The 115,343-nt window shown below is 59.3% G+C and carries 101 protein-coding genes and 1 tRNA gene (1 of these 102 running past the window's edge); 57 read left to right on the top strand and 45 right to left on the bottom strand.

Annotation, left to right across the window (positions count from 1 at the left end; all coding sequences use genetic code 11):
- On the top strand, window positions 1–904 hold the 3' portion of the coding sequence (locus VJ464_29875) for a serine/threonine-protein kinase (GenBank protein HKQ09369.1). It extends 947 nt beyond the left edge of the window; only the last 904 of its 1,851 coding nucleotides appear in the window; its start codon lies off the left edge, out of view; its stop codon occupies window positions 902–904.
- A 53-nt stretch (window positions 905–957) separates the two neighbouring features.
- Here VJ464_29875 and VJ464_29870 read toward each other — a convergent pair whose 3' ends face one another.
- The gene (locus VJ464_29870) at window positions 958–2,349 is read right to left on the bottom strand and encodes an MBL fold metallo-hydrolase (protein ID HKQ09368.1); all 1,392 of its coding nucleotides are present in this window, start codon (window positions 2,347–2,349) and stop codon (window positions 958–960) included.
- A gap of 148 nt (window positions 2,350–2,497) precedes the next feature.
- Here VJ464_29870 and VJ464_29865 point away from each other — a divergent pair, with 148 nt between their 5' ends.
- From VJ464_29865 to VJ464_29850, 4 genes are all read left to right on the top strand, one after another.
- Window positions 2,498–3,106: a TetR/AcrR family transcriptional regulator gene (locus VJ464_29865; GenBank protein HKQ09367.1), complete on the top strand. Its 609-nt coding sequence runs from the start codon at window positions 2,498–2,500 to the stop codon at window positions 3,104–3,106.
- A 92-nt stretch (window positions 3,107–3,198) separates the two neighbouring features.
- On the top strand, window positions 3,199–3,324 hold the full coding sequence (locus VJ464_29860; GenBank protein ID HKQ09366.1) for a hypothetical protein: 126 nt from the start codon (window positions 3,199–3,201) through the stop codon (window positions 3,322–3,324).
- A 101-nt stretch (window positions 3,325–3,425) separates the two neighbouring features.
- The gene (locus tag VJ464_29855; protein HKQ09365.1) at window positions 3,426–3,803 is read left to right on the top strand and encodes a hypothetical protein; all 378 of its coding nucleotides are present in this window, start codon (window positions 3,426–3,428) and stop codon (window positions 3,801–3,803) included.
- 177 nt (window positions 3,804–3,980) lie between these two features.
- The gene (locus VJ464_29850; GenBank protein ID HKQ09364.1) at window positions 3,981–5,837 is read left to right on the top strand and encodes an ABC transporter transmembrane domain-containing protein; all 1,857 of its coding nucleotides are present in this window, start codon (window positions 3,981–3,983) and stop codon (window positions 5,835–5,837) included.
- 27 nt (window positions 5,838–5,864) lie between these two features.
- Here the strand turns inward: VJ464_29850 and VJ464_29845 are convergent, their stop codons facing one another.
- The 3 genes from VJ464_29845 to VJ464_29835 are packed head-to-tail and all read right to left on the bottom strand — an operon-like array spanning window position 5,865 to window position 7,955.
- A complete protein-coding gene (locus tag VJ464_29845) occupies window positions 5,865–6,746 on the bottom strand; it encodes an anti-sigma factor (GenBank protein HKQ09363.1) in 882 nt (293 codons plus the stop codon).
- Between the two features lie 28 nt (window positions 6,747–6,774).
- Window positions 6,775–7,410 carry a cupin domain-containing protein gene (locus tag VJ464_29840; protein ID HKQ09362.1) on the bottom strand — a complete coding sequence of 212 codons (636 nt, stop codon included), beginning with the start codon at window positions 7,408–7,410 and terminating at the stop codon, window positions 6,775–6,777.
- Window positions 7,407–7,955 (bottom strand): sigma-70 family RNA polymerase sigma factor, encoded by a 549-nt coding sequence (locus tag VJ464_29835; GenBank protein HKQ09361.1) that lies wholly within the window; start codon window positions 7,953–7,955, stop codon window positions 7,407–7,409. Before VJ464_29835 ends, VJ464_29840 begins: the two co-directional genes overlap by 4 nt.
- 327 nt (window positions 7,956–8,282) lie before the next feature.
- Between VJ464_29835 and VJ464_29830 the strand changes: the two genes are divergently transcribed.
- Together VJ464_29830 and VJ464_29825 are read left to right on the top strand one after the other, a co-directional pair.
- Window positions 8,283–8,888 (top strand): Rad52/Rad22 family DNA repair protein, encoded by a 606-nt coding sequence (locus VJ464_29830; protein HKQ09360.1) that lies wholly within the window; start codon window positions 8,283–8,285, stop codon window positions 8,886–8,888.
- Between the two features lie 125 nt (window positions 8,889–9,013).
- Entirely contained in the window at window positions 9,014–9,835 is an 822-nt protein-coding gene (locus tag VJ464_29825) for a hypothetical protein (GenBank protein ID HKQ09359.1), read from the top strand.
- 41 nt (window positions 9,836–9,876) lie between these two features.
- Here the strand turns inward: VJ464_29825 and VJ464_29820 are convergent, their stop codons facing one another.
- Both VJ464_29820 and VJ464_29815 read right to left on the bottom strand, forming a co-directional pair.
- Window positions 9,877–10,596, bottom strand: a complete 720-nt coding sequence (locus VJ464_29820; protein HKQ09358.1) for a hypothetical protein — start codon at window positions 10,594–10,596, stop codon at window positions 9,877–9,879.
- Window positions 10,597–10,690: 94 nt separating this feature from the next.
- Entirely contained in the window at window positions 10,691–13,765 is a 3,075-nt protein-coding gene (locus tag VJ464_29815; GenBank protein HKQ09357.1) for a CHAT domain-containing protein, read from the bottom strand.
- Between the two features lie 311 nt (window positions 13,766–14,076).
- Here VJ464_29815 and VJ464_29810 point away from each other — a divergent pair, with 311 nt between their 5' ends.
- The 10 genes from VJ464_29810 (at window position 14,077) to VJ464_29765 (ending at window position 28,418) form a co-directional block, all read left to right on the top strand.
- Window positions 14,077–15,804 carry an alkaline phosphatase family protein gene (locus VJ464_29810; protein HKQ09356.1) on the top strand — a complete coding sequence of 576 codons (1,728 nt, stop codon included), beginning with the start codon at window positions 14,077–14,079 and terminating at the stop codon, window positions 15,802–15,804.
- Between the two features lie 79 nt (window positions 15,805–15,883).
- A complete protein-coding gene (locus VJ464_29805; GenBank protein ID HKQ09355.1) occupies window positions 15,884–17,992 on the top strand; it encodes a tetratricopeptide repeat protein in 2,109 nt (702 codons plus the stop codon).
- Window positions 17,993–18,067: 75 nt separating this feature from the next.
- Window positions 18,068–18,994 (top strand): tRNA pseudouridine(55) synthase TruB, encoded by a 927-nt coding sequence (gene truB / locus VJ464_29800; GenBank protein HKQ09354.1) that lies wholly within the window; start codon window positions 18,068–18,070, stop codon window positions 18,992–18,994.
- Window positions 18,995–19,323: 329 nt separating this feature from the next.
- Window positions 19,324–21,249, top strand: coding sequence for a protein prkA (locus VJ464_29795; GenBank protein HKQ09353.1), 1,926 nt, complete (start codon window positions 19,324–19,326; stop codon window positions 21,247–21,249).
- Between the two features lie 83 nt (window positions 21,250–21,332).
- Window positions 21,333–22,496: a sporulation protein YhbH gene (gene yhbH / locus VJ464_29790; GenBank protein ID HKQ09352.1), complete on the top strand. Its 1,164-nt coding sequence runs from the start codon at window positions 21,333–21,335 to the stop codon at window positions 22,494–22,496.
- 52 nt (window positions 22,497–22,548) lie between these two features.
- On the top strand, window positions 22,549–23,976 hold the full coding sequence (locus VJ464_29785; protein HKQ09351.1) for a SpoVR family protein: 1,428 nt from the start codon (window positions 22,549–22,551) through the stop codon (window positions 23,974–23,976).
- A gap of 117 nt (window positions 23,977–24,093) precedes the next feature.
- A complete protein-coding gene (locus VJ464_29780) occupies window positions 24,094–25,059 on the top strand; it encodes a nuclease (GenBank protein ID HKQ09350.1) in 966 nt (321 codons plus the stop codon).
- A 263-nt stretch (window positions 25,060–25,322) separates the two neighbouring features.
- A complete protein-coding gene (locus VJ464_29775; protein ID HKQ09349.1) occupies window positions 25,323–26,543 on the top strand; it encodes an NAD(P)/FAD-dependent oxidoreductase in 1,221 nt (406 codons plus the stop codon).
- 130 nt (window positions 26,544–26,673) lie between these two features.
- Window positions 26,674–27,930, top strand: coding sequence for an MFS transporter (locus VJ464_29770; protein HKQ09348.1), 1,257 nt, complete (start codon window positions 26,674–26,676; stop codon window positions 27,928–27,930).
- 11 nt (window positions 27,931–27,941) lie between these two features.
- Window positions 27,942–28,418, top strand: a complete 477-nt coding sequence (locus VJ464_29765; GenBank protein ID HKQ09347.1) for a CopD family protein — start codon at window positions 27,942–27,944, stop codon at window positions 28,416–28,418.
- A gap of 1 nt (window position 28,419) precedes the next feature.
- Here the strand turns inward: VJ464_29765 and rlmB are convergent, their stop codons facing one another.
- On the bottom strand, window positions 28,420–29,157 hold the full coding sequence (gene rlmB, locus VJ464_29760) for a 23S rRNA (guanosine(2251)-2'-O)-methyltransferase RlmB (protein ID HKQ09346.1): 738 nt from the start codon (window positions 29,155–29,157) through the stop codon (window positions 28,420–28,422).
- A gap of 203 nt (window positions 29,158–29,360) precedes the next feature.
- Here rlmB and VJ464_29755 point away from each other — a divergent pair, with 203 nt between their 5' ends.
- Window positions 29,361–30,320: a phosphatase PAP2 family protein gene (locus VJ464_29755; protein HKQ09345.1), complete on the top strand. Its 960-nt coding sequence runs from the start codon at window positions 29,361–29,363 to the stop codon at window positions 30,318–30,320.
- Here VJ464_29755 and VJ464_29750 read toward each other — a convergent pair.
- Entirely contained in the window at window positions 30,317–30,508 is a 192-nt protein-coding gene (locus VJ464_29750; protein HKQ09344.1) for a hypothetical protein, read from the bottom strand. The two genes, VJ464_29755 and VJ464_29750, sit on opposite strands and share 4 nt — an antisense overlap.
- A gap of 184 nt (window positions 30,509–30,692) precedes the next feature.
- On the opposite strand from VJ464_29750, the gene VJ464_29745 reads away from it, so the two are divergent.
- Window positions 30,693–31,142 carry a single-stranded DNA-binding protein gene (locus tag VJ464_29745; GenBank protein HKQ09343.1) on the top strand — a complete coding sequence of 150 codons (450 nt, stop codon included), beginning with the start codon at window positions 30,693–30,695 and terminating at the stop codon, window positions 31,140–31,142.
- Window positions 31,143–31,165: 23 nt separating this feature from the next.
- Here VJ464_29745 and VJ464_29740 read toward each other — a convergent pair whose 3' ends face one another.
- Window positions 31,166–31,630 carry a GNAT family N-acetyltransferase gene (locus VJ464_29740; GenBank protein ID HKQ09342.1) on the bottom strand — a complete coding sequence of 155 codons (465 nt, stop codon included), beginning with the start codon at window positions 31,628–31,630 and terminating at the stop codon, window positions 31,166–31,168.
- A gap of 709 nt (window positions 31,631–32,339) precedes the next feature.
- Here VJ464_29740 and VJ464_29735 point away from each other — a divergent pair.
- The 3 genes from VJ464_29735 (at window position 32,340) to VJ464_29725 (ending at window position 37,391) form a co-directional block, all read left to right on the top strand.
- Window positions 32,340–33,566 carry a DUF4331 family protein gene (locus VJ464_29735; protein HKQ09341.1) on the top strand — a complete coding sequence of 409 codons (1,227 nt, stop codon included), beginning with the start codon at window positions 32,340–32,342 and terminating at the stop codon, window positions 33,564–33,566.
- Window positions 33,567–33,642: 76 nt separating this feature from the next.
- Window positions 33,643–34,983, top strand: coding sequence for a tetratricopeptide repeat protein (locus VJ464_29730; GenBank protein HKQ09340.1), 1,341 nt, complete (start codon window positions 33,643–33,645; stop codon window positions 34,981–34,983).
- Between the two features lie 41 nt (window positions 34,984–35,024).
- A complete protein-coding gene (locus VJ464_29725) occupies window positions 35,025–37,391 on the top strand; it encodes a sulfite exporter TauE/SafE family protein (protein ID HKQ09339.1) in 2,367 nt (788 codons plus the stop codon).
- Window positions 37,392–37,408: 17 nt separating this feature from the next.
- Here VJ464_29725 and VJ464_29720 read toward each other — a convergent pair whose 3' ends face one another.
- Both VJ464_29720 and VJ464_29715 read right to left on the bottom strand, forming a co-directional pair.
- Window positions 37,409–38,029 (bottom strand): hypothetical protein, encoded by a 621-nt coding sequence (locus tag VJ464_29720; GenBank protein ID HKQ09338.1) that lies wholly within the window; start codon window positions 38,027–38,029, stop codon window positions 37,409–37,411.
- Between the two features lie 6 nt (window positions 38,030–38,035).
- A complete protein-coding gene (locus tag VJ464_29715; GenBank protein HKQ09337.1) occupies window positions 38,036–39,358 on the bottom strand; it encodes an exonuclease SbcCD subunit D in 1,323 nt (440 codons plus the stop codon).
- 193 nt (window positions 39,359–39,551) lie between these two features.
- On the opposite strand from VJ464_29715, the gene ruvB reads away from it, so the two are divergent.
- The 3 genes from ruvB (at window position 39,552) to VJ464_29700 (ending at window position 42,299) form a co-directional block, all read left to right on the top strand.
- Complete coding sequence (ruvB, locus tag VJ464_29710; GenBank protein ID HKQ09336.1) at window positions 39,552–40,610, top strand: Holliday junction branch migration DNA helicase RuvB; 1,059 nt, start codon at window positions 39,552–39,554, stop codon at window positions 40,608–40,610.
- A 303-nt stretch (window positions 40,611–40,913) separates the two neighbouring features.
- Window positions 40,914–41,681, top strand: coding sequence for a hypothetical protein (locus tag VJ464_29705; GenBank protein HKQ09335.1), 768 nt, complete (start codon window positions 40,914–40,916; stop codon window positions 41,679–41,681).
- Window positions 41,682–41,870: 189 nt separating this feature from the next.
- Complete coding sequence (locus tag VJ464_29700; protein HKQ09334.1) at window positions 41,871–42,299, top strand: DUF1232 domain-containing protein; 429 nt, start codon at window positions 41,871–41,873, stop codon at window positions 42,297–42,299.
- A 41-nt stretch (window positions 42,300–42,340) separates the two neighbouring features.
- Here the strand turns inward: VJ464_29700 and mpl are convergent, their stop codons facing one another.
- A complete protein-coding gene (gene mpl, locus VJ464_29695) occupies window positions 42,341–43,750 on the bottom strand; it encodes a UDP-N-acetylmuramate:L-alanyl-gamma-D-glutamyl-meso-diaminopimelate ligase (GenBank protein ID HKQ09333.1) in 1,410 nt (469 codons plus the stop codon).
- 149 nt (window positions 43,751–43,899) lie between these two features.
- Here mpl and VJ464_29690 point away from each other — a divergent pair, with 149 nt between their 5' ends.
- From VJ464_29690 to VJ464_29670, 5 genes are all read left to right on the top strand, one after another.
- Window positions 43,900–46,104 (top strand): sialidase family protein, encoded by a 2,205-nt coding sequence (locus tag VJ464_29690; GenBank protein ID HKQ09332.1) that lies wholly within the window; start codon window positions 43,900–43,902, stop codon window positions 46,102–46,104.
- Window positions 46,104–47,096 carry an alcohol dehydrogenase catalytic domain-containing protein gene (locus tag VJ464_29685; GenBank protein ID HKQ09331.1) on the top strand — a complete coding sequence of 331 codons (993 nt, stop codon included), beginning with the start codon at window positions 46,104–46,106 and terminating at the stop codon, window positions 47,094–47,096. Before VJ464_29690 ends, VJ464_29685 begins: the two co-directional genes overlap by 1 nt.
- 183 nt (window positions 47,097–47,279) lie before the next feature.
- Window positions 47,280–47,564, top strand: coding sequence for an HU family DNA-binding protein (locus VJ464_29680; protein HKQ09330.1), 285 nt, complete (start codon window positions 47,280–47,282; stop codon window positions 47,562–47,564).
- Window positions 47,565–47,842: 278 nt separating this feature from the next.
- Entirely contained in the window at window positions 47,843–48,034 is a 192-nt protein-coding gene (locus VJ464_29675; protein ID HKQ09329.1) for a hypothetical protein, read from the top strand.
- 21 nt (window positions 48,035–48,055) lie between these two features.
- Complete coding sequence (locus VJ464_29670) at window positions 48,056–48,283, top strand: hypothetical protein (protein HKQ09328.1); 228 nt, start codon at window positions 48,056–48,058, stop codon at window positions 48,281–48,283.
- A gap of 63 nt (window positions 48,284–48,346) precedes the next feature.
- On the opposite strand, the gene VJ464_29665 is transcribed toward VJ464_29670, so the two are convergent.
- The gene (locus tag VJ464_29665; protein ID HKQ09327.1) at window positions 48,347–48,742 is read right to left on the bottom strand and encodes an STAS domain-containing protein; all 396 of its coding nucleotides are present in this window, start codon (window positions 48,740–48,742) and stop codon (window positions 48,347–48,349) included.
- A 305-nt stretch (window positions 48,743–49,047) separates the two neighbouring features.
- Window positions 49,048–49,200, bottom strand: coding sequence for a hypothetical protein (locus VJ464_29660; GenBank protein HKQ09326.1), 153 nt, complete (start codon window positions 49,198–49,200; stop codon window positions 49,048–49,050).
- Window positions 49,201–49,579: 379 nt separating this feature from the next.
- Between VJ464_29660 and VJ464_29655 the strand changes: the two genes are divergently transcribed.
- The 4 genes from VJ464_29655 (at window position 49,580) to VJ464_29640 (ending at window position 52,228) form a co-directional block, all read left to right on the top strand.
- Window positions 49,580–49,915: an RNA-binding protein gene (locus VJ464_29655; protein HKQ09325.1), complete on the top strand. Its 336-nt coding sequence runs from the start codon at window positions 49,580–49,582 to the stop codon at window positions 49,913–49,915.
- A 201-nt stretch (window positions 49,916–50,116) separates the two neighbouring features.
- A complete protein-coding gene (locus VJ464_29650; GenBank protein HKQ09324.1) occupies window positions 50,117–51,004 on the top strand; it encodes a fatty acid desaturase in 888 nt (295 codons plus the stop codon).
- Between the two features lie 70 nt (window positions 51,005–51,074).
- Window positions 51,075–51,338 carry a hypothetical protein gene (locus tag VJ464_29645; protein HKQ09323.1) on the top strand — a complete coding sequence of 88 codons (264 nt, stop codon included), beginning with the start codon at window positions 51,075–51,077 and terminating at the stop codon, window positions 51,336–51,338.
- Window positions 51,339–51,658: 320 nt separating this feature from the next.
- Window positions 51,659–52,228 (top strand): CarD family transcriptional regulator, encoded by a 570-nt coding sequence (locus tag VJ464_29640; protein ID HKQ09322.1) that lies wholly within the window; start codon window positions 51,659–51,661, stop codon window positions 52,226–52,228.
- Between the two features lie 59 nt (window positions 52,229–52,287).
- On the opposite strand, the gene VJ464_29635 is transcribed toward VJ464_29640, so the two are convergent.
- Window positions 52,288–52,563, bottom strand: coding sequence for a hypothetical protein (locus VJ464_29635; protein ID HKQ09321.1), 276 nt, complete (start codon window positions 52,561–52,563; stop codon window positions 52,288–52,290).
- 262 nt (window positions 52,564–52,825) lie between these two features.
- Complete coding sequence (locus VJ464_29630) at window positions 52,826–53,767, bottom strand: radical SAM protein (GenBank protein HKQ09320.1); 942 nt, start codon at window positions 53,765–53,767, stop codon at window positions 52,826–52,828.
- Between the two features lie 320 nt (window positions 53,768–54,087).
- On the opposite strand from VJ464_29630, the gene VJ464_29625 reads away from it, so the two are divergent.
- The 3 genes from VJ464_29625 (at window position 54,088) to VJ464_29615 (ending at window position 55,455) form a co-directional block, all read left to right on the top strand.
- Window positions 54,088–54,564, top strand: a complete 477-nt coding sequence (locus tag VJ464_29625; protein HKQ09319.1) for a carbohydrate-binding protein — start codon at window positions 54,088–54,090, stop codon at window positions 54,562–54,564.
- A gap of 41 nt (window positions 54,565–54,605) precedes the next feature.
- Window positions 54,606–55,163: a hypothetical protein gene (locus VJ464_29620; GenBank protein ID HKQ09318.1), complete on the top strand. Its 558-nt coding sequence runs from the start codon at window positions 54,606–54,608 to the stop codon at window positions 55,161–55,163.
- Between the two features lie 76 nt (window positions 55,164–55,239).
- A complete protein-coding gene (locus VJ464_29615) occupies window positions 55,240–55,455 on the top strand; it encodes a hypothetical protein (protein HKQ09317.1) in 216 nt (71 codons plus the stop codon).
- 85 nt (window positions 55,456–55,540) lie between these two features.
- Here the strand turns inward: VJ464_29615 and VJ464_29610 are convergent.
- From VJ464_29610 to VJ464_29565, 10 genes are all read right to left on the bottom strand, one after another.
- Window positions 55,541–55,613 (bottom strand) — tRNA-Val (locus VJ464_29610).
- A gap of 107 nt (window positions 55,614–55,720) precedes the next feature.
- A complete protein-coding gene (locus VJ464_29605) occupies window positions 55,721–57,589 on the bottom strand; it encodes a matrixin family metalloprotease (protein ID HKQ09316.1) in 1,869 nt (622 codons plus the stop codon).
- Window positions 57,590–58,042: 453 nt separating this feature from the next.
- The gene (locus VJ464_29600) at window positions 58,043–58,876 is read right to left on the bottom strand and encodes a hypothetical protein (protein ID HKQ09315.1); all 834 of its coding nucleotides are present in this window, start codon (window positions 58,874–58,876) and stop codon (window positions 58,043–58,045) included.
- A 220-nt stretch (window positions 58,877–59,096) separates the two neighbouring features.
- Window positions 59,097–60,386 (bottom strand): PPC domain-containing protein, encoded by a 1,290-nt coding sequence (locus tag VJ464_29595; protein HKQ09314.1) that lies wholly within the window; start codon window positions 60,384–60,386, stop codon window positions 59,097–59,099.
- A gap of 96 nt (window positions 60,387–60,482) precedes the next feature.
- On the bottom strand, window positions 60,483–62,564 hold the full coding sequence (locus tag VJ464_29590; GenBank protein HKQ09313.1) for an ATP-binding protein: 2,082 nt from the start codon (window positions 62,562–62,564) through the stop codon (window positions 60,483–60,485).
- A 17-nt stretch (window positions 62,565–62,581) separates the two neighbouring features.
- Complete coding sequence (locus VJ464_29585; protein HKQ09312.1) at window positions 62,582–63,961, bottom strand: sigma-54 dependent transcriptional regulator; 1,380 nt, start codon at window positions 63,959–63,961, stop codon at window positions 62,582–62,584.
- 61 nt (window positions 63,962–64,022) lie between these two features.
- Entirely contained in the window at window positions 64,023–64,403 is a 381-nt protein-coding gene (locus VJ464_29580) for an XdhC family protein (protein ID HKQ09311.1), read from the bottom strand.
- Between the two features lie 98 nt (window positions 64,404–64,501).
- Window positions 64,502–66,628, bottom strand: coding sequence for a DUF2723 domain-containing protein (locus VJ464_29575; GenBank protein HKQ09310.1), 2,127 nt, complete (start codon window positions 66,626–66,628; stop codon window positions 64,502–64,504).
- The gene (locus tag VJ464_29570; protein HKQ09309.1) at window positions 66,625–67,383 is read right to left on the bottom strand and encodes a hypothetical protein; all 759 of its coding nucleotides are present in this window, start codon (window positions 67,381–67,383) and stop codon (window positions 66,625–66,627) included. The genes VJ464_29575 and VJ464_29570 overlap by 4 nt, the downstream gene beginning before the upstream one ends.
- A 35-nt stretch (window positions 67,384–67,418) precedes the next feature.
- Window positions 67,419–68,303, bottom strand: a complete 885-nt coding sequence (locus tag VJ464_29565) for a hypothetical protein (GenBank protein ID HKQ09308.1) — start codon at window positions 68,301–68,303, stop codon at window positions 67,419–67,421.
- Between the two features lie 264 nt (window positions 68,304–68,567).
- On the opposite strand from VJ464_29565, the gene VJ464_29560 reads away from it, so the two are divergent.
- The 5 genes from VJ464_29560 to VJ464_29540 all read left to right on the top strand — a co-directional run bounded on the left by VJ464_29560 (window position 68,568) and on the right by VJ464_29540 (window position 76,161).
- On the top strand, window positions 68,568–71,039 hold the full coding sequence (locus VJ464_29560; protein ID HKQ09307.1) for a hypothetical protein: 2,472 nt from the start codon (window positions 68,568–68,570) through the stop codon (window positions 71,037–71,039).
- A 186-nt stretch (window positions 71,040–71,225) separates the two neighbouring features.
- Window positions 71,226–71,849 (top strand): superoxide dismutase, encoded by a 624-nt coding sequence (locus VJ464_29555; protein HKQ09306.1) that lies wholly within the window; start codon window positions 71,226–71,228, stop codon window positions 71,847–71,849.
- 255 nt (window positions 71,850–72,104) lie between these two features.
- On the top strand, window positions 72,105–72,635 hold the full coding sequence (locus VJ464_29550; protein ID HKQ09305.1) for a (2Fe-2S)-binding protein: 531 nt from the start codon (window positions 72,105–72,107) through the stop codon (window positions 72,633–72,635).
- Window positions 72,622–75,063 carry a molybdopterin cofactor-binding domain-containing protein gene (locus VJ464_29545; GenBank protein ID HKQ09304.1) on the top strand — a complete coding sequence of 814 codons (2,442 nt, stop codon included), beginning with the start codon at window positions 72,622–72,624 and terminating at the stop codon, window positions 75,061–75,063. Before VJ464_29550 ends, VJ464_29545 begins: the two co-directional genes overlap by 14 nt.
- Window positions 75,064–75,177: 114 nt before the next feature.
- Window positions 75,178–76,161, top strand: coding sequence for an FAD binding domain-containing protein (locus VJ464_29540; GenBank protein HKQ09303.1), 984 nt, complete (start codon window positions 75,178–75,180; stop codon window positions 76,159–76,161).
- Between the two features lie 126 nt (window positions 76,162–76,287).
- Here the strand turns inward: VJ464_29540 and VJ464_29535 are convergent, their stop codons facing one another.
- The gene (locus VJ464_29535) at window positions 76,288–77,415 is read right to left on the bottom strand and encodes a CHAD domain-containing protein (protein ID HKQ09302.1); all 1,128 of its coding nucleotides are present in this window, start codon (window positions 77,413–77,415) and stop codon (window positions 76,288–76,290) included.
- Window positions 77,416–77,651: 236 nt separating this feature from the next.
- Here VJ464_29535 and VJ464_29530 point away from each other — a divergent pair, with 236 nt between their 5' ends.
- Window positions 77,652–78,230: a uracil-DNA glycosylase gene (locus VJ464_29530; protein ID HKQ09301.1), complete on the top strand. Its 579-nt coding sequence runs from the start codon at window positions 77,652–77,654 to the stop codon at window positions 78,228–78,230.
- Window positions 78,231–78,301: 71 nt separating this feature from the next.
- Window positions 78,302–79,876, top strand: a complete 1,575-nt coding sequence (locus VJ464_29525; protein ID HKQ09300.1) for a molybdopterin-dependent oxidoreductase — start codon at window positions 78,302–78,304, stop codon at window positions 79,874–79,876.
- A 15-nt stretch (window positions 79,877–79,891) separates the two neighbouring features.
- Here VJ464_29525 and VJ464_29520 read toward each other — a convergent pair whose 3' ends face one another.
- Window positions 79,892–81,802 (bottom strand): GspE/PulE family protein, encoded by a 1,911-nt coding sequence (locus tag VJ464_29520; protein ID HKQ09299.1) that lies wholly within the window; start codon window positions 81,800–81,802, stop codon window positions 79,892–79,894.
- A gap of 317 nt (window positions 81,803–82,119) precedes the next feature.
- Here VJ464_29520 and VJ464_29515 point away from each other — a divergent pair, with 317 nt between their 5' ends.
- The 4 genes from VJ464_29515 (at window position 82,120) to VJ464_29500 (ending at window position 86,863) form a co-directional block, all read left to right on the top strand.
- Complete coding sequence (locus VJ464_29515; protein HKQ09298.1) at window positions 82,120–83,247, top strand: P1 family peptidase; 1,128 nt, start codon at window positions 82,120–82,122, stop codon at window positions 83,245–83,247.
- An 81-nt stretch (window positions 83,248–83,328) separates the two neighbouring features.
- Window positions 83,329–85,389 carry an amidohydrolase family protein gene (locus VJ464_29510; protein ID HKQ09297.1) on the top strand — a complete coding sequence of 687 codons (2,061 nt, stop codon included), beginning with the start codon at window positions 83,329–83,331 and terminating at the stop codon, window positions 85,387–85,389.
- A 77-nt stretch (window positions 85,390–85,466) separates the two neighbouring features.
- Window positions 85,467–86,198 carry a hypothetical protein gene (locus VJ464_29505; protein HKQ09296.1) on the top strand — a complete coding sequence of 244 codons (732 nt, stop codon included), beginning with the start codon at window positions 85,467–85,469 and terminating at the stop codon, window positions 86,196–86,198.
- Window positions 86,195–86,863, top strand: coding sequence for an HAD family hydrolase (locus VJ464_29500; GenBank protein HKQ09295.1), 669 nt, complete (start codon window positions 86,195–86,197; stop codon window positions 86,861–86,863). Before VJ464_29505 ends, VJ464_29500 begins: the two co-directional genes overlap by 4 nt.
- 8 nt (window positions 86,864–86,871) lie before the next feature.
- Here the strand turns inward: VJ464_29500 and VJ464_29495 are convergent, their stop codons facing one another.
- The 9 genes from VJ464_29495 to ndhC form a co-directional block, all read right to left on the bottom strand.
- Window positions 86,872–87,357 (bottom strand): peroxiredoxin, encoded by a 486-nt coding sequence (locus VJ464_29495; protein ID HKQ09294.1) that lies wholly within the window; start codon window positions 87,355–87,357, stop codon window positions 86,872–86,874.
- 22 nt (window positions 87,358–87,379) lie between these two features.
- Window positions 87,380–87,922, bottom strand: coding sequence for a hypothetical protein (locus tag VJ464_29490; protein ID HKQ09293.1), 543 nt, complete (start codon window positions 87,920–87,922; stop codon window positions 87,380–87,382).
- A 4-nt stretch (window positions 87,923–87,926) separates the two neighbouring features.
- Complete coding sequence (locus VJ464_29485; GenBank protein HKQ09292.1) at window positions 87,927–89,468, bottom strand: NADH-quinone oxidoreductase subunit N; 1,542 nt, start codon at window positions 89,466–89,468, stop codon at window positions 87,927–87,929.
- A complete protein-coding gene (locus VJ464_29480) occupies window positions 89,469–91,046 on the bottom strand; it encodes an NADH-quinone oxidoreductase subunit M (GenBank protein HKQ09291.1) in 1,578 nt (525 codons plus the stop codon).
- Between the two features lie 49 nt (window positions 91,047–91,095).
- Complete coding sequence (nuoL, locus tag VJ464_29475) at window positions 91,096–93,219, bottom strand: NADH-quinone oxidoreductase subunit L (GenBank protein HKQ09290.1); 2,124 nt, start codon at window positions 93,217–93,219, stop codon at window positions 91,096–91,098.
- Between the two features lie 54 nt (window positions 93,220–93,273).
- Window positions 93,274–93,576, bottom strand: coding sequence for an NADH-quinone oxidoreductase subunit NuoK (gene nuoK / locus VJ464_29470; protein HKQ09289.1), 303 nt, complete (start codon window positions 93,574–93,576; stop codon window positions 93,274–93,276).
- 80 nt (window positions 93,577–93,656) lie between these two features.
- Window positions 93,657–94,172 carry an NADH-quinone oxidoreductase subunit J gene (locus tag VJ464_29465; protein ID HKQ09288.1) on the bottom strand — a complete coding sequence of 172 codons (516 nt, stop codon included), beginning with the start codon at window positions 94,170–94,172 and terminating at the stop codon, window positions 93,657–93,659.
- 28 nt (window positions 94,173–94,200) lie between these two features.
- Window positions 94,201–95,241: an NADH-quinone oxidoreductase subunit NuoH gene (nuoH, locus tag VJ464_29460; GenBank protein HKQ09287.1), complete on the bottom strand. Its 1,041-nt coding sequence runs from the start codon at window positions 95,239–95,241 to the stop codon at window positions 94,201–94,203.
- 46 nt (window positions 95,242–95,287) lie between these two features.
- A complete protein-coding gene (gene ndhC, locus VJ464_29455; GenBank protein HKQ09286.1) occupies window positions 95,288–95,665 on the bottom strand; it encodes an NADH-quinone oxidoreductase subunit A in 378 nt (125 codons plus the stop codon).
- 305 nt (window positions 95,666–95,970) lie between these two features.
- Here ndhC and VJ464_29450 point away from each other — a divergent pair, with 305 nt between their 5' ends.
- Window positions 95,971–96,267: a hypothetical protein gene (locus tag VJ464_29450; protein ID HKQ09285.1), complete on the top strand. Its 297-nt coding sequence runs from the start codon at window positions 95,971–95,973 to the stop codon at window positions 96,265–96,267.
- 175 nt (window positions 96,268–96,442) lie between these two features.
- On the opposite strand, the gene VJ464_29445 is transcribed toward VJ464_29450, so the two are convergent.
- The 6 genes from VJ464_29445 to VJ464_29420 form a co-directional block, all read right to left on the bottom strand.
- Entirely contained in the window at window positions 96,443–97,300 is an 858-nt protein-coding gene (locus VJ464_29445; GenBank protein HKQ09284.1) for a M23 family metallopeptidase, read from the bottom strand.
- 288 nt (window positions 97,301–97,588) lie between these two features.
- On the bottom strand, window positions 97,589–97,780 hold the full coding sequence (locus VJ464_29440) for a hypothetical protein (GenBank protein HKQ09283.1): 192 nt from the start codon (window positions 97,778–97,780) through the stop codon (window positions 97,589–97,591).
- Window positions 97,781–97,854: 74 nt separating this feature from the next.
- Window positions 97,855–99,576, bottom strand: coding sequence for a DUF4097 family beta strand repeat-containing protein (locus tag VJ464_29435; protein HKQ09282.1), 1,722 nt, complete (start codon window positions 99,574–99,576; stop codon window positions 97,855–97,857).
- Window positions 99,577–99,583: 7 nt separating this feature from the next.
- Window positions 99,584–100,087: a hypothetical protein gene (locus VJ464_29430; protein ID HKQ09281.1), complete on the bottom strand. Its 504-nt coding sequence runs from the start codon at window positions 100,085–100,087 to the stop codon at window positions 99,584–99,586.
- Window positions 100,088–100,415: 328 nt separating this feature from the next.
- Window positions 100,416–101,249: a zf-HC2 domain-containing protein gene (locus VJ464_29425; GenBank protein HKQ09280.1), complete on the bottom strand. Its 834-nt coding sequence runs from the start codon at window positions 101,247–101,249 to the stop codon at window positions 100,416–100,418.
- A gap of 156 nt (window positions 101,250–101,405) precedes the next feature.
- A complete protein-coding gene (locus VJ464_29420; GenBank protein ID HKQ09279.1) occupies window positions 101,406–101,975 on the bottom strand; it encodes a sigma-70 family RNA polymerase sigma factor in 570 nt (189 codons plus the stop codon).
- A 156-nt stretch (window positions 101,976–102,131) separates the two neighbouring features.
- Here VJ464_29420 and VJ464_29415 point away from each other — a divergent pair, with 156 nt between their 5' ends.
- From VJ464_29415 to VJ464_29390, 6 genes are all read left to right on the top strand, one after another.
- Window positions 102,132–103,331: a lysylphosphatidylglycerol synthase transmembrane domain-containing protein gene (locus tag VJ464_29415; protein ID HKQ09278.1), complete on the top strand. Its 1,200-nt coding sequence runs from the start codon at window positions 102,132–102,134 to the stop codon at window positions 103,329–103,331.
- 72 nt (window positions 103,332–103,403) lie between these two features.
- On the top strand, window positions 103,404–103,868 hold the full coding sequence (nrdR, locus tag VJ464_29410; GenBank protein HKQ09277.1) for a transcriptional regulator NrdR: 465 nt from the start codon (window positions 103,404–103,406) through the stop codon (window positions 103,866–103,868).
- A gap of 111 nt (window positions 103,869–103,979) precedes the next feature.
- Window positions 103,980–106,346 (top strand): endopeptidase La, encoded by a 2,367-nt coding sequence (gene lon, locus VJ464_29405; protein ID HKQ09276.1) that lies wholly within the window; start codon window positions 103,980–103,982, stop codon window positions 106,344–106,346.
- Window positions 106,347–106,685: 339 nt separating this feature from the next.
- On the top strand, window positions 106,686–108,269 hold the full coding sequence (locus tag VJ464_29400) for a transglycosylase SLT domain-containing protein (protein ID HKQ09275.1): 1,584 nt from the start codon (window positions 106,686–106,688) through the stop codon (window positions 108,267–108,269).
- 234 nt (window positions 108,270–108,503) lie between these two features.
- A complete protein-coding gene (locus VJ464_29395; GenBank protein ID HKQ09274.1) occupies window positions 108,504–110,126 on the top strand; it encodes a tetratricopeptide repeat-containing protein in 1,623 nt (540 codons plus the stop codon).
- A 51-nt stretch (window positions 110,127–110,177) separates the two neighbouring features.
- Window positions 110,178–111,518, top strand: a complete 1,341-nt coding sequence (locus VJ464_29390) for a TRAFs-binding domain-containing protein (protein ID HKQ09273.1) — start codon at window positions 110,178–110,180, stop codon at window positions 111,516–111,518.
- Here VJ464_29390 and VJ464_29385 read toward each other — a convergent pair.
- On the bottom strand, window positions 111,515–111,751 hold the full coding sequence (locus VJ464_29385; protein HKQ09272.1) for a hypothetical protein: 237 nt from the start codon (window positions 111,749–111,751) through the stop codon (window positions 111,515–111,517). The two genes, VJ464_29390 and VJ464_29385, sit on opposite strands and share 4 nt — an antisense overlap.
- A gap of 66 nt (window positions 111,752–111,817) precedes the next feature.
- Between VJ464_29385 and VJ464_29380 the strand changes: the two genes are divergently transcribed.
- Window positions 111,818–113,479, top strand: coding sequence for a ribonuclease J (locus VJ464_29380; GenBank protein HKQ09271.1), 1,662 nt, complete (start codon window positions 111,818–111,820; stop codon window positions 113,477–113,479).
- Window positions 113,480–113,493: 14 nt separating this feature from the next.
- Here the strand turns inward: VJ464_29380 and VJ464_29375 are convergent, their stop codons facing one another.
- Window positions 113,494–114,798 (bottom strand): C69 family dipeptidase, encoded by a 1,305-nt coding sequence (locus VJ464_29375; protein HKQ09270.1) that lies wholly within the window; start codon window positions 114,796–114,798, stop codon window positions 113,494–113,496.
- A gap of 339 nt (window positions 114,799–115,137) precedes the next feature.
- Here VJ464_29375 and VJ464_29370 point away from each other — a divergent pair.
- The coding region (locus tag VJ464_29370) for a transposase (protein ID HKQ09269.1) at window positions 115,138–115,343 on the top strand (206 nt) is incomplete at its 3' end.

Here is a 115,343-nt window from a genome sequence, read left to right as displayed (position 1 = left end):
CGGCAGCCCAGGGGATGCCGCTTCCGCGTTTGAAACGCAGAATCAAGAAACGCAAATGGTCGCCTCGCCACCAAGACCTGCGCCATCGGGCGACACGGCATCGGCATCCGGCTCGGCGCCTACGATAATTGTGAATCGCGCGACGGGTGAGGCCGCCTCGCCGCCGCCTCCGGCGCCGACCATTATCGCCAACAAGTTTACCGGCGAAACGCCTCAGCCGCCTCCTGCGCCGACCGTCATTGCCAGTAAGTTTACGGGCGAGACGGTGCAGCCGCCGATGGCGAACACACAGGTCTATCAAGCGGCGTCACCGCCGCCTGAAGTTGTCGCGCCAGCGGCAGCGCCCGCTAAGGGAAGGTTGAACTGGAAGCACTACACGGCGGCGGCGGCCCTGCTGGTCGTGTTGATCGGCGTGCCACTTGCTGTCGTCATGTCGCGCTCGCCGAAGCCCGCGCCTGCTCCTTCATCCGAGGAGCAGGCCGCGCCTGAAAATACGAGCCCGCCGATTGCGCCCGTCGAAGGGACCGCGCCATCTACGAATGCGAATGCCAATGAAGCGGTGACGCCCGCCGTCGGCAGCCTGACCGACGCGGCCAACAGCAACGGCAACGCCAACGCTTCAAGGTCGGCGCGGACGAAAGCCAAAGGCAATGAGAACAGCAATGCGCCGGCGACTGCGGAGACACCCGCTGAACCTGAGCAGAAGCCTGCCCAGGCCGAGCCGCCGCCGCAAACGCCTGCACCGGCTCCCGAGGCTAAACCGGCCCCACCTCAGGAAGGTGACAAGAGTGCCGCCAAGCCGGAAGAGAAGAAGAAGAAAGGGGGCATCGGCGGTTTCATCAAGAAGATATTTGGTGGCAACGACGACAAAAAGAAAGAGGAGAACAAGAATAAAAAGCCCTAGCTTATGGGGTGTGGGGCGGTTTGAGTTTGATCAAAGCTCTCGCTAGTTGGTATCTACAGTTCGACCACTTCTTTGTAGGTCGGCACAACCGCATTCCAGCCTAAGTCCTTTTCGATCTTGTCACGCAGAGCGTTTGCCGAATCCACTTCGCCATGAATGATGTAGGTGGTTCGCGGCGGACGCTTGAAGCCGCCGAGCCAGCGCATCAATTCGGCAGCGTCGGCGTGCGCTGAAAGGCTGCCAATGCTCTCGATGCGGGCGCGCACCGGCACAAACTCCCCATGAATCTTGATCTCAGGCTCGCCGTCCTGTAAGCGCCGTCCTCGCGTTCCCGCCGCTTGATAGCCGACGAAGATAACGGTGGTCGCCGGGTCGGGCAAGAACTTTTCGAGGTGATGAAGAACGCGCCCGCCTGTCGCCATGCCTGAGGCCGAAATAATGATCGCCGCGCCTTGTTCCTGATCCAGCGCCTTCGAGCCGCCGCGGCCCTGCACCAGAGAGAAGTTGCGCGTCGCCAGCGGATTGCGTTTCAAATTCTCGACGCGCTGCATATCGAAATCGTGATCTTCCTTATGCCTGAGGTAGAGCCGCGTCGCCGCGGCGCCCATCGGCGAATCCACATGGACAGGCAGGACGGGAATGCGGCCTTCGTCTTCAAGCTCGCGCAGGTAGTAAACCAGAAGCTGGGTGCGGCCGACAGCAAATGCCGGGATGATGATTTTGCCGCCGCGCTCGGCAGCCGCGTTGATGATGGCGGCCAACTGCTCTTTGGGGTCTTGATGATCGTGCAGGCGGTTTCCATAGGTTGATTCAACCAGCAGGTAATCGGCCTCGTCGGCAGCCGAAGGGTCGTTGAGAATCGGCTCATCATAGCGCCCCACGTCGCCTGAGAAGATAATCGTGAACGGGTCGCGGTCGGGCTCGCTGACGGTGAACTTGATGAAGCTTGAACCGAGAATATGGCCGACCGAGAAGAAACGCGCCGACAAGAACTTGCTCAGATGTACCTCTTGCCCATAAGCCACCGGGCGCACCTGTTTGAGCGCCGCGAGTGCGTCCTGTTCGGTGTAGAGCGGCAGCGCCGGCTCATGCTTCGAGTAGCCGCGGCGGTTGGCGAACTCGGCGTCTTCTTCTTGAAGCCTCCCGGAGTCAGGCAACATGATCTTGAGCAGGTCGGCAGTTCCCGTGGTCGCATAGACCGGCCCGGTGAATCCGTCTTTCACCAGTCGCGGCAGATACCCTGTGTGATCGATGTGGGCGTGCGTCAGCAAGGCCCATCCAATCGAAGCCGGGTTCACCGGCAGCCGCTCCCAGTTGCGCTGCCGCAGTTCCTTAAAGCCCTGGAACAGGCCGCAGTCAATGATTGCCCGGCTGCCGCCGACTTCAAGCAGATATTTCGATCCGGTCACGGTTTGAGTTGCGCCAAGGAATTGCAGTGTCGCCATAGTAATTCCACACTAGCAAACCGCGAGCGCAACGGGCAAGCGTCCGCCCCGATTGCCATGCCCTGAAGAAAGTGCTTGACAAGCGACGGCGTGGTTGGTAACTTAACAGCGTTAAGTTGCGTGACGGTGTAATTCGACAAGGCTGCTTATGGGGCTGAAGGCGAGAAGAGAGCGAGAGCGCGAGGCGCTGCGGCAGGTCATCATGGACGCGGCGCGCGAGCTGTTCGTCGAGGAGGGCTTCGAAAACGTTTCGATGCGCCGCATCGCCGAAAAGATCGAGTACTCGCCGACGACTATCTATCTCTACTTCGATGATAAGCTCTCGCTGCTCTACGCCATCTGCCAGGAGACCTTCGCCAAGCTCACCAAACGGATGGAAGGACATAGCCGCGAATCTGCGGACCCGGTCGAAACGCTCAGGAAAGGCTGCCGCGCCTATATCGAGTTTGGCCTCAAGCACCCGAACCATTACAAGCTGACCTTTATTACGCTGCCGCAACATCCGAAGGGGCCGGGCTGGAAGCTGGAAGAGTCTATGGGCATGAAAGCCTATGGCCATTTGCGCGCGGCGGTCGAAGCCTGCATTGAGCAAAAAGTGTTTCGCGCCACCGATGTTGACGCGGTCAGCCAGATGTTCTGGGCCGCCGGCCACGGCGTAACCTCGCTGCTTATCACCAATAAGCACTTCCCCTTCGTCGCCAAGAACCAGTTGATCGATCTGACGCTGGACACGCTGATCGAGGGGTTGAAGCAGTGACGAAATTTTTTTGGAACTTTGGTTAACACTGTAAACGTACTGACTGGTGTTAACGGAGCAAATGCCGTTAAGCCTAAACGGCGACAGGGTTTTTGAAACGCATCGTCTTCTTCCTTGCGGGTAAGGGAAGAGCTTCACCGCCCGGCGCGGCCCTGATGGGCTTCGCCGGGGCGCGTGAGGTGGAAGGCGGCGAGGCCCGCGAAACAAAGGGCGGGTAACAGGAATGGTCGCGGCAGCGGCGCAAGCGTGCTGCTGCCCGGCCCTGGCATCGGTTCGCGAAATTCGGCACGAATACAAGATAAATTGAAAGGAGCTCGATATGACTAAGAAATTTCAAATGATGGTTCTCGCACTGGCAATGGCGTTGGGCATGGCAATGGCGGTGAGCGCCCAGGACGGCGGCGAAAAGATTACGATCAAGCGTGACACGCGGCTCGGCTCGGAAGTTCTGCCGAAGGGCGAGTACAATCTGCGCTTCGTGGATGGCGATAAAGGCGAAGTCGTCTTTGTGCAGGGCAAACGCGAAGTGTTGAAGGCGACCTACACCGTGGCCCGCCTCGACCGCGAAGCCGCCAACAGCGCCGTCGTTTCGGCGCTCGGCAACGATGGCGCGTTCCTGCTCAAGCGCGTCGAGCTCAAGGGCAAGAATACCGCCTACGTCTTCGAGAACACGGTCGCCAAGCTGATCGCCAAGTAAGCGTTCAAAACGGCACAGCTCAAACGACGACGCACGACGACAAGAGGCGCAACGGCATTCGGCAGTCACCTGCCAATCTGGTCAGAAGATCGCTGCCCAATGCCATTGCGCCTCTTTCTTCACCCAATCAGCAGTCGGCTTGACGTGCTTCGCGTCACTGATTCAACCTTGCAGTGAATGGCGGAACATCACGCAACCAGCCCGGCGGAAAAAGATGCGAACAACAGGCCGGCGTCCTGGCGCGAACGGCTGAGCCTTCTGCGCGGCTCGCCCCGCGACCTTCTGCGCTTGCTTGCTTACACCAGGCCGTACCGCCTGCGCCTGGCCATCGCCCTGTTGAGCTTGTTCATCGCCAGCGGCCTCGGACTCGCATTCCCTCAAGTCGTCCGCCACCTGATTGACGCCGCCTTTGTCGAACACGACTCGGCACGGCTCAACGCGCTGGCGCTCACCCTCGTCGGCTTGTTCACCGCTCAGGCGGCCTTCAGCTTTTTGCGCTCATATCTGCTAGCCTACACCGGCGAGCGCATTGTCGCAGACGTACGGATTCAACTCTACAACCATCTAACTGGCCTGCCGGTCGCTTTCTATGCCAGCCGCCGCGTCGGCGAATTAACCTCGCGCATTGCTTCGGATACAAGCGTCATTCAGACAGTGACAACCGGCAGCATTACAGAGTTGCTGCGGAGTGCCGTGGTGCTGGTCGGCGGCGTGACGATCATCGCCATAACGAATCTGCGATTGACCCTGCTGATGCTGGCCATTGTTCCCGTCGTGATTATCACGGCGCACTTCTATGGTCGCTACGTTCGCCGCCTGAGCACACGGGTTCAAGATCGTCTGGCCGAAGCAAACGCCGTGGTTGATGAAACGCTTTCGGCGATCCGTATTGTGCAATCGTTCGTGCGCGAAAGTTATGAGCGCAGTCGCTATGCCTCGCGCATCCGCGAGTCGCTCGATCTGGCTATCAAGCGGGCCGTCGCCGGTGGCGGGTTCATTGCCTTCATCATCTTGATTGTTTATAGCAGCATCGCCGCGATTCTGTGGTTTGGCAGTCGCATGGTGCTACGCGGCGAGATGAGTGCGGGCGAGTTGATCGCTTTTGTGCTTTACACGTTTGTTGTCGCCAGCTCGATTGGCGGCATGACTGAGCTATTCGGTCAGTTCAATAGTGCCATCGGCGCGACCCGGCGCGTTTTCGAGCTGCTCGATACAGCGCCAGAGATTCGCGACCCGGAATCGCCCGACGCATTCTCTGAGGTGCGCGGCGCTGTGCAACTTCGCGACTTGCACTTTATCTACCCGGACGAGCGCGCTACGGAAGTTATAAAAGGCGTGAGCATCGCGGCTGCGCCCGGCGAGATTATCGCCCTGGTCGGGCCGAGCGGCGCGGGCAAGACGACGCTGGTGTCGCTCATCCCGCGCTTTTTTGACGTGACGGCGGGCGCGATCTTCATCGATGACCATGACATCAGGAATGTGCGGCTCCATGATCTCCGTGCCGTCATCGGACTTGTGCCACAAGAAACGATTCTCTTCGGCGGCTCGATCCGCGAGAACATCGCTTACGGCAAGCTCGATGCCAGTAGCGCAGAGATCGAAGCCGCTGCCCGCGCCGCGCACGCGCATGAGTTCATCTCCGAGTTTCCCGACGCTTACGACACTGTCGTCGGTGAGCGCGGCGTTAAATTGTCAGGAGGGCAGCGGCAGCGCGTCGCCATCGCGCGGGCTCTTCTAAAGAACCCGGCCATCCTGATTCTCGACGAAGCGACCAGCTCACTCGACTCCGAGTCGGAGCGGTTGGTTCAGGAGGCGCTCGACGTTCTGATGCAGGGCCGCACAACTTTTGTGATCGCGCACCGCCTCTCAACCGTTCGGCGCGCTGACTGCATTGTCGTCCTTGATGATGGGATCATTACCGAGCAGGGAACTCACGAAGAGTTGCTGGCGAGGGGGGGACTCTACAGGCAGCTTTACGATCTGCAATTCCGCGATGAGGCGAAACCGCTGCGTCGCTCGAATGCGGAGCAATGAGCTTCTGCGCTCCGAAAATAATCACACTTACGAAGTCGCTTTGCCGAGGGCATAGATCGGCATAGTCGGTTGCGGGGAACCGCCCTGCGGCTCAAGCGTAATCGCGGCGGCCTGAATCTGGCTGACGTTGGCTGGAACATCAACAATGGCGAACCCGTGGCCGCGGGTGTCGGGCTCGATTAAGCCGGCGCTGATCTTCGCGTCCGGCGTCACCACCCAGAGCTGATAAACTTTGCCTGCGGGCACAGGGGGCAGATTGGCGGTGACGACCCAGCGGCTCTTCTGATGATCCCAGTAGACGCTGCCCGACGCCGAAGGCGCGGCTTCAAGTCCTGTCATGGCAATCACAGTCCGTTGCGGCGCGGCAAGCACCGTATTGATCTCTTCTAACTCGCGGGCACGGGCTTTCTCGTCGCTGAGCTGTTCGCGCAGCTCGGCCAGTTGTTGCCGGGCCTCTGTACTTTGACCGGCAACCGCCTGCAACTGCCGGTGTTCCAGCCGCCAACTGAAAAGCGTATAGGCAAAAACGATCAGCAAGCCGGCCGCCGCCGCCCAGGGAAGCCAGGTGCCGAGCGACGAGCGTTGCGCAACAGGCGGCACCGTCGGCGTCGCTTTATCCGGAAAGTGATAGACCTGTGCGGCATCCGGGGCGGTGGGAATTGTTAAGCTGACTTCTTTTTCAATTCTCGCGTTGAGCAGGTCGCGCAGATAATGCGGCGGCGGAATGGCCGGAGACCCTGCGCTTAAGGCGTCAACGACACCGGTAAATCCGTTCAGTTCTTGCTGGCAAATCTCGCACCCCTGGCGCAGATGGACTTCAAAAGCACGCGCCTCATGTTGACTCAAAGCGCCGAGCGCGTACAATGCAGCCGTTTCCTGACTTTCTTCTGTCGGAACGTCGTGCCTCAATTGTTGAATTCCTTCCTGCCTGCTCCGCTCACCTTGATTCGAGAATCCGATACTCTTTTGGCGCTACCAGCAGAAACGTTGTGCCGGTTTCTGTATAGGTCGTTTCGTGAACACTGCCGTCCATGGCGCGGTGGTAATCCCCTGGCCCTAACCGCTCGCCATGCACGTGACAATCACCCTCGATGATCAAGAACTGTTCGACGCCGAGGTGCTGATGCGGCGGCAACGCCGTCCCCGGCCCCATGCGTACCAACGAAGTCATCTGTCCACTGGTTTCGTCAATGAAAAGCGGCTTGAAGAGAATCCCCTCGTCCCACTTCTGCCAGCCGCCATCATCGGCGAACAGCGACACAAACGTTTCGGCTTCGGCGAGTGCCGGCGCTGCGGTCGCTCGCCCCCCGGTGTTCCGGGCTTCATCGTCCGCCGTCGCGCCGCTAATACTTTTCAGCAGCCGTTCGCGCACCGCCGGCGACGGCGCGGCGTCGGGCAATGCGGCAGCCAGCGCTTCGACGGTCAGTTGATACTGACCGAGCTCGCTCTGGCAGATGGCACAGCCGTCGTCGAGATGATTCTCGAACGCCCGTGCTTCGATTTGCGTAAGCGCGCCGAGCGCGTAGAGCGCCGTGCGCTCGACGACCTCATCGGTTAATGCTGCGTGTTTCACACCTGACCTCCGAGAATCGGTCTGAGCATATCGCGCAGCTTAATCATGCCGAGCCGCGTGCGCGTCTTTACGGTGCCGAGCGGCTGGCCAAGTTTTAGGGCGATCTCGCTGTGGCTCAAGCCTGAATAATATGCTAACTCAATCACCTCGCGCTGTTCCGGCGACAGCGTTTGCAAAGCGTTGCGCACTAGCCGCTGCCGTTCGGAATAAAGCGAGGCTTCTTCCGGACTGACGCCGCCGGCGCTGACTTCGCCAATCGCGTCGAGCGGCTCTTTTCTCTGCTGATCCTGCCGGCCGGCGCGCAAGCGGTCAATCGCCCGGCTGCGCGCGATGGTCATGATCCAGGCGAGCGGCACGCCTCGACTCGTATCATAGGCCGCCGCCTGCCGCCAGACCTGCGTATACACGTCCAGCAAAACCTCTTCGGCGGTCGCGCGATCCCCAATAACGCGGATGATCAGCCCGAACACCAGCCGATTCGTCGCGTCGTAGAGAGCCGTCAGGGCGGACTGCTCACCGCCAGCGACTCTCCGGATGAACGCCACTAAATCCTGATTTCGATGACCGACCTCAACAGAATCTTGGGGGGACCCCAATGTTATCTCCCTCGCCGTCATTCTACGCGCCTGTGATGAATTACGGATTCTCGCCGCGTATTTATTGACGGTAGTTTATTGCCGCGCTGCCCGGCGCCCGCCCTGCACTCCGCCCGCTTTCAGCTAAGTCCCTGCTATTCTACAAAATTCGGCCCCTACAGCGCAAAGCCTGTGACAGATCAACATCACCGCGAGAAATCTTGTTTCATACTTGAAACAAGATTTCTTTTGTGCTATATTGATGATGCGCTGAAACAGATTATATCGGCGGAGGGCATGATGAGTACAGCAATCGAGCGCTCGCAGGGGATTGAATCGGTGCTATCGGCATTGTCGCAGCCGCTGCCGGAGACGGTCGTGCGGCAGCGCGTCGGCTGGCGCGATGCCTCGGGGCAGGAGCGCATGGTTGATTACATCGATTGGCACACGGCGGCAGACATTCTTGACGAGGTCTGCCCGGACTGGTCGCACGAGGTTCGCGACATCGCGGTGATCGGCGACCTGGTTGCGGTCACCGCTGCCATCACGATTCAAGGAATTACGCGCTGTGGCATTGGCGTTGATTCGGCGCTCGACGAGCGCGGCATCAAAGGCGCCGAGCATGATGCGCTGAAGCGCGCGGCGGTTAAGTTCGGGTTGGCGCGCTCGCTCTATCGCGGCGGCACAAAAAAGCGGGCCGCGGGCGCTGTCGCAACGCCTGCGAAGAGCGATGATCCGGTCACCGATAAGCAGTTATCAGCGATTTATGCGATTGCCAAGGCCAAGCGGCTAGACCCTCAACTCGAATCGCTCGCGCTGTTTCAATGCGAGCCGGAACAGTTGAGCCGCAATGCCGCCAGCGCCTTGATCGACCACCTGCGCAATGTTCGCCTGAGCGCCTGAACGGCTGCGCGCCTGAGCGTTTGACAACGATTTCTTTTGCGGCACGAGCAATCGGGGTTTCTTCGTGCCACATTCCCGGGGCGGACCTAAACCCTCCGCCTCGGGACGATCTTGGATTTCACTGCATGGCAGCCTCAACCATTAACACTGAATGTAAGCGCTATGGCTGCATGAAGAACTTGCTGGCCTGCTTTGCCAACTGTCGCTACGTGGGCCGTTGCGACGAGCTGCGCAACGAGTTGAGCGACAAGACGGCCCAGGCCGAGGACGACATCAATCGTTATCTGAGTGAGCGCGGGCGCACCCCGGTTCTGGTGCAACTCCTCAAGCGCGGTGTGAAATTCGACGACAAGACAGCGCGCCTGTCGCGCAAGCCGGCGGCCCAGGCGAAACCCGAAGCCGTCGCGGCGAAGATAAGCGTGACACCGAGAATAAGCGCAACAGCCGGGCCACGCCCCGCGCGGCGGACGAAACCCGCGGCGAGCGATGCAAGGCCGACCCGGCGGGTGATGGCATTGCCAGTGACTGCCGGAATGACTTCGCCGCGCGCGGCGCTGCGCCTGCCCGCAGTCGCGCCGCGCCCAGCAGGCGAGAGCCGATCAAGGAAAAGAAGCAAGATGCCGAAAAGAGTTAAACCCGAATTGAAGGTGAAGGCGGCGAGCAACGAAAGCCTCGCGGCGCCATTTACGGCAACGCCGGTCATCACGAGCAAGGCTGAAACGGCCCCCAGGCCGCCGAGCAAACGCGCCGCAACGCGAAGGCAGGCGGCGGCAAAATCTCGCAAAGGCGGCAACGGCAAAGTCTACATCATCATCGAGGGCCAGACCGCAAGCATCGTTGACGAACAGGGTTTGATGACTCACCTGTTCAGCAATCGCTCGAAGAATGCGCGTTACTTTGAAGCGAACGAAGTCGAAGCCCGCCTTCAGATCGTCCCGAAGCGCTGACCCCACACCTTCAATTCAGAGCTTAATTCCACGCCTTACGACTAGCCGTTCAGGCCGCCGGGAGTGCACGGCGGGAGCGGGCAGACCGGTGGCGGATCGCCCTGATTCGGCAGCCAGTAGCTGTCGCGCTTGCCTTTCAGGGCCTGACGGAAGAATTTCTCCGCCGTCGAGTTGTCGGCGATGATCTCGACTTCCAGCCGCTCTTTCGCGTCCACTGATTTGCTCGACCAAAAGACTTCGCCATCGCGAGCCAGTTCAAGCGCCTCGCCATTCTTCAGCTTGAAGTGAACATGGATGTTATGAGCGATAGGCCGGTTGATCGCCTTCGGCGCGTCTTCCGGCGAATAGGCGTACTTGCCATCGGGCCGCTGCCGATGCAGCTTGAACTTTCGCGGCTTGAGCAGGGCGCCGCAAAATCGTCCAGCGTTGAAGCGCAAAATACAGTCGAACTTCTTCTCGTCCACCTCCATGTGCTCGCCGTAGAGGTCTTTCATGTGTAACAGCTCGTCATGAAAGGTCGGTGACGATGTCGGGCCTTTGTTATACGCGCCGCCGCCGGCCTTCACGTGACGAATCTCGATCACACAACTTTTGCCGAGACTCTTCAACTCATCGATCTTCAGCTCCAGGCCATCGGCAACGACACGAATGTCCGACACCGATTTGGCGGATTGGAAATAGCCGATGTCGGTAGTGGAGCGATTCTCAACACGAGGTAAAAAACACCCGCTGTCCAGAATCACAGTCGCTTGTACTGGCATAAAACCTCCTGGAAGTTTTTTTGTTGATTTGTTATTTCCTTCACAGGCAAGTGCCGGGGGATGGGAGAGTCGTGTGTCGGCGTCGCCTGCGATCTTAGTTGCTACTCCCTATGACGACAAAGGGTGCCCAATAGTAAGGCTCATTAAATGAATCGCTTTGCAGCATCTTGATTTGCGCAGCTCTCAGAGCCTCGGCGGCGAGCAGGCCGTTCTGCTTCCTGGCGCGGTGAAAATCGGTCATCAGTGTCGTCGTCGCCAGCGAATCGACCGGCCACAGACTGGCAAGCACGGTCGGCACGCCGTGCGCCAGAAAAGGTCGCACGAGGCTAACGATGCCTTCACCCCGGTAATACTGGCCTAACGCGCTTTGGCACGCCGATAATATCACCAATCGCGCACGCAGCAAACCAATTTTTTCGAACTCCTGGAGCCGCAATAACTGCTCATCTTTACCGACTCCCGCCAGCAGGAGCGCCGCGAGCCAGGGCGTTTTCTCTTTGACCAGGCAGTGGGTGGAAAAATGCGCCACATCGCAATTCACCAATTCGGCAAGCAACTTCGCTTTGGTCGCGGCGTAGCCGGTCAAGACCACCTTCTGCTTATAGAAATCAGCGCTGGCGCGGGCTTCGCGCTCAGCTTCGGGCAGAAGCGCGAGGCCGGGATAATCTTCGCGGCTGAATTGCGGATTGGCGACCGCCAGAAAACGCTCATCCGCAAGCGCTCGCTTACCCGCCGCCTTATCCAGGCAGTAGACCAGCGTCGAAGCCGACGGCACGCCCATCAGGATATGTGATTGAAGCAGATAATTCCCGGAGGGATCGCGCAAGGCGGCAAACGGCAAGCGGTGCAGCGCCTTGTCAGGCGCGATACAAAGCCGGCGGGCGCTGCCCAACTGGGTTGCAACCGGGGCGATCAGCAAATCATAAAGGCGGCGCGATTGCTCGGCCAGCTCTTCAGATGGCGCACGCTCATTGAGTGACGAGACATACTGTTGCACGAGTCGGTCGAGCATGTCGGTCGTCGCCGCGCTTTCCTTCATCTCGAAGGTGTCGCGGGTCAGGACAAAGAGGAGGGTTCCGGTGCGGCTTACCGAGTAGGAAAGCAAGGTCAGATCGGCGGGAAGCCGCCGGCGGATTTCATCAAGTGTGAGCGGGTTGGCCGAACCCTGCGCCGCGAGGGACGATGGCGAGGACCCTGGCGTGGCCACCGTGTTTGTCGGTGCTGCCAGGTCGTCGAGCAGCGTCCGCGCCCGCGCCTGTTCGCTCAGGTTGAAAGCCACGACCGATTGGCCGAAGCCATGCGCTTCGAGCTGAATCATCTGATCGAAGACATCCTGGCTGGCGTCAAAAAAATCGCTGCGATTGCTCTGTTCGCTGACCCGACTGCGATACGTTTCGATGAGCCCGATGGCGCGCTTGAGATCAGCCCGCGCCTTCTCCGTGATCCCGGCGCGGGTGTAACTCGCGGCCCGCGCCTTAAGCACTTTGAGCAGCGGTAAGGGTTGTTCTTCACTGCTTTCGGCGAGGCGTTGTGCTTCAGCATAACGCGACTCGGCCTGCTCAAGGCTGCCTTGCTGCGCCGCGATGTCGCCGGCGCGCAGCAATACCAGCGATTGCGTGTAGGCCCGTTGACGCTCAGGAATCTGCGCGAGCGCGGCCATGGCTTTCCGCATCGCTGATTGGCTGTCGCCGAACTCATGGCGTTGTGCCAATTCCAGGGCGATGAACGAAGCGGCCTGGGCAATCGCCGGCTGATGCGGGCTCTGCTCGGCGTAATGCAATGCCTGGCGGGCGTAATGCAGGGCGAGGTCCGGACGGTCAGTCTGACGATAAAAGTCCGCCGCCAGCAATGTGTTACTGGCGAGATCGATCAGACTCGGCGCGTCGGTCAGAAAAAGTCGCGACGATTGGCGCAGATACTCCAGCCCTTGCGACACGTTGCCGAGGTGCCAGTAGGCGTTGGCCATAGTCTGCATCGTCTTTGACTGCACGTAAGGCTTCCCGTGACCTTCGATGTTCGCCCTTTTACAGTAGTTGAGGGTGAGCGAATCCTGGCCGAGCCGCGCAGAGAGCCTTCCCACCTCTATTAGCCCGAGCGCGTGACGAAAAGGCCAGGAATATGCCTCGGCAATCTTCAACGCTTCATTCATTTTCTCAATCGCGTCGCCGAACCGACTGAGTTGCGAGCTGGAATTCGCCGCTTGAAAGGTTGCAAGGTATTCATAAAAGTGATTGCCTCTGGCTTTGAACTGCCCGCTCAGCTTAAGCGCGATCCCCAATGTTTCTGTGGCGTCTCGGCTCGCCGTACGAGCCATTTCTTCATACTCAAGCGCCAGAGCCAGTTCGGCGGCGGTCTCCGCCGGAGAGAGTCCCTGTAGGTAGGCGACGAGATCGAGCAGGCACTTATCCGCAAAGGTCGCTTCCAGATGTTCGCCGACCAGTTTGATTTTTCCTAACTCACGCTCGCTGACTTCGTTTTCGGTGACAACCGCTGCTTTCAGGTATTCGAGCAAACAAGTCGTGCTGACATGCTTAAGCAGGGATTCCGGATCATTGTCGGTAATGCGTGAGGCTTCCGATAAGTTCCTTTCGGCATAGGCGCGATCAAACGCCGCGACGGTCTCTTTGTAGCGGCTCTGCTGCGAGATGGCTGCGGACACGGCGTCGAGGCGGCGGCGAATCTCTTCGCGCCAGCTCTGGTCAGTATCAATCTCTAGCAGGCGGGCGTAGTCAGCGCTGGCGGCGTCGCGCAGTTGCAATTGCTCGAAGTTGAGCGCCCGATTGAACAAGGCTTCGGGCATTTCGGGCTGGCGTTGCAGAGCTTGATCGAACGTTGCCAGCGCGTCCTCCAATTCGCCGCGCGCCAGCAGGCAGACGCCAAGGTCGTTAGCGGCGGCGGCGCTCGCCGGCTCGGCCTCGACCGCCTGGCGAAAAGCCTTGAGGATTGCCGACCCCTTTTCGTTAGCCAGCAACAGCAACCGCGCGTTTGCCAGGCGCGCGCCCTGCTCACCGCGCTGCGCCGCTTCATCAATCAGGTGGCTGGCGGCGATCATTTCATCGGATGGCCTGTCGCCCTCAGTCGGCGGCACGAACCGACCGCCCTTGAAACCGCCGGTCAGGCGGCCTTCGACCGGACGCTGTGCGGCGAACTGGCTCACCAGTATTCGCATCGCCTTTGTCGTTGGCGACTGCCATCGCCAGCGCCACAAGCCGCCTGCGACGAGGAGGAGAATCACCGCGCAGACAATGATGATGTACCACCGCCGCGTCAGGCGATGACGTCTCCCTTGTCTTAGTTTATAAACTGCCCGGCTCGTTCCTGCGTGCATGGAAAACCCACCCTTCGTGGCGGTGAACTATACACTACGGTTCGCGGTACGGCCAATGACAAAATTGACGCGGCTCACCCTCGCGCTCTTCGGTTGACAGCGCGGACGCCATGAACTACGTTCATTGCTCAGGTTGTGAGAGGGACCGCAAAATGATCAAAAGAAGACTTCGATCTCTTATCGCCCCGTCAATTGCTGCCTGCTGGATTGCCCTCGCGCTGGCGCCGCTGTCCGCCGCGCAACGGCAGCCACGGGCCGCGGCGGCGTCATACGGGGCGAGGCCGAAACTCGTCGTCGTTATCATGGTTGACCAGTTCCGCTATGATTTCCTCGAACGCTTTGAGGACCTGTTCGGCAACGATGGTTTCAAGCGGCTGATGAACGGCGCGTTCTTCACGAATGCCAATTACGATTACATACCGACGGTGACGGCAGCCGGCCATGCGGCGGTTCACACAGGCTCGATCCCGGCAATGAACGGCGTCAATGGCAACATCATCATTGACCCTGAGACCGGCAAGAGCGTCGCCTTGGTCGCCGACCCGGCAACCCACGTCGTCACCGGCGAAGGCGTGAACCTGAAAGCGACTTCGGCAAGCCCGCGCAATATGATGGGGACGACCATCGGCGATCAACTTCGACTGTCGAACAATTTTCAATCCAAGGTCATCGCGCTGTCGCAAAAAGACCGCGCCGCCATCCTGCCGGGCGGTCACAAACCGAACGGCGCTTTCTGGTATGCCCCGGCATCGGGCAGCTTCATCTCCAGCGATTATTACTTCAAAGAGCTTCCCGCCTGGGTCAAGAAGTTCAATGAGACGGTGCGCCCCGACAAGTACTTCAACGCGAAGTGGGAGCGCGCGCTGCCGCCTGAGGCCTTGCGCCGCGCACAGCCCTCGCATATCGCCGAACAGCAGCGCCCGCTCGGCGAAGACTTCCCCTACACCATCAACGGCGGGCTGGATAAACCCGGCGCGAGGTTCTATTCGCAATTCGAGTACACGCCATTCGTTGCCGATTACCTTGAGAGTTTTGCCGAGGCGGCGATTTCGGGAGAATCGCTCGGCGCCGACGATTACCCCGATCTGCTGTCGATCAGCTTTTCGTCGCCCGATCTCGTTGGTCATGCGTATGGCCCGGACAGCCAGGAGATCGTCGAGCTGTACACGCGCCTCGACCGCACGGTGGCCGCGCTGTTGAAGTTCATCGATAAGCGCGTCGGCATGAATAACACGCTGATTGCCGTCACCGGGGACCACGGCGTCGGGCCGATTCCGCGGTTGATGGAAACGCGCGGCTATGCGAGTGAAGTCATTTCGAGCAAAGGCATCGAGCAGGCCGTGAATCAGGCTCTCAAAGCCCGTTTCGGGGGAGAAAACTGGATCGTCGCCTTCGCTAACGATCAGTTGTTTTTGAATCATAGCCTGATGGCGCAAGCGAAAGCCGAGCCCGCGGAAGTCGAGCGCATCGCCGCTGACGCCGCGCTGTCGGCGAAAGGCGTGGCCTTCGCCTTCACGCGCACACAGATCATCGAAGGCCGCATGCCCGTGGGCGACCTGGCGCGGCGAGTCATGAACGGTTTCTACCGCCAGCGCGCCGGTGACGTCTGGCTGGTCGCGAAGCCGTATCATTTCTTCTTTGAGGGCGCTCAACTGGCGGCGACGCACGGCTCGCCTTATCATTACGACACGCATGTGCCGGTGATCATTTATGGCGCGGGGGTGCGCTCCGGCAGGTACAATCGAGAATGTACGCCCTCCGACATTGCGCCGACGATTGCCGCGATGCTCGGTGTCGAGCCGCCTTCAAATAGCGTCGGTCATGTGCTGGTTGAAGCGATAGCCGAGGATGGCCGTAATCAGATGGCGGGCCAGCGGTAGTCACCGGCAGAGCTGACGTGGACAAAGAATTGTTGCCGCCTTCGGGCGCCGAATTTACAACGGGAAGATGGCAGTACAGATGAGATTAAGTAGAAGCTTCCGGCCACTGATGACGTGGCTGGTAATTGGTAGCCTGATCTATTCCGCGCTCGCCGTTCCGGCTTCAGCAATCCAGCAGCGCACGCGCCCACGCCCGACGCCGCCGAGGCCACAGCCGAAGCCCGAGTCGGCGGCAATGACGCCGCAGGAGACGCTCGACCGCGTCCGCGCCTCGACCGACCAGCAAGAGAAAATCGGCTTGCTCGAAAGGCTGCTTGCCGCGAACCCGGCCGAGCCCTTCAATCTGCAAGCCCGCGAATTGTTGATGCGCGAATATGCGCTCAAGGGCGAGCAGATGCTGCGCGAGGGGAATCCGAAGGCGGCGACACAAGCGTTCAAGTCAGCCGTGCGGGTCGCGCCTGCCGTGATCAATGACAAGATTTTCGGCCAGTACATCTTCCCGCTGCCGATGGCGATGAACGCCTTCGGCTATCGCAGCGAGTCGGTTGACTTGATGCGCGCCATCGAGCCGAGATTTGCCGAAGACGCGAATCGCATGATCGAGGTCGGCTTCTTCTACGTGCAGATCGAAGCGCCGCTCGAAGCCCTGCGCGTGTTAGAGCAGGCCGTCCGGCTCGCGCCTCAGGATCACCGCGCGCATAACAGTCTCGGCACCGCTCTCCTGGTCAACCTGCGGCTGGACGATGCGGCGGCGGAGTTCCAGCGCGCTCTAGAGCTGGACTCAAGCGACGAGTACGCCAATCTCAATCTCGGAAACCTGGCGCGCGCCAGCGGCGCGTATGACCGGGCCATTGATTTTTATCGCCGGCAGATTCGCCTGAAGCCGGACGACGGCGAGGCGCACGGCGGCATGGCGATTGCGATGCTGGCGCTCGGTCGCGACGAAGAGGCGCAGGCAGAGATTCGCAAGACGCAATCGCTCGCCGGCGATTACCGCTTCATGACCCAGCTTGCCTACTTCTACACCACACGCAAGAAAGCACAGCAGGCGCGAACGCTGATTCAGCAGGCGTTGAAGATCGAGCCGCGTTATGGCTGGGCGCTGATTACCAAAGGCAACATCGATCAACTCGAAGGCCGCTACGGTGACGCGCTGGGCACGCTGATTCAGGCGCAGGCGCAAGCCACTTTCCCGACGCTGACCTTCGAGCTGGTGAAAGCCTTGATGTCGCTTGACGGCTACGACCAGGCAATTGAAGTGATGGACAAATCTTTCAAGGTGAATGAGGCCGGCGAATTTGAAACATTGCTCGGCGGCGCGGTCGCGGCGCGCTCGCCGCGCCTCGACGTGCTGCTCGAACGCGAGCGCCAGGCATCGCTCTTTCTAAATGATCAGCCGACGACCTCTTTGCAGTACCGGCTCGCCGAAACCCTCGGCAAGATGGACTACTATATCAAGCAGGTAGTGGCCGCCAAGAAGTCGGCATCGCCGGCAAGCGCGCGTCGTCGCGGACGTCCCACACAGACGCAAGCAGAACCCGCGGGCCAGGATGACCCGGGGTCGCCATCGCGTCCACGTCGAGCGCGCGATTCGTCAGCCGGCGAAGCGACGACGCTTGAACTTTCTGCCGGCAGCGATGCCGGGCTACCGGGTGTCGCTGAGCTGATGCGCGCCATCACCCAATTCACCACTCTCGACGACGGTCGTCAGCCGTTCCGCATGGTCTGGGTGTCCAGGAGGCTCACCGAAAACAATTTGGCATTGGATGCCGCCGAGCAATTGGCGCGACGCGCCCTGGCGATGGCCGACGCGGCGACTGAACCGGCGGGCTCGATGCGGGACGCGCCGTTGCTCGACCGCGATGGCCGGCGCTCGGTCTTCCTGGGCCGCGCCTATGATGCGCTCGGCTGGGTCCAGTTGAAGAAGGGCAACTCAGCGGCGGCGGTCGAGAGTCTTTTGAAATCGGTCCAAGCCTATCTCCCGAGCGCCGAGCGCAAAGCCGCAATGTGGCACCTCGCGGTCGCCATGCAGGAGGCCGGGGACAACCGCCGCGCGCTCGACTTTTACATTGCCAGCTATGAGCCGGAAGCGGCGACCGCCGCCGTTCGCCGCGCGCAGATCGAAGCGCTCTACAAGAAAGTCAACGGCTCGCTCACCGGTCTCGAAGAAAAACTGAAGCAACCCTGAAGAGTGACCAGTGACAAGAGGGAAGCGCAGTACTCTTATCACCCGTCACTTGTCACTCGTCACTGGTCACTCTGAATGATTGGCGCGTTAATTATCGACAAGCCAGAGGGGTTGACCTCGCATGACGTCGTGGCGCGCGTGCGGCGTGCCGCCCAAACGCGGCGCGTCGGCCACGCCGGCACGCTCGACCCTTTTGCGACCGGCGTCCTGGTGGTCTGTCTTGCGCGCGCGACTCGTCTGCTGCAATTCCTCGTCGGCTTCGATAAAGAATACCTCGCTACCGTCCGTCTGGGTTTCGCCACCGACACGCAGGATTACACCGGCAAACAGATCACCCCGCTTCAATCATCAGAGTTATTGAGCGGAGAAGAAGTCGCGACGATCTTGAAAGCGTTTGTCGGCGCGCAGTGGCAGACGCCGCCGATGTTTTCAGCCAAGAAAGTCGCCGGCGAACGCTTGTATGTCGCGGCGCGCGCGGGCCGCGAAGTCGAGCGCCAGCCGGTTGCCATTACGATTAGCGAGCTTGAGCTGTTGCGGCTGGGCGAGATGAGCGCCGAGGGGACACGAGATTTCTTGATTCGCGTGCGGTGTTCGTCGGGAACCTATGTGCGAACTCTAGCGCACGACATCGGCAACAGGTTAGGAACCGGGGCGCATCTGTCGGCGCTGCGCCGAACGGCGGTCGGCCACTTCCGCATCGAAGACGCGTTGACGCTCGCAGAGGTCGAACGGCGAGGCGGCGATGGCTCACTCGGCGAGGCGATGATCTCGCCCGCGGCGATGCTGAGTCACCTGCCAATGTTGCAGATCGGCGACGCGGATTTGCGACTCGTGCTGAATGGCCGTGAGCTGGCGCTCGGAATGGGCGCTGACTCGGTTGGGGCGATGGTGCCCCCGGTGACGCGAATATGCGACAGGGCAGGCGATCTTGTGGCGGTAGGCCAGGTTGATAGCGGACGCCGCCTGATTAAGCCGCGGGTAGTCTTGATAACAACTGACTAGACGAAGCCGCGGCGCTTGCAAGCCATGCTATAATCCTTCGCAGAAGCGAGAGCCTTGCACCAGTTCATTGAAACGATGCGATTTAGATATGATGCAGAGTTCAGCCATAGTGGCTGAATGATCGGGCAGTCGCGCCGTTTCGCTGCCGACCAGCCCCCGGCGGTCGTGAAATCGGGCGCCTAGGCTCAACGCACCAGCAGGCATCGAAGCGCGCAGATCGCGTGCTCCCGTGCAGCGTCGCCCTTGCATGTGCAGGTTGGCTGAAAAGCCCTGGCGCTCGCGGGGAGCGCTCGTCCGGCGTTTGCAGGTCTGGGATTCGGAGGTTATCAATGAGCGAAAATAAGTTCAACATCAGCGATTTGCTCGAAACCCATCGCCGCGACCGCGAGCGGCTGCATTGGGAAGGCAGCTTCCGTGATTATTTCGAGCTGGTGATGCAAAACCCCAGCGTCTCGAAACTCTCGCATGCACGCGTCTGTGACATGATCCTGGCCGCCGGCGTTGAGAAAGTCAACGAAGGCTCGCGCGACGAGGTCACCCGCTACAACTTCTTCGCCGACGAACTGTTCGGCATCGAAGGGCCGATTGCCAAGATTGTCGAGTACTTCAAGTCCGCGGGCCAGCGCCTAGAAGTCCGCAAGCGCATCCTCTTGTTGATGGGGCCGGTCGGCGGCGGCAAGTCGACGATTGTGACGATGCTCAAGCGCGGCCTGGAACACTGGTCACGCACAGAGAATGGCGCGGTCTATGCCATTAAAGATTGCCCGATGCACGAAGAGCCGCTGCACCTGATCCCGCTCGAGCTGCGGCCCGAAATCGCCAAGCACTATGGCATCTATATCGAGGGCGAGCTCTGCCCGCAGTGCCGTTACAACCTTGAGCATGTCTACCACGGGCGGCACGAAGATGTGCTGGTGCATCGCATCGTCTTTTCAGAGAAAGAGCGTATCGGCATCGGCACGTTTGCGCCTTCGGACCCCAAGTCACAGGATATTACCGAGCTGACCGGCTCGATTGACCTCTCGACGATTGGCGAAGTCGGCGTCGAGAGCGACCCGCGCGCCTATCGCTTCGACGGCGAATTGAACATCGCCAACCGCGGCTTGATGGAATTCGTCGAGATGTTAAAGGTCGACGAGAAATTCCTCTACAGCCTGCTGACCCTCTCGCAAGAGCAGAACATCAAAACGGGCCGCTTCGCGATGATTTACGCCGACGAAGCGATCCTCTCGCACACCAACGAGAACGAGTACAGCTCGTTTGTCGCCAACCGCAAGAGCGAAGCCCTGCAAGACCGCATCATCATGATCCGCGTGCCTTACAACCTGAAGGTCTCGCAGGAAGAGCGGATTTATGACAAGCTGCTTAAGCAGAGCGAGGCCCTGCGCAGCATCCACATTGCGCCAAACACGCTGAAGGTCGCGGCGATCTTTGCGGTGACGACGCGGCTCGAAGAGCCGAAGAAAGCCAACATCGATATCGTTAAGAAGATGAAGCTCTATGATGGCGAAGATGTCGAAGGCTTCAAGTCCAAAGACGTGCGCGAGCTTCAAGAAGACACGGTGCGCGAAGGCATGGACGGCATCAGCCCGCGCTACATCATCAACCGTTTGTCGGGGGCGTTGGTGAAAGATAACATCACCTGCATCAACCCGATTGACGCGCTGCGGGCGATCAAGGACGGCTTCGAGCAGCACACGGGAATCTCCGGCGAGCAGCGCGAGCGTTACCTGAACCTCATCGCCGTGGCGCGGCGCGAGTACGACGACATCGCCAAAAACGAAGTGCAGCGCGCCTTCGTCTATTCATTCGAAGAGATGGCCAAGGGGTTATGCGACAATTACCTCGACAACGTCGAGGCGTTCTGCAATAGAGAGAAGCTCAAAGACCCGATCACCGAAGAGGAGCTGGAGCCGGATGAGAAGCTGATGCGCTCAATCGAAGAGCAGATCGGCATCAGCGAAAACGCCAAGAACACCTTCCGGCAAGAGATTCTCATCCGCATCTCTAGCCACGCGCGCAAGGGCAAGCCCTTCGAGTATCGCTCGCACGAGCGCTTGAAGGAGGCCATCGAGAAGAAGATCTTCTCTGACCTGAAGGATGTCGTGAAGATTACCACTTCAGTGAAGCAGCCCGACGCCGACCAGTTGCGCCGCATCAACGAAGTGATTGACCGGTTGGTGACGGATCACGGCTATTGCACCAACTGCGCCAACGAACTGCTCACGTATGTCGGCACCCTGCTCGCTCGCTAGCGGCGCGGGCGCGCAAGCCGTACTGTTTCTCGAAACGCCCGCACACTCCCACGGATGTGCGGGCGTCGCTTTAGGATGGGCTTATGTCAGTTCAACGCAACGACTGGTCATTACAGCGCAAGGGGCAGATCGATCAGGAGCGCCACAAGGAGCGCGTGCGCGACGCGATCAAGAAGAACCTCGGCTCCATCGTCTCGAACGAGGCCATCATCCTCTCCGATGGCAAGCGCAAGGTCAAAGTGCCGATCCGCTCGCTCGACGAGTACAAGTTCCGCTTCGATTACCGCAAGAAGAAAAACGTCGGCACCGGCGACGGCAAGACGCAGGTCGGCGATGTCATCGGGCGCGAGGGGCAGCCGGGGCCGGGCACAGGCTCGGGGCAGGGCGCCGGCGACCAGCCGGGACAGGAGTACTTCGAGGCCGAGGTCGATATTGACGAGATCGCCAAGCTGATCTTTGAAGACCTGCACCTGCCTTACCTCGAAGACAAGGCCAAGCAGGCCGTACAGTCAAAGACTACCAAATTCACCGAGATTCGCCGCGCCGGCATCCTGGCGAATCTCGACAAGCGCCGCAGCATCCTCGAAAACATCAAGCGCACGGCGCGCGAGTCGGGCGAAGCGCGCCTCGGTCGCTTCAAGAAGGAAGACCTGCGCTATCGAACCTGGGAAGAACAGGTCAAGTACGAATCCAACGCCGTCGTCATAGCAATGATGGACGTAAGCGGGAGCATGGGAGACTTTAAGAAGTACATTGCGCGGTCGTTCTACTTCTGGATGGTGCGCTTCCTGCGAACCAAGTACGATCACGTCGAGATCGTCTTCATCAGCCATCACACAGAGGCCAAGGAGGTCACCGAAGAACAGTTCTTCACTCAGGGCGAGTCGGGCGGCACGGTGGTGTCGTCGGCCTATCGCCTGGCGCTCGACATCATCGGCGAGCGCTTCCCGCCGCGCGACTGGAACGTCTACCCGTTCCATTTTTCGGATGGCGACAATTACTATTCGGATAATGACGAGGCGGTGCGGCTCGCCGATGAGTTGATTTCGACGTGCAACCTTTTCGGCTACGGCGAGATTGGCGAGGAGGGCGCGTCGAGTTACCGGCGCTCATCGGGCGCGCTGCTGTCGATCTTCAAAGATCGCTTGAAGCATCAGCAGCGCTTCGTCGGCGTGCGCATTGACGACAAAGAAGAGGTCTATCCGGCGCTCAAGGATTTCTTTGGCAAGCGCGGCGAACAGGCTTGATTCAGGCAGGGCCATCGGCGGAGGAATGAAGCTCGCGGGGGAGAGCAAAGCGATGAACGATAGGGAAGTGAAAGAACTGGAAGAAGCCCTGGAGCAGATCTGGGAAATCGCCACGGTCAAGTTCGGTCTGGACCCATTCCCGGTGCGGTTCGAGATCGTCCCGGCGACGGTGATGTACGAGATCGGCTCTTATGCGCTGCCGGGCCGTTACTCGCACTGGACGTTCGGCAAGGCTTATCATCGCCAGAAGATGATGTATGATTTCGGGCTGTCGAAGATTTATGAGGTCGTCATCAACTCGAACCCGTCGTACGCCTTCCTGCTCGAAACCAATTCGCTGACGCAGAACAAGATGGTGATCGCGCATGTGCTCGGCCATGTGGATTTCTTCAAGAACAACGTTTACTTCTCGAAGACGAACCGCCGCATGGTGGACGAGGCCGCCATCCACGCGCGGCGCATGAGCGAGTACGAATTCACCTATGGCCGCAAGGTCGTCGAAGAATTCCTCGACGCCGTGCTGTCAATCGAAGAACACGTTGACCCGAACCTTTTCATCCGCAAAAAGGCGCGCAACGCCGAGCGCGGCAAAGACGAGTCGCCGAAGCGGCGCGAGGGTCGTTACGATGACCTGTTCGAAGAAGCCGAGCTGGCCGGGCAAGCACCCGAAGCCGACGGCGATGACAAGCGCAAGCTCCAGCCCGACCACCCACTGCCGGAAAAAGACATCGTTTACTACCTGATGAAGCACTCGCCGATTCTCGAAGACTGGCAGCGCGATGTGATCGCGATGATCCACGAAGAGATGGAATACTTCATCCCGCAGATGCAGACCAAGATATTAAACGAAGGTTGGGCGAGTATTTGGCATTCGCGGATTATGCGCGAGCTTGACCTGCCAACCAGCAATCACCTGGAGTTTGCTGAACTGCATGCCGGCGTCGTCTCGCCGCACAAAGGGCAGTTGAATCCATACTATCTCGGCTATCGCATCTTTGAAGACATCGAAAAACGCTGGAACAATCCGAGCAAAGAGGAGCGCGAGAAATTCGGGCGGACGGGCGACCAGGGGCGCGAGAAGATGTTCGAGGTGCGCGAGCTAGATAATGACATCTCGTTTCTTCGCAACTACCTCACGGAGGAGCTGTGTGAAGAGCTTGACCTGTTCGTCTACCAGCTGGTTGACGAAGAGGAATGGACGGTGACCGAAAAGGCGTGGGAGAAGGTGCGCAATCAGCTCGTCGCCAATATGACCAACTTCGGCTTTCCGTATATCGAAATCGTTGATGGCGATTACAACCACAACCGCGAGCTTTATCTCATGCACCGCTTCGAAGGCATTGAGCTTGACCTTCGCTATGCGCGCAAGACGCTCGAATATGTTCATAAGCTCTGGGGCCGCAAGGTCCACCTTGAAACCATCGTTGACGAAGAGGCGATGGTGTTGCACTACGACGGTCAGGAGCATGACGAAGATTGAGGCCCCTCACACGCCTCGCCCGCCGCCGCTTGAACCGACCCGCCTGCAAACGGTAAAGTGCCATCTGAGCTGATCGCGTACACAACATCGTAAATCAAAAAAACGAGGACCACTCGAATGCACCATCGCAGACTGCTCGCCGCCCTGGCGGCTGCGGCTCTAGTCGCGCCGCTGTTGTTTTCGAGCCCCGCACAGGCATGGGGCGAGGAAGGCCACCGCTATATCAACCGCGTCGCCGCCGAGCATTTACCCGACGACGTGCCGCCCTTTCTAAAAGCGGCCTCGGCGCGGCTCACCTTCCTGGGCCCGGAGCCGGATCGCTGGCGCGACAGTAAGGAACTTTACAAAGCCCTCGGCGAAGTCAACGCGCCGGATCATTTTATTGATATCGACAAGCCGGAAGATTTCAGCGCCCTGCCCAACGACCGTTATCAGTATGCGGTGTGGCTGCGCGCACAGGGCAAAGACCCGAAAGACATCGGCTTCCTGCCTTACGCCATGCTTGAGGGCTATCAAAAAATGCAGGTGCTGTTTCGCATGTGGCGCGAGCCGCAACACGCCGCCGAGCGCGAGCAGATCGAACAGAACATCGTCTACTATGCCGGGGTCCTGGGGCACTATGTCGCTGACGGGTCGCAGCCCTTGCACGCCTCGATCCATTACAACGGCTGGAGCACGAGCGCCAACCCTGAGAACTTTACGCGTGAGCCATTGCACTGGCGCTTCGAGGGCGAATACGTCAAGGCGCAGATTAAGGCGGAAGATTTCAGCAGCCTGGTGAAACCGGCGCGGCGGCTCAACGACCCGTTTGCTGACATTGTCAGTTACTTGTTGGAGTCGCACCGCCTCGCGCCTGAAGTCTATCGCATGGATAAGACGGCGCGCTGGGAGCCGAGCAATCGCACCCCCGCGTCGAAACAGTTTGTCGCCGAGCGGTTGGCCGCCGGGTCGCAGATGCTGGTCAACCTCTGGTACACCGCATGGATGAATTCGGCAGACCCTAAAAGCACACGCGCGGCTCAAATTGGCGGGGCAGCAAAAAAAAATGACAAGGATGTGCAACCCGTGCGTTCAAACAAGTGATGGAGGCGTTCAAGCCAGAGCACGGGCTGGAACGTTAACGGTTTTTACTTGAACGCCTCCTTCGCATCCACCTTTCCATAGGCACAGGCCATCCTCGTTGCTCGCCACCTGATAGGCGCGCGGCAATCCGAATGGCTGTCTGCCGGCCCTCGGGTCCGTCGAAAGTAATCCTCATTATCATCACCAACCGCTGTTCTCATCGTCGGCGCAACCCTGCGCTTGGCTTGCCTCTCAATGAGCGTGACCGCTAGACTTTCCCATCTATGACTGAGCAGGTGGCGGAGATAGCCATAATCGGGGCGGGGCCGGCGGGGGCCTTTCTGGCTTCGCGGCTGGCAGAAGCGGGTCGCGATGCCGTGCTATTCGACCCCAAAGGCGCATGGGAAAAACCATGCGGTGGCGGCGTGCCGACCAGGGCGCTGCGTGAATACGCGAGGCTGCTTAACCGCACAGAGTACCCGCGCAAGTTGATTCGTCGAGTCACCCTGGTGTCGCCCGATATGCGCCGCATCACGATTGACTTCGACGAGCCCTTCGCCATCTATTCTCGCCAGGTGCTAAACGGGCTGGTGCTAGACCGCGCCATCGAATCAGGGACGCGATTCATTCGCGCCGCGGTCACGGATTTCAAACGTCACGCCGATCACTGGCAGATCACTACCGATGGCGGGCAGAGCTGGCGAGCGCGCTTTCTTGTTGGCGCCGATGGCGCGGCAAGCCCGACGCGCCGCAAGCTGGTCGGCATTTTCCCCAAGCAAGACCTGGCGCTGGCCTTCGGTTATAACGTCAAGATGGGCGACGCCGAAAAGACACCGGCCACCGACGGCAGTATGCAATTGCAGGGCGAGCCGCAAGACGAAGTCGTCGTGCAGTTCCTTCGCGATTTCACAGGCTATGTCTGGGCTTTCCCGCGACCCGGCGTGATGAACTTCGGCGTCGCGTCGAAGCTCGGCGAGCGTACCTCTGACGAGTTACGCGGCATACTGAAACAATTCGTGGGCGATTATTACGGCGGCCAATTGCCCGCGGCCGACCGGTTGAGCTTCTTTGGCGCGAAAATCCCGACGCTCGATTACGCAAGCTGGCGGGAGTTAAAGACCATCGGCGAAGGTTGGGCGCTCATCGGGGATGCCGCGGGCTTCGCCGACCCGATTACCGGCGAAGGCATTTACTACGCCTTCCGCTCGGCTGACTTGATGGCCGAGGCGCTGCTCCAAGCATCTGCCAATGCGTATTCGATGGCAACCGCGAAGTATGAGCAGGATTGGCGCGCGGCCTTCGGCCATGATCTTGAGCGCGCGTCGCGCCGCCTGCCGCTGTTTTATCGCGGGCGCTTCTTCGGGCGACGGTTCACCGACGCGATGATCTTGCTGGCGAAGTACCATCGCGGCGTGCGGCGCGTGCTGGTCCGTGCCGTCGTCGGTTATCAAAGTTACGCGACGTTAAAACGTGAGCTGTTGCGCAACGTGCTGCGCGTCTTTTGAATAAATGATGAAGTATGAATGACGAATGGTGAGCTGAAGAGGAAAAGGAAGCCGGATGATCTATAGACAATCCCCTGCCTTCATTCATCATTCACCACTCATCGCTCATCCTTTCTGAATGCGTGGGTCAATGGCAAAGAGCCGATCACCTTTAATCATTATCTTCATCACCATCTTCATTGACCTCATCGGCTTCGGTATCGTCATCCCGGTCTTGCCGCTGTACGCCGAACGTTATCACGCCTCGGAAACCGTCATCGGCCTGATGCTGGCGTCGTATTCGATGATGCAGTTTGTCTTCGCGCCGATCCTCGGTCGGCTCTCCGACCGCGTTGGCCGTCGGCCCGTACTGCTGTTGAGCCTGATCGGCACCTCGCTCGGATTCCTGTTGATGGGCTTTGCGCGCCTGATTCCGTTCGGCGTGTCGCTCTTCGGGCTGGCGCCTGTCGTCATCTGGCTTTTCCTAGCGCGTATCATTGACGGCATCAGCGGCGGCAACATCTCGACGGCGCAGGCTTATATAGCCGATGTGACGCCGCCCGACGACCGGGCTCGCGGGATGGGCTTGATTGGCGCGGCCTTCGGCCTCGGCTTTATCTTTGGCCCGGCGCTCGGCGGATTGCTGAGCCACTTTTCGCCGGAAGCCCCGTTCTTCTTTGCCGCAGGGCTCGCCGCGCTGAACGCCACCGCCCTCTATTTTCTTTTACCCGAGAGCCTCGCACCCGAGCACCGGCATGAGGCGCGCCGCGGCGCACGCTTGCAACAGCTTATTGAGCAGGCCGGCAACTGGCAGTTGAAGGCAGTCTTCGCCACTTACTTCTTTGCGACCGTGGCGTTTGCCATGCTAACGGCGACCTTCGCGCTCTTCGCCAGCCACCGCTTTCGTTTCGACGCGACGCACACCGGCTACATGTTCGCCTATGTCGGCGTCATCGGTGCGTTCATACAGGGCGGCTTGATCGGCAAGCTGGTCAAGACCTTTGGCGAGAAGATGCTGGCGGTCGCGGGCACGGTGATCTTCTCCGCCGCGCTATTCGCCTTGCCATTGGCGCAGGCGTTGCCGATGCTGCTCATCGCCAGTTCGGGCATCGCCATCGGCAACAGTCTGGTGACGCCGACCCTCAACAGCCTGGCCTCAAAGAGTATCGCGCCGGCATTCCAGGGACGCATCCTCGGGGCAATGGCCTCGGTCGCGAGCCTGGCGCGCATCATCGGCCCGATGCTTGGCGGCTTTCTGCTTGGCCGCGATAATGAGCAAGAGGTTTATTATGGCAAGACGGTCTATTGGGTCAGCGGCACGATTATGGTGATTGCGCTGGCGCTCGCCGTATCGCTTCACGCCCGCAGCGCCGAAGCCGGCAACCCCACGGTTGCCATCGAAGAATAGAGGAAACCTACATGAGCCTATACATTCTTAGCGTTTGGATTCACGTCCTGCTCGCCTGCGTCTGGGTCGGCGGGATGATTTACACCGCCGCCGTCGTCATTCCGTTTGCCGTCAAGCACAGCCCCGACGAGCGGCAGCGGATTCTGCGCGGCCTGGCGCGCAAGTTCAGGATGATCGGCTGGACGTCTGTCGTCTTGCTCATCATCACGGGCTACTACAACGCCACGCAGCGGTATGCGCTCGAAGGCGCAAGCGGGCTGTTTGATAAGACGCGCGTTGGCTTCTGGCTGCCCCGCAAGCTGGAAATTTTTGTCCTGATGGTGCTGCTGGTGCTATTCCACGACATCATGAGCCTGCGCGCCGCGAAGCAATCCGGCGGCTCGCGCGACGCCGCGCCCGGCAACCGGCTCGGCTCAATCGCCGCCGCCATTGCGACTCTGCTGGCGCTTGCGGTGCTCTACTGCTCTGTGCGGATCGTGCGCGGTTAGCCTATTGACTTACCGGCTGGCTTCTTTGCCGCAAGGCTTCAAACAAGACGACGCCGACAGCGACCGAGACGTTCAATGACGTGATGCGACCGTGTAGCGGAATCGAAACCGTCACGTCGCAACGCTCGCGCACCAGCCGGTGCAGGCCGTGACCTTCGCCGCCGAATACTAGCGCCACCGCGCCCCTGTAGTCGTACTGCGCATAACCCATGTCGCCCGAAGCCTCGACGCCGACGACCCAGACATTGCGCTGTTTGAGTTTCTCGATGAACGACGCCAGGTTGGTGACGCGGGCGATGGGCAGGTATTCGGTGGCACCGGCGGCGGTCTTGGCGACGACTTCGGTGACGTGCGCGGCGCGGCGTTCGGGGATGACGACCGCCAACGCCCCTGCACATTCGGCTGTGCGGATAATCGCGCCGAGGTTATGCGGGTCTTCGACCCCGTCGAGCAGCACCAGTAAGGATTGCGGCGTCAGGCGGCCGAGCACCTCATCTTCGTCGGTATAGCTGGCCGCCGCGGCGATGGCGATAACGCCTTGATGGTTGGCGCCCACGGCAAGCCGATCAAGTGCAACGCGCGGCTCTTTGCGAATCGGCACCCGCGCCCGCTTTGCCAGATCAAAGATGTCGCGCAGCCGTTCGTGCCGCGCGCCTTCGGCAATCACGATGCGCTCGATGCGCCGCCCTCCCGCGCGCAGCGCTTCAATCACCGGCAAGACCCCATAGATGTGCGCCATGCTTTTCTTTTAATCCATTGCTTGCATAAACACAACTTTAGCGGGATGCAGGAATCAGCCGCCATCTGTCATGCGCCGCCGACAGCGCAATCCGCTCACCTGCCGAGCAGTTGCTTTCTTTGCTGATAATTTGACACCGGTCGCCCCTGGCATAAAGTTCGCAATAATCCTGCGAGACCAGACGTATTGCAGGAGAAATCGCCTTGTCCGTAGCGACTGACATCAAGCAGCGCCCACAGTCCTGGCAACTAGGTTTGTCGGCGGGAGTCCTCGGCTATCTGGCGCTTGGCGCGGCGACGGGCACGGCGCGCCCTTATCACTGGTTTATGCTAGTGATTATTCCTCTGGCATTTCTCGCCGCGGAGCGTTGCCGTCGCTTCTTTCTCGATTGGGCGCCGCTCATTGCCTTCTGGCTGGTTTATGACCGATTACGCCTGTTGCAGCCGCTGTTGCTACATCGCGTTGCCGTCGCCTGGCCTTATCAGCTTGAGCGATGGGTGTTCGGCGGCCTGTTCGGCGGCGAGGTTCCCGCGCATGCCGCCCGCGCCTGGCTGGCCGCACAATCGGGAACGATAGCAGGCGCGGCATTGAGCTGGACAGCGCAGCTCGTTTACCTGTCGCATATCTTCCTGGTGCCGATGCTGTTTATGTGGTTATGGACGCGGGGCCGCGCGAATCAGCCCCATCGAGCCGGCTTTCATCGCATGATGCGGGCTTTCGCTTATCTGAATTTTGCGGCGATCTTGATTTACTTGCTCATGCCTGTGGCCCCGCCCTGGTGGGTGAGCCTGAACGGCATGACGCCGCCGACAACTGATCTCCTGTCGCAAATGAAAATCAGCGCGGCAATGGATGGCAAGCTGGTCACCGGACTCATCCGTAACGCGGCGCAGTGGTTCGCCGCGGTTCCGTCCCTGCACGGTGCTTACCCTGTATTACTGGTACTGCTGGCCTGGCGCAAACAGCCCTGGCATGTGGTCGCCGTCATGGCGGTTTATGCCGTGTCGATGTGGGCGGCAACGGTGGTACTCAATCAGCATTATGTGATTGACCTGATTGCCGGGGGCTTGCTGGCCGCGGGCGCGTTCGCCGTCAGTGACTGGCAGATGCGCCGTGCCAGCCTGATGGGGCGTGCGAAAGCGGCGAGCGCCCTCAGAGATTAAGCGGCGGCAGGGAATTCCGGGCACGACGCGTCGGTCGAATGCCGAGTCAGGCAGAGCAGCCGTTCAAGCGCAGCTCTGGCTTCGAGCGACGCCGCGCGCCAGTCCGCGTCCCCCTCCATTCGATACATCTCGGCCAGTGCGCCAAGGTATTCAATCTCCATCGATAAGTGCTTGATAACGCTTTCCATATCCATTTGGTTAGAAGCAATAGCCAGCCGATACGATGCTTGCCCCGGTGGCCTTGACCACTGCCGCCCGCCTGAATGAAAATCAGCAACGCCACCAATGAATGAATCTCCGCCGCGTTGCCAGTTTCTTCTTGCAACTGTGTTTCATTCGTGATACATTGGCAAATTGAAAGGAGTCTTGAATATGGCCAGTTTCAACAAGATCATCATCGTCGGGTATTTAGGCCGCGATCCCGAACTGCGCTACACGCCGCAGGGGACGCCGGTTTGCGATTTTTCGATTGCGACCACCGAACGGCGCAAGGACAAGTCGGGCGAGTTTCAAGATCACACGACCTGGTTCCGTGTCAGCCTCTTCGGGCGGCAGGCCGAGGTCGCCAGCCAGTACCTCAGTAAAGGGCGGCAGGTTTATATCGAAGGCTCGCTGACGCAGCGCGAGTACACCGATAAGGAAGGCAACGCGCGCACCTCGCTTGACGTTCGCGGCTCGGACCTTCAATTCATCGGGACTGCGGGGGATGGTGAACATGCGCCGGCGGCCCGTGCCACCGCGACCAGCGCGCCTGCGCCGCGTAAAGAGGCCCCTGCACGGCCAGCGCCGGCTCCGGTTGATGAGGACGATATTCCTTTTTAGGCGTGGCTGTGAGTTATGTGGGCTCAGCCTCTTAGCCGGTAAATCAGCAGCGGCAGGACGCGCGGCTGGCCCTCAAGCTCGTAGACATTCTCGCCGACTCGCGTAGCGCCCATCCGCTCGTAAAAGCCGACGGCATTCGGGTCAGCTTCGATCTCGACTTCCGCCGCGCCCAGTTCTTTAGCCATCGCCATGGCGTGCGTGAATAGACGCCTGCCAATCTGCTTGCCGATCTGCAAAGGGGATAGCCAGAGATGATCGAGCGTCACTCTGGCGCCACTTCCTATCAGCGCATAAAAGCCGACGATTTCATCTTCCACACATGCGACAAACACCTCGTTGTCAGCGATGAAATCCGGCGTGATGGTCAGGGTATTGCGCCAGTGCTCTATCCAGCTCTCAGGGTAGCCCCAATGCCGTTTGGCCGCATGGGCAATGTCAGTCAAGGTCTGGTGCATCTCCATGCCAGCTTTTTCGATCTGAACCGTCATCTTTGATCCCCAGAACACGCGGTAATCATTAGAGCCATTTTCAATAGCGTTTGCCCTGTAGCGCAAGCTAACAGCTTGCGCTACATCCAGAGGCCGCCAACGGCGCTTCCCGGCAATCGCTTGCAACTATAGAAATCGGTAACCGGCAAGTCAATGCGCCGTTTGACGAATCGCTTGTGAGTTGGTGGCACCGTTGCTATAATCGCAGCCCCAACGTGGGACGGACGCTGACCATCAAGATTAAGACAAGGCGCGAATAAGACTTTTGCCTTGTTTCTACAACCCTGCTGTTGACGCGGCAGATTTAATTGGATTTCCTTGAACAATGGCGCTGGCCGTGAAATCCATCTCCTGAGGCGCGAGCGTAGAAGACTTCGAGCCCAAAGTCTCTATATAATTGCCGGGCTCAGGTTCTAATTCCTGATCGATCAGAGGGCGTGATGCTCCAGTCGAGGCCATCCCCGCATATCGTAATGGCTGTAAGCGGCTTGGCTACATTCATTGGTTCTTGATCATCTGGCATAGTTTTGTTGATTGATGAAAGCAATCAACCTTGATCATTCCGCAACCTGTCTTCGAAGTCCATGTCGAATCGAATGAAAACAGGAGCGGCCTGCCCATACCTCACGGGCTCTACCCGCGCGAGGGGCTCACATGAAGCATCCCTTGTGCGCCCGAAGCAAAGACCATCCCTCCATAGGAGAAGCGTATGAATCTAACGACACGCACCAGGAAAATGGCGCTGGCATTGCTGCTGGCGCTTGGCGTGGTTTTCGTAAACCTTCCTGCGTTGAACACGCAGGCGTCCGACCATGGTGACGCGCCGATCAATGCCAGCGACCAGGGCATTGACCAGGGCGACACCTACCTCTTTCTCGATCCGAACGACAACACCCGCGTCGTAATGATAACCACCGTGCGCGGCTTCATCGTCCCGGGTGAATTCAACAACTTCGCCTTCTTCGATCCGGGCGTGCGTTTTCGCTTCGAGATCGAAACCACGGGCGATGCGCGGCCCGATGAATTCATCGACGTCACTTTTGCCCCGCGCACTTCGCCTTCAGCACCGCAGACCGCGACCGTGGTCATGCCTTTTGGCGAAACCTTCACCGCTCCAACCACCCCGCCGTCGCTGGCGGCGACCGCGCCCAGCCCAACGGTCACCACGGATTCGCAGACCGGCGCGCAGTTTTTTGCAGGCGTCACTGACGATCCGTTCTACTTTGATATCCCTGGATTCAGCCGGTTCCGCACCTCTGTGCTGGCCGGCAGCCCGAACACGGCGGCCTTACAACGCGGGCGCGACAGCTTCGCCGGTTACGACATCATGTCGATTGCCATTAGTGTGCCCGTATCCTACTTGAAGCTACAGCTTTCGAGCGGCAACCCGACTGCCAGTGGCATCGGTCTACAGACGACGACCGCGCGCCAGCGCCGCCAGATCCTTTCCAGGGACGGCGGCATCAATGGCGTCGGCGGCTTTCAAGTTCTTGATCGCAGCGGCAACCCTGCGCTCAACGCCCTGGTCATCCCGTTCGCGCGCAAGGATGAGTACAATGCCTCAACGCCGCAGGATGATGCCAATGGTAAGTTCGCCGGCGACATCGTCGCTACGCTTAAAGCGCTGGGGACGAGCGATGCCAACATTGGCATACTGGCGAGCGTCTACGTCGTGCGCGGTGACATGTTGCGACTGGACACGCGCATAGCCAACAGCGGCACGGGCGGTGGCAGCAACAGTGGAGCAGGCTTCCCGAATGGCCGCCGTCTGGGGGACGATGTTGTGGATACGTTCCTCTTTCTGGTAACCAACGGAGCCGTTACAACCGGAGACAACGTCAACTCGAACGACGTGGCCTTCCGCAACACCTTCCCGTTCGTCGCGGCACCGCAGCAGCCGCGCGATTCGGGCGTGGACGATAACACGCGCAATTAGCCGACTGCTGACTGCCGACCGCCGACCAGCGCCAGCCGTTGACCGACGGTCGGCAGTCACTTAACACGGAAAGACAATGGAACCTGACCTGAAGAAAAGAATTCTGCTCGGCTTGCAGATTGCCGCGCTCGCCGCTTGCTTTACGGGTTGCGGGCGACTGTCATCGTCGGCTGCAAAGGAGACGGTTGCGCCGTCCCCGGCAGCGCCGTTGCCGGCAAATAGCGAAGCCACCGAAATGGCGATCCGGTTTCTCGAAGACCGCGTGCGCCGCGACCCCGACGACTTCATCGCTTTCAACAAACTCGCCGGCTACTACCTGCAACGCCAGCGTGAAACCGGCAGTGTGAATTACCTGACGCTGGCGTCGAAAGCGGCGAAGGCTTCGCTGGCGGCGATGCCCGCCGAACAGAACGTCAGCGGGCTCGGCCAGCTCGCCTTCACCGAATTTGCCTCGCATGAATTCACCGCGGCGCGTGACCATGCGATGAAGCTGATCGAGCTGGAACGTAAGAAGGCTTATCCTTACGAAATTCTCGGCGATGCCTTCAGCGAGCTGGGCGAATACGACAAGGCGATCACGGCCTATGCGAAAATGATCGAGATCGGCGGGCGCAGCGTCAGCGGTGAAACGAGGCTGGCGCGTGCCGACCTGTTACGCGGCAACCCTGACAACGCCGTCGAGCGATTGACCTTTGCTCTGGCGCTGGCCTCTGCGCAAGACCCGCCGCCGCGCGAGACGATTGCGTGGATTCGCTGGCAACTGGGCGAGATCGCTTTTTCGAGAGGCGATTATGCGAAGGCCGAGCAGCATTATCGTGATGCCCTGACGACCTTCGCGGATTACTACCGCGCGCTTGCCGGACTTGGCCGCGCGCTGGCGGCGAAAGGCGATCTGGTGGGCGCGATTAGCAGCTACGAGCGCGCCGTTCAAATCATTCCCGATCCAGCTTTCGTGGCGGCGCTCGGCGACCTTTACAAACTGGCGGGTCGCGAGCAAGAGGCCGCCGCCGAGTACGCACTGGTCGAACAGATCGCCAAACTCAATGCGGCAAATGGCATGCTGTATAATCGGCAAATCGCCCTGTTTTACGCCGACCACGATACCCGGCTCGATGAAGCCTATGCGCAGGCGAAGCGCGAATACAATGATCGTCGTGACATCTATGGGGCTGACGCGCTCGCCTGGACGGCGATGAAAGTGGGCAAGATAGGCGAAGCGCAGGCAGCCATGAAAGAGGCTTTGCGATTGGAAACGCGCGACGCGCGATTGTTCTACCACGCGGGGTTGATTGCACAAGCGGCGAATGACTCGCAGGCGGCGCGGGAACTCTTAAAACGGGCGCTTGCGCTCTCGCCGCAGTTCGATCTCTTGCAAGCGACGAAGGCGAGGCAAGCTCTCGCGGCTCTCGGCGAATAGCGAACGGTTGACGAGGCGGAAGGCACGGGCCGGTGATTCTTATGGAAAAGACATTCATCACGGGTAAGCGATTGCAGGTGGCCGTTCTTACGGTGGCGGCAATCGTGCTGGGCACGGCTATCTGTGCCGGCGCGCACCCGCTCGGCAACTTCACTGTCAATCACTTTGCGCGTATCGAGCCGCGCGCTGATCGCATCAGCCTCCACTATGTGATTGATATGGCCGAGATACCGGCCTTTCAGGAGTTGCAAAAGATCAGCCGCGACGGTTCGCCTTCAAGCGATGAGCTGGCGGCCTATGCTCGGCAGCTTGCACCGCAACTGGCGGCGAACCTGCTCGTGATGGTTGACGGCGAGCCGTTGACGCTAAACGCCGTTGATAGCCGCGCGGTGACGGTAGCAGGCGCGGGCGGTCTGCCGACACTGCGCATTGAATGTGATTTCATCGCGCCTTTGAATTCCACCACGGCAGGGGCAGCGCATCGTTTACGGTTCGAGGACGCGAACTTCCGCGAGCGACTTGGCTGGCGCGAGATCAGTGTGACACCTGCTGCTGGCGTCAGCGTCTTTGACAGCACGGCTTTCGGCAATTCGGTTACCGACGAGCTAAAAGTTTATCCTGAAGACTTATTGGCGGCGCCGCTCAATGAGCGCAACGCCGAGCTCGCGTTCGCTGCCGGCGTCGTGCCTGCGGGGGCAACCGCATTAATGCGGCGAGACGGACAAAAAGTGATGCCGGCGCGTGACCGGCTCGCGGAACTGATCGCCGTGCCTGAGCTAACTCCGATGGTTGCGCTCCTGGGGTTGTTGTTTGCTGTGGCCCTGGGCGGATTGCATGCGATGTCGCCGGGACATGGGAAGACGGTGGTCGGCGCTTACCTGGTCGGCTCACGCGGCACCGCGCGCCACGCCGCATTTCTAGGGCTGACCGTAACGATCACGCATACCGCGGGCGTTTTCGCGCTGGGGTTGGTGACCTTGTTCGCCTCACAGTACGTGTTGCCGGAAAAACTTTTCCCTATTCTCAGCCTGGTTTCGGGGTTGATTGTTGTTGGTCTGGGAGGCAGCCTCTTTGTCCGCCGTTTACGCCTCGCTCTGCGCGGTAGGCATGACAGAGAAGCAGCACGCCATACGCACCATCACGAAGCGCATCCGCATCACCGCGATCATTCACATGACGAGAGTCACCCGCATGACCACTCGCATGACCACTCGCATGACCACTCGCATGACCATTCGCACGGCCACTCGCATGAAGGCGTCCATGCCCATGGCGGCGTTGAGCATTCCCACCTTCCTCCGGGCGCAGACGGCTCGCCTGTGACCTGGCGCAGTCTGCTGGCGCTCGGCATCTCAGGCGGTCTGTTGCCTTGCCCGTCGGCGCTGGTGGTCTTGCTTTCAGCCATCTCTTTGCATCGCGTCGGCTACGGATTGCTGCTGGTGATTGCCTTCAGCGTCGGGCTGGCCGGCTCGCTCACGGCAGTCGGGCTGGCCTTCGTTTATGCCGGCAAGCTCATCAAGCGGCCCTTGCGTTGGGGTTGGCTGCCGCGTGTATTGCCCGTGGTGAGCGCCTTCGTGATTGCCTGCGCCGGGCTGGCGATCTGTTATGAAGCGCTGCTTAGCGCCGGCTTCAATCCCGCCGCCCGGGTCGTGCAATGGTTTAAAGCGGGAGCCGGCAACATACCGGATGGCAGCCACCTTTCGACCGCATCGGCGCTCATCTTCGGCCTGATTTTCGGGCTGAAACATGCCGTCGAAGCCGACCACCTCGCCGCCGTCGCGACGATTGTCAGCGAGCGCAAGAGCCTGCTGAGCTCATCGCTTGTCGGCGGGCTCTGGGGCATCGGCCACACGCTGGCGTTGTTGATTGCCGGACTCGCGGTGCTGCTGCTCAATATCAAGATCGGTGATCGCGCCGCATTGGCGCTCGAATTTGTCGTGGCGTTGATGTTGATTGGGCTCGGCGTCAATGCCTTGCGGCGCTTGTTCGCGGGCGGCAAACTTCACCTTCACCCGCACCGCCACGGCTTGCGCGCCCATGCCCACCCGCATACCCACAAGCCGGATGAAGAGCCCGTTGTCGGCTCGCATCATCGCTTGCCATTCGGCGTCCGCCCGCTAATCGTCGGCATGATTCACGGGCTTGCAGGGAGCGCCGCATTGATGTTGCTTGTGCTTACGACTGTGACCTCGCGGATGGCCGGGCTGGCCTTCATCGTTGTGTTCGGCGTGGGCTCGATTGGCGGCATGATGGCGATGAGTCTGCTGCTCGGATTGCCTTTGCAATTGACGGCGAGCCGGTTCGCGCGCACGCACAAAGCCGTACAAGCTCTGGCGGCGACCTTCAGCCTCGGCCTCGGACTGATGATGGCTTATCAGATTGGCGTCCTTGACGGGTTGTTCGGCTAGGTAGGCGAGTTCGCTTTTCAAGCGAATCGTCGGCAGGCTTCGACATAGTTCATCGCGGGCAAGCCGCCGTTGGGATGGATCTGCTCAATCATTCGCTCGACCGCTTCAAGGTTCGCCGAGTGCAGCGACAGGCTTTGAACCCGACGCTTAGCGAATACGACCTCGGCAACCTCTACCCAGCCGCCCGCCAAATTGTATTGTGACCGAACCTTCTTTGTTTCTACCTGCGCGATGGCCGGCATCGCTTGACCGAAGTAGGCGAGGGCACGATCAGAGTCGAAGCTGTCGCCATAAAGCGCGTCGTCTGGGACCGTGACATCGAGCAGCCGCGCCGCCAACTGTATCGTCATCAGGCTGATCGGGAAAGCGAACGTCCAGCGCGCCGACTCGTGATAAAGCTCGATGCCGTCAGCCTGTTGATCCAGCAGAAGCTTGAACTTCAGCACCCAGCCCTTCTCTGTAAGCCGCAGCTTGACGTTCTGCTCGCTCGTCGGTGAAATCAGATAAAGGTCCGTGCCCGCCAGGTTGCGAATGCCATTGCGAATCGGCAGGGTTTCGATGAGGGCCGAGGTTTCGCGGCTGATTTGCCCGAAACCGCGCCACTCCCATATTTGTCCTTCTTCGGGTGCCTTGCCCATCGGTTTTTAATCGCCGCCTTCGGCACGCATGGCTTCCTCCGCGACAGCTTCTTGCTCATGATGGCCGAAGAGCTTGTCTTCGATGAGCGCCAGGATGCGTTCGGCGGGCTCATCCTCTAAAGCCATGCGCTTGGCTTCGATGACCAGCGCGGCAATCTCCGCGGCGCGGCCGGCAAAACGCGGATCGGGTTTGATCAAGTCTTCGATGACCCGCAACTCGCGCTCGCCACGCGGCGCATCTTTCGCCAGGTCCATTGCCACAGCCAACTGCTTGGGAATGGTTTTATTATTGATGATCAGTCCGAGCGGGCGCAGCTCTTCGATGGCCTGTTCTTTCAGCTTGTTAAGCTGCAACAGCGAATTCTTGAAGGCTAACGATCCGCGCAGAGACAGCTCAATGATCGGCTTCTGCTCGTCTTCGACTTCGCCAGTCGTGGTAATCTCGCGGCGCAGGGTGTCGAGGATTTCGGCGCGGATCGTCTCCGGGTCTTCGCTGCCGCTAATCCGGTGTTCAATTCGTTTGAAAGGGCGCTGGAAGTAATCCTCGCCGGCGCGCAAAAACTCTGTCTTGATCATCGGGCCATCGGCTTCGACCAGCAGCGCGCCGCGCTCAACATCCGCCTCTTCGACGCTGCACGCTTCGAGCGAGCCGGGATTGAAGGCCCAGTTCTCAATCTCAAAATGCTTGTGGGTGTGGCCGAGCGCCAGGTAATCGACCGCGTCGCGCATGGCCACGAGCTTCGAGATCGAAACCGCGTGTTGCACGGGACGGTTCAACTGGCCTTCGATGTCCGAATGCAAGAGCATGATGTTGGTGGCTTCGGGGCGGCGATTCCGTCTGGCCGCCTCGCCCAACAGCGGCAGCGCCGCGCCGACGGTCGAGCCATACCAATTCGACCCGAAGACCCGCGCCCCGGCAATATCGACGTAGCTGCCGGTTGCCTCATCTTCGTCCCACGCCTGCATATGCGCGCCGTTGTCACGCCAAACCGGCTCCAGGAGCTTGATATAGCGCCATTGCGAAAAGCTGCGCAGCCACGAAAAGCGCGTCGTTGATTCATGCTGATCGTGGTTGCCTTCGATAACGATGACCGGAATGCGCGCTTCGCCGAGCTGTCGCAGCATGTACATCGCGTGGTTAGCGGCTTGCGGATCAACATTGCGGCGATCAAAAAAATCGCCGGCGATGAGGACAAAATCAACCCGGCGCGCCAGCGCGTGGTGTTCGATGACGTCGCACCAGGCGCGAAAGAAGTCGCCGGTACGATCCGGCAGATTGTAACGCTTGATGCCGAGGTGAATGTCTGCAATGTGTAGAAATCTGGCCATGAAAAATCGGCGCGAGCAAAGGCGCCGGATAAATTAATGATCATGCAAACCGAATAAATTGCCGTGCGCCTTTTGATTATACTGACGGGGCGCGGGCTTCAGCCACTAAATTTTGTGAGGCTTTTCGGCACGGCCACAATTTGTGGTAAACTGTAGATCAGAAACCCCGACATCTTCACACGGAGTCTATGCAATGTCCGAAGACCGCATCATCTCGCCCGCCACCTCTGGCGATGATGAAACGCAATTTGAGCTGAGCCTGCGCCCCAAGTGGCTGCGCGAGTACATCGGCCAGAGTAAGGCCAAAGGCAACCTCGACATCTTTATCAAAGCGGCCCGCAAGCGCGGCCAGGCGCTCGACCACGTTCTGTTGTATGGCGCGCCCGGTGTCGGGAAAACGACGCTCGCTCATATCATCGCCAACGAGATGGGCAACGATATCAAGACGACTGCCGGGCCGGTCATTGAAAAGGCCGGCGACCTGGCGGCGCTGCTGACTAACTTGCAGGAAGGCGACGTACTTTTCATAGACGAGATTCATCGCCTGAATCCCGCGATTGAAGAAGTCCTCTACCCGGCGATGGAGGATTATCAGCTCGACATCATTATCGGGCAGGGGCCGTCGGCGCGCTCGATCAAGCTCGACCTCCCGCAGTTCACTCTGGTCGGCGCGACGACCCGTGCCGGTTTGATCACCGCGCCGCTGCGGGGGCGCTTCGGCATCCCTTTGCATCTCGACTTTTATCTCGTCGAAGACCTCGAAGTGATTGTTAAGCGCTCGGCTGAAATCCTCGGCGTGCAAGTCGAGCCGAGCGGCGCCCGCGAGATTGCCCGGCGCTCGCGCGGCACCCCACGCATTGCCAACCGCCTGCTGCGCCGCGTCCGCGATATGGCCGAAGTCCTCTACGATGGGCGCATCACAGACGAGGTTGCTGCTGACGCACTCAACCGCATGGACGTCGACACCTACGGCCTTGATGAAGTTGACCGTAAGCTGTTGCTGACGATCATCGATAAATTCGATGGCGGCCCGGTCGGGTTAGGAACGATCTCCGCATCGATCAATGAAGAAAAGGACGCCATCGAAGAGATTTATGAGCCTTACCTGATCCAGATCGGCTTCCTCAACCGCACGCCGCGCGGGCGCATGGCGATGCGCCTGGCGTATGAACATTTCGGCTTGCCTTACCTTGTTGGCGGGCGTCGCCCTGAACAGAACACCTTATTTGGCGAGGATGAGCCGGCACATTGAGCCGCAGCCCCGCTCCGCGCCATGCCGGCGTCGGCGCAGTCACAATTCAAGCAGCGCAAGACTCAAGCTTGCGCTGCTTTTTTCTTGCACCCGAAAAAGCAGTGTGGCGCGTATAAAATTACAGGTTTTTACAATTTGGAAAAACTTTCTTGCAACCTTTGAGGTAGACTGGTCACGTACACCATGAACCGGTGAGACAGGTGGCTCTCAAGGTGCTGAGAAAAAAATGAACTGCCGCCGGTCTTCGTTGTTTACAAAGGAGTAAGCAGCAACAGGCGGGTCGGATGATTGATGAGGGCGGTTATGCAGAACGTAGCGAAAAAACAGAGCGCAACCATCGCGATGGCTTTTCTGTTCGCGAGCCTGTTGTTAACTCCGCTGTCACTGAAAGCCATCGGCATCTCGATTGATCTTTCGGCGGGCGTTGATGCGTGGCGCCACGTCGCCGGCATCTTCACGGACAGCTATCAACCGGCGAGCGCCGCGGAACTTCTGGCCCTCAACCTGATGACCGAAGAACCTCGGCGTGACGAAGTCGAGCCCTTTACGGCCAGCCTTTTCGCCTCGGCTGTGATGCCTGACGTTGAGTTGAACGACGCCGCCTCAGTGAGCCGTGATGATCGTGTCGCCGCGACGGATTCAGTCGAGACGAATTCAATCGTTGAATCGCCCACTGCCCGTTGCACAAAGCGAGTTCGACCTGCGCCGCGCCTCACGGTGCCTGCATCGGTCGCGTCGAGTTTTATCATGCCGATTGAAGGCGCTGCCGCCGTTGCGCCGAAAGCCCTGGAAACGGCAAGAGTCGGCGTGCCGGTGAGCCGAGAAGTCGTGCGCACTTACGAGCGAGAAGTGGCGAATTACCGCTTTACGCTTGGCGAGGCGATGCGAAATGCGCCGAAAGAATTCAAGGTGATGCTCAAAGTGAAGACGCCCGATTTCCCGGCGCTTCCTGCGACTTCGACCTGCGCATTTCGCAAGGCCTTGACGCCCGAAAAGTTGAAACAAATACGTTCGGCATGGTCATTCGCAACCGAGCGTATTAACGAATCAGCCGAAAAGAGCGAATTGTAGAACCCCCCGGTGGCGGCTGTCTCTCAATAGACAGCCGCTGCCTTCCCGTCTATTTGGCTCGCCTCGACCGTTCCGCCGTCAAAGCCCAAAAACTTCAAAAAGTTTCAGCCGCTTGCGCGCGAAAAATTGACGCCCTGCATCTCACCTTCTACAATGCAGACCATGTGACGGAGGCAAGACGGATAGGCTATGTCAGATAAGAAAGAGAAGAAGAAGCTGCGCGAACTGCTGCTGTTCGTGCCCAACCTGATGAAGTTGCTTTACGACCTGCTCAGAGACCCGCGGGTCTCGCGGGCCGACAAGGCGATCCTTGCCGGCGTCATCATGTACGTGATCGTGCCGATTGACGTGATTCCTGATTTCGTGCCGTTTGTCGGCATGGTAGATGATTCTTACCTGATTGCGATTTCGCTCTTGCGCCTGCTCAACCGGGCCGACCGAAAGGTTGTGCTTGAGCACTGGAAGGGCGGCGTAGACATCAAACAACTGGTCGAGAACATCGCCAACATCGCGGCCTATTTCATGCCTGAGCGCATGCGTAACGCCTTACACGGCAGGATCGAGGTGAAGGGCCGCCTGCACGTCGTCACCGACCCGACGGCTGCTAAAGAAGTCTGAGAGTGAAGCCGGACGATCTACAGACTGGCCACTCGCACGCCTTACGAGCCCTGACCGCTCAACGCCCTTAGAAGTTTGTCGTGAACGCCGCCGAACGAGCCGTTCGACATCGCCACAACCACATCTCCCTCTCTCAGCTTTGGCGAAAGGTGGGCGACAATGTCGTCCGCCGAGGGGATGAATTCAGCCTCGCGCCCGCTGCGCCTCAGGTTATCAATCATTTCATCGGGAGAGATGGCCGACGACTCCGCGTAGCGTTCGGGATGGAATAAGCCGGCGATGATAATCATGTCAGCTTCCCGCAGACCGTCTTCAAAGGATTGTTGGAAATCCTTCATCTGCGCGGTGTAAGAACGCGGCTCGAATAAGGCGATCAAGCGGTGACCGGGATACTTGGCGCGCGCCGCTTTGAGCGTTTCCATTACTGCCGTCGGATGATGCGCAAAATCATCAATCACCGTGACGCCGCGCGCAACGCCGCGCATCTGCATGCGGCGCTTGACGCTCTTGAACTCGGCCATTGCAGCGGTGACCGCCTGACGGTCTAGCCCAAGCGTTTCGCACGTAGCGATCACCGCGAGGCAATTGCGCACGTTGAAAAGACCTGCCAGCGGCGTGCGATAGTGACCCAGTTCCGCGCCCTCGACGCTGACTTTGAAACGGGTCATCTCGCCGGATAAATCAATTTCCGTCGCTCGCCAACTCGCGCCCGCTTCCGTGCCGAAACTGATCACCGGACAGAAGGCGTTCCGTGCAAGCTCGCGCACAGCCGGTGAATCCCAGCCGGCGACGAGCGCGCCGCGTTGCGGAATCAGATTGACCAGGCGGCTGAAGGCCCACTTCACGGCGTCGAGGTCGCGGTAGATGTCCGCGTGGTCGAATTCGACATTGTTGAGAATCACCGTGTCCGGCAGGTAGTGCATAAACTTCGGACCTTTGTCGAAGTAGGCGGTGTCGTATTCGTCGCCTTCAATGACGAAGTAATCGCTGTCGGTGATGCGGAATGAGGACTGGAAATTCTCGGCGACGCCGCCAATCAGAAAGGAAGGGTTAGCGCCGGCGCATTCCATCGCCCAGGCCATCAGCGATGTCGTCGTCGTTTTGCCGTGCGTTCCCGCGACCACGACTGAATGATGGCCGCGAATGAAATTCTCCTTCACGACCGAGGCCATCGAAGTGTAGGCCAGCTTCTCGTTCAACACGAACTCGACTTCCGGGTTGCCTCGTGAAATGGCATTGCCGACGACGACGATGTCGGGCCGTTCGCGGAGGTTCTCTTGCCTGTAGCCTTCGGCCACGGGGATGCCGAGCCGTTGAAGCTCAAGCGACATGGGTGGGTAAACGTTTGCGTCAGAGCCCGTGACTTTGTGTCCCTGGGCGACGAGCATCCCGGCTAAAGAAGCCATCGCCGTCCCGCAGATGCCGATCAGGTGGTAGTGCTTGAGTGTCAATTGCCTTCTCCGTTGGTCCGCTTAATCAGCCAGTATAGCGGGCTGGCGCCGACTTTGAAAAGTTGAGGCGATGCGCGGCTTGCTTGTCGCTAGCGGGTGTGAAAGAATTTTTTGGCCGCACCGGCGGCGAGCGAACATACAGGAGAAGCATGGTTCATAGTAGAAAAGAGATCGTCTCTGAATTCATCCATCTGGTAATGGCCATCCTGGCGGTGGGCATGGCGGTTCATTCGATGTTGGTGACTCCACCGGCGCAAGCGCAGAGCGCGCCGACGGTCACCGACGCGCCAGTCATCAGCAGTATGCAGGCCGACCCGCGCGATGAGCCGGCAATCGCCGTCAGCCGCACGAATCCGCAAGTGATCGTTGGCGCGTCAAAATGGGTCGAAGGCGGCGCATCGGGGAATGGCAACGCGCGCGTTGCTTATTACTATTCATCGGATAGTGGGCACACCTGGGGGACAAGCGTGCTGCCGCTTGAAACCCCGCAGAAGAACTGGAGCCGTGCCGCTAGCGCCTCAATCGCTTCAGACCTCAATGGCACGTTTTACCTTTGCGTCTTGATGTTAGACAACTCCAGTTTTGACACCGGCATTTACGTCTTCAAATCCTCCGATAATGGGCACACCTTCACATCTCCCGTGCCGGTTGCAATAGACATCGGCAGCGGGACTGCGCCGAAGCTCGCGAAACAGCCGCACCTTGCGGTTGATACAACGGCGACGAGTCGCTTTAAGAATACCGTCTATGTCGTCTGGGTTAGCGTCGAACCGGATCGCACCGTCGTGTTGACGAATCACTTGCGCCCCGGCGACGCCGGATTCTCTGCGCCTAAGACGATCAGCCACAACGGCGACATGCGCAGCCCCTCGGTCACCACGGGGCCGAGTGGCGAGCTGTATGCGGTGTGGGAAGGTATCGGCGACCCGAAGCGCATCTACTTCAACGAGTCGCTCGATGGTGGAGAAACCTTTCTGCCGCCAGCCGCCGCGCCAAAGACCGATGCTTACATTTATGACTATGTCGGGTCGCTCTCGGACCCGAACGCGTCTCTGATTATCCGCCCGGTCAGGCGCATGAATAGCTACCCGGTGATTGACGTAGACCGCAGCAATGGCGCCAATCGCGGCATGATTTATGTCGCATGGGCCGAGGCGCGCAACCACATTGACGCAGACGTCTTGATCGCGCGGATGCCGCCGCCGAATGGCGACCACCCGAACATGGGGCATCCGCTGAACGTGGTCAGAGTCAATAACGACGGCGCGGGCGCAGACCAATTCTTTCCTCGATTAAGCATAGACCCGGCTAACGGCCAGGTTGAAGTCGCTTTTTATGATCGCCGTAATGACCCGGCGGGCAATACGCTCGACGTTTACCTGGCGCGCTCAACCGACGGCGGCGAGAGCTTCGCCGAGAATCTACGTGTCAGCTCCGCGGGCTTCGACGCGACGATTCAGAGCAGTGTCGTACAAGCCGGCAGCGCCAGCTTGATCGGACTTGGAGATTACATCGCGCTCGACGCCTTGAACGGCAAAGCGAATCTGATGTGGGCCGACACACGGCGCGGCGCACAGGAGATCTTTTACGGCAGCGTGACGTTTGAACCAACTGGCGGTGGTGGCGGAGGAGGAGGCGGCGGCGGCGGTGGCGGCGGCGATTCGACCAATAATAATTGCGCGACACCTCGCGTCATTCCCTCTGTGCCATTCCAGGACCAAATGGATACGCGCGCGGCGACGATCTCGGCTGACGACCCGGCGACCTGCGCCGGCGGCCAGGGTATGGCTTCAGTCTGGTACTCGCTGACGCCGACGGCGAATACCATCCTCGGAGTTGATACGAGTGGCAGCGATTATGACACGGTTGTTAGCGTCTACACGGGCTCATGCGGCGCAATGACCGCCGTGGCTTGCAATGATGACTTTGCCAACGCCGCCACTGCAAAGAGCCGCGCGTTGCTCACTTTTCAGGCGAGTGCGGGAACCACTTACTTAATCGAAATCACCGGGAAGGGAAGCGGCGGCACGTTGAATTTGCGTGTCGGCTATCCAACCATCACGGCGGTCGAATTCCCACCTGCCGCTAAAGGTAGCGAGGTGCTGAAGATTACCGGCTCAGGCTTCAGCGAAAACAATGTTTCGGTGGCAATGAGCCTGGATGGGAACGAAATGGATTTACCGGTCGTTACCTTTTCAGGGCAGCGTCAGGGGGACGGCACCTTCAACGAGATAACCGCGACCCGCAAGAAGCTCCGCAAAAAACTCAGGTCAGGCGACACAGTGATTGTGACTGTCGAGAGTCCCTCAGGCAGCGGGCGGGCTTCCAATCGGTATGTATTCACGAGGCCCTGATGAGAGCATTGCGCTTCGACGGCAGACTGCGTTTCGTTGAGGATGCGCCGCTGCCCGTGCGTCCGGGCGAAGCGCTCGTGCAAGTGCTGCGGGCGGGAATCTGCAACACCGATCTTGAGATCGTCAAAGGGTACGCCGGCTATCACGGAACCCTCGGCCATGAATTCGTGGGCCGGGTTGTCGAATCACCGGACAAAGCGCAAATTGGCCGGCGGGTCGTCGGCGAAATCAATGCTGGCTGTGGGGCCTGTGCGCTCTGCGCCACAGGCGACTCGCGCCATTGCCCGGAACGAACGGTGCTCGGCATCAAAGGCCGCGACGGCGCGTTCGCTGATTATCTTTCGCTCCCGGCAGGCAACCTCCTCGTGGTTCCCGACTCGATAGGCGACGAAGAGGCGGTCTTTGTCGAGCCGCTAGCCGCTGCCGCAGGCATCCTCGAACAAGTCAGCGTCGTCAATACCTCGCGCGTCGCGGTGATCGGAGAAGGAAAGCTGGCGCAACTGATCTGCCAGGTGCTTGCGCCAACAGGGTGCGCGCTGACCGTTTTGGGCAAGCATGAAGAGAAACTCGCGCTGCTGGAAAGCCTCGACGCGCGGCGGTTGCTGACTGGGGGCACAGATGACCCTGCAAATGCGCAGGGTTGGATTGCCGACTGGGGCTTAAGTCAAAGCTTTGATCTGGTGATCGAAGCCAGCGGCTCGGCCACCGGGCTGCCTCTGGCGATTGCGCTCGCGCGTCCGCGCGGCACTATCGTATTGAAATCTACACACCACGGGCCGACCGCGACCAATCTTTCGCCGGTGGTCGTCAATGAATTGCGGATCGTCGGCTCGCGCTGCGGCAGGCTGGCACCGGCGCTCGATCTATTGGCGGCGCGCGCCGTTAACGTCCGGCCCTTGATTTCTCAAGAATTCGACATCACGGATGGCCTTGCCGCTTTTGCGCATGCCGGCACCGGCAAAGCAATGAAGGTCTTACTCCGCTTCTCCTGAGCCTCCTTCTCGACTGCGCTCGTCAGATAATCCGCCCTGGAAATGGCTCTAAGAGCCACTTTCAGGGCCAGCGCAATTAGAAAATCGTTGACATCGTGCATGCCAAAATGCTATAAACGCGCCGAAGCGTATACTAGATATTGGGCTAGTTGGATCGTTGACCTACGAGATTTAGGAGGCACGATGAATCAAGGCGATTTAATCGAGAAGGTAGCGAATGCCGCTTCTATCAGTAAAGCCGAGGCTGAACGCGCCATCAATGCCATGAAAGAAGCCATCACAGACAGCCTGCGCCGCAACACCAAGGTGACGCTGGTTGGCTTCGGGACCTTTCAAGTATCGCAACGGCGCGCGCGCCGCGGGCATAACCCCTACACCAACGAAACCATCAAGATTCCAGCAGCCAAGAGTGTACGTTTTAGCGTCGGCAAACAGCTAAAAGAAGCCGTCAACAAGCGCAAGAAATAGCTCCCACCTCGCCCCCGCGTGTGCCGGATTTTCGCCGCCGCGCAGGCCGCTCCAGCCTTTCTCCCGCTGGCCGCCAACAACCCGTCTTGTCGATCAGGCATCCCACCCATGCACCAAAAAGTGTGCGCCGAGACGGAAATGGGTGCCGGGGGATTGCAAAGAGAAGACGGGGAATCTGTTAAATGAGGGAATGAGGAAGCTTATAGGCTTAACCCTTATGGAACGGGGATTGCCAATCTTATTGTCGGATTACGGGCTTGCCTCCATTTGGAGGAAAAATGAAAAAGGGGTTATGCGGATTTGCCTTGAGTGTTATTCTAGTGACGGGACTTGGCGCAACCGCAGTCTTTGCCGAGGACAAAGATCATAAAGAGAAAATGCGGATCATTGTCGTCGAAAAGCGGGAGCGTGATAAGGCGGGTAGCGGCGAATCCAAGCAGGGGCGGCCCGGGGATCGCAGAGGGCAGTAGTAGTAAGGTAGGGAAGCGGTGATGAAAAAAGTAGTTCTGGCCATCATTATTTCACTCTTCGGTGCCTGGACACTGGGTGTCCTGCCTGCCGCTGCGCCCGCCGTCTACGCCCAGAAGAAAGACGACCGCAAGAAGGACCCGCCGGGGCCGCCTGTGCAACGCGATAAGAAGGGCGACCAGCGACCCAAGGGGCCGCCTCCCCCGAGGGGAAGGAAGCCCGAAGGCGCCTTCCTATTCACTGGCTTGTAAAGAGAAAGGGTGCCATTCGCGAATGGCACCCTTTCTCTTTCCGCATAACCGCTGCTCAGACGATTAATTGGGCTTGCGGGTTTTAGCCTTTTTCTCCGGAGCTTTTTCCTGGAAATCTGCCAGCGCCTCAGCCTCGTCTGAAAAAATCTCGAACACCCCATCGAGCTTCGAGATGGCTAGAATGTTGCGCACCGATTGCGATGGCGACAAGAGCTTGACCTGCCCTTTCTCTTTGAGCACGGTCCGATAACACTTGATCAGGCTGCCCACGCCCGTACTGCTAATGTAAGTCACGCTGCGCAGATCAAGTAGAAAATTGATTTCGCCTTCTTCGACGAACCGCTGAACCATGTCGAATAGTAGATCGGGGCCGTCGCCGGGATCGAGCCGCCCGGTGATCTTAATGATGCGAACGTCGCCGTTCTTTCTGCTGATTACTTTTGTAGGTCGTCTCATCATAACGCATATCTCATCACTGTCTGTGTCCGGTGCGACGGCAAACAGTCCTCGCCCATTGATCAGACTCTGTAGATTCTGCCTGAGATGAACAAGAAAGCAGGTTGGTACGCAACCGGCCCATCATATTAACTCATCAATCCGTCGCTCACAAGTTCACGTCCTCGCTTGCCCGCCATCCGTAGCAAACTTATTGCTCAGAGGAAACTCAGCGGCGGGTCATCCTGAGTTATATGGAGGGAGAGCAGGCGCGATGATTGCAGTGATGCGTAGAGGACTAGCGATGGGGGTGAAGACCGGGCGATGGCTTATCCGCCGCTGACCAGGACACGTACTTTGTGTGCCGGGTGGCTCTTGAGATGGTTTTCTTTTTCCTGCTTGGGGGCACTTTCTTCTCTCGACTTCGCGCCACACCAGTTGCAGGTTTGGCAGAGAGCGATCCACTGTTTGAAGTTTTTCATGATCTACCACCTTTCGGTGAAGGACTATATCACCGCTTGTGAATAACAGCCACCGGAATGGCGCAAAGCCCCTCATCTCTCCACCGTATTGATATAATGGAGGAATCGGCTGGAGTGAGGCGGTGAAAAAACGTGCCATCATTGGCAGTCAAATGGTATGCAGGCGGACTTTGCCGAGCGCCTCGGGGGCAATGCGCCCGCCACGCAATTATCTCGACTTCATCCGATGAACCTGCTAGCATAAAAGAGTCCTGCATGAGCCTGTGCGCTTTTGCTTTTTATTGTTTTAGGAACACGCCGCTGTTTGGAAAGTATTGGCCTCGATTGCATTTCCTTTCCACTAAGCCTCGAACTTCCTGCTAACCGTTTCAGGAGAAACATGTCTAAGAGAATATTTGTTGGAAACCTGTCGTACCAGACGACAGAAAGCGATCTCACCACCCTGTTTGAGCAGGCCGGCGAGGTCGAATCGGCTTCGATCATCACTGACCGCGATAGCGGACGTTCGAAGGGCTTTGCCTTTGTGGAGATGGGCAACGAGGCTGCGGATAAAGCCATTACGCAGTTCAACGGCGCCGAACTCAATGGCCGCGCCCTGACCGTCAACGAAGCGCGCCCGCGCGAGGACCGTTCAAGCAGCCGTGGCGGCAATAACGGAGGCCGCCGTGGCTCGGGCGGTGGCTCCAGAGATCGTGGCGGCTACAACCGCTACTGAAGCCTTGCAGAGGGGCTCGGCAGCAGACTGCCGAGTTCCCTCTATGCCGGTTTTATAAGGTAGCCGTTTACCTTTTATCCTTTTCGCCCGCACTGGCTCGGCTGGATCATTCGGGGCTGGCAGGGCAACAGCAGGACCGACCGACGCCGCAACCCAATCGAATGCGGCAGAATCCGCTGTTGAAGAACCGAGGAACAGCAAATGAAATCATCCGGATTGACAGACGAGCGCCCCTGGAACCGCCCCTGGTGGCAGTTTTCTAAGGGCAACGGGGCGGTTTTCTTCTATGTCGTTTTCATTCACGCGCTCGCGCTGCTGGGGCTGATTCTCCATCCGCGGCCCGGTGTGAGTGTGCTGGTCGTGACCATGGCCATTGCGGCAGTCGGCGGCGTAGGAACTTCGGTCTGTTATCACCGGTCGCTGGCGCACCGCTCTTTACGATTGAATGCGGTCGTTGAGAGTATCCTCATTTTCTTCACCATCTGTAACGCATCGGGAGAGCCGATGTCATGGGTGGCCAATCATCGTCACCACCATGCCAAAGCCGACACCGCCGAGGACGTTTCGAGCCCGCGACATGGCGGCTTCTGGTGGGCGCACCTCCGCTGGGTCTATCAATGGTCAGGCAGCGAAGTAAGGCGCTGGTGCCCAGACCTCGACCGGCGACGGTATCGTGTCTGGCGGCGGCTGCAAATCCCGATTATCGCGCTGGCCATATTCGCCGGGATCGCTTTCGGCTGGCAAGCCTTCTTCTGGGTCGGGGCAATCCGGCTGGTCTACTGTCTGCACCTTCAGATGTTCGTCAATAGCCTGTTGCACATGACGCCGGGCCTGCCCGAGGGCGTAGACTCTAGCCGTAACATCTGGTGGCTCGGGCCTTTGCAATTCGGCGCCTGGGGGGAGAACTGGCACCGCAATCACCACGCCGACGCCAACGCGGCGCGCTTCGGTCGCCGCTGGTGGCAGATTGACGTCGGTTGGTATGTCATCCGTGGCCTCAAAGCCTTGAGGCTGGCAAGTGATGTCCGGCCAACCAAAGATGTCGTCCAGCAGGAAGCGCGGCGTGCGACACAGGTTGGAATGCATTAAGCGACAGCGACTTTCCGCCTGCCTGTTTCTTTGATTTCGGCTCTGGCCTGAGCGCCGGTTGGGGTAAGAGATGGAAACGAGATCGTTCGATCAAGAATTGATATACGCCATATTAAGCGAGATCAATGCATGCATGGATCGCGGGGTTCTACCGCTCCAGGATGATGATCTGAAGCACCTCTCTGAAAATGGAGAGATTCTCGAATACCTGCTTTTTATGAAGCGTGAGCGGTTGATTGGCGGCGCGGTGGTGACCAGAGGCATCAACAATACGCCGCACCGCATGACCAATATCAGCCTGACTCACCTCGGCAGGAGAGCGCTCCAGGCTTAATGATTCGGTATTCCTGAGAGGAAGACCTGGAAGCGGCGACATCGTAAGAAAGCCTATCCGCAGCCCTCCGACCCGCACCCTCCACAAGAGCAAGGTCTATCATCCCTCCACAACAAAGAAACGATCCCCCTGCGCAAGGTTCCAGACGGGCTATGGTTGACACCCTCCTGATATACAGGTAGGGTAAAAGTGCTAAGAGTGTAGCTCACTCTTTCCTTCAGATTCTCTGGAATGTTCCAGACCACCTGAATCCTTTAGCTCACCAACCCGAGAGTTCATTGTTCCGCAGAACTCGCATCAGGCTTGGAGAGGAGACTAATTTGTTACTGACGCCGGGGAGTAAAATCGTTTATCCCTCTCAGGGGCCATGCTTGATTGGCGCCATCGTCGAGAAGACGATAGCCGAGCGGCCATTGAGCTTCTATCAACTGCTCGTTCTCAGTGACGGCGGGGGCGAGTTGTTTATCCCGGTAGAGAAAGTGGATATGGTGGGCATACGGCTGCTGCTGAGTCGTTCTGAGATACCTAAATTGATGGTCCGCTTGAGCCAGCCAGGGGCTATGGCCGACAACTACCGGGCACGCAGCCTCTACATTTCAGATCTGTTCGCCTCAGGCTCGGCTTTCGATCTGGCTGAAATCGTCGGGTCGCTTACTGAATTGCACACCAGTAAGTCCTTGTCGTTCCGCGAGCACAAGGTTCTCGAAAGGGCGAAGGCGCTGTTGGTGTGCGAGGTCGCCGAAGTGATGGGAATGACGAAGGAAGTGGCCACCGGGCAGGTTGATGCGGCCCTCGCGGCGCGAGACCCAAAAGCGCAGACCGGCAGGGCAACCCGCAGCCGGATGACCACTAGCCGCAATCAAGCCCGATATCAAGGGGCTTCCGGGTAACAGAATCAGTGGCGGCGCGGGCCGCTTCGTGTCTGGTGAGCAGCCATACGCATTCGAGATCATTGAGAAAGTATGTTCACAGGGGGTGAAGTGTGTGCCCGGATTCTTTCTTCCTGATCGGCCATCAGCTTGACTTTCTTTAGCTCCTTGCCCTTGATGCCGAAATAAGTGGCCATCTGGATAAGCTGGCCAGAGTTCATAAAATCGCCGGGCTTGGAGCAGAACTTCTCAATACCGGGGTCGAAATCGCGACAGCCCATTCGTTTGGGCAGATTAAGGCCAAGCCTGCACTGGCCGCCTTCCTCAAGCTGTAAACAAAACTCGCAAATTGTCATCCGAAAACTACCTCAATTCTTAATTACACTGCGTTCAAACTAAGCGAAAAGTGTGATGGCTAGCCCACCTTCGACTTGATGGGCGTCCTGGCTGTCAGAGAAGGCAGAGCCAGGAAAAGGAGCAGGACACACAGACGCGGCAAGTCCTTACGCCGGTTGGTGAGCTATTCACTTCAGGTGATCTGGAGAATTCCAGAAGAGACTGAGAAGAGAGTCAGCTACACTCAGTTCCTCATAACCGTAGGCTATGCCGATGCCTTTGTCAATCGGCGTTCCTGAACAGCCGATTATTCATTCTGCCGATTTGGCTCGACGCCGTAAAGATGGAGCGCAGAGAGACGAGCCCGAAAAGGCGATGGTCGGCCACCGCCTGCAAGCCCGCCGAAGCAATGCAGCCGCACTGCGAGCAGTCGGGGGTGCCGCCGAACTGGCATGGGCTGATTCGCCCCTTCAAGTCTGCCGTGATATTCAACGTGGTGCGCGAGAAGATGCACCCATCAGGTGTCTGCGGAGGATTGCGATAGCCTTTGATTACGGAATCGGGCAGGGCCAGCTTCGGGAACTGGTGGCGCAACTCTGCCAGTTCGTTTAGCACCGCTTCGCGGGCGGGCGGCGACAGTATCTCCTCGCCTTCAGCGCCGACCTGCGGCGTAAACAGGCTGAACCATATCTGTTTGACTTCCGGCCTATTCGACCAGAAAGACAAGAACTCTTCAAAGTAGCCGGTGCGTCCGACCATCTGGCCCGTCACCGTGCAATGGACGGTGATCTGGTGGCCGGCGATGCTCTTGAGAATCCGCTCATAGGTGGCAGGAGTTCTCCTGATGTCGTGTTCGGGCTGAAGGCCATCAATCGAGACGACGATGAACAGGTCTTTGATCTTCGCCCAGGCAGCGGGAATGGCGCGGACGGCACTGGTCACGAGTTGGACGGCGATTCCCATCTGGCTCAATCGAGGCAGCAGTATGTCGAGTTCGCGGAAGCGCACCAGAGGCTCACCGCCGACAATCGAGATGTGAAGCGGGCGATAGCGCTTGGCAAGCGCGACGACGCCTTCGACCAGTTGTTCGCCCTTGTAATCCGCGAGCGTTCTGAGCGGCCCAAGCTGGTGAAGGTGCTCCGGCTCGTAAGCGTAGCAGCCAGGGCAGCGCAACGGGCACTCGCGCGTGATCTCGATTGAGAGCGAGGGGTAGTGGCCACTCAGAATGCGGCCCCACGCATGTATGACGTCACGTTTTTTCAGGAGAGCCTCTTTCCCGTTTTCCTTAATTGTCGGTCGGTTGTCGCCGTCCGTGGCTTATACCTTACCATTGGCTTAGCGACGCAGACAACTAAAATCAAGGAGGGAGATGCCACACGATCCCCTGTAAGTGGATTTCCCTGGCGCATTTGGTTGGCAGCGAATTCAGGATGGCTTGTCGGATGGATGAAAATATAACTGCCGAAGTGAGGGGGCAGGGTGACGTTCAACCGCGCCCAGGTGCTATACTGTCATTTGAATGCTTTATGGTCTGAAGGGAATTGATGCGCAAACATATTGTTGGCGAAAGCCAGCCACAGAAGACTCCGGTTTCTAATCAAGGCTGGCTTCAACTGGAAGATATCACAAGTGTGGAGCTCACCTCTGAGGATGCCGACCACCCCATTGAAGCGGCGTTGCTGCCGGGTGCTACCTCAGGCTGGCGCGCAGAACGCGCGGGCGAGCAAACCATCCGGCTCATCTTCGATCAACCGCAACGCTTGGAGCGCATCTACCTGCATTTTGAAGAAACGGCAAGCGCGCGCACACAAGAATTCGTCCTGCGCTGGTCAGATGACGGCGGGCGCTTGCTCCGAGAGATCGTGCGACAGCAGTGGAACTTCAGCCCGCCGGCGACGACCGAAGAGGTCGAGGATTACCGCGTCGAGCTTTCAGGCGTCACGGTTCTGGAGTTGACCATTATCCCGGACATCAGCGGCGGCGAGTCCCGCGCGTCGCTCCGGCAGATGGGTTTAGCCTGATAGAAGTTTTAAAGCAGGGTAGACCAGGCTCATGGAGGAATATGTCAGTCCGTCTTTTCATCGGTAATCTTCCGTATGATACGACCGAAGCCGAGTTGCGACAGCACTTTTCGGCGGTCGGCCCGCTCACCTATGTTTATCTCGCGACGGATCGAGAGACCGGCAAACCACGCGGCTTCGCGTTTGTGGAGTTCGACGAACGCTCGCAAGCCGAAGAGGCGGTGCGTCGGCTAAACAACCAGTCGTTCAAGGGCAGGACTATCGCGGTCAACGAAGCGCGCGCCAAGGAAGACCGCCCGCGAACCAGTTCGCCGATGAGGCCGCCGATGTCCCGCCCGCTGCCGCCACCCGGCCCAGCGATGGATCGCGCCCCGATGAGCGGCGAGAGGACCGGCCGGGATTTCGGCCCGGACGCACCGCCGCGCCGCAGCTTCGGCAAAGGGAAGAAAAGTCCAAAATCAGAGCGTGCGGCCAAAGGGCCGATGCGGGAAGTCGTTCGCGGGCAATTCTTCGGCGAAGACAGTGATGCAAATGATGATGAGCTAGACGGCGAAAATTTCGCCAGTCGGGTCAACGATTCTGAGGATGATGTAGATTAGTGATCAGTCCGGTCACTTTTCGTAAAATCGCTATTGATCTTAAACTATGCAAGTAAGAGGAAGCGAGGACTAATAGATGGCTAAAAAATCACGCCCCACATTTCAGAAGCGGGAGAAGGAAAAAGCCCGCATGCAGAAGCAAAAGGATAAAGAGAATCGGCGGCTGGAAACAAAAGAGCGCAAGCAGAACGCCACGACAACCGATGTCGATGGTGACCCGGATATTGCCGGGATTCGTCCCGGCCCTCAGCCATTGCCGGAGCAATGGCATTACGCTGATGAGGCTGAATGAGGCTTTATCTTGGGCCTAATGTTTGACCAATCGTGTGCCCTAAACAAGAAAGCCACCTTCGAGGTGGCTTTCTTGTTTAATAAAATGGGCGCTACTGGACTCGAACCAGTGACCCCTGCCGTGTGAAGACAGTGCTCTACCGACTGAGCTAAGCGCCCTTTTGGCGAAGGAAGAATTTAGCAAACCTGAAGGGATTTTTCCACCCGCCTGAGTTACTTCACGCGTCTTCAGCGGAATAAACTCAAGCGGGTGGATTTGACTGGCCTCAGAATATATAACCTGACGAGCGATTATCGGGATTCTGCACGAATAGCAGGTTCGTCCCCGCAGGCCCGAAGGCATGTTTGACGAAAAGCGTCGTCGTCGTGCCATCCGTGTCAAACCAGCCCGGCGCTAAGACCAGGCCGTTGAGGATAATCAGCGAATCCTGACGGAAGTTTTGGCCAGAAATTGTCAGCTTCTTGCTGCCCTTCGCCTTGACGCGGGTAATCAATGGAAGCAACGTCGGCGTGCTGTCCACCACCTCAAGCGCCACACGCTGCGAGACCAGGCCGCCCGCCTGATCCACGAGCTGCACGCTGAGCGAGTATGAGCCGACGCGGGTCGGTTTGCCCTGAACCAGTCCGGCGGACGAAACGCTCAAGCCCGCGGGCATGCTTGTAATTGAGCTCCACTTATAGGGTTGTGTGCCGCCGCTTGCCGACAATACACCGACATAGTTCTGTCCGACGACGGCTGCCGGCAGCGTAAATGTCGTGATGGCCAGCGGAGTCGGTCCACCGCCACCACCGCCGCCACCGCCGCCACCGCCGCTTCCGCCGCCGCCGCCACTTCCCCCACCGCCGCCACTTCCCCCACCGCCGCCACCACTGCCGCCGCCGCCACCGCTGCTACCTGAGGACGGATAGAGGGACAGGATGCCGTCTTTGTCATCGCTGCCGAGCGTTGCATCGCGCCCGCGCCCGTGAGCGATGGCATACATAATGGCATTGGTGTCTATTGAGTGACCGAGGCCCATCGCATGGCCGAGCTCGTGGCAGGCGACTTCGGCGAGGTTGGCTGAAACGCCGAGAAAGCAATCCATGCCTTTGTTGAATACGACGTCCGCTTCCGTGATCCGACTATAGCTTCTGCCTCCAACCGTCCGCGTTTCGTAGTTCCAACTATCCTGGGTAATCGCCACGACACCGGCGCAGCCAACTCCCGGTTCAAGCTGCCCCTGACAATCTCCGAAAGAGATTGTGCTGGTATTGTCACTGACCATGCCGCAGTTGCCCGTTTGCCCTGCGACTCGTATTGAAATGTTGGCACCACTTTGTCCGCCCCAGGCGCTCATTGCCCGGCTAAGCTCGCTCGTTGCGCCACCGGCAATCGGCGAGTTGCTCGGATTGACATAGAAGCTGATCGCTTGGCCTGAATCCGGCTCGAACCAGCGAACCCCGTCGCCAATCAGCACAAACTGGCTGCTGTAGCCGTTTGCCTCTTGCTGCTTGCGTTTCCACTCAGGAGGGACGGCGACAATGGCCGGCTCATCGCCCTCGCCTTCGACGCGCTGCAAGCTGATCGAGCCGCGCGCGAGTGTGTCTGTAATTTTCCGCAGGGTGTCGCTAAGCGGCGCGCGATTGCTCACCATCTGGCCGTCTGGTCGAGCCAGCGTTTCGATTTCCGCCGCATCCACATAACGCTGGGCCATGTCAGCGGCTGTCGCTTCGTCTTTGACAATCGAGAATGCGCCCATGAAGAGATGCGCCGGGCGCAAGGTTCCGTCGGGCGCGGTACTCAGGTAGAGCAAGACTTGTTGGCCGCGCACAAACCTTGGTTGCCCGAAAATTCGCATGCCATTTTGGCCAGCAATCCCGCCCAGTTGTTTCAGGACGATGCGCGTCGTATCGAGATTGCCCTTAAGCATGCGATCTGGGCGCACTTCTGTGTAGGTAAAGATCTGGTTGTGCTCGTCGTTCCAGGCGCTGAAAACCGTCTTGACGGTGCCGGTGACGATCACTCTGGAATGCAGGATGAGTTCTTCATCCGTCAGCATGACGACGCTAGTCGCCCTGGCGGGAATGATTGAGAAGACCAGCACCACTAAGGGCAGTGCGGCTTTGAGCAGGCTCCTGCAATTGTCTTTCATCATAACCCTCGGTCAGCCATCGCGCGCCGGGCGCGCCGCGAATCGGTAACCGCCCGATGGTTCCGCAAGACGACCGTTTGACGGTAACCGTCGAAAACGCCGCGGAGTATTCGGGGGCAAATCCCTTTTGCTCGTCAAATTTTCCTGAAATCAGAACCGGTGGCCATAGGGGCATGGCTCGGTTTTGATTATGGGAGAAGGCCGAACGCCACGATCACGAAGGCATTGAATCATAGCCCGATGAAGCTGTCAAGAATCATCGCTGGGGAGCTATCATTTTTACCCTGAAGAAGATATCTCGCCTGCCGAAATCACCTGAAGGCATCACAAAAAAGGGGAAGGCGGGGAAAAAGCGGTGCTTGAAACCTGTTGTACTCGGCTGGCGCAAGCGTCTGCGTGCCGCGAAATCGAACTGCTAAGCGCGACACGCAGACCGCTCGCTCCGGGTTGCAGAAACTATCGGCGGCTGGTACGCCTGCCGCTCATGACGCCCCATAGCGCGCCGCCGCCGCCGCCAAGTGCCGCGCCCGCCAGCGCCCCGCGCTTGCCGCCCGCCAGCGCACCAATCAACACGCCCGCGCCTGCGCCAATCAGCGATCTGGTGGCCACGTGCTTGGCCGTGACCCGGCGGTTGAAGGCGCGCCGTGGCTTGTTCTTCACAGCCATGTAGGTGCCTGCGCCGCCGCCGGCCAGCGCGCCAATCAGCGCGCCTTTGCCGCCGCCAATTGCGCCGCCAAGCCCCGCGCCGGCTGCCGCACCGCCGCCGATCAACAGCGCTTTGCGAGCCGTCGAACCTATCCCGTGGTCTACTCTTGCGGCGCGTGTCTCGCTCGAATAGGCGCGGTCACCGGCGACACCGGCGCGCCGTGTTGAGCTGTAGGCTCGCGTCGAACTGTAGGCTCGCGCCGCGCCTGAGCCTTCGCCGTTTTGGCCAACCGTGTTTTTGTCACAAAGCTGGTTTCGCAGACTGGCCTGCTGATTCTGGCCGTCGTCATATCCTTGCGCGAACCCATCCGTATAGCCGCGCGCAGGGCTGGCCATCTGCGAAGCAGCGGGATAGGCCAGGCTGGCAACACCGGCATTGAAGCCGTCGGCATACCCTGTCTTGTAATCGCCGAGATAGGCGTCACTGGTCGCCTCTTCCGATTTCGGCTGAGCTGCCTCAGGGTTGGCCAGCACCGATGTTTCAAGCGCGCCGCGATTGTTTGCCGAGCGTGGCGAACTGAGCGACAGGATGCCTGCCGCTGCCAGTACCGCCGCGAGCATAAAGGCCATGAATTTCATTGACATGATAGCTGTCCTCCTCGTCTGTGATTCAAAAGCAGGCAGCCGCACCGGTTCTATAGCGTGCGGGATGTACTTTTTACATTGCTTGTCGAAGCAATTTTTCTTTGAATCCGGCGTCCGGCAGACCATATCGTGCATCACGTTGCCGATATGCGCAGCCGGAATTGCTGCCCCGCTTGTCAAAACGCGCGCCTGTGTGGGCACAAGCGCCGGCGATCCTGCCTTACTGCACGATTAAAGGATTAGACCGCCTGCCGTCGGGTAGATTGGCTACAGTCACTGAGTCGCCCGACCGGGCTTTGACCTTTGCACGAAGCGTGCCGTTGTCCACAAAGGTGGTGCGCCGATCAACCCCATTGACGTTGACACTGGCGCCGGCGACAAAGCCCGTACCTTTGACTTCAATCAGCTTCTTCGAGACGCGCGTGATTTGCGTGATTATCGGAGCGCCCGTGCCGCTGACCAGCGAGGCGTTCAGACGATAAAAGCCGGTTGAGCCTGAGTTAAACGCGCCGATGCCGATGACATAAAGGCCCGTGTAGGGCAGCACGATGTTGAAGCGCGGATCGTCGCCATCATTCTGATCGTTAAAGAAGAACTCGGCGCCGCTTTGCGGGTCGGTCAGGTTCACTTCGGCGTCCAGGCGCGAGCCCAATACCTCTGCGTCCACGTCAACGATCAGCGTCTGCCCGGCGGTCGCCGTGAAGCTGTAAAAATCAACATCGCTTGCGCCGCTGATCTCACCAAAAACTGTCGCTGGCGCTTGAGGAAGAAGTTGCGCTGTGGTGCCATTCGGTTCGACTTCATCCACATCCAGGCCGCGCGCGATGTTGAGCAGATAATCGAAACGGTTGCCGCCCAGGTCGTCGGCGTCGGTGATGCCGACGATCAACACTTGATCGCTGAGCGGCGTATAACGAATCACAGGATCTTGTGCGCTGCTGCCAAGGCTCGCAGCTAACAAGGTGCCATTGGCGCTGAACAGGGCGATGTCGGCGATCAAAGACGAGCGCGACAGGCGGGTCGCGAAGGCTTCAATCGTAACCTGCTGCCCGGCCAGCGCGTCGAAGGCAAAGTAATCCACGTCACCATTGAAACTGATCTCGCCAAAGAGGTTGACGGGCAGGGAAACGCCCTGTGCCATCGTGTCATTGGGCTCGATCTCGTCGCGGTCGCCGCCACCCGTGCCAAAGCTCTGAAGCGCCGGCGCACTCGGAACCTGTGATTTTCGTGCGAACGCGTTGACCTCTTCGTGACCCGCGGCGCGCTGACGTCGCACCTGTGATTCGCGTTGCGCTTGCGCAGTGAACCTGACTTCGCCGTGCATTCGCTGGAAGGCCGCGTCGCGATCAAGCTCAATGGTCGCTGTGCTGCGTGTGTAGGATTTGTCGGCGTTTGTCGGGTGCGTAATCTTTAAGCCCGGCTGGTTATCCTGGGCGATGACGTAGCTAGCCGTCAGTAACAATGCGGCAGCGGTGGCCGCGATGGCGCGTTTGAGGGATGACGAAAACATACAAGTCCTCCGGCAATCCCATCTGCTCCTATCCGTATAACCCCGTTTTGGGATGTGCGAACAGAGCCTTGCGTTCACCGCTCGTAAACATTTTCTTCAACTCATTGCCGGAAGGACAATCTCAAAGCTCGTGCCGACGCCGACTTCGCTGGCGAAGCGAATCGTGCCGTTATGCAGTTGCACGGCGCGGAAGGCTTGCGCCAGGCCGATGCCGGTGCCGCCTTTTTTCGTCGTGTAAAAGAGATTGAAGATGCGGTCGCGCGCTTCTGGCGAGATGCCGACGCCGCGGTCTGTGATCGTGATGCAGGCCGAGCCATCGCTGCCGCGCCAGGTCTTGACTTTCAGCGGCCCACCTTCAGGCATGGCCTGCGCGCCGTTTTGCATGACGTTTAACAACGCTTGCTTCAACAGGTCTGCGTCACCCTTGACGACCAGCGGGCCGCTCTCCATGTCGCGGCTGATTGTCACCCCGCGCTCGGCGGCTTCGATGCCCGCGAGGACGACCACCTGGTTGATGACCGCGTTGACGTCCACCGGCTCCATTTTGATTTCCAGAGGCCGTGTGAAATTCAAGAAGGTCTGCACGACGCGGTCGAGCCGCTTGATCTCGCTATCCAGGATTTCAATCTGCGGCTGTGGGTCAGCGGCGCCGTTTTCGATCTTCGAGCGCAGAATCTCCAGGTGAATCACCATCGCGTTGAGCGGGTTCTTCACTTCGTGGGCGATGCCCGAAGTGATGCGCCCCAGGTCTGCGAGCTTCTTCGACAAGTCCCACTGCGACTCATATTTTTGAAACGATTCGTAATCGCGCAGGCTGATGAGCGCGCCGACAGGCTCGCCGCCGTCTTCGATGTACTGCACAGAGGTGAGCAACTGCCGTGTGCGCGTGCCGTCAGGGATATAGAGCGTCGTGCGCGCTACGCTCTTGCGCTCGCTGAACGCGCGTTCGACGGTTTCGACGAGCGGGTGATTGGCGCCGAGCGACTCGTCAATCGGCAGGCCGGTTAATTCGACGTTTTTGAGGCCGAGAATCTGTTCGGCGTCCGGGCTGGCGAGGATCACGCGACCGTCGCGATTAATGAGCAGCAGCCGCTCTTCGAGGTGGCTGATGACTTGCCGCAGGCGGCCACGCATCAACTCCAACTCGCTGCGCTCGCCGGCCAGCCGCTCGCTCAACTGCCTGAGCCGACTGGTCACCCCGGTCAGCACGTCGTCCTTCGGCAGCGCGGTTTCTTGAATCGCCTCGGTCTCGCCTTCCATGCCAATGCGGTCAATGTCCGTGGCGATGGCTTGCAGTGGACGGAGGAGCAGATTCGCCGAGCTGATCGCCACTACCGCCGCGCCGAGTATGGCTAGCAATCCGATAATCAGGTTGTTGCGGATCGGCGATCTGAGTTCCTGCCGCAAGGCGGCTGCCGAGATGCCAATGTGAAGACGCCCGCGGAACGTTGTACTGTCGCCGGATTCCGATGCTGACTTTGTTGCGCCCGTATCTGGGCTCGCCGCGTGATCTTCGGGAATGTTGATTTGAAACTCGTAAACCGGCGGGCCAAAGAAGACCCGTGACAGTTGAACGTAAGCGCTTTCGTCGCCCAGGCGCTTCAGATCAGGCCGCTCGGCGGAAATGTCGCCAATCATGTGCCGGTTGGCGGCGGCTTCGTTGCGCCCGCGTTCATCGGTGATGATCTGCCCACTGACGTTGGTCAGGTAGATGTAAGAGATTGAGCGCGATGAAACGATGGTCGAGTCCATCAAGCTACGGACATCAGAATGCTCGCTGGCAACCGCCGCATAAGGGTTACTGTCACCATGCGCCAATTCTTGATTGACCGCGTACTTGATCTGTTCGGAAATCTGCGCCGCTTCTTTCTGCGTTCGATTGATAATGACTGAGGTAAGCGTCGCGATGTTGATGATCGTGGCGACGAGCACGACCATTGCTACCAGTGCGGTAATCAAGGTGATCTGGCGACCACGCAGGCCGAGGTGTGGCAAGCCCGCGGCGCGCGCCGACTCTTCGGCGTGGTCGAGTCGTGCTTTTTCTGTCAGTTGTTTTCCTGCCGTCGCCGCAACATCCATTGCTTCGTCTAACGATGAGTAGGAAATGATGAATGATGAATGATGGATTGCGGAAAAGCTGCCGGCTTGCGATGGGCGCAAGCTCTGGCAACTCATCATTCATCATTCATCATTTCCTACTCATCCCTTTCAATTCCAGCTTCCTTGTACGCCTTGAGCTTGTTGTGCAGCGTCTTCAGACTGATGCGCAAGGTTTCCGCCGTGCGCGTCTTGTTGAAATCGGTGCGCGCCAACGTGCTCAAGATGACACGGCGCTCGACTTCATCGAGCGGCATGCCGATTGGGATCATCACGGCATCAGCAGTAGGTGAGGGTGTCTGGCCGGTTACGTGGAGCGGCAGATGGCGTTTTTCGATCTGTTCGCCATCACAAATCACTACCGCTCGCTCAATGACATTGCGAAGCTCACGAACATTGCCGGGCCAGTGATAGCCCATCAGCAACTCCATCGCTTCGGTCGAGATCAGTCGCGCGGTCTTTTGGTGCCGCCTGCTTAAGTCATCGATCATGTGCTGCGCCAGCAGCGGGATGTCATCCCGGTGGTCGCGCAACGGGGGCAGCTTGATTGTAATTACGTTCAAACGGTACAGCAAGTCTTCGCGCAGCCGGCCTTCCTTGACGGCGCGGATGGGGTCCTGGTTGGTCGCGGCGATGACGCGCACGTCGACGGCCAGTTCTTTACTGCCGCCGAGCCGGCGGACGCTGCGGTCTTCGAGGACGCGCAAGAGCTTTGCCTGCAATTGCACGGGCATCTCGGCCAGCTCGTCGAGCAGCAGCGTGCCGTTATTGGCAAGCTCAAAGCAGCCGATGCGCCGATCCGCCGCGCCGGTAAAGGCGCCCTTCTCGTGGCCGAATAGCTCTGACTCCATCAGCGTTTCGGGCATGGCGGCGCAGTTGATCGCGATGAACGGTTGCATCGAGCGCGGGCTCAACTTGTGAATGGTGCGCGCGACCATCTCTTTGCCGGTGCCGGATTCGCCGGTGACAAAGACCGACACGGCGCTCGGCGCGACCTGCTCGATGAGCGTGTAAATCTCGCGCATCGCGTCGGAGTTGCCGACCATCTCGCCAAACGCGCCATACTGTCTGAGCTGTCGGCGCAGCACCGCATTCTCGCGCCGCGCACTGCTGAACTCGGCGGCGCGCTTCAACACCAGTTGCAAGCGCCGCATATCTATCGGCTTCTCGAAGTAATAAAAGGCGCCCTCGTCTTTGACCGAGCGAATCGCCATGTCTACGGACCCTTGCCCGGTCAGCAGGACGACAGCGATGTCGGGGTGTTCCTGGCGCAGCCGCGACAGCAGCTTGAAGCCGTCGAGGTTTGGCATGATCACGTCGGTGATGACGACCAGCGGCGAGAAGTTTTCGACGCGGTCCATCGCGTCGAGGCCATCGGCAGCCGTCGCCGTTTGGTAGCCCCAACCCGACACCAGCTCGCTCAAGCCCTGTCGCGCGGCTTCTTCGTCATCAACGATGAGCACCCGTTGGTCGGACATAGAAAGAGAGTTTAGCACATCCACCCGTGTCACTGATGAGATTTTCCGAGGTCGCGGGCAGCTAAATTCGCTTATCTTCAGGCGTCCAGCGCTCAATCAGAACGAACATCGTGCCGCCGCAGACCATGCCGTCGGCTTGCGCATAATCGTCGTTCAGGTTGAATTCGTGAACGTCCATCTCGCCGGTTTCCAGAGTCTCGCGGCAAATGGCATAGATGTCTGCCTCGACGCAGCCGCCGCCGACGGTGCCGATAAACGAGCCGTCTTCAAAGACGACCATCTTGGCGCCGACCTGTTGTGGCGTCGAGCCCTTGGTTTTGACCACGGTCGCCATTGCCGCGGCGCGGGCGCCATCGTCGAAGCGTTTGTACATCTCGCGAAAGATTTCCGCGGGCGACAAGGCGGCGCCAAAGAGTTTTCGGAAGTCGAATGGTTCGGCCATAACTTTGCTGCCTGCGATTGCGTGCCTTCATCTTACACAGGGCTGAAAGTCGTGGGCAAGATGGCGATCAACCCGGGGCCAGGAAATGGCCAGGTGCATCAGCGCGCGGGCTCGTTCTTGCGCAGCGCGCGCTGGCTCTCGTTCAAGCCTTGCTCGGCGGCCTGATAACCGGGATCGAGCGCCAGCGCCTCTCTGAAAGCCGCAACCGCGAGATCGTGCCGGCCATAGGCGGCGAGATAGCGACCACGGTTCGTCAACATCACTTTGTAAATCGGCAGCACTTTGATTCTTACCACGTCGTCGTCGGCGAACTTGAGCGAGCCATCATTCAAGCCGCGGGTTTCGAGCGCAACCTCAGGCGGGGCGACGAAGCCGCCGCCTTTATTGCTGACCTGAAAGACCAGACCGCTGGGCACGAAGTCATAGGTTTTTCGGAGCCATTCACTAAATTCATGATCCTGGCCCTGTGTGCTTACGGCAACGTTCGACGTGACATAGACCGGCGCGCTCTGGATGTGATTGGTGACGAACGCCTCAAGCATGTCATAGAAGCGCGTGTTGATGCGCTGGTTCAGCGTCACATCGCGATTATAAAGCTCCGGGTCTTGCTCCCAGTGGCGCAGGTCTTCTAGAAATGCAGCCACCTTGTCACGCGCTGCCGCCATCATTTCCGGATAAGCCCGGTCAAGGTAATCGTAATACCACGAGCGGCGCAGTTGCAGGATATCAATGGCGACGACGTCCTTGCGTTCTCCTTCGACTTCGCGCAGGTAAAGCAGCGGCGAATAGACCTGCCAATCGTCGGTCAACAGCATGCCGTTCGGCCCTGCCGTCTTCAGGATGTTCTCGACATAATCGCGCCCAATGAAGTACTGATGGCGATTATCAAATGCGTAGTTGCCGGCCAGCGAAATCGCCGGAATCAGTAGCGCCAGAATCAGTGTGATGGTTGTCGCCAGTTTCGCCGAAAGCGGCGATTGCCGCAGCCGATTGACCAGCCAGACCAGGCCACTGGCTGCGAAGAGGCTCAGGGTCAAGAATGTCGGGAGGTAATAGGCGTCTTTGTCTTCGGCAATCTCATAATTCAGCGCCCAGGCCATGTCGAATAGGATGACCAGCACAAAGCACCAGAACAGCACGCGGTCGCGCTTGAAGAGGGCAACCGCGCCGGTCAATGCCAGCAGCAACGCGAGCGGCATCCATGCCGGGTTGAACTCGCGCCCGACAAGCGTAAGGAATTCTTTGAACTGTTTGCCGATGATCGCCGGCGAGAACTCGAAGAAGGTCTGGTACTGCCGGCCCGTGATGTGCCACCAGACTCTTTCCAGCGACCGCGGATCGCCCCAGTTGAGCAGCGGCCCCGCGCCAGCGGCGAGCGGCAGGTAAACGTAAATTGCCAGCCCCGCAAAGGCGAACAGCGCGGCTCTCAAGAGGCGTTTGCTTGTAAAGAAGCCGAAGCCTTCAGTGGCCATCACCAGGAGCGCGAACGCCGGCAGGGTCACCGCGACACTGACGTGATGGACGCCCAGGGCCAGGCCAAAGGCGAACGCCGCCGCGTTCAGCCAGCGGTCGTGTGAGCTTGCGACTTGACCGCTACGCAGCGCCTTGCCGCTTGTGGCGCGCTCTTCGAGTATCCGCCGCCTCCAGCTAAACATCAGGAAGAAGATGGTCGCGATGAGCAGCGCATTCAATGTGTAAACTTCGGTGATTGTCGCGTAAGCCCAGAGCGTCCGCGAAAACGCAAACAGTAGCCCAGCCATCACGCAGGGCACGACGGCTATCCAACTTGGCAGGCCGTCAGCGGCGGCGGCGATGGGCTCAGGCTTTGCGGCTGGCTTCCTGGCTTTGCCTTTACCCTTCTTCGGTTTCTCGACCGTAGCGGGGCGCGCCGCCAAGCTCAAGAGCATTTCCGCGCCAACCTGTGTGAGCATCGCGGCGGCAAGCGCCGCAAAAAGCGCCGAGGCGAAATTGACACGCGCCGCGACCGAGCCGAAGGGGAGCCACGTGAAGAGATGAGCCAGCAAAACGTAGAGGGGAAATCCAGGCGGGTGCGCGACCCCGAGCGATTTGGCCGCAACGATCAACTCGCCGCTATCGACCAGTGTCACAGTCGGCGCGAGCGTCGAAACGTAGAGCGTGATTGCCGCTACAAAGACGAGCGCGGCACAGATCAGACGAACCCGCGTCGAGGCGGGCGGGTTCGCGGCTGGCGTCGGAGCGGTCATTCTTTCTTCGCTGCTCTCTTGTAATTGGTAAAGCGCGCTTTGACAGCTACGCGAGTCCAGTAGCGCCCATCGCGGATGCGATCATCTGCGGTCAAGAAGGCCGGAAACCAGAAACGTTCGACATTCTGATAGTAGGTTTCGAACTTCGATGGGCGATGCGGAATCTGTTCAGGCAGCGCCTCGCCGACCACTTTGACGACGCAGAGGTCTTGCTCGTCAATCCAGATACGGCCCCGCAGGTAACGCTCGCCGCTCTTGTCCGGGTCGGGCAGTTTCACTTTCGGCTGGACATCGAAGACGTAGGTGTTCAATTCGTCAACCGGCTCGCGCCCGACGTAGTTAAATTCGTAACCTCTCAAGCTGTCGGGGGTGATGACGAATTGGTAAACCCGAATCAGATTGTCGGCGGCAGTTGTTCCGATATGGACGTCTTCGGCAAGCGTCGAAGTGTTTTCAATGATGCGCTCCTGCCGCCTGCCGTTTCTGTCGAAGGTCATCTCAGAGAGGCGGTAAAACTTGCCGGTGATCGTATCGGCCTGGCTGATGGTTTGAATGGTCAGCTCGGACAAATAACTATAGTCACGCAGCGCCGCCAGCAATGCGTTGCCTTTCTCGGCGCTGGCGGTAAGGATTTCAGCGGGCGTCCGCGCTGAACTTGTCTGGGCGCGGATTCGGCCGGGCACGACCGTCGCCAGTATCGCGACAGCCAGTAGCCCGACGGCGAGCCGCAGAGGAGATAAGAAATTGGCGTTCATCCCCGGATGCTTACTCTTGATCTACGGATGATCGATCAGGGCCGGTCGCCGGGACGCTTGAGCTTCGGCTCCTCGCTTGCGGCCGGCGGCTTTTTCGGATTTGGCGGCGGCGTCTTGCTCTTGTCGTTGTTCCGTTTGTTCTCTTCGTCGTTGACATCAACGTCATCGAGAACCTTAATCCTGCCGCCGAACTTCTTATAGTTGGTAAAGCGCACCGTCATGCGCATGTGAACGCTCGGCCCCTTCTTAAAATCCAGAACGTCGTCGGCGTAGATGTAGGTCGGAAACCAGTACTTGCCATCAATATTCTCGCGGTAGCTCTCGAAGTGCGGGAACTTCTGATTGCCGACTTCGGGGACCGCCTGGCCCTGCACCTTGACGACCTGCAAGTCTTGATCGTCAACCCACATGCGCCCTTCAAAGTAGCGCTCGCCTTTAACAAACTGTTTCGGTTTGACGTTGAAGACGTAAGTGTTCAGCTCGTCAACCTTCTCCTTGCCGACGTAATCGATCTGATACTTGGGCAAATCCTCTGTGGTCAGCGCGAAGGGCTGCACGCCCGCAAGGTCGTGCATGTCTTCAGCCGTGATTTGCAGCTCGACGAGTGTGGGCGACGGGAAGTAGGTGATCTTCTCAATGCGGTTGCCGCGGTCGTCGTAAACGATATCCGAAACGCGCTTGAAGCGGCCCGTGATCGAGCCGGCCTCGCCAATGGTCAACAGGTCGAAATCCTGCGTGAAAGTATAGTTATTGCGAGCGATCTTGTTCTCGCTCTCGGCTGCGGCGAAGCGGCGAATAACTTCGGCGATCTCAGCCGGGACAGCGGCCTTCGAGGTTGAACCCGCTTTCGGCTGTTGCGCAAAAAGCGCCGGGCACGCGGACACAAGCACTATCAAAAAGGTAATGAATCTTCTACTCATTGCATATCTCCTGCTCAAGCATTCATTCAATTGTAACGGTCTCGCGTCATCGCGCACAAGACGGGCTGATTGTTTACCGGGCGGTAAAAATGAGGATGTGAGCGGCAAGCGTCGGGGTTGCCCGGCTTTAGTTATGATTGACGCTCCGCGCCGCTTCACATATATTTGGGCGTCGGACCGCCTCGATCCTCGGCCCTGCCCGATAGTCATTTATCGGGGCATCCCGCGAGTCGTGACGTTCTCTTAGGTTGCCCGGAGGAAGTTATGTTGTCGTTGTTGCGCTTGTCGCCCGGACTCTGCAAACGCCTGGTCGTTTTGCTGGCCATCGGACTCATTCTCTTGCTGCGCGGCTGGTCATCGCCCCAGCACGTCACCGCCGAAACGCGGCCCTCGGATTACAAGAGCTTCGAGAGCCCGCAGGTGCATCCACTGTCGTTAACCCCTGACGGCACGCGCCTGCTGGCGGTCAACACACCCGATCACCGCCTCTCCGTTTTTCAATTGACCGGCGAACTGCCACAGCTCGTCACCGAGATTCCTGTCGGACTTGAGCCGGTCAGCGTCGTGGCGCGCAATGACCATGAAGCCTGGGTGACGAACTGGCTCTCGGATTCGGTGAGCGTCGTCAACCTGACTACCGGCAATGTCGTGCGCACGATTGATGTGGGTGATGAGCCGACCGATGTGGTCTTCGCGGGCGGCGAACGGCAGATGGCTTTCGTCTGTGTTTCGGGACTTCATCAGATCAAGGTTTATGATCCCGATGTGGCTGATAGCGCGGCGCAGGTCATTGACATCCCCGGCAAGCAACCGCGCGCTTTGACACGCGATGCATCGGGCAGCCGCGTGTTCGTTTCGGTCTTCGAGTCAGGCAACCAGACGACCGTGGTTTCGGCTAATAATGTCAAAGATGCCGGCGGGCCGCCAAAGGCTAAGCCAAAGATGGCCAAGAAGCTGCCGGATGCGCCGAGCGTCGGATTGATTGTTAAGTGGAACGGCACGCGTTGGGCCGACGAGCGCGGCAAGACGAACTGGACGCCCTTCGTCCCTTACACGCTGGCGGACACTGATCTCGTGGTGATTGATGCCGCGAGCGCCGCGCCCCAGATCAAGACTGAAGTCAGTGGGATCGGCACCATCATCGGCAACGCCGTATTTGATCCTCTAAGCAATCGCCTGTTTGTCGCCAACACCGAAGCTCACAACGAAGTCCGCTTCGAGCCAAACCTGCGAGGGCAATTCGCTACGACGCGCCTGGGCGTCGTTGACTTGAGCAGCAGCGCGCCGCGTGTGCAAACCGTTGATCTCAACCCGCACATCGATGTGAATCTGCCGGACGGGTCGGATGCCGAGCGCGCCGCCAGTCTCGCGCTTCCGGCAGACATCGCGCGCGCCGCTGACGGCACGCTTTTCATTGCCGCCACCGGTTCAGCCAGGGTCGGAGTGCTCAACTCAGCCGGCGTCATCCAGCGCCGCATCGCCGTCGGGCAGGGGCCAACCGGCCTTGCCATTGACGAAGCCCGGCAGCGGCTTTATGTCCTCAACCGCTTCGACGAATCGCTGAGCGTCGTCGATCTGCGCTCGCGGGCCGAGCTGAATCGCGTCGCCGTCGGTTTCAATCCCGAACCGCAAAGCGTGCGCGACGGGCGACGATTCCTCTACGATGCCGGCCTCTCAGCGCATGGTGATTTGGCGTGCGCTACCTGTCACTGGAATGGCCATCGTGATGGGCTGGCCTGGGACCTGGGCGATCCGAAGGGCAGCCTTCAGACGGTCGGCCAGTTGCTGCCTTCGACCTTCCACCCGATGAAGGGGCCGATGACGACCCAATCGCTGCGCGGCATCATCGGCAACGAGCCGCTGCACTGGCGCGGCGACCGCGGCAAGCTCGACGATTTCAACCCGGCATTCATGTCGCTGCTCGGCGGCCCGCGGCAGCTCACGACGAGCGAGATGGCGGCGTTCGCGGCATTCGCACAAACGCTCACCTATCCGCCCAATCCATTGCAGAACCTCGACCGCAGCTACCCGAATCCGCCTTCGGGGCCGAGCGCCGAGCGCGGGCGGCAGATGTTCAATAACAACCTGCTCGATGCCGCCGCTTTGCAATGCAACGCTTGCCACAACGCCAATCCGGGCTTTCGATCAGGAACTAACAACCTGATCATCCCCGGACTGCTCTTGCAGGAGTCGCAGGATTTCAAGGTGCCGCAATTGCGCGGAGTCTATCAGAAGGTCGGCATGGTCAACGCCGCCGGTAAGCAAATCTCCGGCTTCGGCTTTATCCATGACGGCTCGGTTGACACGCTGCTTGATTTCCTGCGGGTGCCGGTCTTCACTTTCAGGAATGACGATGACCGCCGCGACGTCGCCGCCTTTGTGATGGCGTTTGATAGCGGCATCGCGCCCACGGTCGGCGTGCAAACCACGGTCAATGGCACGCCGCAGGATCAAGCAGCCGCCGAGCGCATTCAGCTTCTAATTGCTCAAGCGGGCATTGGCAATTGCGACCTCGTCGTCAAGGGCATCTATCAGGGCGAGCGCCGCGGCTTTGTTTACGTCGGCAATGGGATGTTTCAGCCTGACCGCCAGAATGAATCGCCACTCAGCTGGCAGGCGCTGGCGCAGGCCGCGCGGGTCGGTTCCGAGCTGACCTTTACGGGCGTGCCGGTTGGCTTCGGGCATCGCCTCGGCATCGATCACAACGGCGACGGCAAGCTGGACGGCGACGAGTGAGCGGGGCTGAAAAAGTTCGCTTTCGACGGGCATTAATCCGCCGGACAGCTATAATAGAACTATGCGGCGCGATGCTGGTGGAAGCATCGCAAAACCAGATTACTCTTCCGCTATGACATTCAGCGAGCGTTGGCTGTGCCCGTGGATGGCACGGCGCGAACAACGCATCAACTAAGGAGGAATTCAATGGCAACAGGGTCGTACAAACCCAAGCAGTTCGATCTCAGCGGACTCACAGGCATCTCAGACCAGACGCTGGAGATGCATTTCAAGCTGTATGAAGGTTATGTCACCAACACCAACCTGCTGACCGACAAGATCACCGAGATGTTCAAGAGCGGGCAAGGCACGCCGGCTGACTTTCCGGCCTACTCAGAGCTGACGCGCCGGCTCGGCTTCGAGTACAACGGCATGGTGCTGCACGAATACTACTTCGGCAACATGAAGCGCGGCGGCGGCGCGGGCGATCCCGACAAAGGGTCGGGGTTTTTCCAGGCGGCGGAAACCAGCTGCGGCGGCTATGACACATGGAAGGCCGACTTCATGAGCGTCGGCAAGATGCGCGGCATCGGCTGGGCCGTCTGTTATCAAGACCCGACCACCGGCCAGTTGTCGAACCATTGGATCACGCTGCACGAGATCAACAACATCGCCGGCTTTACGCCCATCCTGGTCATGGATGTGTGGGAGCATGCTTTCCTGCTCGATTACAAGCCCGCCGAGCGGCCAAAGTATATCGAAGCATTCTTCTCCAACATCGATTGGGACGCCGTCGAAGCGCGCTTGAACGCTGCCAAAGCAACGCGCTGATTGGCGGCTGATCGCCAACCGCGATTGCTTTTTGCCTTTCATCGAACCGGATTGCTCGCCGCGCGGCAGCAATCCGGTTTTGTTTTTTGATGTGGAGCAAGCTGTTAGCTTGCGCACTGGCTCGCGCAAGCTAACCGCCTTGCGCCACAATGTTCGTTTGGGATTTTTTCCGCTTTTGCGGTAATCTTTTATTTCAGAAGCCGAGACATACGGAGCGCGAAAACAGGCCGCCAATCTTTTACACGTCACTGGATTATGCCGACAAAGAAGAAACAAAAGGCGCATGTGCGCCTGACCCTAAACAATGAGGAAGTCGAAGTCGCCTTCGCGCCGCATAAGACTTTGCTCGAAGTGCTGCGCGAAGACCTGGCGTTGACCGGCACCAAGCACGGCTGTGAGCTTGGCGAATGCGGCGTCTGCACGGTACTGGTTGACGGTCAGCCTGTGCTCTCTTGCTTGATGCTTGGGTTGGACGCCGAGGGCCGCTCGGTTACGAGCATCGAAGGCATGGCCGAAGGCAACGAGCTACATCCATTGCAGGAAACCTTTGCCGATCTCGGCGCCGCGCAGTGCGGCTATTGCACGCCGGGCTTTCTGTTGACCGCTCAGGAACTGCTCGAAAAGAATCCCAACCCGACGCGGGCCGAGATTCAGGAAGCGCTGTCAGGCAATCTCTGCCGCTGCACCGGCTATATCAAGATTTATGAAGCGGTCGAGCTGGCCGCGGCACGCATGCGCGGCGAGCAGGCCGAAGCGGCTAAGGAAATCATCTATGGCTATGAATAACGGCAACAATGGCAAGCCGCGCAGAGTCATCGGCAAGCCGTTTCGCAAAGTCGATGCGCGGGCCAAGTGCAACGGTCAGACACGCTTCGCCGATGATATTGCTCTGCCGCGCATGCTCTATTGCAAGCTGCTGCGCAGCCCTGTGCCGCACGCGCTCATCAAGCGCATCGACACCAGCCGCGCGCTGAAGCTGCCCGGCGTCGTCGCCGTGATTACCGGGAGCGCTCTGCCGATCCCTTACGGCATCCTGCCCGTCAGCCAGGACGAGCATGCGCTCTGCATCGATAAAGTGCGAATGATCGGCGACCCGGTCGCCGCCATCGCCGCGATTGATGAAGACACCGCGTTCGATGCGATGGATTTGATTGAAGTCGAATACGAACGGCTCAAGACCATCTCGACGATTGAAGAAGGTGTCTATGTTGACGAGCCGCGCATCCACGAATACGGCGACAGCGGTAACATTCACAAGCGGGTGTCGCTCGAATTCGGCGACGTTGAAGAAGGTTTCGCCGAAGCCGATCACGTTCGCGAAGACATTTTCTTTTACGAAGGCAACACTCACCTGCCGCTCGAACAACACGCCGCGGTCGCTCACTTTGATGCCGACCAAAAGCTGACCCTCTGGAGCGCGACGCAGACGCCGCATTACGTTCACCGCGCCCTGGCCAAGGTTCTAGGGCTGCCGGCAGCGCATATTCGCGTCATCGCCACGCCGAACGGCGGCGGCTTCGGCGGCAAGAGCGACCCGTTCAATCACGAAGTCGTCGTCGCCAAGCTGGCGATGATCACGGGCCGCCCGGTTAAAATCACGCTGACGCGCGAAGAAGTCTTCTACTGCCATCGCGGTCGCCACCCGGTTTTGATGTGGGTCAAGACCGGCGTGAAGCGCGACGGCGCGATCACCGCCATGCACTTTCGCACTTATCTTGATGGCGGAGCCTATGGCAGCTACGGCGTTGCCTCGACGTTCTATACCGGGGCGCTGCAAACCGTAACCTACAACGTGCCGCGCTATAAGTTCGAAGGCGTGCGCGTCTTTACCAACAAGCCGCCTTGCGGGCCGAAGCGTGGCCACGGCACGCCGCAACCGCGCTTTGCTCTGGAAGCGCATCTCGACAAGATTGCTGAAGAGATCAGCATCAGCCCTGTGGATATACGCCGCCGTCACCTCGCGCCGGCCTTTTCCGTCACCGCCAACTATCTGCGCATCGGCAGCATGGGCCTGGGCGCGTGCATCGATAAGATCGTCGAAGCGTCCGACTGGCATAACCGGTTTCGTAAGCTGCCTTATGGAAAAGGCGTGGGCTTTGCCTGTAGCTCGTACCTTTGCGGCGCGGGCCTGCCGATCTACTGGAACAACATGCCGCACAGTGGCGTCCAACTGCGGCTCGACCGCCAGGGCGGCGTCTGTGTGCAGTGCGGCTCTACAGACATCGGGCAGGGAAGCGATTCGATACTCGCTTACATCGTCGCCGAAGTGCTCGGCATCGATCCCTTCGACATCCGCGTCGTCACCGCAGACACAGACCTGACGCCGGTTGATCTCGGCAGCTATTCCAGCCGCGTCACGCTGATGACCGGCAACGCGGCGTTGCAGGCGGCCGAGCGCGCCCGCGAGCTGTTGACCATCGCCGTCAGCGAAAAGCTCAATGTGCCGATTGAAAACATCGCCTTCGCCGAGCGCCGCGCCTTTGACGTCGAGAATCCCGAAGTCGGCGTCAGTTTCGCCGAAGCCGTGGTGCTGGCCGAATCGAAGTATGGCACCATCGGCACGGTCGGCTCGTACACGCCGCCGCGCTCACCCGGCAAATTCAAAGGTGCCGGCGTCGGCCCCTCGCCGGCTTACAGTTACTCGGCGGCGGTCGTCGAAGTGGACGTTGATCCTGAAACCGGCATCACGACGGTTGAGCGTTGCTGGATAGCTCACGACATCGGCCAGAGCATCAACCCTGTGCTGGTCATGGGCCAGGTCGAAGGCTCTGTCTACATGGGATTGGGCGAAGCCTTGATGGAAGAGATGACTTATCGCGGCAATCGCAATGTCGTTCACAAGTTCCCTTCGATGCTCGAATACAAGAGCCCGACGACGCTTGAGATGTGCGACGTGAAGACCTACTTGATCGCAGACCCCGATCCTAACGGGCCTTTCGGCGCGAAAGAAGTCGGTCAAGGGCCGCTGCTGCCCGTGCCGCCAGCGGTCGTCAACGCGATCTATGATGCGGTCGGCGTGCGCATAGATGAAGTGCCGGCGACGCCAGAAAAGGTTCTTGCGGCGATCCGCGCTAAACAGCAAGGCAAAGACGGGCGCTTCGGGCCAAAGTCCGTTCCCGAAATCGAGTGGCCTGCGCCGCTGAAAGTGCCGACCCCGGCAGAAGGCGGCGACGGCAAAGAATTGCCGCGCCTCGCCGTGCACGTTAAGGATTGAAGAGAAGGAGCCAGGAGTCAGGAGTCAGAAGTCAGAATAAAAGCAAGGGCGTGAGAGCGCCGACTTCGCTTTCCATTCTGACTTCTGACTCCTGAATACTGAATACTGACTGTTATGATGCGACTTCCGAAATTCAACTACCGCGTCGCGAAGAAGATCGGCGACGCAGTGAAGATGATGGCCGATGCCGGAGGCGATGGAATGTTTGTCGCGGGCGGCACTGACCTTTATCCGAATATGAAACGGCGGCAGCAGACGCCGGGCACGGTTATCTCTGTGACGCGCATTCGCGACCTGCACGAAATCAAAGGTGACGGGCAAACCGGCATGGTCATCGGCGCAAGCGTGACGCTCACCGAACTATGCAATCATCCCATCATCAACCGCGATTATCCGGTGGTGGCCGGTGCGGCGCGGCTGATTTCGACGCCGATTCTGCGCAATATGGGAACGATAGGCGGCAACCTGCTGCTCGACACCCGCTGCAACTATTATGACCAGAATTACGAATGGCGGCGCGGCATCAACTTCTGCATGAAGAAAGACGGCGACATCTGCTGGGTTGCGCCCTCAAGCCCGAAGTGCTGGGCGGTGCAGTCCTCGGACCTCGCGCCGGTGATGGTCGCGCTCGGCGCGAAGCTGCGACTGGTGTCATCGGTGACGGACCGGCTGGTTGATGCGGCGGGGCTCTACAACAATGACGGCATTAATTACCTGCACAAGATGCCCGGCGAGTTAGCTACTGAAATTCATTTGCCGCCGATGAACGGCAAGCGCGCCGTCTACAAGAAGCTGCGGCGGCGCGGCGCGTTCGATTTCCCTGTGCTAGGCGTCGCGGCGGTGCTTGATGTGGATGGCGATGGCACGATTAAAGACGCCCGCTTGATACTCGGCGGCGTTGCGCCCGCGCCGCTTGCTGTCGAAGAAGCCGCCACGCGATTGATCGGCAAGCAGCTAGACCGCGAAGCGATTGCCGCCGCTGCCGAGGCCGCATATCTTAAAGCGCGCCCGCTCGACAATACCGATTTTGTGATGGGCTGGCGCAAGCAGATGGCTCGCCCGTTTGTCATCCGCGCCCTCGAAGAACTGCGCGGCTAGAGCCGTATTCAATCGGGTGTGGCGCAAGCTGTTAGCTTGCGCATTGGCTCGCGCAAGCTAACCGCCTTGCGCCACACAGCAAACATAATTGGACGCTATTCCAACTCGCTGACAGACGGCTCGCCGCTATGGCTCGGGCGAGGAAGCCGCGAGCGGCGTTTCTGTTTTGTTGAGCGTTTCGTTGAGGGATTCGATCAGCGAGGCTTTTTTGCGTGGGATACTGCGCCGCAGGGCTTTCGACAGCCGTTGCGAAGTCGCCATGATATTGCGCGGCACCTCGACCGGAAAGAGCTTGGCCACCAGCCGCTCTTTCTTCTTTTGCAGATGCGCCGCGACCTGAAGCATGCGGCTGCTTTCGAGCAGGTGAGCTTTCAGGAAATCGCGCTCCGATACGATTTCAATAATCTCCTGTTCTAACGATTCCAGGTCGTGCCAGTCGCCGATGCGATCCTGCAAATTGCGCAGCCACACCAACGCCCGCGTCGCATCGCCATAGCCCATATCCGAGATGATCTCAAACAGGTAACGGACGCGCTTGGCGGCAATGCGCAGCTCGTGCAACTCGGCGGCTTCAGTGGCCGGGTGAGATTGCGCCGCCTTCGCTAGAAACTCGGCGACCCGTTGATCCAGGCGGTCAGCGGTGTGTGCCGCCAGTTGAACTTCGTCAATGCTTAAGGTAAAGGCGGCTCCCGGCAATGACTCGTCGGTGTCAGTCGTGCTGAATGCTTTCGCCTGACCATTGCTCGGGGACAACGGTGGTTCCGGTAAGTTCAGACCGATTCTCGCGGCGAGCCGGATGATGCTTTTGTCGAGCAAGTATTCGCGGACTTTGTTGGCCGTGTCGGCGCGGCGCTGTTGCAGCACGGCTCGCACCAGCTCGAATGGCTGGCGATTTCCGGCGCGCTTCGCTTTTGCCTCTTTTTCGAGCAGCATCAAGAAAACATCGTAATTGCGGACGCGCGACAATTCGCGCCGCCAGCGCCGCAGCCGTCTTTTCACCGATGCGATGTCGAGTTGGCCATGTAGCAGATCGAGCGCGGCCTGTGCGCGCCGCGTCGTCACCCGCATCTTATGAATCGCATCCGGGTCCTGGCTCTCCATCAGATTATGATGGTATTGGCGCAAGGCGATGAAATGCGTGTGCAGGATCGCCGACAACGTGCGGCGCGTCTTACCATCGGCTTGAGGGGCTGCGGAGGCTGGCTGATCGGCGGAATTTCCGCCCGTCGTTTCAAGAGTCATTACGGTTTGCATTGATTCTGTTCACTTCGACCGAAACAACTCCCCAAGGTGAGGAGCAGGAATGGGTTCGAAGCGGGCTCGTTTTTTCTATAGCGCAGGTAGCATGCCAAGCAAATAGAGTCTGAAAAATAAAGATTACTACGCGCCACGCCGTCGGGCAATGCGGAATGGCCGACGGACAATCGGCGGCTGCCGCAATCAAGTGCCCGCAAATTGCTTTCATAATCAAGCAGCAAAGGAGGCGCTCTATGGCGAAATCAAAGCGCGCAAATCGTCTCGAAGAACTGGCGGCGCAGATTCGCGTCTGCGTCAAGTGCCCGCTGCACGCCTCGCGAACGAATGCCGTGCCGGGCGATGGCCGCCCGACAGCGAAGCTGATGATTATCGGCGAAGCGCCTGGCAAAGAAGAGGACTTGTCGGGCCATCCGTTCGTCGGCGCGTCGGGCAAATTTCTCAACTCGGTGCTGGAGGGCACAGGCATCGAGCGCGGAGATTTCTTCGTCACCAACACGGTCAAGTGCCGCCCCCCGAAGAACCGAACGCCGAAGAAGCTCGAAGTCGACACCTGCACGTCGAATTATCTTTTCGAGCAGATCGAGCTGATCAATCCGAAACTAATTATGCTGCTGGGCGGCGTGGCCGCCAAGAAGCTGCTTGGCGTCAAGAGTGTCAACGAAGCGCGCGGGCGCGTGATCGAACATGAGGGCCGCCGCTTCATCGTCGGCTATCACCCGGCGGTGCGGTTTTATAGAGAAGAGCTGGCCGAGAAAGTCCGCGAAGACTTTGCCTTGCTCAAGCGCGAGATTCAAAAACTGCAAGGTGAATAGAGCGTGGCAGGGAATAAACCTGGCGGTTCTTTGCATATGCTTTGAGGTAGTTATAATAAAAGCAGCCAGGCATGGAGATTCTCAGGCTCAACATCAACAAGGACGAGCCGCAAGCCACGCTCAAAGAGATTCGCTTGCAGGTGGCGCTCATTGCGGCCATCGCCACGGTCGCGGCCAGCTTGATTGCGCGCTTTGTCTTTGGCGCGCCACTCATCCCTGAGCTGCTGGCCCAGTACTTCTTTTCGGTCGCCCCCATCTGGATGGTCGAACCCGCTGTCGCTCTGCTCGGCCCTTTCGCCAAGCATCTCGCGTTTCTCGCCTGCGTCGTCGTCTATTTGATTGCCCTGACCGCCGCGGGTTTTGGTTCCTTCCAACTCCTGCCATCGCCGCGCACAACGGTTGCGCGCCGTGCCGCGCTCGGCGGCTTTGCGGCGGCCGTATATCTGCTTACCTTGCTCGTCATCATCCCGGTTCTCGGCGGGGGGATTGCGGGTCAATACTTGCGGCAAGGCCCGCTCGTTACCTCGGTGGCGCTGTTGCTGACCCATGCGGTATACGCCGCGTCCTTGATACTCGCGGCTCGCGCTTACCTTGATGGTGATGGAGCCGTGGTAGCGCAAAGCAAGCTGCTCAGTCGTCGCCGGGTCGTGCGCGGCATTGGTTATGCCGGACTGGCCGTCGGGGTTTATGACATCGGGCGGTCACTACTCGGCTCGTGGCTCAACAGCGGTGCAGGCCGTGTGCGAGGCGGCACGGGTGAATTTCCCTCCATCGAAAACCTCGCGCTTGAGGTAACCCCGACCCCGGACTTTTATGTTGTTTCAAAGAACGCCTTCGATCCTGAAGTGGATGCCGCGCGATGGCGGCTTGAGATCAGTGGTCTCGTCGAGACGCCGATGAACCTGACTTACGATGACATCAAAGCGCTTCCGGCGGTCGAGCAGTATGCGACCCTCTGCTGCATCAGCAACGAAGTCGGCGGCGACTTGATCGGCAATGCGCGGTGGCGCGGCGTGCGATTGAAAGAGTTATTGCAAAGGGCAGGTCTGAAGCCGGGCGTCGTGGATATCGCCCTACGCGCCAGTGATGATTATCTCGATTCGATACCGCTTGATCGTGCCATGCAAGAGGGCACGTTACTGGTTTACGAGATGAACGGCGAGCCCTTGACCCCGGCGCACGGCTACCCGCTGCGTCTGCTGGTGCCGGGCATCTATGGAATGAAGAACGTCAAGTGGATCACACGGCTCGAACCGATTGATTATGATCTGAAAGGGTATTGGCAGCGGCGCGGCTGGGACGACCGCGCCGAGTATAAAACCATGTCACGCATTGACGCGCCCGCCCGGACAGTCAAAGGCGAGACGAGCGTCGCCGGCATTGCCTTCGCCGGCGACCGCGGTATCAGCAAAATCGAAGTCTCGACCGATGGCGGCGCGACCTGGGAGGCCGCCGAAATCAAGCCCGCTTTGTCGTCTTTTTCCTGGGTTTTGTGGCAAAAACGGTGGACGCCGCAGCAATCAAGCAAGCACCGCCTGGTAGTTCGCGCCACGGATGGGCGCGGCAACTTGCAGACCTCGCAATACGCGCCGCCAGAGCCGTCGGGCTCTTCGGGTTACGATGCGAAGACCGTCGCCAGCGAATAGGCCATCACGCTGACATCAACCGACGATCTCGAAGAGCGCATCGAGCGGGCGGTGATGGAAGACGCGCGGCGCATTCTCAAGCACTTCCTCAAGCGTCGTCACGCCGCGCAAGGCCTTGACCATGCCATCCTCCTGCATCGTACAGAGCGCACACATGTCGAGGCTGATCTGACGAATCTCCTGCATCGTCCGCTTCAGCAGAATGGCGTCGCGGATGTCGGCATTTGGCACCAACAGCTCATAGATGCCGAGCCGCCCGCGATAGCCTGTAAAGTTACAGGCCGAGCAGCCTTTGCCGCGCATCAGCTCGAACCCCTTCATTTGCTCGCGCCGCAAACCGAAGCGCCGCAGCACGCGATCTTCCGGCTCATAACGCATTCGACATTGCGCGCAAACCTTCCGCACCAGGCGTTGCGCGAGGATTGCGCCGATGGTCGAAGCGATCAGCGAAGTCTCAATCTCCATGTTGATCAGACGGACGAGCGCGCCGACCGAGTCTTCCGTGTGGAACGTCGCAAAAACTTTATGCCCCGTTAACGCTGATTGCACCGCAACGTCTGCCGAAAAACGGTCGCGAATTTCGCCGATCACAATGATATCCGGGTCCTGGCGTACGATGGAGCGCAACGTTTCGTTAAACGTCAGGCCAATCTTTTCGTTGATCGAACATTGCGAGATGCCGTCAATGACATACTCCACGGGGTCTTCGCAGGTGATAATCTTCACCGTTGGGTCATTGCAGTGATCGATTGAGCTGTAGAGCGTCGTCGTCTTTCCGGACCCGGTCGGCCCGGTAATCAAGGTGATGCCTGAAGGCGATGCCAGCACGTCTTCGCTATAGAGGCGCAGGATGTTCGGCGCGAATCCCAGCTCAAGCAAGCTGATGAGCGAGGCCTTGTTGAGGATTCTCAAGACGACATTTTCGCCGAAGACGGTGGCATAGAAAGAGACGCGGATATCGATCTCCTGCTTTTCGGTTTTAACGAAGATGCGGCCATCCTGATGCTTGCGGCGCTCGGCGACGTCGGCGTCGGCGAGAATCTTGATGCGCGAGATGATGCGCGGCGTATAGTCGCGCGGGAAATCCATCTTGTGAACCAGCACGCCGTCAATGCGATAGCGCACGCGGAGTTTATTGGCCATCGGTTCAAGGTGAACGTCGGATGCGCCTTCCTCAATGGCCGAGCGGATCAGTTGATCCACCATCTGCACGACGCGGTCGTCGTTGGTTTGCGGCTGGGTTTCAAGGGTGTGGTACTTGACTTTGTTGTAATCGCTGATGCCGGCGTCTTTGCCCTGCAACAGGGCTTCGAGCAGGTCAAGCGTCTTTAAAATGACGGAGCTGGTCGCAAGGTGTAGCTTGACGCGGGTGTTGAAGGTCCGCGTGACCTCTTCAATGAAAGGGGTCGCCGTCGGGTCGCTGACCAGCAAGTGGATAAAGCCCTCACTGATGCAGACGGGCAGGCCGACTTGCCGGCGCAGGTACTTGTGCGACATCCGCCGGACTAGCTCAATGTCTATCTGGCTAATGTCGGGCTCTAACAGCGGCAGGGCGAATTTTTCACCCAGCGCCTCGACGAGGTGGCGTTCCTCGATGAGGCCCATTTCGATGAGGATTTCGCCTAACCGTTTGCCTTTCGGGCTGCTCTTGCGCTGGACCTCGCGCGCCGCCATCACATCCTGTTGGGTGACCAGCCGGCGAGCCATGAGAATGTCGCCGATGCTAAGGCTACTGCGGTGGCGGCGGATGAAATCATCCAGGCGAGTCTCGCTCACCCAGTTCATTTCAAGCAGCACGTCACTCAAGGACTTCTGCCCGGACAGTTGTTCCTGGATGCGCCGCGCCCGCGACAACTGATCCTTGGTAACCAGCCCTTCGTTGATCAGTGCGGATTCGATGCCGTTATCGAGTGAGAATTGAAGCATATGCCGATTTTGGATTTCCGATTTTGGATTTTGGATTCATCGGCGGCCATCTCCGCCAGTGAAGCCAGGTCCAACAACAAACAGGGGCGCGACGGGGACAGATGGGGCGGGGTTCTAAATTATGGCGGGTCCCACGTCCGGCAATCTAAAATCCAAAATCGCCGGCGCGAAGCGCCAAGCCATGAAAATCTAAAATTGAAATGTCTGCGGTGAAATGATAAATGATGGACTGCAATAAATCAGCAGTAATCTTCGAGGTCATTTTGAAAGCGATTGTTTTTGCGGTTCTCTTCAGCCTGACAGCGCCTGCGACGGTTATGCAAAAGAACGAACGACCCCGCGCCCGCGATGTCGGCCTGCGCATCGGTGTCCTGCCGACAGGGCCGCTCAACGCCATAACTGATGTGGCCGGCGTCACGGTCGGACAAACGACCGTCAGCCGCGGTGACAACATCCGCACTGGCGTCACCGCGATTCTGCCGCACGGCGGGAACCTCTTCCGCGAAAAGGTTCCGGGCGCCGTCTTCATCGGCAACGCTTTCGGCAAGCTTGCGGGCTCGACACAGGTGAACGAGCTTGGCGAAATCGAGACTCCCATCCTGTTGACCTCAACCTTGAACGTGCCGCGCGTTGCTGACGCGGTCATCGATTACATGCTGGCGTTGCCGGGCAACGAAGATGTGCAATCGATCAACCCCCTTGTCGGCGAAACCAACGACGGTTACTTGAACGACATTCGCTCTCGCCCGGTGACGCGCGATGACGTAGTGAGCGCAATTAAAAATGCGAAGGGTGGCGCGGTTGACGAAGGCGCAGTCGGCGCCGGTACGGGAACGGTGGCGTTTGGATGGAAAGGCGGCATCGGCACCGCTTCGCGTCGGTTGCCGGCACAGCTCGGCGGCTACACCGTTGGCGTGCTCGTGCAATCGAACTTCGGCGGTGTGCTGACGATTGGCGGCGCTCCCGTGGGCCGCGAGCTGGGCCGATACTACCTCAAAGACCAGCTCGAAGGCCCGTCGAATAATAAGCGGCTTGCCTCTGATGCGGAGGTTTCGGCGGACAGGGCCGATGGCTCGATAATGATTGTCATTGCGACGGACGCACCCGTAGATCATCGCAATCTGAAACGGCTTGCAGCGCGTTCGATGATGGGGGTGGCGCGCACGGGCTCGTCCGGCTCAAACGGCAGCGGCGATTATGCCATCGCTTTTTCGGTCGCGTCCGAACTGCGCGTCAAACCGATAACGGGCTCGCTACGTGACCAGAGACTCCTCGCTAACGACGCGCTCTCGCCGCTTTTTGAAGCGGTTATCGAAGCCGCCGAAGAAGCCATCATCAACTCGCTGTTTCGCGCCACGACGACAAGCGGGCGCGGCCACACGGTTGAGGCGCTGCCGCTTGACCGCACCATCGAGGTGCTTCGGCGATACAACCTGATCCGTTGATTGGTTCAGATTGCGTCGGTCGAAATTGTGCTTCGCTACTCGGAACGTGGTATAAACAATTCGTCTCAGGAAAGGAATTCTATGCTCGCTTCACGTCCGCATCTAAACCGTCGCCTGGCTCTTTTCAGACAGGCGGCACTGATCAGCCTTCTCCTCGGCTTCTTATTATTCAACTTGCCAACGGCGGATGCCTTCAAGCCGCCGGCGCAAAACACGCCGCCGCCGCTGGAAAGCGGCAAGTTCCGTCTCCATAAATTTCAACAGGCGATTGGCGAAGAAAGCTATGAAGTCACCCGCGACGGCGATGCGCTGGTAACCAAAAGCGAGTTCAAGTTCACGGATCGCGGCTCCCCTGTGCCGCTACAGGCAACGCTGCGCACACGGCAAGACCTGACGCCGCTGGCCTACGAAATCAAAGGCAAGACATCGCGGCTCTCCGACATTGACACGACGGTCGAAGTCACCGGCAGCACGGCGAAGATCCGCGAAGGCAATCAGACGCGCGAAGCGGAGGCGACCGGCCACTACTTTACGATTAGCGGCTATGCGCCGGTTGCCGTGCAGATGATGATGGTTCGCTACTGGGCGACCACGGGCGGCAAGGGCGCGCTTAAGACGCTGCCGGGCGGTGAAGTCACGATTCAGTTTCGCGGCAAGGACATGATTGAAGCAGACGGCAAGCGCGTTGAGCTGGACCGTTACAGCATCGGCGGCGTCATCTGGGGCCGCGAATCATTGTGGTTCGATGCCGCCAGAAACCTGATCGCCACCGTTTGTGTTGATGCCGAGTTCGATCACTTCGAGGCGATCCGCGAAGGCTACGAAGCGGCGCTGCCGGTCTTCGTCAAGAAAGCGGCTGAAGATGGCATGGCCGGGCTCTCGACCCTGGCCACGCGCTTTGGCCTGAAGCGCCGGGGCGGCTTCGCCTTCACCGGCGCGACCTTGATTGATGGCACAGGAGCGGCTCCTGTGGCCGATTCCGTGGTGGTCGTCGAAGGCGAGCGCATCATCGCTGCCGGGCCGCGTGGCAAAGTTAAGATACCGCCGAAGGCGACGGTCATCGATGTGCGGGGCAAGACGATGCTGCCCGGCCTCTGGGATATGCACGCGCATTACGAGCAGGTCGAGTGGGGGCCGATCTACCTGGCGGCGGGCGTGACGACCGTGCGCGATGTCGGCAACGAGTTTGAGTTCATCACCGCTGTGCGCGACGCCATTTATTGGGGCCGTGGGCTCGGGCCGCGAATGTTGCTCGCGGGGATTGTGGACGGCGACAGCCGCTCGGCGCTCGGTGTCATTCGTGTGAATACGCCCGAACAGGCGCGCGAAGTCGTGACCCGCTATAAAAACGCGCGCTTCAATCAGATTAAAATTTATAGCTCGATCAAGCTCGACGTCTTGAAAGCTATTTGTGATGAAGCTCACAGGCAAGGCTTGACGGTCACCGGCCATGTGCCAAACGGCATCAACGCCGTGCAGGCCGTCGAAGCCGGCATGGATCAAATCAATCACATCCAATACCTGACGCCTGTGCTGCGGGCCAAAGACCAGAAGCCGGGGACGCCGATTAACTTCGACTCGCCAGAGGCGCAAAAGACGCTGCAATTCTTTAAGGATCATCACACGGTTGTAGACCCGACGATGGCGCTGATGGAGCTGATCCTCCACCCTGCGAACGTGCCGGTGGCGACCTTCGAGCCGGGCATCGCCCGTGTGGCCCCGGAACTGGCCGGGCCGCTAAACAACACGGGACAGCCGCCCGCGGCTGCCGAGCAGGCAAAGGCGACCTACGAGACGTGGCTTGCGACCATCGGCGCGCTGCACCGCGCCGGTATTCCAATCATCGCCGGCACAGATCAGGCAGTACCCGGCCACAGCCTGCACCGCGAGATCGAGCTTTATGTCAAAGCCGGCTTCACGCCAATGGAAGCGATTCAGGCAGCAACCATAGTCCCGGCGCGCTTGATGAAGATGGACAATGATGTCGGCACCGTCGAAGCCGGCAAACGCGCCGACATGATTCTTATTGAAGGCGACCCGCTGCAATCCATCAGCAACATTCGCAACGTAAGGTGGGTGGTCGCCGCCGGGCGTGTCTTTAATCCGGCTGACTTGTGGACGAGTGTCGGGTTCAAACCATAAGTGAAATGTAGCGCCAGGCGGTTAGCTTGCGCCGAGTGTTGCGCAAGCTAACCGCCTGGCGCTACGTCAGAATCAATATGACCAGCGCATCAACAAAAGAACAACCTGAGCTAACGCGACAGGATTCGCCCCAGGCGGCGAAGCCCAGGGGCAAGCGCTCGAAAATCAAATGGGTGGTGGCGGCCATCATCGCGCTCGTTATCGCTTATAGCCTGTTCGATCTCTATGGGCCGCGCTCGACTAAGCTGCGCCGTTTCGACGCCGACGAAGTGGCGCGACTTGAGACGGCAATGTGGCGGTCATATTACGACCGCAAGCAGGTGAAGCTTTTCAACGAGCTGTCCGAGTTGCTGCGAACACAGTACAACCTGCCTTACATTCGCTCGAACGCCGTCGCGTATCAGGCTGCCAGAGCCGCTTTCGTGTTCAAGGACGGGCACAACCGCGCAGAGTATGAGCGCGCCCTGCCTTACCTGGTGAAGTTCTATCAACGCATCCGCGAAGTGGGTGACATCTCGTTCGATGTAGATCGCGCTGCGCGGCTAGAGCTGGAATGGTGGATCATCCACCGCGAGCGCCAGCAGCGCGCGCCGGGTGACCTGGCGCGCTCGCTCGCCGAATTGCCCGCCGAGATTTACCAGATGCCCGCTGAACGATTCATGGAACATGGGCGATTGCGCGCCGAAGCCATGACGATCCGCGACGACAAGGCGGCGTCGGGCGGCGTCACAGAGGCCGACTGGTCGAAGATTGATGAGTTGCTCCATGCGTCATGGCGCTCGCTCTACGAGGCGGTGAATCAACCATGAGCCTGGCTTTTGACCTGATCACCTTTGATTGTTACGGCACCCTGATCGATTGGGAGAAGGGAATCAGCCGCGCCTTCCAACGTGAAGCGAAAAGGAATGGCAGGGCGCTTGACGCCGCGACGATCATCGCGGCCTATCACGCGGAAGAGCCGGCGGTCGAATCCGAAGCCTTCCGCCCATACCGTGACGTGCTGAACCGGACTGCACAGCGGGTCGCGTCGCGGCTGGGGTTGCCGATTGCGCCTGAGCGCGCCGGGTTTCTCGCTGAGAGCTTGCCGACATGGCCGCCGTTTGCAGACACGAACGCGGCGCTTGAGCGACTGGTGAAACGTTTTCGGCTGGGGATTCTATCGAACGTGGACGACGACTTGCTGACGGCGACGCGGAAACATTTTACTGTGCGCTTTGATTTGATAGTCACCGCTGAACAGGTCGGCTCTTATAAGCCATCGCATGGCCATTTCATCGAGGCCCGGTGGCGCGCTGGCGAAGCGCGTTGGCTACACGCCGCGCAAAGTTATTTTCACGACGTGCTGCCGGCGAGCGCTCTCGACATTCCCGTCGCCTGGGTGAATCGCAAAGGTGAGCAGCCGGACCATGGCGGGCCGCTGCCGACGATTGAGGTTAGCAATCTTACCGAGCTTGCGGATCGCCTCGGCGTATAGCTAAACCCTCAATTGCCGCCGGCGGCTTCTCGGATCGCGGCGATCACTTCATCGTCGTCGGGGCGGAAGATTGGCAGCACGGACTTGCGGTAACGAATGACGCCCTGCGGATCGATGACGAAGACGGCGCGCTGCGAGCCGCCGAGCAGCGATTTCACCTCGTAGAGCTTTGTGACCTCGCCGCGCTCGTCGGCAAGCAAGGTCTGTGGCAGACCGTGATGCTTGGCAAACTCTTTGTGCGATTCGACGCTGCCGACCGAGATGGCGGCAACCTCGGCGCCCGTCGTTTGATAATCCGTCCAGCGGTCGCGCATGCTGCACATCTGCTTGGTGCAGACTGGCGTTTCGTCTTTCGGGTAAAAGATCAAGGCCACGACCTGACCACGATGATCCTCCAACCGCCACGTTTGATCATTGCCATCAGGGAGTGTGAAATCCGGCGCCGTATCGCCTACACGGCTGCCCCGGTTGGGTTGATTGCCTGCTGCGCTCATCGTTGATTCACCCCTTCTGCCTTCAGCGTTGCTTCGTCTTTTGGTTGAACAGCGGGAACCGTGTGCCGGCCCCAAGGTCGCGAATCTCGCCGCGGGTGCGCTCGATCAACTTTCGTTTAATGGTGGCGCGCAAGCGGTCGCTGCGACCCACGGCGAAATGTTCGACCAGTAACAGCATCCGCTGCCAGCTCGATTCCAGCTCGTCGGCGAGCCGTGAAATCTGCGTGATGTCATAGGGGACGGCGATGACTTCGCAGCCGACGCGAGCGAAGATGGCCAAGTAGCGCGCCGTCGCCAGGTCCGGGCAGAGCAGCCGGCGATTGCCGATCTTTAACTCGATGCCCAGTAGCGTATGCAGGACTTCGACCTCTGCCTTCTTGATCGAGGCTTTAAGCTCATACTGCCGCGTCCGTTGCGACAGCACTCGGCTTTGGTAGATTGCCGTGATCGACTGGTCTTTGAGCTGGCGGGAAATCTCGGCGACGATATCTTCGGCTTTGACAGCGCGAGCAGAGCGGGCGGCGCGGCCGGTGAGCGATTCGACCTTGTCGGTGTTCGATCCCATAGGCTCAGCGCTTCGCTGTGCTGACCTGCGAGCGTGCTTTGTCGAGCGTCGTCAACACGCGACCCGGCAGCACGCCCAGGTAAAGCGTGCCGAGGATGGCCAGCACAAGGGCGGCCACTACTGAGCGCGAAACGCGCGGCTTCACGTACCCGGTTGCGGGCTCGGCAAAGAACATGGCAACAACCACACGCAAGTAGTAGTACCATGAAATCGCGCTGTTAACGACGCCGACGATCACTACCCAGTGCAGCAGCGAGTTGTTGGTCTGCGAGCCTGCGGCCCACGCGGCTTTGAAGACCAGCAGCTTCGACATGAAGCCCCCCGTTAAAGGAATGCCCGCAAGACTGAGCAGGAATAACGAGAGCGCCGTCGCCAGGCCGAGCGATTGAAAGCCGATGCCCTGGTAGTCGGCAATCTCTGTGCGCCGGTCGCCGCGCCGCGCAATCACTTCGATGATGGCGAAAGCGCCGAGGTTGATGATGACGTAAGAAAGCATGTAAAACGCCACGCTCGTCCAGTCCAGCGCGATCATGCCGACCAGCGCATAGCCGGCGTGGGCGATGGATGAGTAAGCCAACATTCGCTTGATGTTGCTCTGCACAATCGCCACCAGATTGCCAATGGTCATCGTCATGATCGCCATCACCGCTAACGCATTCACCCAGGCGTGTTGCAGGTTGGCGAGCGGCCCGGCGGCGGCGATGAACGGCGTTGCCGCAAAGGTCAGCACAAAGACGCGTGTGAAGGAAGCGAAGGCGGCGGCTTTCGAGCCCGTCGACAGGAAAGCGGTCACCGGCGTCGGCGCGCCTTCGTAAACGTCAGGCGACCAGACATGGAACGGTGCCGTGGCGACTTTGAATCCAAAGCCGACAATCATCATCGCCGCGCCGGCTAGTAACATCTCAGTCGAGAAGATGTGGCCCGAGGCGATGCGCTCTTTGATGATCTGCAAATTCGTCGTCGCTACGGGCGTTGCGCCCGCCTGGTAGGTCGCTCCATAAACGAAGGCGATGCCGAACAGCAGGAAGGCCGTCGAAAACGAGCCGAGGATGAAATACTTGACCGCCGATTCGTTCGAGCGCAGGTCGCGGCGACGATAGCCGCAGAGGACGTAGGTAGAGATTGAAGTAATCTCAAGGCCGAGGAAGATCATCACCAGGTCGTTAGCCGCGGACATGAACAGCATGCCGGTCGTCGCGAACAACAACAGCGCGAAGTATTCGCCGACCGCCAGCTCTTCTTCCTTCACCCAGCGCATCGAGATCAGCACCGTCAACACGGCGACGATCAAAAAGACAAAGGCAAAAATCAGCCGGAAGTGATCCGTGATGATCATGCCCGAATAAGACGTCTCGCCGTTGTGCTTCCACAGCGTCGCCGCCGCGACCCCCGCGCCAATCAGGCCGACGAGCGAGAGCGCCCCGGCAATGCGGCGCTCGATGTTCCGCGAGATGGCGTCCACCATCATGATGATGAAGGCGACCACCGCGATGATGGTTTCCGGCAAGACGGCTTGAAGGTTGATTCCCAGGTCGTTCGGTTGCATCTATCTTTCTTCTGGTTGCTTGGTTGCGCCGGCGCGGGGTGTGGCCGCTGCCGCCGGGTTATACGGCGCGCTGATGTCTTGCACCGCCTGTTTGCTGCGCGCCAGGAAAAGGTTCGGATAAATCCCCATCACGAAGATCAGGAGGATCATCGGCGCCAGCACGACCTTTTCGCGGAGGTCCAGGTCCGCGAGCTTTAGATTCGCAGGGTTCGTTACCTTGCCATAGATTACCCGCTGGTACATCCACAGCATATAGACCGCCGACAGGATCATGCCGACCGCCGCGATTGACGCATAGAGCTTCGCCTGCGGCAGCACGGTCGAGGTATAGGTGCCGATCAGGATCAGGAATTCGCCGACGAAGCCATTCAGCAGTGGCAAGGCGATGCTCGACAACGTGACGACGAGAAACAGCGTTGAATAGACCGGCATGACGTTGGCCAGCCCGCCGAATTCGGCGATCATTCGCGTGTGGCGGCGGTCATAGATCATGCCTACGATGACGAACAGCGCGCCGGTCGAGATGCCATGATTGAGCATCTGGTAGAGCGCGCCCTGCATGCCTTTATCCGTGAACGAAAAAATACCGAGCACGACGAAGCCAAGATGGCTGACCGATGAATAAGCCACCAGCTTCTTCAGGTCAGGCTGCACCATCGCGACCAGCGCCCCATAGATAATGCCGATGACGGCCAGGAAGCAGATGAACGGCGCCCACTCGCGCGCCGCGTCGGGGAATAAGGGCAGGTTGAAGCGCATCAAACCATAGGTGCCCATCTTCAGCAGCACGCCGGCCAGAATGACAGAGCCCGCGGTCGGCGCTTCGACGTGCGCGTCGGGCAGCCAGGTATGAAAAGGGAAGAGCGGCACTTTGATAAAGAACGCCAGGCCGAATGCCCAGAACATCCATGACTGTGTCGCCGGGGTTAGACTCAATGCACTCGTACGAACGGCATCGGTGATCGTCGGAATGTCAAAGGTGAAATTGCCGGTCGCCTGCCCGTGCGCGTAGTAGACGGCGATGATGCCTGCCAGCATTAACAGTGAGCCGACGACCGTATAGATGACGAACTTGACGGCGGCATAGATGCGCCGTTCACCGCCCCAGATGCCGATCAGCAGATACATCGGCACCAGCATCACTTCCCAGTAGAGGTAAAAGAGGAAGAGGTCATTCGCCACGAAGACGCCGATCATGCCGGTTTCGAGCGCCAGCATCGAGATCAGGAATTCGCGCTGCCGTTTGTGAATAGAGTTCCACGAAGACAACAGCGCCAGCGGCACCAGCAGCGTCGTCAGCAAGACGAGCCAGAGGCTCAAGCCGTCAACGCCGACGTGGTAGTGGATGCCCAGTTTGAACGCGGTGATCCATTCGACGTCGGTCTTGAATTGCTCGCCGCCGCCCGCCTGGAAACGAATCGCCAGCGACAGCGACAGAATAAACGTGGCAAGCGAAAAGACCAGCGCCGTCCACTTTAGATCGTTCTCGGTTGTCTTTTCGCCGCGCCCGATCACGGCCAGGTAGATCGCCCCGACCAGGGGCAGCAGCGTGACGATGGTGACGATGTATTCGGCCATGCTTAATCTTCAAAGGGCGACGTGCCTTGGCCGCCCGGTTTAACCTCGGCTAGCGAATGAAATAGTAGATCAGCACCAGCGCGCCAAGCACGACGATGGCGACATAAGCGCGCGCCAGCCCTGATTGCAGAAAGCGCAACAGGCCGCCGATGATTCGCGCGAAGGTGCCCGCGCCATTCACCACGCCGTCAATGAATTCTTGATCGATGATGCGCCATAGCACATTGGTCGAGCCGACCTTGATCGGCTGGACGACGGCGGCGTCATAGGCTTCGTCAACGTAGTACTTGTTCTCCAGCAATCGCGGCGGCTGCCACAGCGGTTTGCGCTTGAACCAAACCCAGCCGATGGCGAGGCCGGCACACGCAATAGCCACTGAGATAGCCGTCAGCCTCCATTCGAGTCCGTAACTCTCGGTCGTCGGCGCAGACTCAGGCGACTCGACGCTGCTGCGTTTTTCTTCTCCGGACATTTGACCGCCGGCGTGCGCAGGACCGAGGTGTGCGATTGAGGGTTCGAGGAAGCGCTCGAAATGGTTCCGCGTCAAGCCGAAGGACAGGCCTTCCGGGACGCCAAGAAAGCCCGCGAGGACTGCGCCGATGGCGAGCACGATGAGCGGCAGCGTCATCACCAGGGGCGATTCGCGCGGCGGGCCGCCGTGGTGTTCATGCTCTTCTGGACCAACGCGCGGCGGTGTGACCGCCTGGTGCGATTCGTCGGGGTGCGCGTGCTTGTGCGCCTCTTCGTGTGCGGTTGGGATTCGTTCTTTGCCAAGGAACGTAACGACCATCAAGCGTGTCATATAGATCGCCGTCATCAGCGCCGTGATTGCGCCGACAGCCCAGAGGACTTTAGCCCACACGGGCGGAATCCCCGCCGACGTGAAGGTGCGATAGAGGATTTCGTCTTTACTGAAGAAGCCCGACAGCAAGGGGAAGCCTGAAATCGCTAACCAGCCGGCTGCCATCGTCCAGAAGGTGATGGGCATATATTTTTTCAAACCGCCCATGCGCCGCATATCCTGTTCGTGATGCACGCCGAGAATCACCGAGCCTGAGCCGAGGAACAACAATGCCTTGAAGAAAGCATGGGTGAAGACGTGAAAGATGCCCGCGGTAAACGCGCCGACGCCACAGGCCAGGAACATATAACCGAGTTGCGAGATCGTCGAATAGGCCAGCACCTTCTTGATGTCCCACTGCCCCAGGCCGATGGTCGCCGCAAAGAGCGCCGTCGCCGCGCCAACCAGCGCGACGATAAACATCGCCGTCGGCGCGTGCGTGTAGATCGAGCTGGCGCGCGATACCATGTAGACGCCTGCCGTCACCATCGTCGCCGCATGGATCAGGGCTGAGACCGGCGTCGGGCCGGCCATCGCGTCAGGCAGCCAGACAAAAAGCGGAATCTGCGCGCTCTTGCCGGTCGCGCCGACGAACATCAAGACCGCGATTGTTGTCACGCCGCCGGCGAAGATCGAGGCGGCAGTGAAGGGATCGGCTGCCGGCAGATGCATCGCCCAGTCGAAAGCTCCCTGGATGCCGCGCGCCGGGTCGCTGAAATAGAAGATCGAGCCGGAGTGCCAGAACAACAACATCAAGCCGATGGCGAAGCCGAAGTCGCCAATGCGGTTGACGACGAAGGCTTTCTTGGCCGCATCATTGGCATAGCCTTCGTTGAAGTAGTAGCCGATGAGCAGGTATGAGCAAAGCCCGACGCCTTCCCACCCGACGAACATCAGCAGGAAGTTATCCGCCAGCACCAGCGTCAGCATCGAGAACATAAACAGGTTCAGGTAGGCGAAGAATCGCCAGTAGCCCGAATCGCCGCGCATGTAGCCGGTGGCGAAGACGTGAATCCAGAAAGCCACGAAGGTGACAAAGAGGATGTAAATCGCCGACAGCGAATCGAGCAGCAGCGCGAAATCGGCGCGGAAACTGCCGACCTGAATCCAGGTGAAGAGATAATCGAATACTTTGGCGCCGCCTTGCAGCTCGACGCGATGCTTGAAAAAGACATAGAAAGAGATCACCGCGGAGATGGCGACCGTCGAGCAGGCAATCAAGCCGATCAAGCGCTCGCTCATCCGCTTGCCGAAAAGGCCAAGAATCGCTGCGCCCGCGAGCGGCGCGAGGATGATGGCGGCGAGTAATGATTCGGTATGGGCTCCGTTCATTCAGGTTCCTTATGACCGGCGACGATTGGCGGACATCCAGCGTCAGTCGCCGGTCTAGAATTTCAGCGTGTCCGCTTCATCAACATTGAGCGATTCGCGGTTGCGGAAGATCGAGATAATAATGGCCAGGCCGACGGCGGCTTCGGCGGCAGCGACCGTCATGACGATGAAGACGAATAGCTGGCCGCCAATGTCGCCGAAATAGCTCGACATCGCCACCAGCGACAGGTTGACAGCGTTCAACATCAGCTCGATGCACAAGAAGATGGTGATGGCGTTGCGCTTGATGAAGACGCCGACCGCGCCAATCGTGAACAGCAAGGATGAAAGTCCTAAGTACCACCAGAGCGGAATCATCAATTCTCCCAACTTATGTGGCGCAAGCTGTTCGCTTGCGCAGTGATTCGCGCAAGCGAACAGCTTGCGCCACATAACACTTAATCGCCTTCGCGCCGCGCCAGCACCATCGCGCCGACGACCGCCATGAGGATCAACACCGAGGTCACTTCAAACGGCAACAGGTACTGCGTGAACAGGCTGTAGCCGACGCTATAGGTCGTGCCGACGGCGCGATCCGTCGTGTCTATGGCGAAGGCCGGCGTAATGTTTTTATTGGCCAGCGTCTTCAGCACATAAAAAGCTTCGGCAATCATCGCGCCGGCAAAGGGGATGGCCAGATAGCCGAGCGCTTTATGCTTCTCGACGACCGGCTGCGACTTCGGCACGTTCAACAGCATGATGACGAAGATGAACAGAACCATGATCGCGCCTGCATAAACGACGATCTGAATGGCGGCGATGAACTGCGCATGCAGGGTCATGTAGAGCGCCGACAGCGACGCCAGTGTGCCGATCAATGACAGGGCGCTGTAGAGCGGATTGCGCTGGAAGATGACGTTGAGCGCGGTGCCGATGGCCAAGACCGCGAGGACGATGAATAGAACTTTTTCCATATCGCTGTGTCAGCCCCTTCGGGCCGAGCTACGGGTTATGCGGCGGCCAGAGCAACACCACCGTCGCCGTGATGATGACGTTGATGATCGAGGCCGGCAGCAGGAACTTCCAGCCGAAGCGCATCAACTGGTCATAGCGGAAACGCGGCAGCGTGAAGCGTATCCACATCGCCAGGACGATCAGCGCCAGCACCTTCATCGCGAAGTAGACGAGGCCGAGCCAGGGGTAAAAGTTTACCTTCGGCCCGATGTAACCGCCGAAAAACAGCGTCACCGCAATCGAAGAAGCGGTAATCAGGTTGATGTATTCCGCCATCTGGAACATCACGAACTTCATGGACGAATATTCGGTATGGTAGCCGGCGACCAGCTCCGATTCGGCTTCAGGAAGATCGAATGGCGTGCGGTTGCACTCGGCGAGCGAGGCGATGTAGAAAACGATAAAGACCAGAAACAGCGGCGGCTTGAAAAAGTTCCAGCCCAGTAGGCCGAACCTGCCGCTCTGCTGGCCGACGATGGCCGACAGGTCGAGCGTCCCCGTATACAACAGGACGCTGACAATCGAGATGCCAAGGGCCAGCTCATAGCTGATCATCTGGGCGCTGGAACGCAACCCGCCCATCAGCGAATACTTGTTGTTCGAAGCCCAGCCCGCCAATACCAGCCCGTAGACGCCGAGCGAGGTCAGCGCGAAGATGTAAAGCAGGCCGATGTTCATCGAGGTGACGCGCAGTGCGACGTCGCGGTTGATGAAGGGGACATGAACGACGCCGCCGTAGGGAATGACGATAAAGGTCATCAGCGAAGGGATCAGCGAGATGGCCGGCGCGGCGACGTAGAGCCAGCGATTGGCCTCGGTCGGGATGATGTCTTCCTTGAAGATCATCTTGACGCCGTCGGCCAGGGGTTGCAGCAGGCCCCAGGGGCCGACGCGGTTCGGGCCGATGCGCAGTTGAATCCAGCTCATCACCTTGCGTTCGAGAAAAGTCAGGTAGGCGACGGCGGTGACCAGAACGAAAAGAATGATCGCGGTTTTGATTACCCACTCAAGAAGCACGTCTGTAGTCATAAGCAGACCAGTTCAAGCAACGGATGGAGGTGACGCGAGCGCCGGCTCAACGATTCCATTCGAGAATGCCCTTGCGCCAGATGTAGACCAGGCCGACAAACAAGACGACCATGAAAAGCATCATCTCGCCATAGAAGACCCACTTCAAGGCGGCGTTGTCTCTAAGCACGTTGGGGAAAACGACGGCCCACGGCACCAGGAAGATGGCTTCGATGTCGAACAGCAGGAAGATCATCGCCACGAGGTAGAACTTCACCGATTGGCGTTCGCGCGCCGTGCCCACCGGCTCGACGCCGCATTCGTAGGGCGCTAGCTTTTCAGGGGTCGGGCGATTCTTGCCCAACAGGCGCGAAATGATGATCAGTACGGCAGCCATGCCGACTGCCAGCACCAGCACGATGAGAACCGGAACGTAGTTTGTCATTGCGGTCAGCGTGTGTCGCGAATGTGTGACGGCTCGCGGCGGCGTCTCACAGGGAAAAATTCACCGCTCATCAAGACTTTGCATCTTATCGCCTGGCGAAATTGAGTGTCAAGCAAGCGCATGGCGGCGGCGCTTGAAAAACTCTTGTCGCCGCCCTTTGGCTCAACTAATATCGCAGGCAAGCAGCCCCTTAAACCCCAAAGTCTACAGAGCCGAGCGGTCAGACGCAAATGACGTTGATCTGCGAATACTGCCAGAGTCCTTGTAAAACGGGCCTGCTGAAATGCCCGAATTGCAGCGCGCCCTTGGGGGCGACGACCGCGCCCGGCGTGGACTATCGCCACTGCCCATACTGCCGGCGGACGCTGCTGGCGCTGGCCAGTCCGGCCTGTAACTATTGCGGGCGGCGCTTGCCCGAAGATTACATCAAGGCGCGCGAGGCCGACCTGCACCGCCTCACGGAACTGGATAACCACGCGCCCGACCCACAACTCTCCGCCAAGCTGGACACGATCCTGCGCCGGACGACGCGCCGGGATAACCGCGACTCATCGCTCGCCGACCTGTTCAGCATCGGCGACCCGACCGACATCTTCTCCTAATCGCAGACCGAAAGATGATTGAGCTGAGCGATTGGCGGTCTTCAAAGTCCGCGCCTTCGGCCTGTGATTATCCTGCGGTTGCACAAAGCAGGAATATTGAAAGTCCCTGCCGGGAGACGATGATTAACGTCTCCCGGCAGGGACTTATTGCTCGACGATGCATCTCTAGTGAATGCTACTGTCGCGCCTGGCCGACGAAGCGCATGGGGTTCAAGGGCTGATCGTTCTCGCGAATCTCGTAATGAACGTGCGGGCCTGTCGAACGCCCGGTGCTGCCGGCGTGGCCGATTTGATCGCCGCGCTTGACGCGCTGGCCTTGCTCGACCGTCACGCGCGACATATGGCCGTAGCGCGTCGTGATCCCATTGCTGTGAAAAAGAATGACCAGGTTGCCATAGCCCGCATACGGCCCGGCGTGAACGACCAGCCCGTCGGCTGTCGCCGCCACCGGCGTGCCGTAATCAACGGCGATGTCGAGGCCCTGGTGCGATTCGTGGCCTTCGCCGCTGAAGGGGTTATGTCGCATGCCAAAGCCGTCCGTGATGTAGCCGTTCACCGGCAAGCCATTCGGCACCGACGCCAGACGCAGCATATCGGATTTCATGCGGTCATTGATTGTGCGCAGCTCGCGCTCTAACTGGTCGGCGGCATGATCGAGCGCCGGCACGGCTTCAGGACCGCCTGTGCCGACGATGTTGTCAACGTCGGGGGTATGATCGATCTTCGCCTGCCGCGCCATCTCCTTTGACATGTCGCTGACGTAATCGATCTGTCCCTTCAGCCTCGCATAAGAGTTTTGGTAGGCGTCATTCGCCTCTTTGAGCTTCTGATTCTCAGCCTTAAGCGAGAGGTTTTTGATGTTGAGCGACTCAGTTTGCGCCAGACGTACCATGCCGTAGCCGGTCATCAGCGCCAGCGCGATGGCGACACTGCCGGCCCCATAAAGTAGATTGTGATGAAAACTGATCTGGCGAACTTTCGACGACGAGCTGGGCACGACTAACAAGGTATAACGTGAATTGTCTTTCGACATTAAGCATCTCCTTGGCGCTTAATCAGAGTATGGGGTTGTTGCCAATGCCCCACAGCAACACCCGGAACTACCTTTTTTTCCCAACTACCTAAGGATCGTGAGGGGGTAAAACATACTCAAGCAAGACGGCAGGCTATCACACGGCGACGCCGGAAGGCAATCGTCGCGGGTCATTACGATACAGAACAAGAAATTCGCAAGAAATGGCGAGCGAGGCGTTTTACGCGCCGCCCACCCTTCCGACAGGGGATGTCGGGCAGGCTAGCGGGCGGCGCGGCGCTTGAATCATCAAACCGGCTCGGCGTTGCGCGGGAACATAATCTTGAAGACGACATACCCGACCAGCGCCAACGCGGCGACCACCAGCACGAGAAAGATCAACTTGAGGGCGACGCCGATGACGGCCAGGACGATCTTCATCACGGCGACGCCGATGACGAAAACCACCAGCCCGACGATGAATCTGAGAATTGCGGTCATAGCTTGACTCCTTTCAACGCAAATGCGCGGGGCGGTTCGTGCATCATATTCACCCCGCGGCTGTGGCTAGCGCGTCAGTCGACGCGCGCGCTTGCCTGTGTCTGACGAGCGCCGCTCGCCTGAATCGTGATGTTGCGAAACGATGTGCGCAGGACGATGTTCGGCCCATCGCCATTGGCGCCGACAATTGAATCGCGGCCACGCGAATCTAACTCCGCGAAGCCGACGGGCCGCACCTCGCCATTCTGGCTCACGGCATCGAGCATGAACTGACTCGACTGTGGCAGGACAATCTTGATCTCGCCGTGACTGTTCTGCACATCGATATCTTCGGCGGGCGGCTTGGCGGCGGTCAGCATCACCGTTCCATAACTGGTTTCTACATGAACGCCCTCATAAAAATCCTTCACCGTCACTTCGCCGTGTGATGTTTGGATGGCGACTTCGCCGCGCGCGTCTTCAACGCTGACGTTGCTCTTGTCGGCCTTCACCTCGACGGTGCCGGTGACGCTGACGAGTTGGATGGAGCTATTCGAAGAGCCTATTCTGAGATCGCCATTGATCGTCTGGGCGCGCACGTCAGAGAAGGGCGCTTCGATGATCAGCCCCACTGCCCGCGTGACCTCGACCTTGCCATGCTCAGTCTTTAATTCTGTGTCGCCGCTCAAGCCCTGGGCGCGGATGTTGCAGAACGGCGCATTGATGTGTGCCGGGCCACTGATGTTAGTCAATTCGACGGCGTCCGAATTGCGCGCCGCCAACTCGACCTCCCCATTGATATTGACCAGATGGACACCCTTAGCGCCGTTGATAACGATGTCGCCGTTGATATTCGTGGCGCTGGCGTTGGCGTAGCTCAGGTCACACTTAACATTGCCGCCAATCTGATTCAGATCGGCCTGCCCATGACTCGTCCTGACCTGCACGTTGTTTTGAAGATTGTTGACGGCGACCGCGCCATAGCTATTATTGGCGATCAAGGCGGCAGACGCCGGCAAGTCGATCTGAATGTCTGTGGTGAAGTTCTCGTTGACTTCGCCGCGCGTCGTCGTAATGAGCAAGCCGTCCGCCGTTCGACTGATCGTCAGGCTGACCTGATCGGCAATCCGCCGCGCCTCGTCGGCGCTCCAGCCGCGGACTCGCTTGGTCAACGTCGCGCGGACGCTGGCCGCCCCGCCGTTGACTTTGATATTGCCATAGCTGTTGGCGATGGTGACCCTCATGCCTTGCGTGAACTCGCGGCTTTCGACCGCGGCATCGGTGAAGTCGAAGCTCTGGCCAGCGACTGAATCACGCAGGCTGTCGAAAAAGCGAGGCAACTGAAGCGCGGAAATCACCGCCGGGTGATTCGCCAGTCGGCCCGCCAGCACGCCACTAACGATAATTAGCGCGACGACGATAATCCGTCCCGCGGTCAATAGTCGTGGCGGCGGGCCATAGGATTGACGATGCGAATAGAATCGAACGAGCTCGATGCCTGCGAAGATCAGCAGCAGCAACACCCAGTAGCGCCCGTAGAGCGCCGCCGCGTTGAGGTCGGAATGGAAGCGGCTGGCGAAAAACAGGGCGCCGATGATAATCAGCAGCATGCCGCCGACCGGCGAGCGCGGTTTGCGCTCGACTGCAAACCCCATGACGCGGATGACCCCGGCACAGATCAGCAAGGTGGGCCACAAACGCATGAGCCAGCCGCGCACGCCGAGGCCGGCGGGCGCCAACAACACCAGCAAGCCGACGCTGACCAGCAGCAGGCCGAGCAGCAGTGTGCCCTTTCGGTTGTTGCGCGTGGTCGCCACGGCGGGCCTACCTCCGGTCGCCGGAGCGCGCCATCTGCCGGACGTTGCTGTGGGGCGAATCATCAAAGGCGCCGGGAACCAGCGGATAAGGCGGGCGTGAATAATCTGGCGATTGCGCTTCGACGCGCGAGCGTTTGAAATACCGGGTTAACAGATAGCCACCGAGGATGATTAATCCTACTGGCAAAAGTCGCCCTGGGTTGATGAAGGCGAAGGGTTGGAGAAGGCGCAGGACCGATAGCGCGCCTAGCACGATAAAGCCGATCCCAAGGGCGGGCGCGTTCTTTGCAAGTTTCTGCTTGAAGCGAGCTTCGTCAGCTTCGGCGCTCTCGCCTTCCCCGAGGCGTACAGCGGTGCGGTAGGCATCCATCATCGAATAGATGTAAACCACCACGCCGGCAAGCGCAAAGAGTCCGGGTAGAATTTGCAGCTTGGGTAAATTAAAAAGGAAAACAATGCTGACGAAGTGGACGACGGCCTTGAGGTTCTGGCGGTTGTAGACGGCCCCCATCCCCGGTATCAAAGCGCATAGCGCGGCGACCCGCGCGCGCGCTTTCGAGCGCCCCTGTTGGTAACGCTGCTGCGACAAGCCCTCTATGCCCCTGACAATACAATCCTGGCAATAGGGGAAGCCTTTGATGCGGTGATCGCAAGCCGGGCAGAGGCCGCGTTGGCAATGGCTGCATTGGACCCGCGCCGCGCTTTGTGTGTGATATGCACAATACATGATGATTACTCTTCGATGCTTGAATTGCTCTTTCTCAATGGCTTAAACGATTCGCAGTGCGTTAGGGTTCGGCGAATCGCGACGAGCGGGCCGGGGCAAACAAAAAGCCGCCTCAGTCTTTCTGTGGCGGCAGCGGCTTCTCAGCTTCTTTCGAATGATTCGCCGATTCCTTGCCCGGCTTTTCACCGCCGAGGCCATCCCAGATTTCGTCCAATCCCATGCCGACGCGCTCAATGCGTGCCGCCAGCGTCTCCTTCTGCGCATAGATGTCGGTGCTGCGACTGTAAAGCTGCGCCATCTTATTCTGCGCTTGACGGTAGATGCCAGTCACCGTGCGGTCGTCGGAGAAGCCAAACAGCAAGAACATGAACGAAGCGGCGGCAATCGTCGCGGCGGTCGCTACGGACCAGCGCGGCGCTGTGGTGGCGCGCGGCAATAGGCGCGATGCCCAGGCGCTGGCTTTCATGGCGAAGCGAGGCTTGCGGGCCAGCGCGCCGACCTCGCTGATGGCCACCAGTTGATCATAAAGCGGCGCGGGCATTTCGACTTCTTCGTAGATATGCACCGAATGGCAGGCGGCGACCGCGAAAACGACTTCGGTGAGCAGGTCGGAGCAGAGGCCGCAACCCGCGGCGTGCTCTTCGAATCGGTGATAGGTCGCCGCCGGCACGTAGCCATCAAGAAACTCGGTGATGATCTCTGCGAATGCCGCGCAATCAAAGACGCGGTGTTCCTGAGCAATCGTCAGCAGCGAAGTTTCAAGCAACATCGGCACGTCAACCGGATCATCACCAACGCACTGGCTAACCGCCGCCCTGACCTCGTCCATCAGAGCGCGGCAAGCGCGACATTGCAACGCATGCTCGCCGAAGCGCGCACTCTCGCTGCCGGCCAGCTGACCGTCGAGGTAATTACTCAGTTGTTCCTCGAATTGACTGCACTGCATATAACACATTCAGGGGCTTGTTCCTGTCCTTCCGACACCACAGCTATCCGTCTGCCACAAGCGGGCAGCGGGCGCCGAGTGAATTCATAACGTATTGCGCGGCCACTGAGCGTCGGCGCGGGCCACGTCCACCGGGCCCGCGCGCGACTGGCCGTGTTATTCCGGCTGCACCTTCATGCGACGAAGGACTTTTGCCAACTCGATGCGGCCCCGGTTGATACGGCTCTTGACCGTGCCTTCCGGTATTCGCAACAGGTCAACGATCTCCTGGTACGTCAACTCTTCAATGTCACGCAGAATGACGCACTCTCGCAGGTCCGGCGACAACTTGTTGATCGCGCCGAGCACTTGCAGCCGGCGCTCCTGCCGTTCGAGCGAGCGCTGCGGGCTGTCGCTGGCCGAAGGCAGATGATACTCATGATCGGCCAGGTCATCGCTCGAATCCGTCGGCGTCCTCTGGCGTTTACGATAATCGTCAATAATCAGATTGCGCGCCAGCCGCATCAGCCAGTTCGACAGGTCGCCGAGCGAGGCGTCATACTGCGTCAGCGAGCGATAAACACGAATGAAGACTTCCTGTGTCAAGTCCTCCGCCGCGCTGTGACTCGAGGTGAAGCGATAGGCGAGATTATAGATGCGCCGCGAATACTGGCGCACGATCTCGGCCCATGCATGCTGGTCACCCTGGAGACAACGCTGAGCCAATTCAGCATCGGTTGCTGTCAACGCAAGTATCGCTCCCACCTGTCGCCCTCTCGCAAGCTGTAATCTAGGATGTCCGCCAACTCGCTAAACGAGATGGTGACGAAAAATGTTTCGCCAAAGCCGGTGGCACCACAACCGGTGCCGAAGGGATGCGAGCCGCCCATATTTTGTGCTAGAATGCCCCCTGGCTACAGCCCCTTGCGGCTGGTCGTATCAAGCCTCGACGAATTGGCGGGCCGGCTGGCGCGCCAGCTCTATTGTATCTCACGGAGACCCACGGATAAAGTGAGCGGCAGGTGGAAAACGATCATCAGTCTGGTTGTGGGCGCGCTGTTTGTTTACCTGTTCGCCCGCAATCTTGACTTCGGCGAAGTCTGGATAAAGGTCCGGGCGGCGAACCGCGTGCAGCTCACATTGGCGCTCGCCCTGCTGGTGGGCACTTACTTCGTGCGCGCCTTGCGCTGGAAAACACTGCTCAAGCCGATGGCCCAGCCGCCGCTTAGCGCGCTTTTCCGGGCGACCATGATCGGTTTTTCGGCGCTTTTCCTGATGGGCCGGGCCGCGGAGATGATCATCCGCCCGGCGACGCTTTCGCTGAAGGAGAAGGTTCGACCCTCGGCAAGCTACGCCACCGTTATGATCGAGCGGGTCTTTGACATGGTGATGGTGGTCTTTTTCTTCGCCATCAACCTGGTCTTTTTTGAGTACAACGAGAATGATCACAACGCCGACGCCATGCGAATGTTCGGCTGGATCAAGATCACCGGCGCGTTGCTGTTGGTGGCGGCCATCGCCGGCATCTACGGCCTCTCGGTTTTCCGGCGAAAACGCGAAGGCGCGTTGATGTATCTCGATAAGAAGCTGCGGCGGCTGCCACGCAAGTTCGCCACCGGGTTGATGAGCCTGTTCGAGCACATCTCCGAAGGGCTGGGCGTCCTGCACGACGCGCGCGGGCTGACCATCACTGTCTCGTACACGGTGTTGATCTGGCTGATGGTGGCGGCGGCGCACCTGCTGGTGGTGCGCGCCTTCGGCATCCACTACGGCCAGGTGCCGTTTACGGGCGCGGTCTTTGTGATGGGACTTTCGATGCTTGGCTCGGTCGTGCCGACACCGGGCGGGGCGACGGGGCCTTTTCATATTGCGACGGCGGCGGCGCTGGCGTTTCTGGGAGTTGACCAGGATTCGGCGAAATCCGTGGCGATCATTCTTCACCCGCTGATCTTCGCGCCGGCGACACTGTTCGGAATTTACTACGTCGCCCGCGAGGGCCTATCGTTCGGGCGTTTGAAGCATATTGCCGAAGAAACGGTCGAGCCGCCCAACGCCAATGGCGAGGACACGGCGGCCAAGAAAGCGGCGATTCTAAGCCGCTGAAGCAGTCCCTTTTCGAGCAGGACCTGGCGAGCATATCGAAGCTCGCGAATCTAATGTGGGCGAGTATAACTTATGAAATGTCCATTCTGCGCGCATCTGGAAGATCGGGTTGTGGATTCGCGTGAGAGCCGCGAGGGCGATGTCATCCGCCGCCGCCGTGAATGCTTGAAGTGCGAGCGCCGCTTCACGAGCTATGAGCGCATTGACGAAATCCCTTATATGGTCGTCAAGAAAGACGGCACCCGCGAGCCTTTCGTGCGCGAAAAAGTGCTGGCCGGGGTGATGAAGGCTTGCGAGAAGCGACCCATCCCGATGTCAAAAATCGAAGCGCTGGTTAATGGCATCGAAAAGTACGTTCAGGAATCACGCGAGCGCGAGCGCTCAACCGACAAGATCGGCGAGATGATCATGCGGCGGCTGAAGGAGCTGGACAAAGTGGCTTACGTGCGGTTTGCCTCGGTTTATCTCGATTTCAAGGACGTTTCCGAATTCATGAGCGAGCTGCGCTCGCTGGTGCGCAAGGGCAGCCAGCGGTAGCAAGGGTCGGCAGGGCTTCAAGGCCGGATGGACGCAATTCAATAGCTGCTTGTCACGCTGTCGCCAGCGCCCTACAATCTCAATGCAGGGCGCAGTGGCCCGCGTTTAACCATGTCATCAATACTTGAAAGCGAAGAAGTCACAATTGAACAAAGCGAAGAGCAGGTGAAGCTGCCGGATTCACTTCCGGTGCTGCCTTTGCGCGATATCGTCATCTTCCCCTACATGATCGTGCCGCTGTTCGTGCAGCGCGAGCGCTCGATCCGCGCCGTGGATCAGGCGCTGGCCGAAAACCGCATGATCATGCTCGTCGCACAACGCGACCTTGAAAAAGAAGAACCGGTCGGCACGGACCTGTATAACCACGGCACGGCGGCGGCCATCATGCGGATGCTGAAGATGCCGGATGGCCGCATTCGCATCCTGGTGCAGGGCCTGTCGCGCGCCCGCGTCGCGCGCTTTGATGAGAATCAGCCGGCGCTCATCGCTCACATCGAGCCGCTCACAGACTCCGAGCCGGATGCCGACGAGCTGGAGCTTGAAGCGTTGATTCGCAATGTCCGCGCCTCGCTCGAACGCGCCATCACGCTCGGCAAGAACATCTCTTCCGAAGTCATGGCGATTGTCGCCAACCTCGAAGACCCTGGCCGCCTGGCGGACGTCGCCGCCTCGAACCTCGAACTGAAGGTTTCCGACGCGCAATCGGTTCTCGAAAAGCTCAACCCCGCCGACCGCCTGCGCCGCGTCAACGAGCTGCTTGCCCGCGAGATCAATGTCCTGCTCGTTCAACAGGAAATCAACACGCAGGCCAAGGGCGAGATTGATCGCACGCAGCGCGAGTTCTACTTGCGCCAGCAGCTTAAGGCGATTCAGGCCGAGCTAGGCGAAGGCAACGAGCTGGCCGAAGAGATTCAGATGTACCGCGACAAGATGATCCTCGCGGAGATGCCTGAAGCCGTCGAAGAAGAGGTCGAGCGCCAGATCAAGAAACTGGAGCGCATGCACCCGGACGCCGCGGAAGCGGCGACCCTGCGCAATTATCTCGACGTCATGGTGAGCCTGCCGTGGTCGAAGGCGTCAGAAGAAAACCTCGACCTGAAGCGCGCCCAGATCATTCTTGACGAAGACCACTATGGGCTCGAGAAGGTCAAAGAGCGGATCATTGAAGCGCTCGCCGTGCGCAAGCTCAAGGACAAAGTCCGCGGCCCGATCCTTTGCCTGGTTGGCCCGCCCGGCGTCGGCAAGACCAGCCTCGGCCGCTCAATCGCTCGCGCCTTGAATCGCAAGTTTCAACGCCTGTCGCTCGGCGGCCTGCACGACGAGGCCGAGATTCGCGGCCACCGGCGCACTTACATCGGCGCGATGCCCGGCCGCATCGTCCAGGCGATTCAGCAGGCCGGCACCAACAACCCTCTCATCATGCTCGACGAGATTGATAAGGTCGGCGCTGACTTTCGCGGCGACCCATCGTCGGCGTTGCTGGAAGTCCTCGACCCCGAGCAGAATTTTTCGTTCCGCGATAACTACCTTGGTGTGCCGTTCGATCTTTCGAATGTCATGTTCATGACGACGGCGAACGTGCTGGACACGATTCAGCCCGCGCTGCGCGACCGCATGGAAGTCATTCGACTGGCGGGCTACACAGAGGAAGAGAAGACCGAGATCGCCCGCCGCCACATCATCCCCAAGCAGATGGAAGCGCACGGCATCACTGCGCGTCACGTGAAGTTCAGCCGCGTCGCCTTGAAGGCCATCATTCTGCAATACACCCACGAATCGGGCTTGCGGCAGTTCGAGCGCGAGATCGCACAGATCAGCCGCAAAGTCGCTCGCCGGGTTGCCGAGGGCGAAGACTCGCAGGTTCGCGTCACCCAGGAAAATGTGCAGGACTTTCTTGGCGTGCCGCACGTTCACCCCGACGAGGTGCTGAAGAAGGACCAGGTCGGCGTGTCGACGGGGCTCGCCTGGACGCCTGCGGGCGGCGATGTGTTATTCATCGAGGCGTTGACGACAACCGGCAAAGGCGCGTTGCTGCTGACCGGCCAGTTGGGCGACGTCATGAAAGAGTCGGCGCAAGCGGCCTTCTCGTGGTCGAAAGCGCGCGCCGATGACCTGGGCATCGATGTGGATAAGTTCAGTAAGGTGGACGTTCACATCCACGTCCCGGAAGGCGCCATTCCCAAAGATGGCCCCTCGGCAGGCGTGACGCTTGCCACGGCGATGGTTTCGGCCCTTTCGGGTCGCGCCGTCAAACGCTCGGTCGCCATGACCGGCGAGATCACTTTGCGCGGCAATGTGCTGCCAGTCGGCGGCATCAAGGAGAAGGTGCTGGCCGCCCGCCGCGCTCGCGTCAATACGATCATCTTGCCGCAGCAGAATCGCCGCGACCTTGAAGAGATTCCCAAGGAGCTGCTTAAGGAAATCGAATTCCAGTTCGTCGAATCTATACGCCAGGTGCTACGCATCGCGCTGGTCTAGCCTGTAGCCCTTAGTCCTTTGTCCGCGGTCAGTTGTCACATCAAACGCCGATCCCCAAAGGCGCGCCGACCGCGGGACAAAGGGCGCGGGCAAATTCTTTCAATTTTCTTGCGGTACGGGCTAATCGTTGACTCGGCTATTTTTGGCGTGTTATAACCACCCCACTTAGCAGGACTGTTCCAATTGAATGGACGCATCGCGGTTTTCAGCCCTCAGGGTTCGCTGAGCCCAAACGAACCAGGAAAATCGTGTGATGAGCCGCTGAGAAAATAATAAATTCGGAAGGGGATCGTAAGGATGAGGCTAGCAGTTTCCGCGAGTCGAAACCTTGTTTTTATCATGATGTTTGTTCTGCTCGCTGGAGCCGTCATACCGGTTTACGGGCAGGGTCAGCCGCGAACGGCTGCTTCATCAGACATCTCGCAATCGATCATTGATCGAGCCGAAGAAGCCTTTAAGCGCGGCGAAGAAGCGCAGCAGAAGGGCCTGCCCGACATCGCCCGCAGGTTTTTCGATCAGGCCGTAGACACCGTGCTCAGTTCCGGCGTCGACCTCAGGACGAACGCCAAACTCGATACCTATTACCGCCAGCTCCTCGAACGCATTCATAAATACGAAGCGCAGCCCAACGACCGCCACGAATTAGAAGACCGCCCGGAAGTCGTAGAGCCGTCTTTGCTTGACGAGCTGTCGGACATCAAAGAGACCGACCTGGCGATGACCACGCCGGATGGCATCAAGATTTTCGGCAAGTACGATTTTGAGTTTGCCGTCGCGCCGCCGGTCTTTCAGTTCATCAACTTCTTCGTCGCCGGGCGCGGCCATTCGACGATGGAAGTCGGCCTGCAACGCTCAGGGCGCTACCGGCAGATGGTCGAAAAGATTTTCAAAGAAGAGCGGGTGCCGCAAGATTTGATCTGGCTGGCGCAGGCCGAATCGGTCTGGAAGCCGAACGCGCTGTCGCGCGCCGCCGCCAAAGGCATCTGGCAATTCATTCCTTCGACCGGCACGCGCTATGGCCTGGCGCAGACCGCCTGGATAGACGAGCGCTCACAGCCTGAGAAAGCGACGCGCGCCGCGGCCCGCTACCTGCGCTGGCTGCACGACCACTTCGCCGGCGACTGGCTGCTGGCGATGGCGGCTTACAATTCGGGCGAAAACCGCGTTGATTCAGCGGTGGCGCGCTGCGGCTATGCCGACTTCTGGGAGCTGTACAAGCGCAACCTGTTGCCGAACGAGACCCGCAATTATGTGCCGATCATTCTGGCGATCACCATCATCAGCAAGAACCAGAAGCGCTATGGCTTCAACGTCCAGCCCGACCCGGCGATGAATTTTGACACCTTCGAGCTGCCGGCGCAGACCGACCTGAAGGTTGTCGCCGACCTGATCGGCGTGCCGTACGATTCGATTCAAAACCTGAATCCTGAATTGCGCCGTGGCGTTTCGCCGCCGGGCGCAGGGTATTCGATTCGCTTGCCGAAAGGCACCCGGAAACAGTTCGAGGTCGCCTACGCCGAGCTGCCCGAAGAGCAGCGGGTCCGCAAGATTCAGGTGCCCGCCGAAGAGTTGGCCGAACGCTACCGCCCGGTTTATCGCACGCAGATGGCGAGCTACACGGTGCGGCGCGGCGACACAATGGCTTCGGTGGCGCGGCGCTACGGCGTCTCTGTGAAAGAGATCGCGCGGATGAATCGCATGTCGGCGCGCGGCGAATTGCGCAAAGGACAGACGGTGCGCATCCCGCAGACCGTCAAGGTGACGCGTGACCGGCATGGCCGCAAGGTGATGGTGCGTGCCGAACGGGGTCGCCATGTCCGTGGCCGCGAAGTGCGCGCCAGCCGCTCGCGTCACGGCAGCCGCCACACCGCCTCGCGTGGCCGCTCGTCCTCGCATAGTTCGAGAGGCCACCGCCGCCGCTAAAAGCGTTCAACCAATACCGCAAAAGGAGCCGGCGGCTGACAAAGCCGCCGGCTCCTTTTTTTGCTCTCGCGGGACAAGCCGGAGATCAAAGGATGTCAGACTTGTTGTGTGAGAATGTCGGGGTTGTGAGTTATACTCCGTAGGCTTGTCGGGCAGGCGACTCCAGAAGGGCCAGCCGTGAGGCGCTCAAAAAATGCCTGATCGCCTGACAATGATTCGGAAGGGAGGGATCGTATGAGCGCAATCAATCCGTATCGGGTGACCAATCGCAACCCGGCTAAGAAAGAGGCTGCGGTCATCTTCGCCCACGGCTTCACCGGCGGGGGCGTCAGCACCTGGGATGGCTTCGAGCCCCTGTTGGAAACCGACGAACAGCTCGGCGGCCATGACTTTTTCTTCTGGACTTATCCCACCGAACTTAAGTTGAGGTATGCGATCACCAAGTATTTCTGGGAAGACGACCCCAACATTGAGACAATCGGCAAGGGCTTACGGACTCTCCTGAACACCTACGCAAACGACTACGAAAGAATTATTCTCGTCGGTCATAGCATGGGCGGGCTGGTCATCCAGGGCTTCATACTCGAAGAGCTTGTCAACCGTGCGCGTACCCACCTGGACCGGATCACCGAGGTCATCCTCTATGGCACGCCGAGCGGCGGATTGAAGAAGGCGGGGTGGGGCGGTTTCCTGAAGAACCAGATCGCGGATATGGACGACCTGGGGCCTTTCATCCAGAAGCTTCGGAACGGCTGGACTCAACTGGTGGATGACCAGCGGTCCGACCCGAAGCGGTTGGCGCAGTTCCGGCTCACCCTGGTCGCCGGGATGAAGGACCAGTTCGTGCCGCAGGAGAGCTCGCTTGACCCCTTCCCCTTCGATGAGCATGAGCTCGCTCCGGGGAATCACGTCGAAGTGGTCAAGCCCGTGGTCGTCGGAGATTTTCCCTTCCGGATTCTTAAGAAACGCCTGCTCCGGCCCGGCCTCACCGCCGTCGAGCGGGCGCTGATTAACGGCGAGAGCGAGGAGGCCATCAGGGAAGTCCGACGCGTGCAGGCGGCGGCGGAACTGGCGGACGTAGACGGCCTCCTTGATATGGCAACGAAGCGCTCAGGCAGCCAATCGCCCATGCCTATCGCCGATAAAGTGTTGGGGCTTGCGCTGCTCGACAACGAGCAGTACAGGCAGGCGGCAGACCTGCTCACACAGTATGTGGAATTCCAAATGCCCGACAGCGGATCGCGTCCCTTTGCCTCAGACGCGCAGGCTATCCAGCAACTCGCCATCGCCCTGTCGGGCGCCGGCGACATTGCCGGGGCGGTGACGCGGCTGAAGCAATTAGACCCGCAAGTGCAAGATGACCCCGAGACTCAAGGAATCCTCGCCGGGCGGTTCAAGCGGCAATGGCTGAAGAGCCGGAGCGCGACCACGCTCGGCTGGAAGGTTTATGACCTGTATAACCGGGCCTACCAATCCGCGAAGCAAGCGGGCGACTCCGATCAGGCGTACTACAACGGCATCAACGCCGCTTACATGAGCTTCGCGCTCGGCGGGGATGAACATAAGGGGCTGGCAAACGAAGTGCTACAGATATGTGGTGAGTTGGCGAAGCCCGGCTACTGGTCAGAGGCGACCAGGGCAGAAGCGCACCTGTTGCTCGGCCAGTACGCGGAGGCTGACAAGGCTTACGACAGCGCGACGCGCCACGACCATCAAGCCAGGCACAGGAGCACGACAGGGCAGCAGGCCCTCGACATCGTCAGGCGACAAGATAACCCGCCCGACTCTGCGGTCATCGTCAAGAGGTTTCGTGATATCAAACCGGACTATCCGGCGGCCAGCAATTCTGACAGCTAGACGGCGTCAGCGGGCGCCCCGGATTAACGCGTCACTGCGAGGGAACAGCTTATGACACTGCCGCTCTGCTTTGTCCTCATGCCTTTCGGCAAGAAGCCCGACGCCATGGGCAACCTGATCGACTTCGACGCGGTTTACCACCAGCTGATTGGTCCGGCCATCGCCCAGGCGGGGCTCGATCCGCTGCGCGCTGACGAGGAGATGACGGGCGGGATCATTCACAAGCCGATGTACGAGCGCCTGATCCTCTGCGAGTATGCCGTCGCAGACCTGACCACGGCGAACGCGAACGTCTTTTATGAGCTCGGCCTGCGCCATGCCGTCCGCCCCTGGAGCACTGTCTTGTTATTCGCCGAGGGGGGCCGACTGCCGTTCGACGTGGCGCCCCTGCGCGCGATGCCCTACCGCCTGACCGCCGAAGGCACGCCGACCGACGTCGAGGCCACAATGGCCGCGCTGGTTTCGCGGCTGACCGAGGCCCACAGGGCCGCGCAAGAGAATCCCGCTATCGATAGCCCGGTTTTTCAACTCATCGAAGGCTATCCCGAAATTGACCACACCAAAACCGATGTCTTCCGCGACCGCGCTCGCTACTCGGCGGAGACCAAGGCGAAGCTCGCCGAAGCCCGCCCGCGCGGGCCCGAAGCGCTGCGCGCCCTGGCAAAGGATCTCGGCGAAATCAGAAACCTCGAATCGGGAGTGATTATTGACCTGTTCCTCTCTTACCGTGACGTGAAAGCGTGGCAAGACATGGTGGACCTGGTGAATGAGATGCCGCGCCCGCTCGCTGCGACCGTCATGGTGCAGGAGCAGCTCGCCTTCGCGCTCAACCGGCTGGGGCGGAGCGAGGAGGCCGAGCGGACCCTCACCGATCTGCTCGAACGCCGCGGCCCCAGCACCGAAACTCTGGGGCTACTCGGACGCGTCTACAAAGATCGTTGGGAGAAGGCGGTCAAGCAAGAGGATAAGTATCGCGCGCCCGGCGAGCTGAACAAAGCTATTGGCGCCTACCTCCGCGGCTTCGAGGCCGACTGGCGCGATGCCTATCCCGGAATCAATGCGGCGACCTTGATGGAAATCAAGGAGCCGCCCGACCCTCGCCGCGACGCCATCATCCCTGTGGTGGCCTATGCCGTCGAGCGCCGCATCGCCTCTGGCAAGGCGGATTATTGGGACTACGCGACGATGCTCGAATTGGCCGTACTCGCGAAGAACGAGGAGAAGGCCGTTGACGCCCTGGGGGCCGCCCTCGCCTCCGTGCGCACGCCCTGGGAGCCGGAGACCACGGCGCGTAACCTGCGCCTCATCCGCAAAGCGCGAGAAGCCCGCGGCGAGGACGTGGCCTGGCTCTTGGAGATCGAGCAGGCATTAGAAGCCCAGAGTAAAGCCTAGAGCCGTTTCAAATGTGTTTGCCATGTAGCGCAATCTGTTAGCTTGCGCAGCAACTCGCGCAAGCTAACAGATTGCGCTACATCCAAAATCCCTTTGAATACCCCAGTGAAACGGAAGCCGGCTGCGCCCATCAGCAGTCGGCTCCTTTTTTCGCCAGTCTGATTGAACGGCAATGCCATTGGGCCAATCGGCAGTTGTTGGCTATAATGAAGTTTACGCAGTGAGGAGATCATCCGGCACGCCAACTCAGACAAGACGTTCGATCAGCGACGCGGCGCGTGCCTGCTTGCATACAAAATATGGTAGAGGAAAAACTTGAAGTCATCCCGCTCGGCGGCGTCGGCTTCTTCGGTATGAATATGATGGCCCTGCGCTGCGGCGGCGAAGCCATCATCCTTGACGCAGGCATGGGCTTCCCCGACGAAGAGCTGCCCGGCGTAGACATTGTCATCCCAGACTTCTCATTCATTGACGAATACCGCGACGAAATCACCGCCATCATTCTCACACACGGCCACGAAGACCACATTGGCGCGGTGCCATTTCTACTCAGGGAAGTAGACGTGCCGGTCTACGGCACGCACTTCACGCTGGCGCTGCTTGAAAACAAGCTCATCGAGCATGGGCTTGCCGATACGACGATCCTCCATGCCGTCGAGCCGCGCCAGAGCGTCGACCTCGGCAAATTCAATGTCGAATGGATTCACGTGACCCACAGCCTGACCGCTTGCACGGCGGTCGCGATTACCACGCCGGTCGGCGTCGTCATTCATTCGGGTGATTTCAAAGTTGACGACACGCCGGTCATCGGGCCGCCGATGGATTTGCGGCGGCTCACGGAGTATGGCGATCAGGGCGTGCTCGCCTTGCTTGCCGATTCGACCAACGCCGAACGCCCGGGGCGCACGCAGTCCGAGCGCGCCGTCATCCCGGCCTTTGAAAACATTTTTGACCAGGCAGACGGGCGCATCATCGTCAGTTGCTTCACGACATCGCTGCACCGCATCCAGATCGTCGTTGATATGGCGCGAGACGCCGGGCGACAGATTGCGCTGCTCGGGCGCAGCATGTTGCGCAACATCGAAACGGCGGACAGCCTGCGGCAGCTCGATCTGCCGGACGGCATTTTCTTGACGCCGGCGCAAGCGCGGCAGATGGATGATGATCGTTTGGTGTTGCTGGTGGCCGGGTGTCAAGGCGACCCGATGTCCGCGATGACTCGGCTGGCCACCGACCAGCACAAAAACCTATCGGTTGCCGAAGGCGACACGGTCGTGTTGTCGGCCCGCATCATTCCCGGCAACGAGCGCGCCATTTCGCGGCTGATCTCACATTGCTACAAGCGCGGCGCGCGGGTCATCGATAGCTCGCTGGCGCGCATACACTGCTCGGGGCATGGCAGCCAGGAGGATTTGCAAATTCTTATTGAAGCGGTGCGCCCGCATTTTCTGGTGCCGATCCACGGCGAATATCGGCAGCTTTATCGCCACCGCGAATGGGCGGCGACGCTCGGCGTGGTCGAGCCTGAAAACATCATCATCTTTGAGAATGGTGACGTGTTGGAATTCGGTGAAGGGAGCGCCGAGATTACCGCCAAAGAGTTCGTCGGGCGGACGTTCATTGACGGCGCTTACGGGGAAGTCGAAGACATCGTTATACGCGACCGCAAGCACCTGTCTTATGACGGCATCGTCGTCCCCATCGTGGCGATCAATCCGACCTCAGGCGAGCTTGAAACCGACCCGGAGATCGTCACCCGCGGCTTCATCCATGAAGAAGATTCGGCGGACTTGCTCGGCGAGCTGAAGCGCATTGTTGTAGAGACCGTCAATACCGCGAGCCACGAAGAGCGCATCGATTACGCTGTCATCAAAGAGAAGGTTCGCGTCAACCTGAAGCGTTTCATTCAGAAAGGCACGGGCCGCCGCCCGATGATTATCCCCGTCGTCGTCGAAGTCTAGCCTGTCTCCTGTCTTCAAATCGCCTCGACAGGGAAGTGGTCGAGGCGGTTCTGTTTTTCCCAATATTTTAGAAACCCTGACGCGCCATTGCCGCGTGGCGTCTCGCCTTTGACTCGCGCGACCCACGACGGGATGACGTTGCGATGCTCGTCCCAGCAGCTTTGCAGGGCGCGGCTGTCGAGCGCTTCGCAACGGCTTACGAATCGCGCCTGCATGGCTTTGCGCTCGTCATCAAAAAGCGATTTCAGCCGGACGTAATCTTTGATCGTCGCGCGATGCAATTGCTCGTGCCGCCAGAAGAGGCTTTCTTCATCGAAGCCTTCGCCGGCTTGCGGCCCGCTTGCCATCGGCTCGCGGCCAAGTCGCACAGGCTTGTAAACACTCAGGCAGGGCGATGAGGTGCCGGTCAGCCAGTGGATTGAATCCTCCGGGCTCAAGCGGCTGACCATCGAGCCGGTCGTTTGTCCGGCTTGCCGGGTCGGCCACCACGAAGAATGCGCGCACGGCATTTCCATGCGCCAGCCGCTTGCCGGGACCAGGCCCGCGTGGTCGCTCAATGCCGCAAACAAATCGCCGAGCGCCAGCTTAGAGTCCTTCTTTTTGAGCAGGGCAAGTGTGCAGGCGGCGCGCACCGCGCCCCCGCTCATGCGGCTGTAAAACGGGTCGCCGTAGCAGCGCGCGAAATCAAAGTCCTCTGGTGATCGACACCAGCCCTGTGACTTCGCAAAGCTATAGGCTGTGTCACTCAAAAGGTCGAACTGCTTGCCAATCGACAGGGCATTCGAGATGGTTCTAAGACCGCGAACGCGCTCGGCGGCCCAGTGCGGGCCAGCCGTTTCCAGCACCCAGGCCTCGGCAGGATCGGCGATGAGGAACGAGTTATGATAGCGAAACTTTCGATTGCGATAACCGCCGCCGCCGCCCTGCCCATGCTCGGCAATTAAGCCTGTGATGGTGTCGAGCGCCGCGCGCGCCGTCGCCGAGCGTTCGAGCGCCAGTCGTAATAAATCCATCCCGGTCAGACCGACCTTTGCATAAGGCAGTTTCGTAAAGACCGCCTCATTGCCGATGGCGAGGCCGTGCTCGTTTGCGCCCATCTCAGCGCCCCACATCCAGAACGGTCGGCTGATAACGATCTCATGGGTTCGCAACACCTGAGGGATTTCCAGGTAGGTGCATTGCAGCCGGGCGCTCTTTTGACTGAGTGCCGGCAGATGCTCGACGAGTTGCGCTTCGCCCGGCTCGCGGTCGCTGTTCTTCGCAAACCATAGCGCGCCGTCGGCAGTGTATTCCGGAGAGGCGACAAGCGTGTCACACATAGAAAGAGACGAGTGATGTGGCGTGTCTGAAAATATAGCTCCGTAGGAGCGTGATGTTTATAGTCACGATGCTCTTAAAGATGCAAGCTCCGTAGGAGCGGCATATGGACATTGCGCCCCTTGTATCTTGAAAAAGTCAGCCTCGGCTGACGACAATCTATCCAAGGACGCTTGGATAGTCGGGCAAGCTGAGTTTGCTACGCCCCTAAGGCCGCGAGCCTGTCCCGTAGACCAGACCGCTTGCCCCAACTCGTTGCTTCAGGTCGGACGGTATCTTAGGCCCAGCTCGGCTGGCAGCCTGCATTCACAAGGTTGACCGCAACGAATTCCTTCGCGGAGGTGCGCTCATGCAATCAGCAACGCTCGGCATCGACATCGCCAAAGCGAGTTGACCAAGCCGCTATTGATCACTGGCTTTGCTCCGCGCCTCCCACTCGTCGCGGTAGACCACTGAAGTACGCCGATGCCGCCATCCGCTGTTGTCTGCTCCTGCGCCAAGTCTTTCATCTCCCTCTGCGCCAGACGCAAGGCCTTGCTTCCTCCCT

Source organism: Blastocatellia bacterium (genome assembly GCA_035275065.1).
Taxonomy (GTDB): Bacteria; Acidobacteriota; Blastocatellia; order UBA7656; family UBA7656; genus DATENM01.
This window is presented reverse-complemented; position numbering and strand designations above follow the sequence as displayed.

Excerpts from the sequence above, each read along its gene's own strand:
- VJ464_29775 (HKQ09349.1), top strand. The coding sequence starts at position 25,323 with ATGACTGAGCAGGTGGCGGAGATAGCCATAATCGGGGCGGGGCCGGCG.
- VJ464_29805 (HKQ09355.1), top strand. The coding sequence starts at position 15,884 with ATGAGATTAAGTAGAAGCTTCCGGCCACTGATGACGTGGCTGGTAATT.
- VJ464_29670 (HKQ09328.1), top strand. The coding sequence starts at position 48,056 with ATGAAAAAAGTAGTTCTGGCCATCATTATTTCACTCTTCGGTGCCTGG.
- VJ464_29685 (HKQ09331.1), top strand. The coding sequence starts at position 46,104 with ATGAGAGCATTGCGCTTCGACGGCAGACTGCGTTTCGTTGAGGATGCG.
- VJ464_29765 (HKQ09347.1), top strand. The coding sequence starts at position 27,942 with ATGAGCCTATACATTCTTAGCGTTTGGATTCACGTCCTGCTCGCCTGC.
- VJ464_29505 (HKQ09296.1), top strand. The coding sequence starts at position 85,467 with ATGACCAGCGCATCAACAAAAGAACAACCTGAGCTAACGCGACAGGAT.
- ndhC (HKQ09286.1), bottom strand. The coding sequence starts at position 95,665 with ATGACAAACTACGTTCCGGTTCTCATCGTGCTGGTGCTGGCAGTCGGC.
- VJ464_29515 (HKQ09298.1), top strand. The coding sequence starts at position 82,120 with ATGCAAAAGAACGAACGACCCCGCGCCCGCGATGTCGGCCTGCGCATC.
- VJ464_29545 (HKQ09304.1), top strand. The coding sequence starts at position 72,622 with ATGGCTATGAATAACGGCAACAATGGCAAGCCGCGCAGAGTCATCGGC.
- VJ464_29520 (HKQ09299.1), bottom strand. The coding sequence starts at position 81,802 with ATGCTTCAATTCTCACTCGATAACGGCATCGAATCCGCACTGATCAAC.
- VJ464_29495 (HKQ09294.1), bottom strand. The coding sequence starts at position 87,357 with ATGAGCGCAGCAGGCAATCAACCCAACCGGGGCAGCCGTGTAGGCGAT.
- VJ464_29780 (HKQ09350.1), top strand. The coding sequence starts at position 24,094 with ATGCACCATCGCAGACTGCTCGCCGCCCTGGCGGCTGCGGCTCTAGTC.
- VJ464_29375 (HKQ09270.1), bottom strand. The coding sequence starts at position 114,798 with ATGTGTGACACGCTTGTCGCCTCTCCGGAATACACTGCCGACGGCGCG.
- VJ464_29830 (HKQ09360.1), top strand. The coding sequence starts at position 8,283 with ATGATGAGTACAGCAATCGAGCGCTCGCAGGGGATTGAATCGGTGCTA.
- VJ464_29750 (HKQ09344.1), bottom strand. The coding sequence starts at position 30,508 with ATGGAAAGCGTTATCAAGCACTTATCGATGGAGATTGAATACCTTGGC.
- nuoL (HKQ09290.1), bottom strand. The coding sequence starts at position 93,219 with ATGAACGGAGCCCATACCGAATCATTACTCGCCGCCATCATCCTCGCG.
- nuoH (HKQ09287.1), bottom strand. The coding sequence starts at position 95,241 with ATGACTACAGACGTGCTTCTTGAGTGGGTAATCAAAACCGCGATCATT.
- VJ464_29445 (HKQ09284.1), bottom strand. The coding sequence starts at position 97,300 with ATGTCGAAAGACAATTCACGTTATACCTTGTTAGTCGTGCCCAGCTCG.
- VJ464_29525 (HKQ09300.1), top strand. The coding sequence starts at position 78,302 with ATGGAGATTCTCAGGCTCAACATCAACAAGGACGAGCCGCAAGCCACG.
- VJ464_29735 (HKQ09341.1), top strand. The coding sequence starts at position 32,340 with ATGAATCTAACGACACGCACCAGGAAAATGGCGCTGGCATTGCTGCTG.
- rlmB (HKQ09346.1), bottom strand. The coding sequence starts at position 29,157 with ATGGCGCACATCTATGGGGTCTTGCCGGTGATTGAAGCGCTGCGCGCG.
- VJ464_29825 (HKQ09359.1), top strand. The coding sequence starts at position 9,014 with ATGGCAGCCTCAACCATTAACACTGAATGTAAGCGCTATGGCTGCATG.
- VJ464_29550 (HKQ09305.1), top strand. The coding sequence starts at position 72,105 with ATGCCGACAAAGAAGAAACAAAAGGCGCATGTGCGCCTGACCCTAAAC.
- VJ464_29570 (HKQ09309.1), bottom strand. The coding sequence starts at position 67,383 with ATGAACGCCAATTTCTTATCTCCTCTGCGGCTCGCCGTCGGGCTACTG.
- VJ464_29645 (HKQ09323.1), top strand. The coding sequence starts at position 51,075 with ATGGAAACGAGATCGTTCGATCAAGAATTGATATACGCCATATTAAGC.
- VJ464_29390 (HKQ09273.1), top strand. The coding sequence starts at position 110,178 with ATGACACTGCCGCTCTGCTTTGTCCTCATGCCTTTCGGCAAGAAGCCC.
- VJ464_29555 (HKQ09306.1), top strand. The coding sequence starts at position 71,226 with ATGGCAACAGGGTCGTACAAACCCAAGCAGTTCGATCTCAGCGGACTC.
- VJ464_29585 (HKQ09312.1), bottom strand. The coding sequence starts at position 63,961 with ATGTCCGACCAACGGGTGCTCATCGTTGATGACGAAGAAGCCGCGCGA.
- VJ464_29680 (HKQ09330.1), top strand. The coding sequence starts at position 47,280 with ATGAATCAAGGCGATTTAATCGAGAAGGTAGCGAATGCCGCTTCTATC.
- VJ464_29660 (HKQ09326.1), bottom strand. The coding sequence starts at position 49,200 with ATGAAAAACTTCAAACAGTGGATCGCTCTCTGCCAAACCTGCAACTGG.
- VJ464_29745 (HKQ09343.1), top strand. The coding sequence starts at position 30,693 with ATGGCCAGTTTCAACAAGATCATCATCGTCGGGTATTTAGGCCGCGAT.
- VJ464_29675 (HKQ09329.1), top strand. The coding sequence starts at position 47,843 with ATGAAAAAGGGGTTATGCGGATTTGCCTTGAGTGTTATTCTAGTGACG.
- VJ464_29485 (HKQ09292.1), bottom strand. The coding sequence starts at position 89,468 with ATGCAACCGAACGACCTGGGAATCAACCTTCAAGCCGTCTTGCCGGAA.
- nrdR (HKQ09277.1), top strand. The coding sequence starts at position 103,404 with ATGAAATGTCCATTCTGCGCGCATCTGGAAGATCGGGTTGTGGATTCG.
- VJ464_29430 (HKQ09281.1), bottom strand. The coding sequence starts at position 100,087 with ATGGGGGCCGTCTACAACCGCCAGAACCTCAAGGCCGTCGTCCACTTC.
- VJ464_29705 (HKQ09335.1), top strand. The coding sequence starts at position 40,914 with ATGCAGAACGTAGCGAAAAAACAGAGCGCAACCATCGCGATGGCTTTT.
- VJ464_29810 (HKQ09356.1), top strand. The coding sequence starts at position 14,077 with ATGATCAAAAGAAGACTTCGATCTCTTATCGCCCCGTCAATTGCTGCC.
- VJ464_29605 (HKQ09316.1), bottom strand. The coding sequence starts at position 57,589 with ATGATGAAAGACAATTGCAGGAGCCTGCTCAAAGCCGCACTGCCCTTA.
- yhbH (HKQ09352.1), top strand. The coding sequence starts at position 21,333 with ATGTCAGTTCAACGCAACGACTGGTCATTACAGCGCAAGGGGCAGATC.
- VJ464_29440 (HKQ09283.1), bottom strand. The coding sequence starts at position 97,780 with ATGACCGCAATTCTCAGATTCATCGTCGGGCTGGTGGTTTTCGTCATC.
- ruvB (HKQ09336.1), top strand. The coding sequence starts at position 39,552 with ATGTCCGAAGACCGCATCATCTCGCCCGCCACCTCTGGCGATGATGAA.
- VJ464_29770 (HKQ09348.1), top strand. The coding sequence starts at position 26,674 with ATGGCAAAGAGCCGATCACCTTTAATCATTATCTTCATCACCATCTTC.
- VJ464_29865 (HKQ09367.1), top strand. The coding sequence starts at position 2,498 with ATGGGGCTGAAGGCGAGAAGAGAGCGAGAGCGCGAGGCGCTGCGGCAG.
- VJ464_29540 (HKQ09303.1), top strand. The coding sequence starts at position 75,178 with ATGATGCGACTTCCGAAATTCAACTACCGCGTCGCGAAGAAGATCGGC.
- VJ464_29650 (HKQ09324.1), top strand. The coding sequence starts at position 50,117 with ATGAAATCATCCGGATTGACAGACGAGCGCCCCTGGAACCGCCCCTGG.
- VJ464_29740 (HKQ09342.1), bottom strand. The coding sequence starts at position 31,630 with ATGACGGTTCAGATCGAAAAAGCTGGCATGGAGATGCACCAGACCTTG.
- VJ464_29665 (HKQ09327.1), bottom strand. The coding sequence starts at position 48,742 with ATGATGAGACGACCTACAAAAGTAATCAGCAGAAAGAACGGCGACGTT.
- VJ464_29530 (HKQ09301.1), top strand. The coding sequence starts at position 77,652 with ATGGCGAAATCAAAGCGCGCAAATCGTCTCGAAGAACTGGCGGCGCAG.
- VJ464_29385 (HKQ09272.1), bottom strand. The coding sequence starts at position 111,751 with ATGATCTCCTCACTGCGTAAACTTCATTATAGCCAACAACTGCCGATT.
- VJ464_29655 (HKQ09325.1), top strand. The coding sequence starts at position 49,580 with ATGTCTAAGAGAATATTTGTTGGAAACCTGTCGTACCAGACGACAGAA.
- nuoK (HKQ09289.1), bottom strand. The coding sequence starts at position 93,576 with ATGATTCCGCTCTGGTGGTACTTAGGACTTTCATCCTTGCTGTTCACG.
- VJ464_29490 (HKQ09293.1), bottom strand. The coding sequence starts at position 87,922 with ATGGGATCGAACACCGACAAGGTCGAATCGCTCACCGGCCGCGCCGCC.
- lon (HKQ09276.1), top strand. The coding sequence starts at position 103,980 with ATGTCATCAATACTTGAAAGCGAAGAAGTCACAATTGAACAAAGCGAA.
- VJ464_29600 (HKQ09315.1), bottom strand. The coding sequence starts at position 58,876 with ATGTCAATGAAATTCATGGCCTTTATGCTCGCGGCGGTACTGGCAGCG.
- VJ464_29730 (HKQ09340.1), top strand. The coding sequence starts at position 33,643 with ATGGAACCTGACCTGAAGAAAAGAATTCTGCTCGGCTTGCAGATTGCC.
- VJ464_29820 (HKQ09358.1), bottom strand. The coding sequence starts at position 10,596 with ATGCCAGTACAAGCGACTGTGATTCTGGACAGCGGGTGTTTTTTACCT.
- VJ464_29480 (HKQ09291.1), bottom strand. The coding sequence starts at position 91,046 with ATGGCCGAATACATCGTCACCATCGTCACGCTGCTGCCCCTGGTCGGG.
- VJ464_29620 (HKQ09318.1), top strand. The coding sequence starts at position 54,606 with ATGTCAGTCCGTCTTTTCATCGGTAATCTTCCGTATGATACGACCGAA.
- VJ464_29465 (HKQ09288.1), bottom strand. The coding sequence starts at position 94,172 with ATGGAAAAAGTTCTATTCATCGTCCTCGCGGTCTTGGCCATCGGCACC.
- VJ464_29815 (HKQ09357.1), bottom strand. The coding sequence starts at position 13,765 with ATGCGAATACTGGTGAGCCAGTTCGCCGCACAGCGTCCGGTCGAAGGC.
- VJ464_29535 (HKQ09302.1), bottom strand. The coding sequence starts at position 77,415 with ATGCAAACCGTAATGACTCTTGAAACGACGGGCGGAAATTCCGCCGAT.
- VJ464_29635 (HKQ09321.1), bottom strand. The coding sequence starts at position 52,563 with ATGACAATTTGCGAGTTTTGTTTACAGCTTGAGGAAGGCGGCCAGTGC.
- VJ464_29795 (HKQ09353.1), top strand. The coding sequence starts at position 19,324 with ATGAGCGAAAATAAGTTCAACATCAGCGATTTGCTCGAAACCCATCGC.
- VJ464_29510 (HKQ09297.1), top strand. The coding sequence starts at position 83,329 with ATGCTCGCTTCACGTCCGCATCTAAACCGTCGCCTGGCTCTTTTCAGA.
- VJ464_29625 (HKQ09319.1), top strand. The coding sequence starts at position 54,088 with ATGCGCAAACATATTGTTGGCGAAAGCCAGCCACAGAAGACTCCGGTT.
- VJ464_29380 (HKQ09271.1), top strand. The coding sequence starts at position 111,818 with ATGGTAGAGGAAAAACTTGAAGTCATCCCGCTCGGCGGCGTCGGCTTC.
- VJ464_29855 (HKQ09365.1), top strand. The coding sequence starts at position 3,426 with ATGACTAAGAAATTTCAAATGATGGTTCTCGCACTGGCAATGGCGTTG.
- VJ464_29425 (HKQ09280.1), bottom strand. The coding sequence starts at position 101,249 with ATGCAGTGCAGTCAATTCGAGGAACAACTGAGTAATTACCTCGACGGT.
- VJ464_29720 (HKQ09338.1), bottom strand. The coding sequence starts at position 38,029 with ATGGGCAAGGCACCCGAAGAAGGACAAATATGGGAGTGGCGCGGTTTC.
- truB (HKQ09354.1), top strand. The coding sequence starts at position 18,068 with ATGATTGGCGCGTTAATTATCGACAAGCCAGAGGGGTTGACCTCGCAT.
- VJ464_29395 (HKQ09274.1), top strand. The coding sequence starts at position 108,504 with ATGAGCGCAATCAATCCGTATCGGGTGACCAATCGCAACCCGGCTAAG.
- VJ464_29575 (HKQ09310.1), bottom strand. The coding sequence starts at position 66,628 with ATGACCGCTCCGACGCCAGCCGCGAACCCGCCCGCCTCGACGCGGGTT.
- VJ464_29615 (HKQ09317.1), top strand. The coding sequence starts at position 55,240 with ATGGCTAAAAAATCACGCCCCACATTTCAGAAGCGGGAGAAGGAAAAA.
- VJ464_29565 (HKQ09308.1), bottom strand. The coding sequence starts at position 68,303 with ATGAGTAGAAGATTCATTACCTTTTTGATAGTGCTTGTGTCCGCGTGC.
- VJ464_29560 (HKQ09307.1), top strand. The coding sequence starts at position 68,568 with ATGTTGTCGTTGTTGCGCTTGTCGCCCGGACTCTGCAAACGCCTGGTC.
- VJ464_29850 (HKQ09364.1), top strand. The coding sequence starts at position 3,981 with ATGGCGGAACATCACGCAACCAGCCCGGCGGAAAAAGATGCGAACAAC.
- VJ464_29870 (HKQ09368.1), bottom strand. The coding sequence starts at position 2,349 with ATGGCGACACTGCAATTCCTTGGCGCAACTCAAACCGTGACCGGATCG.
- VJ464_29725 (HKQ09339.1), top strand. The coding sequence starts at position 35,025 with ATGGAAAAGACATTCATCACGGGTAAGCGATTGCAGGTGGCCGTTCTT.
- VJ464_29400 (HKQ09275.1), top strand. The coding sequence starts at position 106,686 with ATGATGTTTGTTCTGCTCGCTGGAGCCGTCATACCGGTTTACGGGCAG.
- VJ464_29715 (HKQ09337.1), bottom strand. The coding sequence starts at position 39,358 with ATGGCCAGATTTCTACACATTGCAGACATTCACCTCGGCATCAAGCGT.
- VJ464_29595 (HKQ09314.1), bottom strand. The coding sequence starts at position 60,386 with ATGTTTTCGTCATCCCTCAAACGCGCCATCGCGGCCACCGCTGCCGCA.
- VJ464_29785 (HKQ09351.1), top strand. The coding sequence starts at position 22,549 with ATGAACGATAGGGAAGTGAAAGAACTGGAAGAAGCCCTGGAGCAGATC.
- VJ464_29500 (HKQ09295.1), top strand. The coding sequence starts at position 86,195 with ATGAGCCTGGCTTTTGACCTGATCACCTTTGATTGTTACGGCACCCTG.
- VJ464_29690 (HKQ09332.1), top strand. The coding sequence starts at position 43,900 with ATGGTTCATAGTAGAAAAGAGATCGTCTCTGAATTCATCCATCTGGTA.
- VJ464_29415 (HKQ09278.1), top strand. The coding sequence starts at position 102,132 with ATGCCCCCTGGCTACAGCCCCTTGCGGCTGGTCGTATCAAGCCTCGAC.
- VJ464_29700 (HKQ09334.1), top strand. The coding sequence starts at position 41,871 with ATGTCAGATAAGAAAGAGAAGAAGAAGCTGCGCGAACTGCTGCTGTTC.
- VJ464_29580 (HKQ09311.1), bottom strand. The coding sequence starts at position 64,403 with ATGGCCGAACCATTCGACTTCCGAAAACTCTTTGGCGCCGCCTTGTCG.
- VJ464_29590 (HKQ09313.1), bottom strand. The coding sequence starts at position 62,564 with ATGATGAGTTGCCAGAGCTTGCGCCCATCGCAAGCCGGCAGCTTTTCC.